The 115,343-nt window shown below is 49.8% G+C and carries 84 protein-coding genes and 1 tRNA gene; 51 read left to right on the top strand and 34 right to left on the bottom strand.

Annotated elements, in window-relative coordinates:
• Positions 1–115 precede the first annotated feature (115 nt).
• The 7 genes from ACEVG1_RS00425 (at position 116) to ACEVG1_RS00395 (ending at position 9,796) form a co-directional block, all read left to right on the top strand.
• Positions 116–745, top strand: a complete 630-nt coding sequence (locus ACEVG1_RS00425; protein ID WP_374741542.1) for a fibronectin type III domain-containing protein — start codon at positions 116–118, stop codon at positions 743–745.
• Between the two features lie 134 nt (positions 746–879).
• On the top strand, positions 880–1,419 hold the full coding sequence (locus ACEVG1_RS00420) for a hypothetical protein (protein ID WP_374741541.1): 540 nt from the start codon (positions 880–882) through the stop codon (positions 1,417–1,419).
• Between the two features lie 243 nt (positions 1,420–1,662).
• Positions 1,663–2,601, top strand: coding sequence for a dihydrodipicolinate synthase family protein (locus tag ACEVG1_RS00415; protein ID WP_374741540.1), 939 nt, complete (start codon positions 1,663–1,665; stop codon positions 2,599–2,601).
• A 151-nt stretch (positions 2,602–2,752) separates the two neighbouring features.
• Positions 2,753–5,710 carry a SusC/RagA family TonB-linked outer membrane protein gene (locus ACEVG1_RS00410; RefSeq protein ID WP_374741539.1) on the top strand — a complete coding sequence of 986 codons (2,958 nt, stop codon included), beginning with the start codon at positions 2,753–2,755 and terminating at the stop codon, positions 5,708–5,710.
• A gap of 18 nt (positions 5,711–5,728) precedes the next feature.
• Positions 5,729–7,399: a RagB/SusD family nutrient uptake outer membrane protein gene (locus ACEVG1_RS00405; protein ID WP_374741538.1), complete on the top strand. Its 1,671-nt coding sequence runs from the start codon at positions 5,729–5,731 to the stop codon at positions 7,397–7,399.
• Between the two features lie 15 nt (positions 7,400–7,414).
• Entirely contained in the window at positions 7,415–8,629 is a 1,215-nt protein-coding gene (locus ACEVG1_RS00400) for a sialidase family protein (RefSeq protein ID WP_374741537.1), read from the top strand.
• Positions 8,630–8,644: 15 nt separating this feature from the next.
• The gene (locus ACEVG1_RS00395; RefSeq protein ID WP_374741536.1) at positions 8,645–9,796 is read left to right on the top strand and encodes a sialidase family protein; all 1,152 of its coding nucleotides are present in this window, start codon (positions 8,645–8,647) and stop codon (positions 9,794–9,796) included.
• A 34-nt stretch (positions 9,797–9,830) separates the two neighbouring features.
• Here ACEVG1_RS00395 and ACEVG1_RS00390 read toward each other — a convergent pair whose 3' ends face one another.
• Entirely contained in the window at positions 9,831–10,979 is a 1,149-nt protein-coding gene (locus ACEVG1_RS00390; RefSeq protein WP_374741535.1) for a transposase, read from the bottom strand.
• Between the two features lie 232 nt (positions 10,980–11,211).
• Here ACEVG1_RS00390 and ACEVG1_RS00385 point away from each other — a divergent pair, with 232 nt between their 5' ends.
• Positions 11,212–12,351 (top strand): sialidase family protein, encoded by a 1,140-nt coding sequence (locus ACEVG1_RS00385; RefSeq protein ID WP_374741534.1) that lies wholly within the window; start codon positions 11,212–11,214, stop codon positions 12,349–12,351.
• A 47-nt stretch (positions 12,352–12,398) separates the two neighbouring features.
• Positions 12,399–12,983 carry a YhcH/YjgK/YiaL family protein gene (locus ACEVG1_RS00380; protein WP_374741532.1) on the top strand — a complete coding sequence of 195 codons (585 nt, stop codon included), beginning with the start codon at positions 12,399–12,401 and terminating at the stop codon, positions 12,981–12,983.
• A gap of 57 nt (positions 12,984–13,040) precedes the next feature.
• Here ACEVG1_RS00380 and ACEVG1_RS00375 read toward each other — a convergent pair whose 3' ends face one another.
• Positions 13,041–13,265 carry a hypothetical protein gene (locus tag ACEVG1_RS00375; RefSeq protein ID WP_374741531.1) on the bottom strand — a complete coding sequence of 75 codons (225 nt, stop codon included), beginning with the start codon at positions 13,263–13,265 and terminating at the stop codon, positions 13,041–13,043.
• A gap of 382 nt (positions 13,266–13,647) precedes the next feature.
• On the opposite strand from ACEVG1_RS00375, the gene ACEVG1_RS00370 reads away from it, so the two are divergent.
• The 3 genes from ACEVG1_RS00370 to ACEVG1_RS00360 all read left to right on the top strand — a co-directional run bounded on the left by ACEVG1_RS00370 (position 13,648) and on the right by ACEVG1_RS00360 (position 17,373).
• On the top strand, positions 13,648–14,847 hold the full coding sequence (locus ACEVG1_RS00370) for a sialidase family protein (RefSeq protein ID WP_374741530.1): 1,200 nt from the start codon (positions 13,648–13,650) through the stop codon (positions 14,845–14,847).
• 2 nt (positions 14,848–14,849) lie between these two features.
• The gene (locus ACEVG1_RS00365; protein WP_374741529.1) at positions 14,850–16,001 is read left to right on the top strand and encodes an exo-alpha-sialidase; all 1,152 of its coding nucleotides are present in this window, start codon (positions 14,850–14,852) and stop codon (positions 15,999–16,001) included.
• A 64-nt stretch (positions 16,002–16,065) separates the two neighbouring features.
• Entirely contained in the window at positions 16,066–17,373 is a 1,308-nt protein-coding gene (locus tag ACEVG1_RS00360) for an acetylxylan esterase (protein ID WP_374741528.1), read from the top strand.
• A 9-nt stretch (positions 17,374–17,382) separates the two neighbouring features.
• Here the strand turns inward: ACEVG1_RS00360 and ACEVG1_RS00355 are convergent, their stop codons facing one another.
• On the bottom strand, positions 17,383–18,504 hold the full coding sequence (locus ACEVG1_RS00355) for an ATP-binding protein (protein ID WP_374741527.1): 1,122 nt from the start codon (positions 18,502–18,504) through the stop codon (positions 17,383–17,385).
• Between the two features lie 243 nt (positions 18,505–18,747).
• Between ACEVG1_RS00355 and ACEVG1_RS00350 the strand changes: the two genes are divergently transcribed.
• A complete protein-coding gene (locus ACEVG1_RS00350; RefSeq protein WP_374741526.1) occupies positions 18,748–20,121 on the top strand; it encodes a DUF3748 domain-containing protein in 1,374 nt (457 codons plus the stop codon).
• A 57-nt stretch (positions 20,122–20,178) separates the two neighbouring features.
• On the top strand, positions 20,179–21,822 hold the full coding sequence (locus tag ACEVG1_RS00345; protein WP_374741525.1) for an FMN-binding glutamate synthase family protein: 1,644 nt from the start codon (positions 20,179–20,181) through the stop codon (positions 21,820–21,822).
• A gap of 8 nt (positions 21,823–21,830) precedes the next feature.
• On the opposite strand, the gene ACEVG1_RS00340 is transcribed toward ACEVG1_RS00345, so the two are convergent.
• Positions 21,831–23,441, bottom strand: coding sequence for a M20/M25/M40 family metallo-hydrolase (locus tag ACEVG1_RS00340; RefSeq protein WP_374741524.1), 1,611 nt, complete (start codon positions 23,439–23,441; stop codon positions 21,831–21,833).
• Positions 23,442–23,537: 96 nt separating this feature from the next.
• Entirely contained in the window at positions 23,538–26,267 is a 2,730-nt protein-coding gene (locus ACEVG1_RS00335) for an outer membrane beta-barrel protein (RefSeq protein ID WP_374741523.1), read from the bottom strand.
• A 301-nt stretch (positions 26,268–26,568) separates the two neighbouring features.
• Here ACEVG1_RS00335 and ACEVG1_RS00330 point away from each other — a divergent pair, with 301 nt between their 5' ends.
• Complete coding sequence (locus ACEVG1_RS00330; RefSeq protein ID WP_374741522.1) at positions 26,569–27,810, top strand: SufS family cysteine desulfurase; 1,242 nt, start codon at positions 26,569–26,571, stop codon at positions 27,808–27,810.
• Between the two features lie 90 nt (positions 27,811–27,900).
• Positions 27,901–28,320 carry a SufE family protein gene (locus tag ACEVG1_RS00325; protein WP_374741521.1) on the top strand — a complete coding sequence of 140 codons (420 nt, stop codon included), beginning with the start codon at positions 27,901–27,903 and terminating at the stop codon, positions 28,318–28,320.
• A 52-nt stretch (positions 28,321–28,372) separates the two neighbouring features.
• Here the strand turns inward: ACEVG1_RS00325 and lysS are convergent, their stop codons facing one another.
• Positions 28,373–30,091, bottom strand: coding sequence for a lysine--tRNA ligase (gene lysS / locus ACEVG1_RS00320; protein WP_374741520.1), 1,719 nt, complete (start codon positions 30,089–30,091; stop codon positions 28,373–28,375).
• A gap of 350 nt (positions 30,092–30,441) precedes the next feature.
• On the opposite strand from lysS, the gene ACEVG1_RS00315 reads away from it, so the two are divergent.
• From ACEVG1_RS00315 to ACEVG1_RS00300, 4 genes are all read left to right on the top strand, one after another.
• Positions 30,442–31,047 (top strand): RNA polymerase sigma factor, encoded by a 606-nt coding sequence (locus ACEVG1_RS00315; protein ID WP_374741519.1) that lies wholly within the window; start codon positions 30,442–30,444, stop codon positions 31,045–31,047.
• A gap of 11 nt (positions 31,048–31,058) precedes the next feature.
• The gene (locus tag ACEVG1_RS00310; RefSeq protein WP_374741518.1) at positions 31,059–32,339 is read left to right on the top strand and encodes a hypothetical protein; all 1,281 of its coding nucleotides are present in this window, start codon (positions 31,059–31,061) and stop codon (positions 32,337–32,339) included.
• Between the two features lie 295 nt (positions 32,340–32,634).
• Positions 32,635–34,518, top strand: coding sequence for a histidine kinase dimerization/phosphoacceptor domain -containing protein (locus ACEVG1_RS00305; protein WP_374741517.1), 1,884 nt, complete (start codon positions 32,635–32,637; stop codon positions 34,516–34,518).
• A 96-nt stretch (positions 34,519–34,614) separates the two neighbouring features.
• Positions 34,615–36,033 carry an alkaline phosphatase gene (locus ACEVG1_RS00300; protein ID WP_374741516.1) on the top strand — a complete coding sequence of 473 codons (1,419 nt, stop codon included), beginning with the start codon at positions 34,615–34,617 and terminating at the stop codon, positions 36,031–36,033.
• Positions 36,034–36,039: 6 nt separating this feature from the next.
• On the opposite strand, the gene ACEVG1_RS00295 is transcribed toward ACEVG1_RS00300, so the two are convergent.
• Positions 36,040–36,666 carry an HAD family hydrolase gene (locus ACEVG1_RS00295; RefSeq protein WP_374741515.1) on the bottom strand — a complete coding sequence of 209 codons (627 nt, stop codon included), beginning with the start codon at positions 36,664–36,666 and terminating at the stop codon, positions 36,040–36,042.
• A complete protein-coding gene (locus tag ACEVG1_RS00290; protein WP_374741514.1) occupies positions 36,663–37,859 on the bottom strand; it encodes a proline dehydrogenase family protein in 1,197 nt (398 codons plus the stop codon). Before ACEVG1_RS00290 ends, ACEVG1_RS00295 begins: the two co-directional genes overlap by 4 nt.
• A gap of 143 nt (positions 37,860–38,002) precedes the next feature.
• On the opposite strand from ACEVG1_RS00290, the gene ACEVG1_RS00285 reads away from it, so the two are divergent.
• Positions 38,003–39,913 (top strand): amidophosphoribosyltransferase, encoded by a 1,911-nt coding sequence (locus ACEVG1_RS00285; RefSeq protein WP_374741513.1) that lies wholly within the window; start codon positions 38,003–38,005, stop codon positions 39,911–39,913.
• 59 nt (positions 39,914–39,972) lie between these two features.
• On the opposite strand, the gene ACEVG1_RS00280 is transcribed toward ACEVG1_RS00285, so the two are convergent.
• Positions 39,973–41,862, bottom strand: coding sequence for a tetratricopeptide repeat protein (locus ACEVG1_RS00280; RefSeq protein WP_374741512.1), 1,890 nt, complete (start codon positions 41,860–41,862; stop codon positions 39,973–39,975).
• A gap of 270 nt (positions 41,863–42,132) precedes the next feature.
• Here ACEVG1_RS00280 and ACEVG1_RS00275 point away from each other — a divergent pair, with 270 nt between their 5' ends.
• The 5 genes from ACEVG1_RS00275 (at position 42,133) to ACEVG1_RS00255 (ending at position 46,601) form a co-directional block, all read left to right on the top strand.
• Positions 42,133–42,762 (top strand): response regulator, encoded by a 630-nt coding sequence (locus ACEVG1_RS00275; RefSeq protein ID WP_374741511.1) that lies wholly within the window; start codon positions 42,133–42,135, stop codon positions 42,760–42,762.
• 184 nt (positions 42,763–42,946) lie between these two features.
• On the top strand, positions 42,947–44,836 hold the full coding sequence (locus ACEVG1_RS00270) for a PQQ-binding-like beta-propeller repeat protein (RefSeq protein ID WP_374741510.1): 1,890 nt from the start codon (positions 42,947–42,949) through the stop codon (positions 44,834–44,836).
• A gap of 102 nt (positions 44,837–44,938) precedes the next feature.
• Complete coding sequence (locus ACEVG1_RS00265; protein ID WP_374741509.1) at positions 44,939–45,394, top strand: hypothetical protein; 456 nt, start codon at positions 44,939–44,941, stop codon at positions 45,392–45,394.
• A gap of 75 nt (positions 45,395–45,469) precedes the next feature.
• A complete protein-coding gene (locus ACEVG1_RS00260) occupies positions 45,470–46,309 on the top strand; it encodes a hypothetical protein (protein WP_262249044.1) in 840 nt (279 codons plus the stop codon).
• Positions 46,310–46,337: 28 nt separating this feature from the next.
• A complete protein-coding gene (locus ACEVG1_RS00255) occupies positions 46,338–46,601 on the top strand; it encodes a hypothetical protein (RefSeq protein ID WP_374741508.1) in 264 nt (87 codons plus the stop codon).
• 119 nt (positions 46,602–46,720) lie between these two features.
• Here ACEVG1_RS00255 and ACEVG1_RS00250 read toward each other — a convergent pair whose 3' ends face one another.
• The 5 genes from ACEVG1_RS00250 to ACEVG1_RS00230 are packed head-to-tail and all read right to left on the bottom strand — an operon-like array spanning position 46,721 to position 50,334.
• Positions 46,721–47,704 carry a bifunctional riboflavin kinase/FAD synthetase gene (locus ACEVG1_RS00250; protein WP_374741507.1) on the bottom strand — a complete coding sequence of 328 codons (984 nt, stop codon included), beginning with the start codon at positions 47,702–47,704 and terminating at the stop codon, positions 46,721–46,723.
• Positions 47,691–48,413, bottom strand: coding sequence for a tRNA pseudouridine(55) synthase TruB (truB, locus tag ACEVG1_RS00245; protein ID WP_374741506.1), 723 nt, complete (start codon positions 48,411–48,413; stop codon positions 47,691–47,693). The genes ACEVG1_RS00250 and truB overlap by 14 nt, the downstream gene beginning before the upstream one ends.
• Positions 48,413–49,207 (bottom strand): undecaprenyl-diphosphate phosphatase, encoded by a 795-nt coding sequence (locus tag ACEVG1_RS00240; RefSeq protein ID WP_374741505.1) that lies wholly within the window; start codon positions 49,205–49,207, stop codon positions 48,413–48,415. The genes truB and ACEVG1_RS00240 overlap by 1 nt, the downstream gene beginning before the upstream one ends.
• A complete protein-coding gene (locus tag ACEVG1_RS00235; protein WP_374741504.1) occupies positions 49,204–49,446 on the bottom strand; it encodes a DUF3098 domain-containing protein in 243 nt (80 codons plus the stop codon). The genes ACEVG1_RS00240 and ACEVG1_RS00235 overlap by 4 nt, the downstream gene beginning before the upstream one ends.
• 9 nt (positions 49,447–49,455) lie before the next feature.
• On the bottom strand, positions 49,456–50,334 hold the full coding sequence (locus tag ACEVG1_RS00230) for a cell division protein FtsX (RefSeq protein WP_374741502.1): 879 nt from the start codon (positions 50,332–50,334) through the stop codon (positions 49,456–49,458).
• Positions 50,335–50,438: 104 nt separating this feature from the next.
• Here ACEVG1_RS00230 and leuS point away from each other — a divergent pair, with 104 nt between their 5' ends.
• Both leuS and ACEVG1_RS00220 read left to right on the top strand, forming a co-directional pair.
• Positions 50,439–53,228: a leucine--tRNA ligase gene (gene leuS, locus ACEVG1_RS00225; RefSeq protein WP_374741501.1), complete on the top strand. Its 2,790-nt coding sequence runs from the start codon at positions 50,439–50,441 to the stop codon at positions 53,226–53,228.
• Between the two features lie 35 nt (positions 53,229–53,263).
• Positions 53,264–55,384, top strand: a complete 2,121-nt coding sequence (locus ACEVG1_RS00220; protein ID WP_374741500.1) for a DPP IV N-terminal domain-containing protein — start codon at positions 53,264–53,266, stop codon at positions 55,382–55,384.
• A gap of 3 nt (positions 55,385–55,387) precedes the next feature.
• Here the strand turns inward: ACEVG1_RS00220 and ACEVG1_RS00215 are convergent, their stop codons facing one another.
• Positions 55,388–55,990, bottom strand: a complete 603-nt coding sequence (locus tag ACEVG1_RS00215; protein WP_374741499.1) for a DNA-binding response regulator — start codon at positions 55,988–55,990, stop codon at positions 55,388–55,390.
• Positions 55,987–59,019, bottom strand: a complete 3,033-nt coding sequence (locus ACEVG1_RS00210) for a two-component regulator propeller domain-containing protein (RefSeq protein ID WP_374741498.1) — start codon at positions 59,017–59,019, stop codon at positions 55,987–55,989. The genes ACEVG1_RS00215 and ACEVG1_RS00210 overlap by 4 nt, the downstream gene beginning before the upstream one ends.
• Positions 59,020–59,208: 189 nt before the next feature.
• On the opposite strand from ACEVG1_RS00210, the gene ACEVG1_RS00205 reads away from it, so the two are divergent.
• From ACEVG1_RS00205 to ACEVG1_RS00175, 7 genes are all read left to right on the top strand, one after another.
• Positions 59,209–59,285 (top strand) — tRNA-Ala (locus ACEVG1_RS00205).
• A 57-nt stretch (positions 59,286–59,342) separates the two neighbouring features.
• The gene (locus tag ACEVG1_RS00200; protein WP_374741496.1) at positions 59,343–60,128 is read left to right on the top strand and encodes a beta-carotene 15,15'-monooxygenase; all 786 of its coding nucleotides are present in this window, start codon (positions 59,343–59,345) and stop codon (positions 60,126–60,128) included.
• Positions 60,129–60,189: 61 nt separating this feature from the next.
• Entirely contained in the window at positions 60,190–61,374 is a 1,185-nt protein-coding gene (locus tag ACEVG1_RS00195; protein WP_374741495.1) for a 1-deoxy-D-xylulose-5-phosphate reductoisomerase, read from the top strand.
• A gap of 5 nt (positions 61,375–61,379) precedes the next feature.
• Complete coding sequence (gene rseP / locus ACEVG1_RS00190; protein ID WP_374741494.1) at positions 61,380–62,708, top strand: RIP metalloprotease RseP; 1,329 nt, start codon at positions 61,380–61,382, stop codon at positions 62,706–62,708.
• 84 nt (positions 62,709–62,792) lie between these two features.
• A complete protein-coding gene (locus ACEVG1_RS00185; protein ID WP_374741493.1) occupies positions 62,793–63,257 on the top strand; it encodes a Dabb family protein in 465 nt (154 codons plus the stop codon).
• Between the two features lie 51 nt (positions 63,258–63,308).
• Positions 63,309–63,503, top strand: coding sequence for a YwbE family protein (locus ACEVG1_RS00180; protein ID WP_374741492.1), 195 nt, complete (start codon positions 63,309–63,311; stop codon positions 63,501–63,503).
• A gap of 262 nt (positions 63,504–63,765) precedes the next feature.
• Entirely contained in the window at positions 63,766–66,186 is a 2,421-nt protein-coding gene (locus ACEVG1_RS00175) for a thiamine pyrophosphate-dependent enzyme (RefSeq protein WP_374741490.1), read from the top strand.
• A 20-nt stretch (positions 66,187–66,206) separates the two neighbouring features.
• Here ACEVG1_RS00175 and ACEVG1_RS00170 read toward each other — a convergent pair whose 3' ends face one another.
• The 6 genes from ACEVG1_RS00170 to ACEVG1_RS00145 form a co-directional block, all read right to left on the bottom strand.
• Positions 66,207–67,067: an ROK family protein gene (locus tag ACEVG1_RS00170; protein ID WP_374741489.1), complete on the bottom strand. Its 861-nt coding sequence runs from the start codon at positions 67,065–67,067 to the stop codon at positions 66,207–66,209.
• The gene (gene aroC / locus ACEVG1_RS00165) at positions 67,054–68,154 is read right to left on the bottom strand and encodes a chorismate synthase (protein ID WP_374741488.1); all 1,101 of its coding nucleotides are present in this window, start codon (positions 68,152–68,154) and stop codon (positions 67,054–67,056) included. Before aroC ends, ACEVG1_RS00170 begins: the two co-directional genes overlap by 14 nt.
• A 63-nt stretch (positions 68,155–68,217) precedes the next feature.
• Positions 68,218–69,474 (bottom strand): 3-phosphoshikimate 1-carboxyvinyltransferase, encoded by a 1,257-nt coding sequence (aroA, locus tag ACEVG1_RS00160; RefSeq protein ID WP_374741487.1) that lies wholly within the window; start codon positions 69,472–69,474, stop codon positions 68,218–68,220.
• The gene (locus tag ACEVG1_RS00155; protein ID WP_374741486.1) at positions 69,474–70,580 is read right to left on the bottom strand and encodes a chorismate mutase; all 1,107 of its coding nucleotides are present in this window, start codon (positions 70,578–70,580) and stop codon (positions 69,474–69,476) included. Before ACEVG1_RS00155 ends, aroA begins: the two co-directional genes overlap by 1 nt.
• A gap of 67 nt (positions 70,581–70,647) precedes the next feature.
• A complete protein-coding gene (locus ACEVG1_RS00150; protein WP_374741485.1) occupies positions 70,648–71,472 on the bottom strand; it encodes a prephenate dehydratase in 825 nt (274 codons plus the stop codon).
• A 362-nt stretch (positions 71,473–71,834) separates the two neighbouring features.
• A complete protein-coding gene (locus ACEVG1_RS00145; protein ID WP_374741484.1) occupies positions 71,835–72,617 on the bottom strand; it encodes a patatin-like phospholipase family protein in 783 nt (260 codons plus the stop codon).
• Between the two features lie 112 nt (positions 72,618–72,729).
• Between ACEVG1_RS00145 and ACEVG1_RS00140 the strand changes: the two genes are divergently transcribed.
• Positions 72,730–73,692 carry an ABC transporter substrate-binding protein gene (locus tag ACEVG1_RS00140; protein ID WP_374741483.1) on the top strand — a complete coding sequence of 321 codons (963 nt, stop codon included), beginning with the start codon at positions 72,730–72,732 and terminating at the stop codon, positions 73,690–73,692.
• Positions 73,693–73,704: 12 nt separating this feature from the next.
• On the opposite strand, the gene ACEVG1_RS00135 is transcribed toward ACEVG1_RS00140, so the two are convergent.
• Complete coding sequence (locus ACEVG1_RS00135) at positions 73,705–74,742, bottom strand: LLM class flavin-dependent oxidoreductase (protein WP_374741482.1); 1,038 nt, start codon at positions 74,740–74,742, stop codon at positions 73,705–73,707.
• Positions 74,743–74,900: 158 nt separating this feature from the next.
• Here ACEVG1_RS00135 and ACEVG1_RS00130 point away from each other — a divergent pair, with 158 nt between their 5' ends.
• From ACEVG1_RS00130 to ACEVG1_RS00110, 5 genes are all read left to right on the top strand, one after another.
• Positions 74,901–76,544: an arylsulfatase gene (locus tag ACEVG1_RS00130; RefSeq protein ID WP_374741481.1), complete on the top strand. Its 1,644-nt coding sequence runs from the start codon at positions 74,901–74,903 to the stop codon at positions 76,542–76,544.
• A gap of 205 nt (positions 76,545–76,749) precedes the next feature.
• Complete coding sequence (locus ACEVG1_RS00125) at positions 76,750–78,882, top strand: c-type cytochrome (protein WP_374741480.1); 2,133 nt, start codon at positions 76,750–76,752, stop codon at positions 78,880–78,882.
• Between the two features lie 108 nt (positions 78,883–78,990).
• Positions 78,991–81,339, top strand: a complete 2,349-nt coding sequence (locus ACEVG1_RS00120; protein ID WP_374741479.1) for a PSD1 and planctomycete cytochrome C domain-containing protein — start codon at positions 78,991–78,993, stop codon at positions 81,337–81,339.
• Positions 81,340–81,409: 70 nt separating this feature from the next.
• A complete protein-coding gene (locus ACEVG1_RS00115) occupies positions 81,410–82,882 on the top strand; it encodes a DUF1501 domain-containing protein (protein WP_374741478.1) in 1,473 nt (490 codons plus the stop codon).
• Between the two features lie 9 nt (positions 82,883–82,891).
• Positions 82,892–85,042, top strand: a complete 2,151-nt coding sequence (locus tag ACEVG1_RS00110) for a c-type cytochrome domain-containing protein (RefSeq protein ID WP_374741477.1) — start codon at positions 82,892–82,894, stop codon at positions 85,040–85,042.
• A gap of 129 nt (positions 85,043–85,171) precedes the next feature.
• Here the strand turns inward: ACEVG1_RS00110 and ACEVG1_RS00105 are convergent, their stop codons facing one another.
• Positions 85,172–86,197 carry a LacI family DNA-binding transcriptional regulator gene (locus ACEVG1_RS00105; protein WP_374741476.1) on the bottom strand — a complete coding sequence of 342 codons (1,026 nt, stop codon included), beginning with the start codon at positions 86,195–86,197 and terminating at the stop codon, positions 85,172–85,174.
• A gap of 102 nt (positions 86,198–86,299) precedes the next feature.
• Between ACEVG1_RS00105 and ACEVG1_RS00100 the strand changes: the two genes are divergently transcribed.
• From ACEVG1_RS00100 to ACEVG1_RS00060, 9 genes are all read left to right on the top strand, one after another.
• Positions 86,300–87,151 carry a sugar phosphate isomerase/epimerase family protein gene (locus ACEVG1_RS00100; protein ID WP_374741475.1) on the top strand — a complete coding sequence of 284 codons (852 nt, stop codon included), beginning with the start codon at positions 86,300–86,302 and terminating at the stop codon, positions 87,149–87,151.
• A 48-nt stretch (positions 87,152–87,199) separates the two neighbouring features.
• Entirely contained in the window at positions 87,200–88,624 is a 1,425-nt protein-coding gene (locus ACEVG1_RS00095) for a Gfo/Idh/MocA family oxidoreductase (protein WP_374741474.1), read from the top strand.
• 93 nt (positions 88,625–88,717) lie between these two features.
• The gene (locus ACEVG1_RS00090) at positions 88,718–89,515 is read left to right on the top strand and encodes a hypothetical protein (protein WP_374741473.1); all 798 of its coding nucleotides are present in this window, start codon (positions 88,718–88,720) and stop codon (positions 89,513–89,515) included.
• Positions 89,502–91,550 carry a hypothetical protein gene (locus tag ACEVG1_RS00085; RefSeq protein WP_374741472.1) on the top strand — a complete coding sequence of 683 codons (2,049 nt, stop codon included), beginning with the start codon at positions 89,502–89,504 and terminating at the stop codon, positions 91,548–91,550. Before ACEVG1_RS00090 ends, ACEVG1_RS00085 begins: the two co-directional genes overlap by 14 nt.
• Positions 91,538–93,682, top strand: coding sequence for a ComEC/Rec2 family competence protein (locus tag ACEVG1_RS00080; RefSeq protein ID WP_374741471.1), 2,145 nt, complete (start codon positions 91,538–91,540; stop codon positions 93,680–93,682). Before ACEVG1_RS00085 ends, ACEVG1_RS00080 begins: the two co-directional genes overlap by 13 nt.
• On the top strand, positions 93,679–95,565 hold the full coding sequence (locus ACEVG1_RS00075) for an ATP-dependent DNA helicase RecQ (RefSeq protein WP_374741470.1): 1,887 nt from the start codon (positions 93,679–93,681) through the stop codon (positions 95,563–95,565). Before ACEVG1_RS00080 ends, ACEVG1_RS00075 begins: the two co-directional genes overlap by 4 nt.
• A 60-nt stretch (positions 95,566–95,625) precedes the next feature.
• On the top strand, positions 95,626–96,111 hold the full coding sequence (locus ACEVG1_RS00070) for an antitoxin Xre/MbcA/ParS toxin-binding domain-containing protein (RefSeq protein ID WP_374741469.1): 486 nt from the start codon (positions 95,626–95,628) through the stop codon (positions 96,109–96,111).
• 1 nt (position 96,112) lies between these two features.
• Entirely contained in the window at positions 96,113–96,574 is a 462-nt protein-coding gene (locus tag ACEVG1_RS00065; protein WP_374741468.1) for an RES family NAD+ phosphorylase, read from the top strand.
• Between the two features lie 98 nt (positions 96,575–96,672).
• A complete protein-coding gene (locus tag ACEVG1_RS00060) occupies positions 96,673–98,889 on the top strand; it encodes an NADP-dependent isocitrate dehydrogenase (RefSeq protein ID WP_374741467.1) in 2,217 nt (738 codons plus the stop codon).
• Between the two features lie 18 nt (positions 98,890–98,907).
• On the opposite strand, the gene ACEVG1_RS00055 is transcribed toward ACEVG1_RS00060, so the two are convergent.
• From ACEVG1_RS00055 to ACEVG1_RS00015, 9 genes are all read right to left on the bottom strand, one after another.
• The gene (locus tag ACEVG1_RS00055; protein WP_374741465.1) at positions 98,908–99,387 is read right to left on the bottom strand and encodes a YciI family protein; all 480 of its coding nucleotides are present in this window, start codon (positions 99,385–99,387) and stop codon (positions 98,908–98,910) included.
• A 4-nt stretch (positions 99,388–99,391) separates the two neighbouring features.
• Positions 99,392–99,952: a YdeI family protein gene (locus ACEVG1_RS00050; protein ID WP_374741464.1), complete on the bottom strand. Its 561-nt coding sequence runs from the start codon at positions 99,950–99,952 to the stop codon at positions 99,392–99,394.
• Position 99,953: 1 nt separating this feature from the next.
• Positions 99,954–100,478, bottom strand: coding sequence for an SRPBCC family protein (locus ACEVG1_RS00045; RefSeq protein ID WP_374741463.1), 525 nt, complete (start codon positions 100,476–100,478; stop codon positions 99,954–99,956).
• A 119-nt stretch (positions 100,479–100,597) separates the two neighbouring features.
• Positions 100,598–102,541, bottom strand: a complete 1,944-nt coding sequence (rpsA, locus tag ACEVG1_RS00040; RefSeq protein ID WP_374741461.1) for a 30S ribosomal protein S1 — start codon at positions 102,539–102,541, stop codon at positions 100,598–100,600.
• A 213-nt stretch (positions 102,542–102,754) separates the two neighbouring features.
• Positions 102,755–104,761, bottom strand: a complete 2,007-nt coding sequence (locus ACEVG1_RS00035; protein ID WP_374741460.1) for a response regulator — start codon at positions 104,759–104,761, stop codon at positions 102,755–102,757.
• Between the two features lie 212 nt (positions 104,762–104,973).
• Positions 104,974–105,987, bottom strand: coding sequence for a YihY/virulence factor BrkB family protein (locus ACEVG1_RS00030; protein ID WP_374741459.1), 1,014 nt, complete (start codon positions 105,985–105,987; stop codon positions 104,974–104,976).
• A 3-nt stretch (positions 105,988–105,990) separates the two neighbouring features.
• Positions 105,991–106,398, bottom strand: a complete 408-nt coding sequence (locus tag ACEVG1_RS00025) for an acyl-CoA thioesterase (protein WP_374741458.1) — start codon at positions 106,396–106,398, stop codon at positions 105,991–105,993.
• A gap of 3 nt (positions 106,399–106,401) precedes the next feature.
• On the bottom strand, positions 106,402–107,445 hold the full coding sequence (mltG, locus tag ACEVG1_RS00020; RefSeq protein ID WP_374741457.1) for an endolytic transglycosylase MltG: 1,044 nt from the start codon (positions 107,443–107,445) through the stop codon (positions 106,402–106,404).
• A 68-nt stretch (positions 107,446–107,513) separates the two neighbouring features.
• On the bottom strand, positions 107,514–108,275 hold the full coding sequence (locus tag ACEVG1_RS00015; RefSeq protein ID WP_374741456.1) for a PASTA domain-containing protein: 762 nt from the start codon (positions 108,273–108,275) through the stop codon (positions 107,514–107,516).
• A 204-nt stretch (positions 108,276–108,479) separates the two neighbouring features.
• Between ACEVG1_RS00015 and ACEVG1_RS00010 the strand changes: the two genes are divergently transcribed.
• The gene (locus ACEVG1_RS00010; RefSeq protein ID WP_374741455.1) at positions 108,480–109,484 is read left to right on the top strand and encodes a D-alanine--D-alanine ligase; all 1,005 of its coding nucleotides are present in this window, start codon (positions 108,480–108,482) and stop codon (positions 109,482–109,484) included.
• A gap of 45 nt (positions 109,485–109,529) precedes the next feature.
• Here the strand turns inward: ACEVG1_RS00010 and ACEVG1_RS00005 are convergent, their stop codons facing one another.
• Positions 109,530–115,115, bottom strand: coding sequence for an MG2 domain-containing protein (locus ACEVG1_RS00005; RefSeq protein WP_374741454.1), 5,586 nt, complete (start codon positions 115,113–115,115; stop codon positions 109,530–109,532).
• Positions 115,116–115,343 lie beyond the last annotated feature (228 nt).

Raw genomic sequence — 115,343 nt, 5'->3', positions numbered from 1 at the left:
TGGTTCGTTTTTAATGCACTTTTTTACCTATCTTAGCCATATTCGTCTGGCAGCGTGTGTGAAGGGAACGGTTTCGGGGCGGTTGCCGATGAAGTAGCCATAACATGCAGCGGATATGAAGTACCAACGTGCCAAAGCGGGTTTTTTCCGGTATGCTGACGGTAAGTTACTAGTGGTTGGGGGCCGTATCATCCTAGCGCTGAAGGATTCCGACTTCTTTACAGACCCTATACCTCCGTTGTCAGAGGTGGAAGCGGCCTATGCAGCTTATCAGCGGACGGTTATTGCTGCTTCCCGGGGCGGTCGGCTCCATTCCACCGAGAAGCTTCTTTGCAAACGTCGGCTGGCAGACCTTTTACAGCAGTTGGCGTTTTATATAAGTGCGAAGAGTGATGGCAACCTGTCTAGATTATACAGTTCGGGATTTCCCGTATTGGCAAAAAAACGTAAAGGCACGTCGCCTGATACACCCGAACAACCTTACCTGGAAGATGGGCGGAAGAGTGGTGAGGTGGCTTTCGGGTTTAAACCGGTGGGTCGGGATATGCAATACGATTATTGCTTCGCCACAGAAATTGGTAAACAGGGCAATCCGATTTGGGGTAAGGAGCAAACCACCACCCGTTCCTTCCGTGCGTATGCCGATGGCTTCGTGCCGGGCACCAAAGTATACTTCCGGGTACGGGCCCGTAACAAGCATGGGTCTAGTGATTGGACCCATCCGGTGTCGCTTCTCGTCCGGTAGCGGCTCTTTACTGCATCGGCGTTGTGGCATATCGCTGCTGTGGGGCTGGCACAGGGAATTGGAATGATTTTTGGAAACCCAATGGCGGGTTTTATCGATTACTACATGATTTACCAGCTTATAAATCGAATATTATGAAGAAGTTTAAGCAAAATACCGGGTTGATAGCGTTATTGGGGCTGCTTAGTATGGCTACGATGGCACAAGAAAAGAAAGTGGATTTTTACGAAGCGGGTACAAGGGCCACCTCGTTTTACGTGGAACTGGGCGGTCCGGGTTTTATTTCGGCAAATTACGATTTCCGGTTCGGCGAAACACGTAACGGGGTCGGTGCGCGCTTCGGTATCGGATATTTTTCGATAGAAGACGAGTCATATCTGACAGTTCCTGCACAACTGAACTACCTCATGGGTAAGGGCGGACATTATTTTGAGTTGGGTATAGGCGCATCCTACGTGCGCCATGCATACGATGATTACTACTGGTCAGGTGATGGCCAAACCGAGGGGGTGCAGCATGCCGCAGACAACCAAGTGATGGGTTCCCTTGTCTTCGGCTACCGCAAACAACCGCTGGACGGCGGGTTTACATTCAGGGGTGGACTGTCGCCGATCCTATTCGACGGAAATTTCATTCCGTATCTACCCTACGTTTCGTTTGGCTATTCGTTCTAGACGACCAACTTTCACGAGCTTCTTTTGACGCAGTTAAAAGTTTTCACCTATAAAGGGTGAACGACTATTTTAATTGGTCGGTGCTCTTTGCGACCTTGGCTCAGCAGATTTACTGCGCTCCCAACGTATATCTTTAACTTCGCTAACATCCTACAATACACCGCCAATTTGGTATATTCCTGTTATTCCGGGGAGGGTTACCTTTGCCTTATCAATTATAGGTAACGATTTATAACCATATCAATGAGCGAAAAATCGAAGGGATTTATTCCCGTGATGTTGACACCCTTCAAGGAAAATGGGGCGGTAGATTATGATGGATTGACCAAGCTGACCGAGCTGTACCTTCGGGCAGGTGCGGCTGGGCTATTTGCCAATTGCCAGTCGAGCGAGATGTTCGACCTGACCGCGGAGGAGCGGTTGGCGGTGACGCGGCATGTGGTCAAGGTTGCCGGCGAAACCGTGCCCGTTGTTGCAACCACTACCTTCGGCGGAGAAGTCGAGAAACAGGCCGATTTTGTAAAGCGGATGCATGATTCGGGTATCGAAGCTGCGATTATCATTACGAATATGCTGGCTGGCGAATTGGAGGCCGAGGAATTGTTTAACGAGCGGGTACATTTGCTTTTCGATCTCACCCCGGGTATCCCCTTTGGTTTCTATGAGTGCCCCGAGCCTTTTAAGCGAGTACTTACTGCCGCACAATTGCAGCAGTTTGTGGCGACCGGGAGGGTGATTTACCATAAAGACACGTGTTTGGATATTGAATTGGTGAAAGCCAAACTGAATGTGACTAGTGGAGTGGCTTCTTTTGGTTTGTATGATGCCTATATGGTACATGCTGTTGAATCGTTGAAGGCGGGTTCGGCGGGGCTGTCGTGCATACAGGGTAACTATTTTCCAGAATTGATTGTATGGCTATGCGAAAACTATGACAATCCCTCGGCTTCCGGGCAGGTGGCTTTGGTGCAGCAGTTTTTTGTTGACCACATGGAAGTGATGCACCATGTGTACCCAATGGTCGCTAAATATTTTCTGCAAAAACGGGGCTTGGAGATTTCGATGTTTACGAGGCGGTTTTCTGGGGTTTTTGATGAAGGAGTGAAGGGGAGAGTGGGTGAGCTTTATCGTTGCTATCGGCAATTATTTTATGACATTGGCTTGAATATGGTTACGTCGTAACCCCTATGTCAATATCCTATATATAATAGAAAAAATGCAATATAAAATACCTTTTAAGATTATTGACATTTGAATCATGGAGCTGTTTTCCACCTGACGTCGCTGGAAGGTAGGCTTTCTAGGAGTTATAAACTATAAAACCAATTTGATTATGAAACAAATATTAACAAGATTTATTTTGTTGGTCTGTTGTACCATGATAGGGCAGCAGTTATGGGCGCAGACAACCGTCAGTGGGAGAGTGACGGATGCGGATACCGGTGAGCCACTGGTTGGAGCAACCGTAAAAATAGCCGGGGCAACTGCTGACGTAAAAACAGACGGTCGCGGCGGTTATTCCATTATCGTACCGTCGTCGAATACTAGGTTAATGATTAGTTTTATCGGTTACCGTTCGCAAGAATTGGAGATTGGCAACAATGAAATGGTTAATGTGGCGTTAGTCTCAGAAGATGCGGCATTGGATGAAGTAGTAGTTATAGGTTATGGTACACAATCGCGTAGAAATGTGACAGGATCTGTTTCTAAGGTAGATATCAAAGCCACTGAAAATTTGCCCAACACCAATGTTACCCAGGCACTGCGGGGGCGCGTTGCTGGGGTTCAATTTACAGATAGTGGCAGACCGGGCCAAAATGGATCAATATTGATCCGTGGACCGCGCTCGTTGAGCGGAGGCAATAACCCCTTAATTATATTGGACGGAATTTTCTTTAATGGCACCATCGCCACGATTAATCCGAATGATATTGAATCCATGGAAATTCTTAAAGATGCTAGCGCCGCAGCTATTTACGGCTCTAGAGCCGCTAATGGCGTAATCCTTATCACTTCTAAAAGGGGTACAACGGAAAAGCCGACAATCGGTTTCAATAGTTATTTTGGTGTGTCTGATTGGAGCTATCAGCCGATATTACTTACGGCGGACCGGTATCTTCAGAAAACGCTTGATGCACGCAAGCAAAATGGCATGGAAGCCGACCCCGATAACGTTGGTCAATATTTGACGACTTCGGAATCGGATAATTATGCAAATGGAATCGTAACAAATCCCTGGGACATGATTTCCCAATCAGGGAGGATACAATCGTATGATTTGAATCTTTCGGGAAATACGAAATACACTAATTACTTTTTGTCTGGATCGTATTTTAATGAGAATGGTATTATCTATCAGGATGATCAACGACGTTTGTCATTACGGGCAAATATTGAGGGGCGGGTCGGTAAATACATTACAATAGGCACTAATTCGATTTTCACAAGCCGGGATTTGTCGGGTGTGCATCCTTCCATTTCCTCCGCTATTACGGCTTCCCCATATGGCAATTGGTTCCATGACGATGGGGAACCTACGCAGTTTTATGTCATAGAGGACGGTTTTCAAACCAATGCATTGCGGGCGCCGAAACTAACGACGGATGAGGATATCTACGAAAATTTATCGGCGAACTTTTATATGAATTTGGAATTGCCGTTTATCGCCGGTTTGAGTTATCGAATTAATTATTCTCCGAATTATAGATGGGAGCGTAATTACAGATTTGAAAGGCAAGATACGCATGTGTTGGACGTGAACAATCGTGAAGCAAGGAAGTTTAATCGGTTGGCGTTTGATTGGGTCTTAGAAAACATACTTAAATATGAAAAAAGTATCGGTGATGATCACCAGTTCGACTTAACCTTACTTTACGGAGCCAACAAATTCAGCTGGGATAATACAGAAGCTAAAGCTCAGTTTTTGCCGAACGATCAAGTGAAGTGGAATAATTTGTCGCTAGGAGAGCTGTTGACGAATAATTCGGACGCGGCTTCTACCCAAGGCGTCTCATCTATGGTAAGGCTGAATTATAATTTTAAAGATAAGTACCTATTTACCTTCACGGCACGACGAGATGGAAGCTCGGTTTTCGGGGTAGATAATAAGTACGCGACATTTCCTTCCGCGGCTTTTGCATGGATTGCATCTGATGAGTCGTTCTTAAAAGATCATACTTTTGTTGATTTATTGAAGTTAAGGTTATCTTATGGAGCGGTTGGCAATCAGGCTATCAGTCCGTATCAATCGCTGGCAAGGGTAGGGTCTGCATTGTATGTATTTGGCGATGGATCGCCGTACTCTATCGGATCGATTCCTTTATCGATGGCAAATTCACAATTGAAATGGGAAACCACTTATTCAACCAACTTTGCAGTCGATTTCGGCTTTCTAAAAAGCAGACTGAATGGAACCATTGAGTTCTATAACCTGAATACGGAAAATTTGTTGATTTCGAGGGCATTGCCCCAGACAACGGGTTTTATTTCGACGTTGGCCAATCTTGGTGCTACAAACAACAAAGGAATTGAAGTATCGCTCAATACAGTGAACATTCAAAAATCGCATTTTCAATGGCAAACGGATCTCGTCTTCTCACACAATAGAAATAAAATTGTGAGTCTTTATGGTATTGATGATGATGGAGACGGCAGGGAAGATGATGATGTCGGCAACGGCTGGTTTATAGGGCATCCAATAGATGTGGCGTATGATTACGTTTTTGATGGAATTTATCAAGTTGGTGATGACGGTACGCCAGGAGATGTGAGGTTGAAGGATTTGGATGGTGACGGAGAAGTAGAGCCGAATAGCGACCGAACAGTGTTGGGGCAAACCGGGCAGCCCAAGTATCGTTGGGGAGTTACCAATACGTTCAGATATAAGGGATTATCCTTATCTGTTTTTATTAATGCCATGCAAGGCTGGACAAAATCTGTAAGTTACTGGCGGAGTGTGTTGCGACCGCAAAACATGTTTGACTATGAATGGTGGACGGAAGAAAATCGTTCCAACAGTAGTCCGTCCTTAACGTATCAAAACCCATTAGGTCATGGGTATTATTATAGTCGGGATTTTATTCGCATTCAAGATGTTTCTCTCCGTTACGATTTCAACAACAGTTTAAAGGCCTTGTCGGAATTGGGTTTGCGTAATTTAGGTGTGTGGGTCAGTGGCAAGAACCTGGCAACTTTTACGGATTGGCCGGGCATGGATCCTGAAAATGGAAATAGTTATGATAGCTTCCCCATGCCGCGGATTTTCTCGGCGGGCGTTAGTGTCAGTTTTTAGATTAGAAAAAGTAAAAAGATGAAAGTACTATTAAATGTTAATCCATCGAATTTTCGATATAGGTATCGGTATTTACTGTATTGGTTGATTGGCTTATTCCAAGTTGGCCTTTTGTTCTCGTGTAAGCCGAGTTTTCTGGAAGAGAACTTAATGAATGAAACGGATATTGAGCTCTTGTTTCGGACCAAGGAAGGGTTTGAAACCTATATAGTATCGTTACACGAGGGGGCAAGGCAAGAACACACTAGATCTTCATCAACACAATGGGCCAGTGCGATGAACGCAGGGACCGATATTGGAATTACTGGCAGCACGATTGAAACGAATTGGAAAAACTATGAGACATGGTTAACTCCTACCAGAGCATTTGTCGACAACTATTGGCAGTGGGCTTATCGCATTATGCTGGTGCGCGCTAACACGGTTATTCACTATGCGGAAGACCCGGATCGTGCGGATCTTTGGGATGATGAAGCGGAAAGAAACCGCGTGATAGCAGAAGCTCGTTTTTTCAGGGCGTATACGCATAATCTTTTGGCCAATTTGTACGGTGGTGTACCGGTTGTCGAAACGTATTATACAACGCCAAAAACTGATTTCGTGCGTAGTACACGCGAAGAGGTTTATGAGTCGGCGAGAAGGGATTTGGAGTTTGCCTCTGAATGGTTACCGTCTACAGTGCCAGTCAATCAGGAAGGGCGAATTGTGAAAGCCGCGGCAGATCATTTATTGACCGAAGTCTACGTTAGTTTAGGGTTGTACGACGAAGCGATAGAAAGTGCTTCTCGGGTAATTGATTCCGAACTATATCAATTAATGACCGAACGATTCGGGAAGCACTTGGACGAACCGGGTGATGCGTTTTCTGATTTGTTTAAGTCGGGAAACCAAAATAGAAGTTCGGGAAACCGGGAATCGATTTACGTATGGCAGTTCGAGGACGTTACCCAGGGGGGGCTAGGGAGCACGGGAAATTGGAATTGGCGCATGTGGGGCCCATTTTACATTCATTTGACAGATCCTGACGGGCGGTCCGGGATGATTCTAGCCGATAGTTTAAGTCGCGGGGTAGCATTTGTCCGACCTACTACCTATTTTCTATATGACCTATGGAAAGATGATTGGACAAATGATATTCGGAATTCGCCTCATAATATCAAGCGTGTGCACTATTACAACAATCCAAGTTCTGCATATTTTGGTCAAGTTGTAGAGAAGAAAAGCACCTTAATTGATACCATGCAAAATATTTATCCGCTCATCAGAAAGGTGGAGGGACCACCGCCCGTAGCCAACCCGAGGAATGGGCGTACCACGAATGATATCATGGTGTATAGACTCGCAGAAACCTATTTGCTGCGTGCAGAAGCCTATTTCAGAAATGGGAATGCCGCCAAAGCAGCAGATGATATTAATGCGGTCAGAGCCAGGGCCCGTGCTCATTTAATTTCGGCTTCGGATGTCAATTTGGATTATATACTCGATGAAAGAGGGCGGGAATTGATAGTGGAAGAGCCACGACGTAGGACGCTTACTCGCATGGGTAAATTGGTGGAAAGAAGCCGGAAATATTCTGACTACGAATCTACAAAGAGCTCAATCGAAGACTACCATGAATTTTTCCCAATCCCTCAGCGTGAAATTGATGCTAATAGTGGTACACTTGAACAAACTATTGGGTATTTTTAATCTTAAGACCTGAAGATGATTAAAGGCCGGATTCCTCATTTTTACCATCTGCGATTATGTATTTCGATGCTGGCAATGGGTCATATTGTCTCACTGGCGACGGGTCAAGACCAAACCTATAGCGGGGATGTGGAGCAGGTGCGGGTAATCAGTTCGTTAGAGGACTTTAGTAATGTTTCGAAACTGCTTGTTCCTCATATTGTTGCATGGAAAGATACGCATCTTATAGCAGCTTTTGAAACCGGAATTCCCGGGAAGGTAGATATGGGTGATATTATTTCGTCGATTTCTGGAGATGATGGTGATACGTGGGGGAATAGGGTTGTCGTTTTCGATCATAGGCAAAAACATGGTTTGCAGCGTTATGGATACGCCAATCCGATACTGTATAAGGTTCCGAATCAGAATTTAGTTTGGTGTTTTGCTATGAGGAACCCGTTAAGCGACCCGAATAGTCAAAATGCCTCTATGGTGGCTGCATTCAGTGCGGATGGAGGAGAGTCCTGGAGTCACGTTGAGCTCATCATGCATTACAAAGGTGATTTGGTGTTAGCTGGGAACCTTATCCGTATCTTGGAGAACGACGGGTCATCCCGGTTTTTAATACCTGCCCACTGCAATACGAGAAACGACGATTCGGTTGGCGGAAAGCGACTCCATTTTGTCCTACAAAGCAAGAACCTTATAGAATGGGAGTTATTAAGCTATGTGCCTCAACCTCCCCATGTGTTTTTGCACGAAGGGCACTTGGCGCCCGGTGATTATCAAGAGGAATTGATTCTTGTAATGCGAACCTCTGACCATGCCCGGCGGTCGCTGTCTTCGCCGAGGGCCTGGCAGAGCGTCAGCAAGGATAGCGGAAAAACATGGGGCGAAACAGAAGAATCACCGATGCTTTATAATGCAGTCTCGGAAGCAGCTTTTGGGAAAACTGCCGGAGGGGTGTATTACTATATATACAACGATGGTCCCGATAAAGGTCGAGATAGTCGAAAGGCCTTAAAGTACAAGCTGAAATACCCCGGGCACGAGTGGAGTGATGAAAAGGTTTTTTTTGATGCCGGAGTTAAGAATTCCTATCCATCAGTTGTTGAAGTACATCCCGGAGATTTACAAGTAGTATGGGATAGCGGAAGCGAACAGGAAACGCGCACGAAAATTTATTATGGACGACTTCGAGTGCCAGACAAACTCGGATCTATTGAAATACAAGAAAAACAAAGACCATAAAACGAGTAGAATAAAATGAAAGTTAAACTAATAATCTGCATGACTTGCCTGATGGCCCCGGTTTTTACAGTCCAAGTATTTGGACAAGACGCAACATTTACTGGAGATGTTGAAAAAGTAAAGGTGATTAGTACATTGACTGACCATCCGGGTGCTCCTAAAGTATTAATTCCCCATATCGTTGAATGGAAAGCTAACCACTTAGTGGTAGCTTACGAAGTAGGGATAGCGGGCAAGACGGATATGGGCGACATTGTTTCCCTTGTTTCTACGAATGATGGCGATACCTGGGGCGGGCAGGTAATGATTTTCGATCACCGGGAGAAGCATGGCGTAAAGCATTATGCGTACGCCAATCCCATCTTATACAAGATTCCTGGTCAGAACCTTTTGTGGTGCTTCGCTATGCGAAATCCCTTATATCAGCGTAATAGTGAAGAGTCGCAAATGGTAGCCGCTTATAGCGGTGATGGTGGAAGGTCTTGGAATGAGGTTGAACTGATTATGCATTATGCAGGCTCTTTAGTGTTGGCCGGTAATGTACTCCAAATCATGGAGGACCAAGGGGAGATTTGGTATCTGCTGCCAGCTCATCGAAATGCGGTAAGCAACGGGCCTGTCGGGGGAAATCGGGAACACTTCGTGTTGAAAAGCAAGAACTTGCTTGAATGGGAGGTAGCCGGTTACATTCCTCAGCCAGACGATGTATGGGTCCATGAAGGACATATAGCTCCTGGTGAAAAAGCGGGCGAGTTGATTATGGTAATGCGTACGGCGGATCATGCGAATCAAGCGCTGTCTACGCCCCGGGCATGGTCTTCCAAAAGTACAGATTTCGGTAGAACATGGAGCTACCCTAAGGAAGAACCCGAGCTTTACAATGCAGTTTCTGAGGCCGCTTTTGGCAAAACAGTTTCGGGCACCTACTATTACATCTATAACGACGGCCCAGCTAAGGGAGTAGATAGCCGCCAGGCGTTGCGGTATAAAGTAAAAAGAAAAGGAGGGGCATGGTCCGGGGAAAAGACGTTTTACGATTCGGGAACAAAGAATTCTTATCCGTCGGTTATAGAGGTAAAGCCGGGAGAACTGAGAATAGTGTGGGATAGCGGTACCCGGGCAGAGACGAGAACACAGATTGTATTTGGTAAACTCAGAATGGAATAAAGTTAATACGTTAGAAACAATAGTTAGTTAATTTTTAAGCGGCAATAGTGCCGTATAGTAATAGTTCTTTGACAAGTTTCTGATTTTTCTTCAAGTGTGGGTTCACCCCAAAGGTTGAAAAAAATCTATCCACGAGTAAAGCGTTGTGGTTCACCGTCTTGATGTCTGCCATCGAGAATGAGGCACGCTTCTCTTTGGGTATGCTGAGCCAATGCGCGGCTTTGGCGACATTGGTTGCGGTCAATGCCAGATTGAAATGGAAGTCGAGTTTGTTCTCGCTCCTTGCCTGGCAATTCTCCAGCCCGGTGAACTGTTTTGCGTCGCGGTAGATGAACTCGATCTGGAAGCGTAGGCGGTAGTATCTTACGATAGTTTCCGCTTCCATCTCCGTATCGGTTGAGAAGTACAGCTTGTGCGTCTTGCCGAAAGGTACCCTGACCACGCGGACGTTACGTTTGAGTGAGACGGCATAGACCACGGCTGTGGTGGCCAGGGTTCCGTCCGCCAGTTCCACATCATGAAAATAGCCGGCCTTGATGTCCTTGTGGTTGACCTTGCCCTCGTACACCTGGGGTCTTCCACGACCGGGCTTGCGTGGGCCGGTGTAGAGGTATTTCAGGTTGGCGTCATCGCGCATCCTGCCCACGAACTGGAAACCGGCCCCGCAGACCGCGTCGATGAACGGCTTCTTGGTGAACCATGCGTCAGCCACGGCAATGCTGGACAGTTCCAGGAGCTGCCCAGCATGGTCGGTGAATGAGTCCGCGTAGATCCCGGCCAGCGACTTTCCGGGATGGTTGTCGCTCAGGGTCTGGCAGGCATCCAGATGGAATCCGGTGTGGTTGTCCACGTCGATGGCCGCCACGCCCAGCATTTCAAGCCCGCGTTTCATGCGCGCTGCCTGGCCCGACCAGAAATAGCCGATGCCGGGCGTCTTCCTGCCCGATTTGGCGATGAAGCTGGGGTCAAGGGCGATGATGTAATGCCCGCTGCCGTGCTGCCTGACCAATCCGCTGTTGAAAGCCATGAAATCAAATGGCTTCTCGAATTGGATACGGTACCGCTGTTCGCTATATTTGCCGTACCTTTCCAGCTGCTGGAAATTGATCCGGCCCTTTATCGAAAGGAACGGGGTAACGGCCTCGACCATGAAACGCTGCCTGCATGCGTTGATATTTTTCATATTAGTCAATATGTTGATTATCAGTGTTTTGTATAGATTGTAACCCTTGGTGACCATATCTTATAGAATCGTGAGAAAATCCTATTAAGGTACTGAAAATCAAGGGTTTATTAAAAATTTTCGACCATTATTTATCCACTATTTTGCTGTAAATCAGAAACTTGTTTGTTTTTTTAACGAAGTATTGAGAAATATGAATAATCTTAAAAGTGTTGTAACGGTTTTTTTTATCATGGCATTCTCGATTCTAGCCTGTAGTCAAGAGAAAGATAATGACGTCATTGCCCAACCGCCGGAAGAACCGTCATTTAGCGTATATCCAGCTAACTTTCCCAACAACGGGATTCTTTTTGTCGACCATGAAAGCAGCGGTCGCTCCGGGCATGGCGGGCAAACCATGACAGAATGTACGAATGGCGATATTATTGCCTTTTACAGTAATGTGAAGGGAGATATTAACAATGGGCACAATGTAGCCGGATGGGCAGAGTATAAGATATCATCAGATGGCGGTGAGACGTGGTCCGAACCGTACGTATTTGGGCCATCCAAGGAAATCTGGGATAACCGTGCTGATAACGGCCTCGTTTCATTATTGATCTGGGAGGTTTTGACGGCTTCTGATGGTACGATTGTCGCTTTTGGCAGGACATCGGGTAGCGAAACGAAGTGGGGCGGGGATGCAGCGCCCGTTTATTTTTTGAGCCATGACAATGGTCGGACTTGGTCCTCGGCCAAGCGGGTCGATTCGGATATCGATTCAAAAATTGATCGGGAAGAAGCTGCTATTGAGTTTAACCAAGAATTATTGGTGTTGTACTGCGAGTACTACGCGACGAATCGAAAGTATAGGCTTTACGTATCGAGTGATAACGGAGCGAGTTTTGAAGAACGAAGCACGCTTCCTTTCCCGAGTAAACAGGAGTATGGTACGATAGGCATACTTCCCGATGGAAAACTTATTGTCTATACCTATAATGGTGATGATGATGGAGCGCTTCTCCAGTACGTAACCAGCGAAGACGGTGGGAGGACCTGGTCATATGTTCGGGAAACGAAAATGGCGAGAAGGATTCGTAAACCTCGGATGACGGCGCAATTTGGAGACCATTATTTTATGATAGGAAGAAGCGGAAACTCCGGCCCGGACCCCAGACACTTGGTGTTGTACACTTCAAAAGATGGTATCAATTGGGATGAAGGGATTTTCTTGAACAAAGGAGGGAGGGATACCGATTCTTATTCAGCTAATGAGATCATCGGTAAGTACGGTGGTTCCTCGAAAAAAAGACTTCTCATACAATCCAGCATCTGTTATGAGCAGACGAGTGGCCGCGTAAATTTACGTCATTGGTTCGTGGATATTAATTAACTATTTATTTCGATTGAAAAGAAGGGGAGTATGTTATGGGATATATTATGAACAAAAGGTGGTATTATTTTATGATTTCGATGGCATGTTTAACGGGATGCACGCAAAACACTCCGAATGAAAACAAGAACATTGGTATAGAAAAATTGGTGTCATGGGACGTGATGGCGGATGAGTCAATCGATAGCATAGCGTTTGAAAAGCAATATAAGCTAAACCCAGCACGGTGGGACAGTGCATTTCGCTTTCTGCGAGAACACGATTTAAGTAAACTCGAAACCGGACGGTACGAGCTGGATGGTAGTAACTTATTCGTTAATATCGACGAATACGAAACCAAGCACGCAAAGGAAGTGAGTTATGAGGCACATCGGGTGTATGCTGACATTCAATATGTGGTTTCCGGGCGAGAGAAGATAGGGATAACACATTTGGATAGTCTCGATCTAGTGACTCCGTATGTTGCAGAGAAAGACATTGCCTTTTATCGGAAAAATGGGCAGGATCGATACCGTTTAGCTGACTCTACGAGATTTTTTATCTTTTTTCCCAGTGACGCGCATAAGCCATGTGTGGATGTTGATTCCACGCTGCATATTCGTAAAGCTGTTGTCAAAATTAAGCTAGGGTAAGTGGGCAAAAATATGTGTGAAAAGCATTGGGTACTAATAACAATAGTTGGTTAATTTTTAAGCGGCGATAGTGCCGTATAGTAATAGTTCTTTGACAAGTTTCTGATTTCTCATTGTTAATATTTGTTTTTCAATGGCACTGAGGCTTGCTTGCGCAGGTTTCTTCAAGTGTGGGTTTACCCCAAAGGTTGAAAAAAATCTATCCATCAGTAAAGCGTTGTGGTTCATCGTCTTGATGTCGGCCATGGAGAAGGTGCCGCGTTCTTCTTTTGGGATACTCATCCAATGGGCGGCTTTGGCTGTATTGGTTGCTGTCAGGGCTTAGGTTGAAGTTTGTTCTCGCTTCTCACCCGGCAGTTCTCCAGCCCTGTGAACTGTTTGGCATCGCGGTAGATGACCTCGACCATGAAACGCTGCCTGCATGCGTTGATATTTTCCGTATTAATCAATATATTGACTATCAGTGTTTTGCATAGATCATAGCCCTTGGTGACCATATCTCAATTAACGCTTCGAAAACACTATTAAGATACTGAAAACCAATGGTTTATTAAAATATTTCAACCATTATTTATCCGCTATTTTATTGTAAATCAGAAATTTGTCTTCGTTACTTAACGAGGTATTGAGTTTAGTTTATTTTAATAAAATCTGTTTTCCCAGCATGAAGAGTTTTATCAACACCGTTTGTACGATAATCATTGCACTGGGTGGGATCAATGTGCATGCGCAAGAAGCTGCTAGTCCTGCGGTTCCGGGCACTATTATCGCTCACCAGCCGGCCTCTTCCGGACAATACATCGGTTCGCCCAGCATAGCCATTCTGCCCAATGGCGACTACGTGACATCCCATGACCTTTTCGGACCGCAAAGCTCGGAATTCGTACAAGCCATGTCACGGGTCTTCCGGTCGTCTGACCAAGGAAAAACCTGGAAGCAGGTCAGTGAAATCCGGGGAGCGTTTTGGTCGAGCCTTTTTGTGCATCGGGATGCCCTCTATCTATTGGGTCTTGACCGGCACCACGGTACGGTATTGATTCACCGTTCGGACGATGGAGGCGCGACGTGGACACAACCGACCACCACCGAAAACGGTCTTTTGTTCAAAGGCATGTTCCATTGTGCACCGATGCCCGTAATTGAACATAACGGCCGGCTATGGCGGGCCATGGAGACTGCCCACGGTCCAATACTTCAATGGGGCAAACGTTACGGAGCCATGATGATGTCGGCACCTGTTGACGCCGATTTGCTGAAAGCCAGCAGCTGGACCACAAGTAATTCTTTGCTTTATGATTCGACCTACCTTGATGGGAATTTTACCGGTTGGTTGGAAGGAAACGCTGTTGTCGCACCCGATGGTGATATCGTTGACATCCTAAGGGTAGACGATAAGACAACTCACGACGAAAAAGCGGCGATTGTTAAAATCAGTGCCGATGGAAAAGTCGCCACATTCGACCCGGAGAAGGGATTTATACCGTTCCCCGGCGGCAGTAAAAAATTTGCGGTTCGCTATGATGAAAAATCGGGCCGCTATTGGACACTTAGTAATATCATTCCTGATAAATTCAGAAAAGAGTACCCTACAAGGAATGCCGCCGGTTTCCGAAACACGCTGGCTTTGATGAGTTCAGACGATTTGGTAAATTGGCAAACGCACGAGATTATCCTGCAACATCCAGATGTGCTTAAACACGGTTTTCAGTATGTGGATTGGCTCTTTGAAGGTAAAGACATGATTGTGGCCAGCCGGACAGCTTATGACGACGGGAAGGAATCTGCACATAACAATCACGATGCAAATTTCCTGACCTTTCATCGAATAACGAATTTTAGAAAGAAAGCTAAAAAACATCTTTAAGTATGAAAGAGGTATTGTATGTCACGGTAGTAGGTTCGCTTTTTTTATTTTTCGCCTGTGGCGGCAACGGAAAGCACCAAGATGAAAATAATGGTAAAACTGATACGGTAGCCCAGCGGCTACCTGACCGGGCGACCTTAAGAGAGGGAGCTTATCTGCGAGGCGGGCTGCTTTATTCTTTGGACAACAAACCCACCCCTCAGGCGCACGCGTCCACCATTGTTGAAACGCCTGAAGGGATGGTTGTCGCTTTTTTTGCGGGAACCCATGAGAACCATCCAGATGTGGGCATTCGTGTGTCCCGGTTGGTAGGTGGTGAATGGACCTGGCCCGAGGAAGTTGCAGACGGTGTACAGAACGATACACTACGGTATCCCTGTTGGAATCCGGTACTTTTCCAACCCCGGGGTGGCGATCTCATGCTTTTCTATAAGGTAGGGCCGAGTCCACAAACCTGGTGGGGGATGGTGATGACGTCCAAAGACAATGGCCGGACCTGGTCGGCTCCACGCAAATTGGGAGAAAATCCGAAAGTGGGCCATTTACTCGGCCCGATCAAGAACAAGCCAATCCAATTGGCGGATGGAACGATTATTAGCCCCACTAGCATTGAATACCCGCGCGAAGGGAAGGACCAGGATTGGCGCGTATATTTCGAAATCAGTAAAGATTTAGGGCAGACATGGGAAGTTGTGGGGCCGATTAACGACGGGGTTGAATTTGATGCGATACAGCCAAGCATACTTACTTATCCCGATGGTAAATTGCAGGTCATTTGCCGAACACGGCAAGATATGCTGGCCGAAAGTTGGTCGGACGACAGTGGCTATACTTGGAGCAAGCTAACCGCCACGAAATTACCCAACCCGAATTCGGGAACGGACGCCGTAACGCTGCAGGATGGGAGGCAACTATTGGTATACAATCACTCCACGAGACAGGGAGAAGAGCCTAAGGGACGTAACATCCTAAACCTGGCATTATCAGATGACGGGTTGGCATGGACACCTGTCATGACGCTGGAGAACGAACCGATTGATGACGGTTATGCTTATCCCGCAATTATCCAGACGTTGGACGGATTGGTACACATCACTTATACATACAACAGGAGGTCTATCAAACACGTGGTCGTTGACCCAAAACAATTGTAGGCTGTTTGCTGAAAAGTTATTAAATTAGCCGTGCCAAAAAGAGCGTTAACCATTTATCTGCGTTATGAATAGACTCACTTTTATCCGTATCACCGCACTTGCTTGTTCGCTTTTTTTATTTTCAATAGTTGCGTCCGCCCAATCCCGGCCTCCGCATCCCATACAGGTGCTTGTGTCACCCGATAAGCCCAACTGGACTTATGCGCCCGGTGAAGAAGCTACCTTTACCATACGAATACTGAAACATCAAGTTCCCTTGTCTAATACTGAAGTATCATACACGGTGGGACCAGAGAAGATGACGCCAACGGACCAAGGTACGTTGTTGTTGAAGAACGGCGAGGCCCAGGTGAAAGGAAAGCTTACCGATCCAGGGTTCTTGCGTTGCGAAGCACGGATTACGGTGGATGGAGTTACCTACCGTGGTTTAGCCACGGCGGGTTATGCGCCTGAACGTATACAGCCTACGCAGCAATTGCCCGACGATTTCTGGGATTTCTGGAATACCGCGAAAACGGAGGCAGCCAAAATTCCCATGGATGCCAAGTTGACCTTGCTTCCCGATCGCTGTACGGAGAAAGCGGATATGTACCAGGTGAGTATACAGAACTATGAAACGGGTGGCCGTATATACGGAATACTTGCCAAGCCCAAAACGCAGGGTAAATATCCTGCTGTATTGCAGGTACCCGGGGCAGGAATACGGCCATATTACGGTATCGTGGACTTGGCCGAACAGGGTGTCATTACCCTGCAGGTGGGGATCCATGGTATTCCGGTTATTCATGAAACCGGATTGTATGATGATTTACGGGCGGCCGCGTTGAAGAATTACCAGTTTTTCAATCTCGATGACCGAGATCAATATTATTACAAGCGGGTGTATCTGGGCTGCGTGCGTGCCATTGATTATCTATTTTCCCTTCCCGAGTTTGATGGCAACACGTTGGCAGTGTGGGGTGGGAGTCAGGGAGGGGCCTTGTCCATCGTTACGGCTGCGTTGGACAGCAGGGTAAAATACTTGGTGTCGTTGTATCCAGCGCTGTGCGATTTGACAGGCTATCTACATGGCCGTGCAGGCGGTTGGCCACACATGTTTAACACGTCCAACGCACCGTTCATGGCGAAAGAAGAGAAAATCGAAACGTCAGCGTATTACGATGTGGTTAATTTCGCACGTTCGGTCAATATACCCGGATATTATACGTGGGGCTATAATGATGAAACCTGTCCGCCTACATCATACTATGCGGCTTATAACGTGATAAAAGCGCCTAGAGAGCTGGACTTGGTGCAGGAGACCGGGCATTGGACCTATCCCGAACAACAGACGAAGATTCGTGAATGGCTCTTGTCAAAATTGGGAAAATAGGAATACAAATTACCAGACACCAACAAATTCCCTGAAATTTTCACTGGAGACCACGGTGACTTCAGTCTTGTAAGTGTCAACGAAGTTTGACGGGATCCGTGCTGTGGCTTTGGGATTCCACTTAAATTCGAATCCGCTGATTGCCCCGTCTTTTTCCTCAACATAATCCAGTTCTTGTTGTTGCTTGGTGCGCCAGAAGTACCGGTTGGCGAATATGCGGTGGTAGTGGTTCCGCTTTATCCGCTCTGAAACCAAGAAATTCTCCCAAAGCGCACCCATGTCATTTCGCAATTCGAGTGGGTTGAAGTTCTGGATAAGTGCATTACGCACGCCATTGTCATAGAAATAGATTTTCTGATTGCTTTTGATCTCGTTTCGAAGATTCCTGCTGAAGGAGGTAAGCGGGTAGATGACATAAGACAGGCCTAAAAGATGGATGTAGCTTGATACAGTATTCTTATCCACGCCGGTCAATTGTGCTATTTCGTTGTAGCTCACTTCACTTCCTACCTGAAAAGCCAACGCCCGAAGGATTTTTTCCAGTACTTCAGGTTTTTTGATATTACCATATGCCAGAATATCTTTAAACAGGTAACTCTGGGTGAGTTCGTTGAGTATGTCGCGCTCTTCTCCGGGATTGTTGATCACATCGGGGTAACACCCGTAAATTAGCCGGTTTTCCAGATCCCCTCTGGCTTCTAGGTAATTGCCGGATCTTTCCAGTTCTTCGTAAGATATTGGATATAAATTGTATTCCCATTTCCTCCCAGTAAGCGATTCGGAGGTGTGGTTGCGCAGTTCGAGGGCGGAAGAACCACTAACAATCAATTGCACATGCCTAAACTGGTCGTGTATCACTTTTGCAGTTAGCCCGATATTTTCTATCCGTTGGGCCTCGTCGATGAAAACGATTCGTTCATTGCCTATAATGGCTTCAATTTCTTTCTTATTCGGGTTGGTCAATCGGGTTCTGATCAACGGATCGTCGCCATCAAGGAAGAGAAAATCTTGATTTGCTAAAATGCCCTTGATTAAGGTAGTCTTGCCAACCTGCCGTGGGCCTATTACAACGATAGTTTTTCCCTTGAAGAGCCTACCTGCAATGGATTGCTCAATAGTTCGTTTTATCATGCCAATGCTTTCAATTCACCAAAAGTAATGCTTTTCAGTGATTTTATTCACCAAAAGTAATGTTTTTTGGTGATTTAGTTCACCAAAAGCCACAATATCCGCCCATTTTCGGGGACAATATTCTACAATATCCGGCGAAAATAGCATACGATCGGCTTGGTTCTGGGCCTATCTTTGCCAAGATACATCATTGAAGAAATTAAGATGACCCATCAGGTTAAGTCGGTAGTGGCAGTATGGAAGATGAAGACGATCACATATAGCCTCCTGCTCGGTCTTTCTGCTTGTATTTCCAACGAATCCATATACATGAATTTCAGCGAAACCCAACTTACCCATGCTGCGCAGGGACACACCATCCACAACACGCAGGTATTCTCTAAGGACAGCCGTTGGGTGGTATATGACACACGGAATGATGATACGCAAATCGGCAGCACGGGCAGTATCGGAATGGTCAATACCGAAACCAGCGAGGTCAGGCTACTTTATCAAACAACAAATCAAACCGAAGCCGGACCAGGAGTGGGAGCGGTTACTTTTTCGCCGACGGAGGACCGCGTACTGTTCATCCATGGTATTCGCAATGCGGATGTGTCCCGGCCGTATGGTATGACGCGCCGTACGGGTGTGGCAATAGCTATCGACCATCCCGGAGAGCCAATCTTCATGGACGCCCGAGATATCCTGCCGCCGTTTACTGAAGGGGCGTTGCGGGGTGGTACGCATGCCCACTCGTGGAGCGGTGATGGTAAATGGATCAGCTTTACCTACAATGATTACGTGATGGAACAGCTGGCCAAAACGGATGCCACCGTTCGCGATCTGCGTACCGTAGGCATCATGATGCCGCGCCACGTGGATGTTGAGCAAGACAACACTTTGGAAAATAACAGCGGCACCTATTTTTCGGTAATTGTAACCGACGTTACCGAAAATCCGAAACTGGGAAGCGACGAAATCGATAAAGCATTCGACGAGTGCTGGATCGGTGAAAACGGTTACCAGAAACCGGATGGGTCGTGGCAGGCCAAAGCCATCGCTTTTCAGGGGAATGTGCGGAATGGCAAGGGGGAGACCGTTACGGAGATTTTCGTGGTTGATTTACCTGCGGACCCGACGAAGGCGATAAATAGCCGACCACTGGAAGGAACGTTGACTTCAAGACCCGGCGTACCGAGCGGTGTGATACAACGGCGGATCACCTTTACGGCCAACGGAGTGGAGGGACCAAGGCATTGGCTGCGTGCCACGCCCGATGGAAAGCTGATTTGTTTTTTGGCGCAAGACGGGCGGGGCACTATACAGATTTTTGGGGTGTCGCCCAATGGCGGGGCTATCCGTCAGGTCACGAATAACGATTTTTCCATCCAAGGTCCTTTCAATCTTAATCCGACAGGTCAATGGGTGGCTTATCCTGCGGACAACAGCGTGTTCATTACGTCGCTAGCGACGGGAGATACCTACCGCATAACCGATCGGTTTACTGATGAAGATAAACCCGTTGGTGCCCCCAATTGGTCGCCCGATGGCAATTCCATTGCCTACAATCGGTATGTGAGGGGGGAGGGTACGGATCGTTATCTTCAAGTGTTTCTGTTGCGGAAAACCGATTAGGCTGATCGGCAATCGTTCCGGTTTGATTTCCTGCGCAAATTTTCGCAACTTTGGCTTATGCGGAAAAAATTCATGTACGGTGCCGTGTGGTTGGTAGCCATCATCGGCTTAATTAGCATTTGGTGGTTGCCGATATTGTGGAGCCTGGTCGTCGTTGTTCCCCTTCTTGTACTGGGGATATTGGACATCGTGCAGACCAAGCAGGCCATCCGGCGAAACTTTCCGCTTTTTGGGCGATTGCGTTACCTGTTTGAGAGCATACGGCCCGAAATACAGCAATATTTCGTAGAGAGCGATACCACGGGCCGACCGTTCAGCCGGATGTTCAGGAGTGTGATCTACCAACGTTCGAAGAAGGTGTTGGACACCACCCCCTTCGGGACCCAATTGAACGTTTACGATAATAATTATGAATGGTTGAGCCATAGCATAACCGCTGTCGACTATTTCAAGATCAATGAACACCCGCGTGTGACCGTGGGTGGCCCGCATTGCAAACAACCCTACTCAAGCAGTGTCTTCAATATCTCGGCGATGAGCTATGGCTCGTTGAGTAAAAATGCCGTCATGGCGTTGAATGAAGGCGCAAAGATCGGTGGTTTTTACCATAATACGGGCGAGGGGGGACTCACCGAGTACCACTTGGAAGGCGGCGGCGATGTGGTATGGCAGATCGGGACAGGCTATTTCGGCTGCAGGCACCCCAACGGCAATTTCAATCCGGAGGCTTTTGCCGACAAAGCGAAGCACCCCAGCGTTAAAATGATTGAAATCAAACTGTCGCAAGGTGCCAAGCCCGGTCACGGTGGTATCCTGCCCGCGGTGAAGGTGACCCCTGAGGTGGCTCGCATCCGTCTCGTGGAAGTGGGGAAGGAGGTGGATTCGCCTCCGTTCCACCGGGCATTTTCTACACCCGTGGGGTTGTTGGAATTTGTAAAGCAGCTGCGCAAATTGTCGGGGGGGAAACCCATCGGGTTTAAGTTATGCATCGGCCATCGGAGTGAATTTGTGGCCATCTGCAAGGCCATGGTAGAAACCGGTACCCTTCCTGATTTCATCACGGTAGATGGGGGCGAGGGAGGAACGGGCGCGGCCCCATTGGAGTTTTCCAATTCAGTGGGGATGCCCTTGCGGGATGCGCTGGCGTTTGTCTACGACTGCTTAACCGGCTTCGGCCTTAAACGGCATATCAAAATCATCGCTGCGGGCAAGATCGCAACGGGATTTGATCTTGTGAAGAACTTTGCGCTGGGCGCAGATATCTGTAACAGTGCCCGTGGGATGATGATGGCACTTGGATGCATCCAGGCATTGCAGTGCCATGCGAATACCTGCCCAACGGGCGTAGCGACGCAAGATCCGGCTTTAGTGAAAGGGTTGGTGGTCACGGACAAGCGCGTGCGGGTGGCCAACTTTCACCACGAGACTGTGAAGAGTGCTGGCGAACTGATGGGGGCTGCGGGCATCAAGCACCCGGACGACATACACCGCGTGTATATCCATCGGCGCGTATCGCCCAACAAAGTAGAAACGTACCTGGATTCGTTTCCCTATATCCCATCCGAGAGCCTGATGAAAGCCCCTTACCCGAAGTCATTTGAATTGCTGATGAAAATCAGTCGGGCCGACTCCTTCCAGCCCGATTTTTCGGGGATTGATTTCGTGGAGTACGCATGGGCCAAGAAGCCGATGACAGGCTAGGGAGGGGGTTAATACCCCACTCCCGAGCGCCGAGGTTGGCGGATGACCGGCCATTGGCTAGGTTGTCCGTCTCTTCCCAATGGCATCACGCGTTTTTCTCTATTGACCAATTCGGGCTCCTCGCTGGCTTTGTAGGCGAGCGTAGCAATCAGAATGACATTTGATTTCAGGTCATCGAAGATGAGCTTATCGTACGTGTCGAGGTTGGTATGCCAAGTAATCGTTCCATAGCCCCAAGAAAGGGAACTCATCATGAACGCCGGGATCCCTGCGGCGACGAAAGACGCATGGTCAGACCCGCCTCCACCGGGTGAGCCGGGGTAGTCGGTCTCGATGTCGCGCGTAGTCTCCCGCGGTGCGGCTGCCATCCACCTGCCCATGAAATCATAGGCGTGCAGGAAGCCCGAACCGTTGAGGTTGGCGACCCGCCCGGTACCATTATCTTGGTTGAAGACGGCCTGTGTGTTTTGCACGATTTCAGGGTGGTCCAGTACAAATGCCCGTGAGCCGTTGAGCCCCTGCTCCTCGCTGCCCCAGTGGCCGATCAGGATGGTACGCTTGGGGTTGGGGTATACCTTTTTCAGGATACGTGCTACTTCCATCATCGTGATGGTGCCCGTGCCGTTGTCAGTGGCACCCGAGCCTCCCTCCCATGAGTCGAAGTGGGCCGAAAGGATGACATACTCGTCCGGCTTCTCCGTGCCTTTGATCTCGGCAATCGTATTGAAGGTGGGTACGGTACCCAAATGTTTAGAATCGGTCTCCACGTTGATCCGTGGTTTGTGGCCATTTTCGGCCAGCCGGTACAGAACACCGTAATCTTCCAGCGATATGTCGAGCGAGGGAATGGTGGTGGTGCGGGCACCGAAGATTTTGTTGGATCCGAACTCGCGCGACCAGTAGCATTCCAGTATGCCAGCTGCTCCCGCTTCTTCGAGTATGCGGGGTAGCGAGCGTGATGATAGGCCCGTTGCTGCGATTTTTTCATTCCATTTGTCGGTCAGCGAATCGCGTTCCCTTTTCATTTTTTCGATGGACGCGGGCCGTCCGTATTCGTCCCAGTTGTAATCGGGCCGTCCGGTAGGCTGCAACATGGAGACCATTACATACTTGCCTTTTACATTGGGCAACCAGGCTTTGAATGCGATTGAATCTGCCACGTCGGGGAGTGTAATGACCTCACCTTCCACAGCTTTCCCGTTTGTGGTGGGGCTCCAAGCCAACTGCGTGCCGGCCAATGTCTTAACGCGGGGATATACCATATCAATGTGGGAAATGCCACGGTCCCAGCCACGCCACTCACCGAATTCCTCATAACGGGCTTCGATACCCCAATCGGCATACTTGGCCACCGCCCAATCGTGGGCGTTCTTCATTTGCGGGGTGCCTACCAACCGTGGTCCAACCACATCGAGCAATTCATGGGCGAGTTGCTTCAGCTGCGAATGTTGGTTGGCTTCGTTGACGATCTGCTCCACGACAGGTTCCAACTTCTGCTCGGGCATTACCCATCGGGGTTGCGAAAAGGCAGCAAATGAAACACTCAGTCCGAGAAGGACGGCGAGGGATGCCGATTTACCCAAATGGCAATGTGCCAATGCATTGTTCATGTGTGTCATACCATCTTGTTTTATTGGTTAAACTTAACGAGTGATTAAAAATCACAAAAAAAGTTGAGAATACCCACTGTGTGGCAGAAATTTTACGCACACCGATCAATTGTATAGCTCCTCGTAATCGTTCATGGTGGTGCCACGCGAAAAGTAACGGAGATTGTAGGTGAGGCTTACCATGAAATAACGTTGCAAGACATTGGACTCCGCATCCTGTATGTAGGTTTCCGTGATATTCCGGTCGATATTGTTGTTTTGCCCGAACAGGTCATAGACATTGACACTGACCTCGGCGCGTTCATTCTTCAATAGCTTCTTGCCAATAGCCATGTTTACCAAAAACGTGCTGTTGTCATACCCTTCCGATAAGCCGCTGTTGAGTCGGTGGTTGAGGTCGAGTCGGTATACCAGCCCTTCCCAAAGAATCCAATTGTAATTGATACGGGTGGATTGGGTGAAAAAATCGTTGCTGAGGGCCGGGCGCAATGAATTTTGGACGTTGTTGAAGGACGAACGGGTCCAGATATTGAAATCGATCCGGTCGCTGATGTTGCTGCTCAGCGAAACGCCCCCGCTGTATCGGGTAGAATTGACAACGTTGGCCTCATTGTTGACCATGCCGGGGCTGTGGCTATGCCGGATGCCACCATGCAGGTTGAAATTGGAAGGAAGGAAACGCACGGGCAAACCGTAATGGAAATAAGAGGAGATATCCCAATAGCCATTGAGGTTGACCGGTTTGGTGAGCTGCGCGCCCCTTTCGAGCATGATGCCACCGGCCAATTCGATCGGCTCATCGGCAATGACCGTGTTGCTGACCACGCGATTTGCGGTCGTCGATGAATGTACCATGGCAAAAAAACTCCGCTCCGTTTCGGGGTTATAGCTGCGGTAACGTAGGCGGAATTGGTTGCTGTACGATTGGTCGAGGTCAGGATTGCCCGTCCGAAGGTGCAGCGGGTTCGAATTGTCGATTACCCCCTGCAGATCGCCAACGGAAGGGGCGTTGGTACGCGTATCATAGTCAAACTCCAGGTTTTTCGACTTTGTGAACTCGTAGTCGATACGGACAGAAGGCAAAACGCTCCGAAAGGCCCTACGCAAGGCGAAGGTACTCGGGAATTCCTGGTCGTTTTTCAATTGCGCGTGTTGGAATTCGGCCTCTACTTGCACCCGGAGCTTCTCGAGGGCGTATTGATAGCCGATCTCGGCCTCTTGCGAAAGGTAGTTACTGTTGAAGGTGTTGCTGAGCGCGGTGTCTATCCGTGTATGGTTACCCAACTCGTCCATGTCGTATGTCAATTGGTCAGAATCGTCACGGCGGTTACCCACTTCGTATTCCAGCTCCACCATTCCATGTTTGCCGATAGGTTCGGTATAGGACGTGCTCGCTTCCCATGAAAAGCCGGTCCGGGCCCGCACTATATTTTGCCTGATGGCTTCTTCGCGTTCGTCGGGGTCATAGAAGACATTTTCGGCATACCGTTCGGCATCGTCGTCATTTTTGTGGTTGCCCGTTTCTAAGCCCAGCCGTAGGCTTCGCCCGGCTTTGGAAAAACGCCTGCTGTAGTACAGGCGGCTGTTGAAGTCGATATCCGAGTAGTCGGCGAGCCGTTGATTTGCGGTTTGGTTGATGGGGCCGGGATCAGCCAGGGTCTTTCCAGCGAAAAAACTGTTTTCATTTTCCAATTGGGCCGAAAAATCCGGTCGGAACAGGATGCGGTTGTTGCTATCAATGTTATATTCCAACCGCATGTTAAACCAATGGTCCATGCTTCGGCGTGTATTTTCGCTCGATTCGGTATAGTGCTGGCCATCGTCGTCGGGAAGTATGTATTCGCGGAATAGGGACGACTCGCCAAAGTTTTTGCGATGGTTGAACAGGTAACTGGCATTGAGTTCAACTTTCTCCCCCCAGCTGTCTGTGTAATTGAGGCCGATCCGATTGGTGTTGATGATCCCGTTTTGCGGCAGCATGGCGCCTTGGTTGTTTGGGTCGGCGGAGTAATCGACGGCATTGATGTTGTTGGTCAGCCCGGTGATGGTGAGCCGTTGCTGTTCGTTGAACGCGTTCACGCTTGTGCCAACGATATACCGGTCGTTGTCGCCGTATCCGGCCGAGGTTTTGCCAAAGAAGCCCTTGCGGCTGTTGGGTTTGGTAACGATGTTGATGGTTTTCAAGCGGTCACCATCGTCGAAACCACTTAATTCTGCTTTATCGCTCAGTTTGTCGAATACTTGGATGTTTTGGATGATTTCGGCGGGCAAGTTTTGCAACGCAGCCTTGACATCGGTGCCGAAAAAAGGCTTTCCATCTACCAGTATCTGTGCCACCGCTTCGCCTTGGGCCTGGAGGGTGCCGTCTTCACTACTCATTCCGGGCATTTTTTCGATGAGGTCCTGGGCAGAAGCGTCTTTCATGGTTTGGAACGCCGCGGCATTAAACTGGGTCGTGTCGCCCAACTGTTTGCCCACAGGGGGGCGCATATTGATGGTCACCTCGTCGAGAAGCCGTGCATTTTCATGTAGGTATAAGGTGCCCAAATCGACGTTCTTGGCTATTTCCACCGGTTCATCGGTCCGTTCGTAACCAAGATATTGCAGGCGGAGTACATAGTCGCCGGCGTCAATTTCTTCGAAATCAAATGAACCGTCCGAGTGGGTTAACGTTTCACGTACGATGATAGAGTCCGTGTTAAGGAGCAAGACCGTTACATTCGGGAACGGGGTATTATCGCCGGTATTATGGACTGCACCTTTTAGGGCATATTGTTGGGCTAAAATGGGATGGGAACAAAAAAATAGCAGTACTGCGAAGAGTAAGTGTTTCATTGAAAATGTATGTGTTTTAGTATCTGATTTTTTTTGCACAAATATCAGACCGTCCGGTGATTCTAGGGCCCATGTCACGGGTTCGTTATGTAAGGGGCAGTGCCATGCGCTGGTGTCACGAACTTGTCAGTGTTTGTTTTGTTGGCAGTGCCGGGCCTCGCGGTCGTTTCGGATAACGAAAAATATTCGTACATTCCCGCTATAACGTTGCCTTTCAATGGCAGCGGAGAGATCGATAGTTCCCGTTTATATGTAACGCGATTGGATTGCATTTAAACGGGAATTTGTCTAAGTTTGTCATATGGAACAGGTAGCAGTTTTGGAGCATTTTGATGTTGAACAAATAAGGCAAGATTTCCCGATTCTTACCCGTACGGTAAATAACAGACCCTTGGTGTACTTGGATAATGGTGCCACTACGCAAAAACCGAGACAGGTCATTGATGCAATCGTCGAATATTACACGCAGTTGAACAGTAATGTGCATCGTGGGGTACACCACCTTAGCCAGTTGGCGACGGATGCGTTTGAAGTGACCAGGCGCAAACTCAAGCCCTTTATCAATGCCACACACGAGCACGAGATTATCCTCACGAAAGGTACGACGGAAAGTATCAACTTGGTGGCCGCGTGTTACGGTCGTGCGTTTGTCGGAGCGGGCGATGAGGTCATCATCTCCGCAATGGAACACCATTCCAATATTGTGCCTTGGCAAATGTGCTGTGAAGAACGGGGAGCCACCTTGAAAGTGATTCCCATCAATGAAGCTGGCGAGCTGGACATGGACGCTTACCGGTCGATGCTGAGCGATCGTACCCGGATGGTAGCCATTACCTATGTGTCGAACGCGTTGGGTACAGTAAACCCGGTGAACGAAATCATCGGCTTGGCCCACGCTGCCGGCGCTCCAGTATTGCTGGATGCGGCACAGGCCGTCCAACACCTGACCATCGACGTACAGGCGTTGGATGTGGACTTCCTCGCATTTTCCGGGCATAAGATGTATGGCCCTACGGGCGTGGGCGTATTATATGGGAAGGAAAAATGGCTTGATGCGATGCCGCCCTACCAGGGCGGGGGCGAGATGATCAAAGAGGTTACCTTTGAAAAGACAACCTACAACGAGCTCCCATTCAAATATGAGGCCGGAACCCCGAATATCGAAGCAGGTATTTGCCTGGCACATGCTATCGACTATATCAATGCGGTGGGGCTGGACCGGATAGCGCGTTATGAGCATGAGTTGCTGGAATATGCCACACAGCGCCTATTAGCAGTACCGGGGCTTCGCATGGTAGGCACAGCAAGGGAAAAGTCCAGCGTGCTGTCATTTTTGCTGGCAGACGCCCATCCGTATGATGTGGGTGTCATCTTGGATAAGTTGGGGATTGCCGTCCGTACAGGCCACCATTGTACGCAACCGTTGATGGACTATTATGGTATACCCGGTACCGTGCGGGCGTCCATCGCCATGTATAATACAAAGGCAGATATCGATGCACTGGTAGCCGGGGTAGAACGGTCGGCAGCGATGTTGTTATAAGTCGTAAGTCTTATAGTCGTAAGTCTCATATCTCACATCTCAAATCTCACATCTCATATCTCAAGTCTCATATCAAACATCAATAAACGCGTGACCATAAACGAAATACAAGACGAATTGATCGAAGATTTTTCCTTTTTCGACGATTGGATGGCAAAATACGAGTACATCATCCAGTTGGGGAAGGAGCTTCCGCTCATCGACGACCGGTTTAAGAAAGACGAATACCTCATTAAAGGCTGCCAATCAAAAGTATGGCTGCATGCGGACCACCAGGATGGTAAGGTCGCGTTTACCGCTGACAGCGACGCGATCATCACCAAAGGGTTGGTAGCACTGATGGTTAAGGTGTTGTCCGGGCATACGCCGAACGAGATTGTTGAAAGCGACCTTTATTTTATCGATCAGATCGGTTTGCAGGAACACCTTTCGCCCACCCGGGCCAATGGGTTGCTGTCCATGGTGAAGCAGATGAAATTGTATGCGGCGGCCTTGAATGCTAAAGTATGATTACGATTAAAGATCAGGGATCAAAGAGTTAAGACTGTTCAAATCAATCAAACTACTCAAACCACTTCAGCACCTCATCCTTGGTGGGCATCGGTATTTCGAGTTTCATTTTCTTGCGCAATCCGCCCAAATCGTTGAACACCTTGTTGGGGTTGGCCGATTTTAGGGCTTCCATAGTTGTTAGGCCCATTTTTTGAAGTACGGGTATCCATGCGTCAGGTACCCCCTGTGCGTTATAATCTGCGTTGCTTGCTTGCTTAACGACTTTCTCGGGGCGCATTTGCGGGAAAAATAAAACATCTTGGATGCTTTGCTGGTTGGTCATCAACATGGCAAGGCGGTCGATGCCGATACCGATGCCCGAGGTGGGGGGCATCCCATATTCCAGGGCCCGAAGGAAATCGTAGTCGATAAACATGGCTTCATCGTCGCCGCGTTCCATCAGCTTGAGCTGCTCTTCGAAGCGTGCACGTTGGTCGATCGGGTCATTCAGCTCCGTATAAGCATTGGCGAGCTCCTTGCCATTGATCATCAGTTCGAAACGCTCCACCAATCCCGGTTTGCTGCGATGTTTCTTGGTAAGCGGGCTCATTTCTACTGGGTAGTCGATGATGAACGTGGGTTGGATGTAATGGTGCTCGCACTTCTCGCCGAAAATTTCGTCGATGAGCTTTCCTTTGCCCATGCTTTTATCGGTTGGGATGCCTAACTGCGCGCAAACGTTGCGGAGGCCTGCTTCGTCCATTCCATTGACGTCGAATCCGGTATGTTCTTTGATGGCGTCATAAATGCTTACCCGTGGATACGGCGCTGTGAACGAAATCTGTTTGTCGCCCACTTGCAACGTGGCCGTACCGTTGGTGGCGATGGCAACCTGCTCGAAGAGCTGTTCGGTTATTTCCATCATCCATAGGTAGTCTTTGTAGGCTACATAGAATTCCAGTACCGTAAATTCCGGGTTATGGGTACGGTCCATCCCCTCGTTACGGAAGTTGCGGCTAAACTCATATACCCACTCATAACCTCCCACGATGAGCCGCTTGAGGTAAAGTTCGTTCGCGATGCGTAAGTACAGTGGGATATCCAATGCATTGTGGTGGGTAATGAAGGGACGTGCGGCTGCCCCGCCGGGGATACTCTGCAATACCGGCGTGTCTACTTCCAGCGCTCCCCGTTCATTGAGGAAATCGCGGATGGCGGTTTTGATTTTCGATATTTTGACAAATGTTTCGCGTACTTGCGGGTTCACGACCAAATCGACATACCGTTGTCGATAACGGAATTCGGGGTCAGTGACCGCATCGAAGGTCTTGCCGTCAGCGGATTTAACCACCGGCAAGGGTTTCAATGATTTGGCTAATAGCGTCAATTCATTGACGTGAATGGAGATTTCGCCTGTATGGGTAGTGAATACGAACCCCTTGATGCCGACATAGTCGCCGATATCCAGCAATTTTTTGAAAACCGTATTGTAGAGCGTCTTGTCTTCTCCGGGACAAAGGTCGTCGCGCTTGAGGTATCCTTGGACGCGTCCGGACGCATCCTGCAACTCGATAAACGACGCATTGCCCATGACACGGCGGCTCATCATCCTACCGGCGATGCTCACATTTTTATAATTGAGCTTGTCGCGCTCGTAGTTTGCGAGAATGTCTTTGGCAGAGGCGTTGATTTCAAAGGCTTCGGCGGGGTAGGGGTTTATTCCCAATGCTTCCAGTTTGGCAAGCGCGTCTCGGCGCTGTATTTCCTGTTCAGATAGTGCGGTGCTCATCCAATATGAATTATGCGGCAAACTTAGATAATTTATTGATGTTTTAATAATTTTCAAGGGCATCAATGAAATCGCTGCGCTAAGTTGTTTTTATGTGCAAAATAGTAGTCGTATGTCACAAGTCATAAGTCATCAGTTGGGAAATTTGGAAGTCGAAGTGTAGCGTTTGTTATTGGCGTTACGTCTACCCGGTAGATGACGTGATAACAAAGTTATATGGTTAATTTTTCGTAAAACTGGCTGCATCTTTTAGTTTATTATGTAGTGCGATTATTGCAGACATGCAGGCGAATTTATCTAAGTTTGCAATGTAAATTCAAAGAGCTGATCAATAGGAGTGTAGCCGCGTAGTGAGTTTCAACATCCGATACTTGAAGGGGAAGCATGCGTTGTCGTTGGAAAGCGCGGTACGGTGCTGTGCCCAAAAGGGGGATGAGCGAAGCAAGGAGTTTATATACAAACATTGCTATGGTTATGTGCGGGCCATTACCATGCGGTACGTAAAGAATGAATACGATGCCGAGGAGCTTACGAACGAGAGTTTCATGCGGGCGTTTGGCAAGGTGGATACATTTAACAGCAATGATACGGGCGAGCGTTTTGAAAAGTCATTCAGGGCTTGGCTAGCCCGGATCGCCGTAAACATATCCATCGATTTTTTACGTGCTCAGAAGCAATTCGTTGCACTGGACAATGTGAGCGAGGGTGAGTTTGAGCAGCAACGTGTGGAGGTGTCTGGAAATTTGCACGTGGAAGATATCTTGAAACTCCTCCTCCAATTGCCGGAGATACAGCGGACGATATTTAACCTGTATGAGGTAGAGGGGTATTCGCACGAGGAGGTATCGACCTTGCTAGGGATACCGGAAAGTACTTCCCGGACATACCTTACCCGCGCGAAAAAAAAACTTAGGAAACTTTATTTAGCATCGATAGATATCACGGCGCGGTATTAATAATATGCGATATGAGTGAGCGCGAAGACGATAACGAATTAATCCACCAGCTCGCGGAGCGACTCCGTAACCACACGGTGCCCTATAAGGACGGCGCTTGGGAACGTTTTGCCGCTGCCCATGGTCAGCGGCGGCGTAAGGCGTGGCCTTATTGGAGTGCGGCCGCGGCATTGGTTGCTGCAATTGGGTTGTATTGGTTTACGCGCTATTCAGATGAAACGCCCGCTCCGTTGCAGGTCGTGCAGCAGGAAGCCATGTCCCAACCCCGACCGGCCATGCCAACAGAGGCCGACCGGAATGTGGAGGGTGAGAAGCGCCCGCAACGCGGAACAGCCGGGCAGCGTTCCTTTGCCCCGGTCCAAGTAGTGGAAGGTGAGGAAGTACCGGTAGTGGACGGCGGGGCTGACCCCGGCGTAACGGTTGAAACGGCCGTCCTGGCCGTGGCGGCGACAGATACGGCTACGACGCCCGACCCGGCATCGCATCGGGTGGCAGCAGCGATTGAACCGGAAGAGGTGGAACAGCCTGTTCACGGCGATGGGAAAGATGTTGTCTTCGATCCGGGAGTCGTTGACCAGGGGCGCCTTGCGGTAGCGTCCGTACACAAGGCACCTGGCATGGAGAAGTGGGATTTGGGGCTGGTGCTATCGCCGTCGTTAACGAGTGAGGCAGTCAATATCGGTGGCGGCGTTGCGGTTGCCTACCGGATTTCGGATAAATTCTCCGTCGGTTCGGGTGTGTCGGTCGCCCAACTTGGCTTGGGTAAGAACCCAAACGGTACACCCGTGAACAGATTGCAACAAGACATGTCATCGGCGCCGGTACCGAGCAACGGTTTCAATGGTGAGTCGGCATCGGCGGTCAATTATAAAAGGGAAGTATCGACGACGAGCAGCGTCGTTACCTTGGATATACCGTTGGATTTGCGATATGATGTGGCAAAGGGCTTCTATACAGCGGTGGGATTGTCTTATGTGGCGGTCCTTGACGAGCGACGGACAAGCCACTATGTGGATCGGCTTAATAAAAACACGTTCGCCCATAGCCAGTTGTCGGCCGCCGACCGGCTCGCGTCTACCGAATTTGTCTATTCCTCGGAAAAAATACCTGCCAAGCCCTTGCGGGGAAACGGCTACGCGGGCTTTATGAATTTTTCGATTGGAAAGAAGCTCCCGCTATCCAGCAAGCTCTCCCTGTCTGTGGAACCTTATTTCAAACTTCCTATCGGTCGGCTCGCTAAGGAGGAGATGAACTTCACGAATGGAGGTATACGTATCGTAACGGGCTTTTGACGCTGTTTTCACGGCAGATGCATTATTAAACGTTTTCATTTTGTTTAATTAATCGAATCCCCTTATATTTGATTTATCCGTTCTTGGATGCCACGGTTTTTGAGCGGTTATACAACCAGGCCGGATACCTAATAATCTACCTTTGTATTTGTAGGATTGACGAGGCATGCTTTAACGTAAAGTATGTATTAGCTATAGGAATTGCGCCCCAAGCTGAGGCGGGGGCTGGTATTGAACCGTAATGATGGCGAAACGCAATAGTTTGATTTTTACCCTGGGCGTCTTTTTGTTGATCATGCAAAAGGCTCCAACGGCTGTGTCCCAAGGCACTGTACCTACCCGCAGGGTGGATACCGCTGTTATCAATGATTTATATAGAGATGCGTTTCTGTCTGCCGAAGAGAACCTGAAAAAGTCGGATGCCCTGATCAATAAGGCATGGAAGATGTCTATTGATATCGGTGATGACCGGGGTATTGCAGACGGATACTATTATACGGGCAAGGTGTACCTGCGGAAAGACGCATTGGATGTTGCCAGCCGTTACTTTGAAAAAGCGGTGTCCCTATATACGCAGGGGCAGTTTTCGGACAACTTGCCCGATTGCTACCTTCAATTGGGAAAAATCTACATAGCGGAAGGTAGGTATTATACCGGGCTCCAAAACTTTCTGAACGGCCTGCGTGTGGCGACGGACAATGGCCGGAGCACCGATCAGGTGGAATTGAGCCTCCAATTGGCCAGTTACCACAACACGGTGTCTAAAGATTACGGGGAGGCCATCGCCATGCTCAATGATGCGGAGAAACTGGCAAACGCAACGGATTATACAGTCGCATTGGGTCCGATCTATCTGCAATATGGCATTAGTTACCTCGAACGGCGCGATTATGACCGTGCGCAGCATTATGTGGCGTTAGCGCGTCGGTCATTTGACCGGGAATCGGCAACAGAACAACTGCTCAATGTGCTGCTGGTTGAGGGCGATGTGTATGCGGCCATGCGCGACAAGCTGCGCTTGGCGACCGTGTTGGACGAAGCGTTGCCACTGATTGATTCAGTGGGCGATGAGCGCATGAAAACCAACTGCCGCCTTCTCTACGCTACCGAACTGTATTTCCTGGAGGATTACGAGGGGGCATTAAACATCTGTGAAACGCTGTACCCGTCCGTAGGCCAGGCCGATCCCCAGCAGGTGCGCTCACGTATCCAGTCGCTCCATGTGAAAGTTCTTTATGCCATGGGCGAGGCACAGCGTGCAGACAGCCTGTTTGAAGCATATGAGTACGCGAAGGACAGCCTTTATACAGCCCATTATATCGGGCAGGGTAGGGAGATGAGCGAAAGCTACCGATTGGATAAGTTCGAGCGCCAGATCAAAGAGCAGGAGTTGATGTTGTCCAACACACGCTATCAGCGGTATGGGCTCATTACCGGTATTGGCGTGCTACTGACGATATTGATTGTACTCTATTTCCTCTTCCGCGATAAGGATAAACTGGCCCACCGTGTGGCGATAAAGAATACCGAAATATCTGTTCAAAATGAGGTGCTGAAACAGGCCAACAAGCAGAATGAGCTGCTCCTCCGTGAAATACATCATCGGGTGAAAAACAACCTCCAAATCATCAACAGCCTTCTTAGCTTGCAGTCGCGCAAGACGTCCAATCCTGATGTCATCGCAATGATGCGCGAAAGCAGCAGCCGGATCCATTCCATCGCGCTTATTCATAACAAACTTTATGAGCAGCAGAGCATTAACCGGCTCGATATACAGGATTATATCGAGCAGTTGGGTGCACATTTGCTAAGCATTTACAATGTTGATAAAAAAGATATCCGATTTGAGGTGAAAGCGCACGAGGTGTTGCTGGATATCGATACGGCTATCCCGGTGGGTTTGATATTGACCGAGTTGATAACGAACTCGCTTAAATATGCATTTGCGGGAAGGGAACAGGGCGAAATCCAGGTGGATATGCGGCGGGAAGGAGAAAACAACTACGAGCTGGTATTCAAGGACAACGGTATCGGTATCCCGGAAGCGAAGCGCCAACGGACGAATGAAACGCTGGGTTTCCGGTTGATACATTCCTTAACCAGCCAATTGGCGGGGATGATCCAGTATACGTTCGAAGAATTTTCGATGTATCATATCCGTTTCAAGGGGCAAGCCTGACCCATCGGCTCGATAAATTCATGGTGGTTTTATTTCTGGTTAATTTAAGATTCTTATTTTTATGGAATTTTAATGTATAACTATCAATTTCTTTCCATGAAGCGTAGAGACTTTTTCAAAAACACAGCCTTCGCCGCCGCGGGTGCGGCTGTACTGTCGCCTTTTGATTCGATAGCGGGTGCCATCCACCCGGGTGCCACGTTGGGCTCCCCAGCAGCTGGCTCCGCCAAGAACATCATTTTTATGGTGAGCGACGGTATGAGTGTGGGAACGTTGAGTATGGCGAATATGTTGAGTGAGCGCCGTGACGGAAAGCTATGTTCGTGGATGTCATTATACCGGGAGGGATTGGTGAGCCGGGGGTTGATGGATACCGCATCGGCCAACAGTTTGGTGACGGATTCGGCTGCGGCAAGCTCCTCATGGGGTGGTGGCGTGCGGGTAAACAATGGTTCGCTGAACGTGGCTCCCGACGGCAGTAGGCCCATTCCAATCCTCCAGAAATTCAAGGCAGCGGGTAAAGCTGTTGGTTGTGTTACGTCGGTGCCCGTTACACACGCTACCCCGGCTGGATTTTGTGTGAACAGCGATAGCCGCTCCGACCAACCCGGCATTGCGGAGCAGTACCTTACGCTGGGTTTTGACGTGATGATGGGTGGGGGCACCGAGTTTTTCAGTGCCGGCAAGCGGCAAGACAAGCAAGATCTATTTGCGAAGTTTGCTGCCGGCGGCTACCAGGTTGCCCAAACGAGGGAAGCAATGCTGGCCGTCGATGCCGCAGCTGGAACAGCGCCTATCTTGGGTGTGTTTCATCAAGACGGGTTGCCTTATGCATTAGATCGGGACAACGACGCAACATTGAAGGAAAAGACACCGTCGCTTGCCGAGATGGTCGGAACGGCCATCCGCCGTTTAGCCATGAACCCGAACGGATTCGTGTTGCAGGTTGAGGGTGGTAAGGTAGATTGGGCGGCCCATGCCAATGACATTGGTGGCTTGTTGTATGACCAACTGGCATTCGATGAGGCGCTGGCCACGGCCCTCGCTTTCGCCGAAGCAGATGGCAATACGCTGGTCATCGTGACGACGGATCACGGGAACGCCAACCCGGGGCTGTTCGGTTCGACGGAAAATTTCGAGCGTGTGATCGGTTTCAGGCACACCAATGATTGGGTGTTGCAGGGGATCGATAGGGACTTTACTGCGAATCAAGTACGCGAGCGGATTGAGCATGCACAAGGGTATGCCATCAATGCGAATGAAGCGATCCGCTTGCTGTCCCATTATGTCACCGATAGGAATGAGGATGGGCTTTACAATCCCTACAAGTTACCATTTGCTGAGTTGGCCGATATCCAGCGGAAGTACACGTCGGTAGGCTGGGCCAGTAACGGCCATTCCGGTGACCACGTGGAAATCGCGGCATATGGGCCTGGAAGCGACCTACTCAAACCGTTCGTACGGAATACGGATATGCATTACCTTATGCTCGAGGCAGCTGCGGTGCGCCAATAGCAACGCCTATAGGATTTTATCGATCCGCACCCAATCCATGCCCGCGGCGATGGCACCCTGGACCCCAGGGTTGCCATCTTCGAAAACAAGGCAGTCGTGTGGGGCTACGCCGAGTTGCTTAGCGGCGCTCAAGAACGGATCTGCGTAAGGTTTGCCCCGTTCGGTATCATCGGCACAGACAAGGACCTCAATGTCATCTATCAGGCCGATTACCGTGAGTGTGCGGGTTACCGTTTTGCGGCTACCGCCCGAAACCACACCGATGCGTACTCGGCCGATGTGGTTCCTTAAATGGTGGACAACGAACTCCACCGGAAGTGTTTGTGCGATAAAATCCTCGAAAAAGATGGATGACTTCAGGGTGGCGAATTCAATTGGCGATAAGTCGGTTTCGTATCGTTTGTTTATTTCCTGAGCAATCAGGGGCGTAGGCCACCCGGCTAGCTCATCGATGATAGCAGTATCGAGTGCGATGTCGAATTTCGCTGCGGCTTTTTCATATGCCGCTTTGTGTGCGTGCATATTGTCTGCAAGTGTGCCGTCGCAATCGTATAGGAATGCTTTATAATCTTTTTTCCGACTGATTTGGGTGAGTTTATCTAGTTTTTCGTGTATCAGGGTGTCTGTTGTCATCTCGTGGTTTTCCGTCGTTTTTTCTCCTTGGCAATGAGTGAAAGCTCACGCCCTGTCTGTCCGGCTACGGAGGTGTTTTCCTGTGCCCGCCGGAAAAGGTAGGGCATCACGGCTTTCACTGGACCGTAAGGCATGTATTTAGCCACTTGGTATCCGGCGGCTGCCAGATTGAAGCTCAGGTTATCGCTCATGCCCAACAGCTGGGCGAAGTGAATGTGGGGATGGTCATGGGGCAGTTGTCGGTCGTTCATTTCGTCAGCCAACATTTTGCTGTTCGCCTCATTGTGCGTGCCTGCCATAAGTCCAATCCGGTCGATATGGTCTAGGCAAAACCGTATGGCAAGGTCATAGTCGCGATCCGTTGCTTCCTTGTTGGGTTGGATGGGGGAGGGGTAGCCCTTTTCCTGGGCGCGCTCCCGTTCGATTTCCATATAAGCACCCCGCACCAACTTGGCCCCAAGGAAAAAGCCGTCTGTTTCCGCTAGGTAGAAATCGGCCTTTAATGAGGCTAGCTTGTCGTGTCGGTAGAGTTGGTAGGTGTTGTACACAATAGGGGCTTCTCGGTTGAACTGCTGCATCATCTCGCGGGTAAGGTCATCAATGACATCCTGTATCCAAGAATGTTCGGCATCGATCAGCACCTTCACCCCACTGTCATGACAGGCTTGGCAGATACGTTCAAATCGTTGCCGGACCCGCCCGTATTCCAGCTTTTCGTTGGTGCTGAGTGGCACATTAGCATTGATTTTTTCAAATAGGTCGAAGCGACCCAGTCCAGTAGGTTTGAATACGGAAAACGATATATTCGGGTTGGTCTTCGCGTAGGCGACGGTGCGCAAAATCTCGTTACAGGTCCCGTCGAACGCTTCTTCCGTATCTTCTCCTTCGACCGAATAATCGAGGATGGTTCCTACCCGCTGGTCCGCTAACCGTTCAATGGCGGGGAAGCACCCCTTAATGGTTTCACCCCCACAAAAATGGTTGAAAATAGTAGCGCGTATAAGCCCTTTAATCGGCAAACCCACGTTAAATGCGAAATCGGTAATTGGCCGGCCTATGCGTGTCAAGAAATTGCTGCTCAATAATTTAAAAAGCCAATAAGCTTTTTTTATATCACCGTCGCTTTTACCCCGAAAAGCGATTGCTGTGTTCTCGAACGAGAGTTCGCACAGGTGTTGCGTTTTTTGAGACATTCAGTGTGTGCAAATTACGGAGCGAAATTACGTATAGTTATCGTGCTTTACAAACTTGTTTGACCTAGATATTCCCATGAAGATTTTCTGCGATTTGTGTAGCAAGTAATATTTTTTGTACCTTTGCAACTTGAAAGCAAACAATGAGTGACGCTATAAAACACGAGTGTGGCATTGCACTAGTCCGCCTGTTAAAACCCCTTTCATATTATCAGGAAAAATACGGTACGGCCTTATACGGTATCAATAAACTGTACCTTTTGATGGAAAAGCAGCACAACCGCGGGCAGGACGGCGCGGGTATCGCGACGATCAAGCTCGACGTGAAGCCCGGTAGCCGGTACATCAGCCGTTATCGCTCAATGGCATCCAATGCGGTGGCCGACATCTTCGAATATGTACAACGGAAGTTTGCCTCCGTGCAACGGGCTTACCCCGATAAGTATGCCGACAGCCAATGGTTGAAAGAAAACGTAAGTTTTACAGGAGAAGTGCTTATGGGGCACTTACGATACGGCACGCATGGCAAGAATAGCATCGAGAGTTGCCATCCGTTTTTGCGCCAGAACAATTGGATGACACGTAACTTGGTCTTGGCAGGTAATTTCAACATGACCAACGTGGATGAACTGCTCGAACAACTCTATGAGCTGGGGCAGCATCCGAAAGAAAAGGCAGACACCGTAACCGTGCTCGAAAAAATCGGCCATTTCTTGGATGCGGAGAACCAAGAACAATTCGATAAATTTAAAAAGCAAAGCTATAGCAATGTGGAGATCAGTAATCTTATTGCTAAGCATCTTGATATTGCCCGTATTTTGCGCAAATCTGCCAAGACCTGGGATGGCGGCTACACCATTGCCGGTATCGTCGGACATGGCGATGCCTTCGTCATGCGTGATCCGGCCGGGATTAGGCCTGCCTACTATTATGTGAACGATGAGGTGTTGGTGGTTACGTCTGAAAGGCCGGCTATACAAACTGCCTTCAACGTTAAGTTCGAAGAAATCAGCGAAGTAAAGCCTGGTTATGCACTTATCGTAAAAAAAGACGGTACCATCACCGAAGAGATGTTCAGGGAACCGGTAGAAAAGAAATCCTGTTCATTTGAACGGATTTATTTCTCACGGGGCAGTGATGCGGCGATCTATCAGGAGCGGAAGCATTTGGGGAAACTGCTGTGCCCGCAGATTTTGGATGCCATTCATGCCGACATCAAGAACACGGTCTTCTCTTATATACCGAATACGGCCGAAGTGGCTTTTTACGGGCTTGAAGAAGGTATCAACGATTATGTGCGTAAGTTGCAGAAGGATACCCTACTTAATAGGGCCGATAAGATTTCGGACGAAGAACTGAACGAAATGTTGAGCATATCCCCGCGCTTTGAAAAACTCAATATCAAAGACGCCAAACTCCGCACGTTTATCACGCAGGACGCTGATCGGCAAGATATGGTACAGCACGTGTATGACACAACGTATGGTGTTGTTCAAGACGGTATAGATACAATCGTCGCTGTGGACGACTCTATTGTTCGTGGCACAACGCTCAAGCAAAGTATTTTAACCATCCTCGATCGCCTGAATCCGAAGAAAATCATCATTGTTTCATCGGCACCACAGATTCGGTATCCCGACTGCTACGGTATCGATATGTCAAGGATGGGCGAATTTGTGGCTTTCGAGGCCGCTGTTTCGCTGTTGTACAAAAGCGGTCTCGGACATGTTGTGGAGGAAGTGTACCAGCAATGTTTAGCGTCGTTAGAATTACCTAAAGAGGAAGTGCAGAATTATGTCAAAGCCATATATGCACCGTTTACTGATGAAGAAATTTCTGTTGAGATAGCCAGTATTATCCGTGGCAGCCATATCAAGGCAGAGGTAGATGTCATCTATCAGACGCTGGATAATCTCCATATTGCATGCCCCGACCATAGAGGCGACTGGTATTTTTCGGGTGATTACCCTACTCCGGGTGGAAACCGTGTGGTCAATCGCGCTTACATGAATTGGGTGGAGGGGAAAAATGTAAGGGCTTACTTCAGCGCGTAAACACGTCATTGCCGCAGGCCATGATTCCCAGCGATTGGTCTTGATGTACGTGCCTTTTGTTATTCGTACGTCGGGATGTGTATGGCCAGGAGTGTCCCGCGGTTAGGAGCTGAGTCGATGTCGATGGTGCCGTCGAGCATGGCCACCCGCGACCGGATATTACGTAGACCTATCCCTTCAAAGTCTGCACTTTTTGCCGTATCGAATCCATTGCCGTTGTCTTCGATGGTAAGGGCGATACCATCATGGTCTTTGATAAGTTGGAGCGTCAATTTCGAGGCTGCCGCATGTTTCACGACGTTATTCACCGCTTCTTGTATAATCCGGTAAAGCACGGTTTCGGTCTGTTCGTCGAGCCGTTGGTCCAACCCGACGATATCAAGGGAAATCCTCATTTTCGGGGTGTCTATTTTTTCAACAAATTCCCGCACAGAGGAAGCGAGGCCTGCCTTGAGTAGTGCGTTGGGCATCATCTGGTGGGAAATGCTGCGCATTTCGTTATAACTTTCATGGAGGTGGGCGAGGGCTTTTTCAATAGCGTTCTTCGCTTTAGCATCGTTGGGTGTCGTGTCATGCGCTTCATTCACATGCAAAAGTGCGGCAGAGAGCATTTGTCCCACGCCATCATGCAGGTCGGTAGCAATCCGTCTGCGTTCGCGCTCTTCAGCTTCCAGTACCTCCTTGGCTGCTTGGCGTTGCAACCGGGCTTCGGCGCGGATTTTACGGCGGTTCTGCACAAAGTAAATCATGAGGGCCATAACGGAAAGGAATACCACTGCCCCAATCAACAGGAATCCCCGCTGACGGAGTTTCAACTGATGGATGGCGGTTTGCTGGTTGAGGATTTCTATTTGTTGTTCTTTTTTTTCCGTTTCGTATTGGGTTTGCAACTCCTGTGCGGCTTTTGTTTTTTCTATCGAAAAAAGCGAATCTCGGTATACGGCAGCATCCCGGTGATAGCGGTAGGCTTCCTCGTATTGCCCCAACCCTGCGTAGGAGCGGGCAAGCTGCTCGTTTGATCGATAGCATATCTCCATATCGCCGATTTCGTCGGCGATATGGAGCGACTGCGACAGGTTGGTTATTGCCTCTTGCCAATGGCGTTGGGCATTCTGGATTTTTCCAAGATTGTTGTAGAGGCCGGCCTCGCGTTGTCTATTCCCCATGGATTTGGCCAACGCTAACCCTTTTGTCGTGTATTCTTCTGCTTCATTCAATTGATTGTTTTCTTCGTAAAGTACCCCAAGGTTTTGGTAGACATCGGGCATATTACGGTGGGTACCCATCTGCAGGTAGATTTTTTCTGCCAGCGTAAGGTAATGGATAGCGGAATCCAACTGCCCCATGGATTGGAAGGTGGATCCCATGTTGCTGTAACTGGTAGCAATTTCGGTGGAGTCTGGTATACTCGCTACCTTTTGACTGTATTGCCTAAAATAGGCAATGGACTGCTCGTAGTCTTTCCGGGCATTTGCCGCAATGCCCATCAGGTTATAAACCCGCCCTTCTCCATTGATATCGCCTATTTGCTCCGACATTTTGATGGCTTTTAATCCGTATTCGATGGTACGCTCGTAATCGGACCTGAGGTTGTAGATGAGGGCAATATTGTAGTAGGTCCTGGCGACTTGCAGGCTATCTCCGATTTCTTCGAACAAATCGAGTGCTTCTGTATAATGTGCAATGGATGAATCGTATTCATTGTTAAATTGCGCCACGACACCCTTAATACGGATGGCAGTGGCCATCCCTTTTTTGTAGGACGATTGAAGGGCAAGATGATAAGCCTGGTCGGCGATTATGGCGAGCGAATCGGTGTTGTTGTTGATCACGGTTCGTGCCTTTTCAATTAGCGAGTCGACCTTGCTCTCCACCTGGAGCTGGCCGTAAGCTGCCAGCTGTAGGGTGAAGTAAAAAACTAAAAGTAGGGTCACATACTTCTTATCCATATTTTAGGCTTAAATCACGAGTTAATTGTTAGTATAAATTTCAGGCGCTGAATCGTCGGTATCAGACGCTTTGCGATAAACATCGGAAAAACTTTCAACTTCGACAAAAGTAGGGTACGGTTTGTTGCCATGCCATCCGTGGGTTTAGGGATTTATATCCGTATTTCTACGGATAGCGGACACGAGTTTGATAATATGGCTTTTTTACGCGTACTGTCTTTTTCTTTTTGTAATTTTACCCCCCGATGATTCACCTGTGATGGATGTAATATGCAGATTAAGACGCTGTTAGTCGATGACCACGCCATTATCGTTGACGGGCTGGCGGCGTTGTTGCAGGATCATCCCGCTATCGTTGTCGGTGCCACGACTTCCTCGGCTAATTTCGCGCTTTCCTACCTTGTAAAGGAGCCTTTTGATTTACTGATTACCGACTATTCGATGCCCGATATGGATGGCCTTGCCTTGGTAAGTAAAGCGAAGGCAATCGTTTCAGATCTTAAAATCATTATGTTGAGCATGCATGACGAGCCGCATATCATCCGTGAAGTGATGGCGGCGGGCGTGGATGGCTATATCCTTAAAAAATATGCGCGGCAAGAACTTTTCCATGCAATCGATGCCGTGAATAGCGGCCGCCAATACTGGAGTGTCGAAGTTACCCGCGCTTTGCTAGCGGCCGAGAACGCCAGCACACGCACCCCGCAGGAGTTGACCGACCGTGAAATAGAAGTGCTCAAATTGCTGATCGAAGAGTTTACTAGTAAACAAATCGCTGAGAAGCTTTTTATTAGCGAACGTACGGTGGAAACTCACCGCAGTAACCTGCTGCGCAAAACCAATAGTACCAACACCATCGGCCTGCTGAAATATGCATTGGCCAAAAACTTGATTTCTTAGCCTCCAATCGCTGGCCGTATAATTTCCATCGGTAATAGCCTGTGCCTGCCGCGGTCCATCCGTGATTTCAGGTCGTCTTATCCGTATTTCCACGGATAGGAAAACCCGTGGAATTGGGGAGTCCATGCGCGGGGTCTTCCCGCTACCTTAGCTCCCAATTAATCAGTTACAATAATTCAACACGATGAAGAAATTAATTCTATTGCCATTAACAACGTTTGTTCTAATCGCGTCGGCGCAAAAGACTACGCCGGATTTCACCTATGACGTGGGTGGGAAGATTGCATTTATGCAGCTCACGGATGCCGGGGTGCTGCTGGTTGCAGGAAGTGGTGGGCTTGCGGGTATCCGCCCCGGGGCGGATACCCCTCATTTTATCTTTGAGGAGTACGGAAAGGTAAAAGAAGAAGAGGTGGAGGTTGTGCCACTGTCTCCCTATGTTATCATCACCCAAGGGGGGAAATCGCAGATACCGGGTACGATTTTCGCCAATTCTAAGCGTACCGTTATCGATGTCGTATCGGGCAAGGTGATGTTTGCCACGGAAGAAAACGGGTGGAAGCAGATCGCTCAGCTCAACATATTCCAACCGGAAAACAAGCTGGTCGTGGTGGGCAATCGTACCAAGGCGGAAAAAGAAGTACTGGCCGTGGGTATCTATGACCTGGCTACGGGTAAACAGGAAGGTTTCGCTAACCTCGATCCCAATGCCGGGAAAGCCAGGAGCGTGGCCGCCATACCGATGAGTTCCGGCGTACCGGTTCTTTTGGGCAACCGGGTATTGGTGCCGACAACCAAGAAAGTGGTATGTGCCGATTTGAAAGGGGGTAACCTCATTTGGGAAAACGATACCAAAAATATTTCCCAGATGGTTGCCGACCCGGCGGGCAACGAAATATATGGCTTTGAAGAACGTTCCAATGGCGACACCCGTATACACAAGTTTGGCAAGGACGGTAGTGTGCTATGGCCCAAAGAGCGGAGCTTGAAAGGTCGTGTTACCCGTTTCCAGATACTGCCCGGTGGATTGGCCGTGGTAACCGATGTATTTAAGGGCGGTGGAAGTAGCCTGGTAGGGCGTCTTACAGCTGGTGGAGAATCAAAAATCGCGTTCCTGAGCTCGGCAAGTGGCGAGGACCTATGGGATAAGGCACCCAAAACCAAAGGGTACGTCTCGCATTTCTACGTGATGGATGACGGCATCTTATTTGGATTGCACGAGGGCGGTATTAATAAGATATCGTTCGATGGGACACCGGTATTCAAAAAGCCTTTGAAGACTGGCGAAAATATTCATACGATGGCCAACACCCCGTTGGGCCTCCTCTATATTACCGATACCGATGCCAATATTGTTAACCTTGGTACAGGTGATGCGGTTTGGGCAAAACCCATCCAATATAAAAAAGCAAAAGCCGTGTCTAGCGCTTACGACCAGGCCAATAATCGCTACCTGATTAGCACAGGCGAGGAGGTACTGGCCATCAACGAAAACAACGGCGACGTAGGCACATGGGCCGAGGTGGAACTTGAGGGGAAAGAAAGTGTCAGCGGCATCGATGTGCGCGGAGCGGGCATTTTGCTTACTTCCGACCAGAACATGCTGTTGCTGGCAAACGACGGCAACGAGATTTACCATACCTACCATAAAGCGCCCGGCCAAAGCGGTGTCATGAAAGCAGCGATGGGGGTGATGACCGTCGCCTCGGCGGCTGTGGCGGCAGCAGCGGCTACGCAGTCGACCTACCATTATTCGCTGGGCAACTACAGCAGTGCCGGTGCCCAGCGAGCTAACCGGAACGCAGCCGCGGCAACAGGGTTTGAAAACATTGCATCTAGTTCCTACAGCGAAATGGTGAAACGTTTCAAAGCGACCATGGCCACAGAAGATGCACGCTTTATCCTGACCAGCCTCAGCGACGGTGTGGGCATTGTAAAAGTAAACAAGGATACGGGAAAGACCGAGCAAGAAATCGTGCTGAAAGACAAAAAGCCCGTGTATGAAGTGGACGACATGGCGGGCTATCTGTATTATATGTCTGGAAATAGCGAGATTTCAGCTTATAAGTTATAACGGTCCGGATACACTTTTCCCACACTCCGGCGCGGTATGGCGCCGGCATCTCGAAGGCGACTGCCCCCGGTGTTTACCGCAGGCAAACGAAGACCAACCAACATGCAAGAGTACGCTATTGAATATTTGGACCACGGTAGATTAGCCAGGGTCTTGGTAGTCGGTACGGTATTGCTTCTCGGTAGTTATCATTTGCTGCTACGGTTTCTGGAGGATGGGGTGATAGGCCTGGCCGTTGTGGGGGGAGGCCTTGCCATTGCCACAGGCTTGCTTTTTATCCGCAAGCATAAAGTCCGTCGGACAGGCGTTGTTTTGATTGGCTATGAGCGGATTGCGCTTGATGTGTTTAACCGCCTAATCATCGTTATCATTCACGATATCGCCTACTATCATATATCGCATTGCCATGGCGTAGCACTTACCTTGGTGTTGAAAGACGGGAAAAAAATCAGCGTGAGCGCCCACGATAGTTTTTGCGATTCGAGCAAGTTGCAACGGGCCTGTGAGGGTGTCCAACAGGCCTTGAAAGAATTTCGTGCCGGCAAGCAGATGCATTAAAAATACGAAAGACGGTAAGTCAATTGACGTCAGCGAAAGACCTTTTAATATGAACTTCTAAAACAAATGATCCAAATGAACAAGAACCTGTTATTATCACTTTTATTTGTAACCGGTAGCTACCATCTCGCCACAGCACAAAACTTTAACGACATGGTAAGCAACTCCGGTAAGAACCTTTTCACCGAGGGACGGTTCAAGATTTTCTTTAGGTATACGCACATGAGTGGTACTTATACCGAACCGCTTGCCATGCCCACGGTCAATTTTTCGATCAGATCTGACCGGTCGCATAAAAATGGTTTGCGGTATTCGTATGAGAATTCGACGATTGGTGATGGTATATTCACGCTTTTTAGAGGATTTAAACGCTTGAACAACGGGACAAACGGAAGTGCGGGAACAACCGTTGACCATACCGAAAAGACCCTTGCGTCCGGACTTGTGGGTTGGCATAAGATCGCCATGAACGTACTTTCAAGAGGCAGGCTCCTGGTCGCTCCAGGGATCAGTGTCGGTGACCACATGATTAGTACAACGTTGCGTACCGGTTCACAGGCAATCATTCCTATTGTCGGCCATGAAAACTATATCGGTGGGTCTACCCAAACCATCGATCCGGCAGGCTATTATTTTTATGCCGGACCTTACGTCATTGCCAGTTATGTCATTAATAGGCGGCTGTGGATAGATGCATACGCCAATTATGATTTTACGGTAGTTAAAGCATTTCACCCCAAAAAGAACTACGTGAAAAATGCGGACTACCCATTACCTACAGTGTGGATGTGCGGGGCAGACCTGTATACACCGCTTAAGGTATTTGCCGGGGTACGCTATGCAAAAATGAATGATACGGGGATTTACAAAAACAAGGCGCAACGCATCGATGTGTCGGTAGGGTATCATTTTTAGCTAACATTTCCAATACTATAATTCATAAATGAAGACAACGATCAAGTTGATGGGGCTCGTGCTATGCTCGGGGTTCATACTGCTGGCATCTTGCAAAAAAGATGACGAGAACAAGATGGGTGACGAAGGTGGCGACGCTACGTGCTATACCTGCGAAAACTGCCAGGGACAATACGGCCATATCATCAGCCGCCAATATTGCGTGGATGGTTTTGACAACCGGCAGGATTGGCTGGACATGAAAGCCACTTACGAAGGTGGCGAGAACCAGTGCGACTGCGCGTTTGATTAGTTTTTTGTCACGTGCCTTGCGTACGGGAGGTATGGATGAACCTTCCGTACGCAGCAGGCATATACTTGGCGCCATATCGGCCTAACCTGATGATGCGTAGCGAAGGATTTCGCGCAATACTAACCCGAGGTTCGATCAAAAAAAGCAAGTACTTGCTGTTCATCCATTTTCATTTGTTGGATCAGTTCTTCCATGTTTTCGAACCATTGGTCATGGCGCACGAAATGGAGGAATTTTACCCGCAGGATTTCGCCGTAGATGTCTTCATTGAAATCGAGCAGGTGCACTTCGATACTCCGGCTTACACCATCTACCGTGGGGCGTGTGCCGATATATCCCATGCCATATACGATACGTTCGGGCCGTTGAGGTATGTAAGGTCCCGTTTTGATGTCGGTTGGTTCAATGATGGATGTCTCCACGGCATATATGCCATAGGCAGGGATAAGCTTGTGGCTCTCCTGTGCCTGTAAATTGGCAGTGGGATAACCGATGCGGCGGCCTAACTGGTCGCCCCGGATGACTTTGCCTGTCAGTTGGAAGGGATAACCCAGGTAAGTGTTTGCGGTATCGATGTCGCCTTTGATGAGCGCTTCCCGTATCTTGGTTGATGATACCGCTACGTCATTGATGTCTTGTTCCGGAATCTGCTCTACGGAATAGCCATAGATGTCGGCGTAATCCAGCAGGTCCTTGAGCGAACCCGTGCGGTCTTTGCCGAAACGGTGGTCATAGCCGATGATAATTTTTTTCGTGCCGATTTTGCCAACAAGCACTTCGCGGATATATTCTTCGGGGGAAAGATTGGAAAAGTCGCGTGTAAAGGGCGTAATGATCAGATGGTCTATCCCCGCGTCGGCAAGACGTTTTACCTTTTCATCGATATCGCTGATGATGCGTAAGCTGTCGTCTTCGGGATGGAGGATGAGGCGCGGATGCGGAAAGAAGGTGAGCAGCACCGTTTCGCCCTTACAAGCCTTAGCCGATTCCCGCAGGGTACTTAAGATCTTTTGATGACCTACATGTACCCCGTCAAAGGTACCGATGGTTACCACCGCGTTGTCTAGCGGAATAAAATCTTCAAGGTTCCTATATATCTTCATTTGATGCTACAAAATTAACGCCCTTTATGCGTTTCACCAAATCCGGTAGTTGCCATGCGTCATCTACATCGAAATCGCCGATTTTCGTTCGCCGCAGCTGGCTCAGGTGGGCACCGTTGTTCAATGCCAAGCCAAAATCGTGTGCCAATGAACGGATATAGGTGCCTTTACTGCATACAACGCGGAACCCGATGTGCGGCACGTCGATGTGCACGATTTCAAACTCGCGGATATGCACCGTACGTGGCTTGACCACTACACGCTCTCCCCGGCGTGCTTTCTCATACACGCGCTCGCCACCGATTTTTATAGCCGAGTGGGCAGGCGGCAGCTGTTCGATTTCGCCAATGAACAATTTGGCGGTTTCCAGGATCTGCTCGTTGGTAATCCCTGCAAGGTCGAATCGTTGGTCTATTTCTTGCTCCAGGTCATAAGAAGGGGTGGTTGCACCCAGCGTAATGGTACCTGTATACGTTTTTTCCTGCGCTTGGAACTCATCAATCCGTTTCGTGAACTTGCCTGTACAGATAATCAGGAGGCCAGTAGCCAGCGGATCAAGCGTGCCCGCGTGGCCTACCTTAACTTTGAGGGGCTTAATGGCATTCCGTATCTTATGCACTACATCGAAACTGGTCCACCGTAGGGGTTTGTCGACCAAGAGCACTTCGCCATCGGCAAAATTAAGGGGTTGAGGTGTGGTGTGTACCATTATAAGATTTGCAGGCTATGCCCACCGAGCAGCATCGCCAAGATCGCCCCACCCACGATAATCCGGTACCAGCCAAATGCCTTAAAACCATATTTGGATACCACACCGATGAACGATTTGATGGCGATGATGGCAACGATAAAACCGATGATGTTACCGATAATCAATTGATTGATTTCCATGCCACTCAGGCCATACCCAGCATCGAAATGATCTTTCAGCTTGAGCACGGTGGCCCCAAACATCATGGGGACGGCCAGGAAAAACGAAAATTCGGCTGCAGCCTTACGTGTTAGGCTTTGCGTCATACCCCCCACGATGGTGCTGGCCGAGCGCGACGTGCCCGGTATGAGTGCCAAGCATTGGAAAAACCCAATTTTCAACGCTTGTGCGTAACTGATTTCATCCGAATTGTCTACGCGTGGTTTGTTGAACCATTTGTCGACAAATAATAAAACGACCCCACCTACGACCAACATGATGCCTACAATCATCGGGCTTTCGAGCAATCCATCAATGGCATCGCTGAATAAGTAGCCGAGGATCGATGCTGGGATAGCCGCAACAACCAGTTTATAGTAAAAGTCCAACGACCGGAAAAAGCGACGGTAATACAATACCAATACCGAGAGGATGGTGCCCAGCTGGATCGCTATTGTGAACAATTTTACAAAAGGGGTGGGCGATACGCCCATTAGTGCCGTTGCAATAATCATATGCCCGGTTGATGATACCGGTAAAAATTCCGTGAGGCCCTCAATGATGGCCAGCACAATCACTTCAAACAACGTCATTGACTGTCTCGGTGGTTTTTAGGTTTTATTAAAATAGCTACCACACCCAAGCCAAATCCAATGACAACCACCAGCGGTGCCAACGTTATTTTGGTGAAACTATAAATGTCTTCCGTTCCCGTCATCAGGATAAAGCCTAGAGCGACTACCGCAATACTGGCCAAAAACAACTGGTAATTCCGTTTGCCAAATACAAACGATGCTTTTTGGGGCTGTGAAGATTTTTTATAAGATGACATACGCTATGATTATCTGTACAATTCGTTGGATTTCAACCGCAGGTATTTGCTGACGGCAAAATAGGTGCTCAACCCCGAGATCAGGATGCCAAGGGCAGCCACGATTACAAATATGACAATAAATTCAAACCAGTTGCGGAGGAATACCAATTCGGGAATCTCCCGCTGTCCCAAATGTAGGGTTAGGAGTAGTAACAGAATGGCTATGAGCGCACCCAATAGGCCGTGGAGAATACCATACCCCAGAAATGGCCGCCTGATAAAACCCTTGGTAGCTCCTACCATCTGCATGCTTTTGATTAGGAAACGCTGTGAGTATATTGCCAGCCGGATGGTGTTGTTGATCAGCGCTACCGCAATAACCAACAATAATGCGGTAAATGCTAAGATGACAATGCCGATAGTCCGGATATTTTTATTGACCATGTCGATCAACGATTCCTGGTAAACCACCTCTTTTACCATCTCCTTGGCTGCAACCTTTTTGATAAATGTCTGAATACTGTCCGTATTGGCATATTCCGCTTTCAAATAGATGTCAATAGACGATAGCAACGGGTTGTGGCCTAGGAACTCAACGAAATCCTCACCCAATTCCTTGGAGAGGTTTTCTGCTGCCAGTTCTTTGCTGATGTATTCCGAACGCAGCACGTAGTTGTCGGATTCAAGCTCTTTTTGGTAGGCAAGCACGTTTCCCTCACTCACCCCTTCATTCATAATGATGTTGAGTACGATATTTTCCTTGACATAGTTGGAAAGGTTTTTTGCATGAACAAGCAATAAACCCAATGTGCCTGTCATCAATAACACCAATGCGATACTGATAACCGTGGATATGTATACGGATTTTGTTTTTTTTGAGGATGTACTTACTTCATACGCTTCCATCTTCACTTCGATTTGGAGGCGAAAATACTGATAAGATATGAGATATTGGCCATGGGATTGAGATTTTTTGTATTTTCGCGGTTCTTATTTAAATTCCGAGATTAATGGATTATCATCATCGTGCGATTGAGAAAAAGTGGCAGAAATTTTGGGCGGACCACCAAACATTCCGTGTAGATAATACGTCTGAAAAGCCGAAATATTATGTGTTGGACATGTTTCCTTATCCATCCGGTGCCGGCTTGCATGTTGGGCACCCGTTGGGGTACATCGCGTCTGATATCTTTGCACGTTATAAGCGGTTGAAAGGTTATAACGTATTGCACCCCATGGGGTACGATTCGTTTGGCCTTCCGGCCGAACAATATGCCATCCAAACCGGCCAGCATCCGGCGGTTACAACTGCGGCCAATATCAAACGCTATCGGGAGCAGTTGGATAACATTGGTTTTTCATTCGATTGGAGCCGGGAGGTGCGTACCAGCGATCCATCTTATTACCGATGGACCCAGTGGATATTCACGCAACTTTTCAGCGCATGGTATAATAAAGCAGCTGATCGCGCAGAACCCATCGATCGGCTGGTGGCGCAGTTCGAAGCGCAGGGATCTGAAGGAGTGAGCGCGGTTTGCGATGATGACGTCCGTTCGTTTAATGCGGATGAGTGGAACGCATTTACACCAGACGAGCAGCAGCGTGAACTGTTGAAATATCGGCTGGCTTATCTGCGTGAGAGTACGGTAAACTGGTGTGCGGCGCTGGGTACCGTGTTGGCCAACGATGAAGTGATCAACGGCGTCTCCGAGCGGGGCGGCTATCCGGTGGAACAAAAGAAAATGATGCAATGGAGCATGCGTATCACCGCGTACGCAGAGCGGTTACTCAGCGGACTGGAAACCATCGACTGGCCGGAGCCGTTGGTTGAAATGCAGCGTAACTGGATTGGTAAAAGTGTAGGGGCAAACGTGCGGTTCCCGGTTCCGGCGTTGGGTGCGGATAAGGCTATCGAGGTATTCACAACGCGGGTAGACACCATTTATGGCGTAAATGCATTGGTACTGGCTCCGGAGCACGAGTGGGTTGGGCAACTGACCACTGAAGCACAGCGGGTGGGGATAGCCAATTATATTGCGCAGACGAAAAAGAAGTCCGAACTCGATCGGATGGCCGATGCCCGGTCGGTATCGGGCGCATTTACGGGTAGTTATGCAGCGCATCCGCTTACAGGGCAACAGGTGCCAATATGGATTGCCGATTATGTGTTGGCGGGCTATGGTACCGGGGCCGTAATGGCAGTGCCATCGGGCGACCAACGCGATTACCGGTTTTCCACCCATTTCGATTTGCCCATTATCCCCATTTCTGATGCACAGCAACTGGATGAACAGGCGGACCCAACCAAAGAAGGCCGTTACATCAATTCAGGTATTATCAATGGGATGACCTATCATGAAGCCGTGGAAACGCTGATTGCCAAACTCCAATCCATCGGAGCGGGCGAGGCCACGGTAACCTATCGGATGCGCGATGCGGTGTTCGGTAGGCAGCGGTATTGGGGTGAACCAGTACCGGTTTATTTCGAGGCCGGGCTACCACAGTTAATTGATACGGATGAATTACCGTTGTTATTGCCCGAAGTGGATAAATACTTGCCGACAGAAACCGGTGAGCCGCCATTGGGCCGTGCGAAAGACTGGAAATATAGAGGTGCCTATACCTACGAATTAAGCACGATGCCGGGTTGGGCGGGCTCCAGTTGGTATTGGTACCGTTATATGGATGCGGCCAATGACCAAGCGTTTGCATCGAATGCCGCCGTGGATTACTGGCGGGATGTGGATTTGTATATCGGTGGGTCTGAACATGCTACCGGGCACCTGCTATACAGCCGTTTCTGGAATAAGTTTCTTAAAGATATGGGGCATGTGCCCGAAGAGGAACCGTTCAAGAAGCTGATTAACCAAGGGATGATCCAAGGGCGGAGTAGCTTTGTGTACCGTGTGCTTGATAAAGACGGGAAGGGTACAAACACCTTTGTTTCTTATGGATTGAAAGACGCATACCAAACGATAGACCTGCATGTCGACGTGAGCATCGTGAATAACGATGTGCTTGATTTGGATAAATTCCGGCAGTTCCGGCCAGACTTCGCCGACGCTGAATTTATTCTTGAAGGGGGGAGATACATCTGTGGCCACGAGGTGGAAAAGATGTCGAAATCCAAGTATAACGTGGTGAATCCGGATGACATCATTGAGCAATACGGCGCAGACACCTTGCGGATGTATGAGATGTTCCTTGGACCACTGGAGCAAAGTAAGCCTTGGAATACCAACGGGATCGAGGGGGTTTATAAGTTCCTCCGTAAGTTCTGGAAATTGTTTCACGATGCGGACGGAAATTATGAGGTCAGCGATGAGGAACCTGAAAAGGCCGAATGGAAAGCCCTGCATAAGATCATTAAAAAGGTGGAAGACGATATTGAGCGTTTTTCGTTCAATACCTCGGTCTCGTCCTTTATGATCTGTGTGAATGAACTGACCGACCTGAAATGCAACAAGCGTGCGATCGTGCAGGAACTTTGTATTGTACTGCAACCCTATGCGCCACATGTTACCGAAGAGTTGTGGACTTTGCTTGGTAACGAACCCGGCACCCTATCCTATGCCACCTATCCAACGTTCAATCCGGAATACCTGGTTGAAAACGAATTTTCGTATCCGGTCTCGGTCAACGGAAAAACGCGTTTGAACCTGACGCTGTCGCTCGACTTGGAGCAATCGGACGTAGAGAAGACGGTACTGGCCAACGAGGATGTGCTGCGTTATTTGGATGGGAAGCCCGTGAAGAAAGTGATTTACGTGAAAGGCCGGATTGTGAATGTGGTGGTTTGATGATTGGGAAATGACCAAATTTTACACATATGAATATGAATAGAACATCCGTTATTGCAGGTGCCTTTTTGCTGTTTATTTACAGTGTGGAGGCCCAAACCAAGCGCCTGGATCTGCAGCAGTCGCTAGGGCAGAAGGCATCGCTGACCAAATCCATCAATCACGTACAAGGTTGGGCAGATGCGCAACATTACATTGAGTACGATGTGCAAACCAAGCAACGTTACCAAGTGCACGTTAAAACGGGGGAACGTAGTGCGTATACCCCGCCTCCGACGAGTGATGTAGAAGTTTTTGTTGAAAACAACGATGTTTTCATCCGGCAAGGTACTGATGCGCCGCGGCAGCTTACGCAATCGCCAACGGTGGAAGAAAAGAACCCCACATTGTCGCCAGACAACCAGTACGTCGCTTTTACCCGAAACAATGATTTGTATGCAGTGAATGTATCTGATGGGCGCGAGGTACGGTATACGACCGACGCTACCGATGTTATTTACAACGGCTGGGCATCATGGGTATACTTTGAAGAGATTTTGGGACGCGCTTCGCGCTATCGGGCTTTCTGGTGGGCACCGGATAGCAAAACATTGGCCTTCATGCGGTTCGATGATACGCAGGTGCCCATGTTCCCGATATATGGGTCTACCGGCCAACATGGTTACGTGGAGCAAACCCGTTATCCGAAAGCGGGAGATCCGAATCCCGAAGTGAAAGTAGGTTTCGTGCCCGTAGCGGGCGGTCCCGTGGTTTGGGCCGATTTCAACACGGAAGATGACCAGTATTTCGGCCAGCCTTACTGGAGCTTCGATAGCGGCAATTTGATGGTGCAATGGATGAACCGCGATCAGACGAACCTCAAATTCTACCAGGTAAGCCCTAAGACCGGAGCGAAGAAGGAGATTTACGACGAACGCCAAGAAGCGTGGATAGACCTCAGCCACGACGAGCGTATCACCTACCTGAAAGACAACAAGCACTACATCTTGAAGAGCGACAAGACCGGTTGGGCGCATTATTACTTGTATAGGCTAGATGGCACACTTGTGAATCCGATTACCGAAGGGAAGTGGCAGGTTTCCTCGTTGGAGCTGGTTGACGAAAAAAAGAAGACCATCTATTTCACGGCTCGCAAGGAGCATTCGGCCACGGTGGATCTGTACCGCGTTGATTACGATGGAAAGAACCTGCGACGGCTCACGTTTGGCGACTATACCCACCAAGTGGCGGTATCGCCGGATGGAAACTATTTCATCACGACGTATTCTAATGTAAGCACACCTCCACGGACAGCGCTATTGGACAATAAAGGAAAGCTCATCAAAGAATTGGCGGATAGTAAAGCCGACGATTTTGATGACTATATTTACGCCAAAACCGAGCTGATTACGATCCCTACGCCGGATGGCTACGCACTGCCGGCTACCATAACATGGCCGACGGATTTTGATGAGACCGAGCCCCATCCGGTGATTTTCAGTATCTACGGTGGCCCCGATGCGGGTTCCGTTCGGAACACTTGGAAAGGTACAGCAAACCAGCACTGGGCTAATGAAGGCATCATCCAGATTAGCGTAGACCACCGGGGCTCCGGACATTTTGGCAAAGAGGGGGTGGCGCTGATGCACCGCAACCTCGGTCATTGGGAGATGGTGGATTACATCACGGCGGCCAAGTGGCTGAAAAGCAAACCTTGGGTAGCGAAAGATAAATTGCTCATTACGGGCCACAGCTACGGCGGCTACATGACCTGTTTGGCACTAACGAAAGGTGCCGATTATTTTGACTACGGTATTGCCGGGGCACCGGTAACCAGCTGGGAGCTATACGATACGCATTATACCGAGCGGTATATGGATACGCCCCAGGATAACCCCGAAGGGTATAAGCAGGGCTCGGTGTTGACGTATGCCGACCAGTACAAAGGGGTACTGCGCATTTTACATGGCGATATGGATGATAATGTGCACATGCAGAATACCATTCAACTGGTGGATGCATTAACGGATCGGGACAGGCATTTCGAGTTGATGATTTATCCGGGTAGCCGGCATGGTTTTTCACGCGAGAAATCTAACTACGACAGGAAGGAGCGTTACCGTTTTTACTACCAATATTTGTTGGAAAAGCCAGTGCCCGAAGCACTGAGGCAGTAGGGGTCAAATCCAACTCTTTTCCACGGCCATCGAAATCAGCTCGATCAAGCTGCGGGCCTGGGTCTTGCGAAGGATGTTTTTCCGGTGTGTGGCCACGGTCAGCGGACTGATGAACAGTGCGCCGGAAATTTCATCGGTTGTTTTGCTTTGGGCCAGTAGTTTCAGTATTTCCAGTTCCCGGCTTGTCAGTTCGATATGATCGGACAGGTTGGCGGGATGCTGGTCGGAATGGAGAAATTTCTTCCGCGCATGTACGAGCGAGAGGTTCAGTGTGACCAACAACTGGTCTTTGTTGAATGGCTTGATTAAGTAAGCATATGGACAGGTCAATTCCGCTCTTTTTAAGATGCCGAGGTCCGTATAGGCCGTTAAAAAGACAACGGGTACGGCGCCTTGTATAATGTTTTCAACAAACCTGATGCCGTCTGTTTCGTGATTGAGGTTGATATCGCAGAGAATAATATCGAAAGGATGCTCCCCGAATAATGTTTCGGCCGTTTCCGGATCGGTAGCAATCTCCGCATCGTAGCCATTATGCTCAAGGTGGAGCTGGATACTGTTGGCAATGATGATCTCGTCCTCTAGGATCAGTACTTTCTTTTTCATACGACATTCGTTTTGGGAAGGTGACATATAAACACCGCCCCCGACTGGTTTCGCAGCTCAATGGTGCCTTTGAGTTCACGGGCGAGGTTCTTGATAAGGTTGACCCCTTTTTTTGTTCCCGGATTCAGGTCGGTGATATTGAACCCCTTGCCATTGTCGCGGTAAATGAACTTCAGGCAATCGCTTTCTTCTTGGAGGGAAATCTGGATCCGTTTAGTACCCTGATGCCCTTCGAAGGCGTGTTTGATGGAGTTGGTGACCAATTCATTCAGGATGAGACCTAGGTGTGTCAATTTATTAACCGGGAAATAGATGGGTTCGACATCTACTTCGAGGCCTATGGAGAGCCCCGAAAATACGACGAGGTCTTTTGCCAAATCGCAGATGAAGCGGTCGGTACGGATGTTGTTTCCGGCATCTTTTTGATTGAGGATATCATGGATTTTGGATACCGTAAACACCCTAGATTGTAGAATCCGGAGTTTGTCTTGGATGTCGGCATCTTCAATTTCAAAACTTTGGATGTCAATCAGGCTGGTTATTAGCTGCAGGTTGTTTTTTACCCGGTGGTTAAGTTCCTGCATGAGGAAGCCGATGTTTTCCTTTTGCTGCTGTGTCGTTTCTAGGGAAGCATTGAGGGCGCTGTTGGTTTGGCGAAGCTCCTCGGTCCGCTCACTGACCATGGTGGATAGCCGGAAGTTTATCTTTTTCTGCTGGTAGTTTTTGTAAACGAAGGTACCCGTAATAGCCAGTGCGAGCAAGGCACTGGCGGCGAGCCGGAACCCGGTCGAGGCATACCACGGCGATTGGATGATAATGGTGATGGTATCGGTATCGCCCCAGATGAGCTCATTGTTGCTCCCCATCACGGTAAAGGTGTATGTGCCGGGGTCGAGGTTCGTATACGTAGTGGAACGGTTTTGCGTAATGGGCCGCCATGTTTTGTCAAACCCTTTGAGCATGAATTGATAACGGTTTTTCTTTGCCCACAGGTAGTTGAGACTGGCAAAATCGAATGTGATCACATTCTCGTTGTACGAGAAAACCAGTGTATCGGTGTACGGAATGTTTTTTTGCAGTGACATACCAAACAATTGGACGTCTTCGATCAAGGTTTTGCCTACTTGCTGATTTACGTACACACTATCCGGATGGAAAATATTGAAGCCGTTCATGCCCCCGAAATAGAAGTACCCCAACGAGTCGGCGTATCCGGCTTTCCCATTGAATTCATTGTTCTGCAGCCCGTCATCCTCCGTGTAATTTTTGAATGTGCGGTGCGCATGGTCTAACACCGCGATGCCAAAATTGGTGGATACCCAGATGTTGCCCCGCCGGTCGGACGCCACGCTATAAATGAAGTCGTTGGGCAGTCCTGCCTGTTGGGTGTATGCTGTGATGTGCCCTGTCTGGGTGTCAATACAGTTCAGCCCCTTGGCCGTACCGACCCAGATGTTGTGCGCCGGATCTTCGGTGATGGCAAATACCCTTTCATTGGACAGTGAGTCATAGTAATCGGATTGGTTGCCACGGATGCGGTAGAGACCTTCGTCACTCCCGATCCAGACAGCTCCCGACGAATCGATGAAACTTGTTCGCGAGCGTACGAGTTGTTGGCCATGTATGTCGCGGGGGGTGATTCCATAGTCATGTACGTTGAGGGCATAAATACCACTGGACCAGGTATGGACCCAAATGGTGTCGGGCGAAACGGGCGTTAGTTGGATGATGTCTTTGTCGGCAAAAGGTAGCGGTATCGTATCAAAACGGTCCTCTTTTCGGTTGTATTTCAGGAGGCCCTGTCCGAACCCCCCCGCCCAGATCGTTTGGTTTGCGTCTTTCGCCAACGCATATTCAAGTAGGTCGGTCCGGTACAGTTTATAGTCGCCTTTTTCCAGATCATGGCGGACAAATCCGATGTCTGTCGCCATCCACAAATCGTTTCCGTCCCGGAGGAAATGGAAGATACTTATAAAGTCCTTTTTGGGCGAATTGGCTACGGTAATTCGTGAAGGAACGAATTTTCGCTGATGCGGGTGGTAATAGAAAACCCCACGTCCGGCTGTACCCAACCACATGCCGCCCAATGGGTCCCTCTTAATATTTACGATGGTAGCCTGTAACTCTCCGCCATCATCATCGAAGAAGTCGACCTTCTGCCATTCATTGCCGTTGCGGACAAAATGGGTTTCATTAAAACCACCGACGATAAGGGTATGGTCATCCCATCGGTTCAGGCTTTTTACCCCTTTATCGTCGATTTTGCGGTAATGGCCTTTTCGGGGATTGTACTCATATAGACCGTCGTCTGCACCGATGAGTATCCGATCGGGCGCTAGTTTGAAGAATGCATTGACCAAGGTGTTTTTTAGGGAGGTGAGTGCTGGCAAAAGCTGTATGGAACGATGGCGGATGTCTAATTGATACACACCGCCGGCATTGGTGCCGACCAGGTATTGCCCGTCATCGAAATCGATCATCGATATGACCTCATTGTTGGCCGCACCGGGAATCGGCAATACCGCTATCTTTAGCGTGTTCCGGTCAATTATCAGGCAGTTACCGATGGTTCCCGCAATCAATAGGTTCCCCGGAGCGGGGTATAATACGGAACTGAATTTGACGAATGAATGTTGGTCGGTGTCCATTTGTTCCCTGAAATCGATGAATCGGTCTTGAGCCATCAGGTAAGCCACGACGGAATGCGTATTGGTGGCCAGCCAAAGCGTATCGTTGGCGTAATACATGGACCGTATATGGTCATCGGGCAACCCTCCGGGTTTATCATTCACCTTGTAGACCTGCATCTGGTAGCCATTGAAGCGGTTGAGACCGTTTTCAGTGCCAACCCACAGGTAGCCATTACGGTCAAAATCCATTGCGAGCGCGCCTAGCTGTGACAACCCTTCTTCTTGTGCAATATGCATCACTGTGAGCGAGTCGGGACTAGCGGTACTTTCGGTTGCTAATAGGTGCCCCCTAACGAATAGCAGGAGAACCGGGAAAACGCAGATTTTAAGTACGTGCATTTATTACAAAGGATGACAGTGGGTTAATGATAGGCAAATATATCAAATGCGGCCTGCGCCTGAAATACCCTGTACTGGGTATTTCACTGTTCCCATGGTTTTTTGTGAAGGCCAATAGCTAAGGCGTTAAATTTTGTTTTGCCGCTTGCAAGTGAAATCTATTTTATCTATGTTTGCAATCCATAAAACGGGGGTTTAGCTCAGCTGGCTAGAGCGCTTGCATGGCATGCAAGAGGTCACCGGTTCGAATCCGGTATCCTCCACCAAATTGTCCCGACGTTGTCGGGATTTTTTTTAGGTGTAATAGCCGTGTTCGGATGTCGATGATTCAATTTTTGAAAGCCAGTACGTTTGCCGTGAATGAGGTGATCTCACGGTCTTGGGACTTGCTGAGGAATCACTATTTTTCCATCGCGGGGCTCTGTTTCCTCTTATTCCTGACATCCAATACGTCCGGCATATTGGCGTTCTATTTCAGTGAGGTGAATACGTTCCTGAGTGTTTTCATGGCCTTGCTCTTCGTTATTCTGTATTTCGGTACGCAGCTTACATTGTTTAAATATATCCTCGCGTTGGCCGACAAAAAAGAGAAGATCGGCTTGATTGACACGATACCCAGCGCACGGGAATTGCGTTATTTTTTTGCCGGGATGTTAAGTATTGCCCTGTTTGCACTATTGTTTTATCTCGTCATTTCGACGTTGGCTTTTCCGTTGGTGTACACAGGGATCGACGTTTCGCTGATGGTGAATATCGCGCGAATGGTGTCGGCCATCGTCGTCTTTGCATTCTTGCTTCGCGTAGCATTTTACCCGTTTTTTATTATTGAGCAACAAGCGCGACCATTCCGCGCCCTTCGCCTCAGTTTTGCGCTTACGAGAGGAAATGTTACCAGATTGTTGCTGATATTGGCATTTTTTGCCATTTTGCACCTCTTGTATGTGTATTTCAACTACGCGGGCTATCCGATGGTATCCACTGCGTTGAGTTTGGTTAACTCCTTTTTGGTTGGGCCGCTGTCGAGCGTGGTTATTGCGATGGCTTATCGTAGTATGATGGCTGACTATCACGGTGGGGACGATCCGGAAGTGATGAAGCATATTATTTAGTAGTGGTCCGTCAGCGAAGGATGATGGGGGCCGGTGATGGTGGGAAAAAGAATATAGAACGTTGGAAAAAAAGAAAATAGCCATTTTAGGTGCTACGGGTAGCGTTGGTACGCAGGTACTCGAAGTGGTCCGTGCCCAAGCCGATCGGTTTGGCGTATCGGTGCTTACGGCGGCTACGAATGCCCGTCTGTTGATTGAGCAGGCATTGGAATTTTGCCCCAAAACTGTGGTTATTGCCGACGAAAGCAAATACAATGAGGTAAAAACTGCGCTATCGCATACTTCCACTGGGGTGCGGGCCGGCGCTGCGGCGCTGGAAGAGGCCGTGCAGCACGACGGCATTGATATGGTTGTCAGTGCTTTGGTTGGGTCAGCGGGGTTGCGGCCCACGGTAGCGGCTATTAAGGCGGGCAAGGATGTCGCATTGGCCAATAAAGAAACGCTGGTGGTTGCCGGCCAATTGGTGATGGATCTTGTGCGGAAGCACGGCGTGCGGTTATTGCCTGTAGATTCGGAACATTCGGCGATTTTTCAGTGCATGGTAGGCGAGCAACAGAATCCGATTGAGAAGATTTACCTAACAGCTTCCGGCGGGCCTTTCCGGGGGAAAAACTCGTCGTACTTGGCCACTGTGGGTTTTGAGGAAGCGTTGCGGCATCCCAATTGGGTGATGGGTGCCAAGATTACCATTGACTCGGCTACCTTGATGAACAAGGGGTTGGAAGTGATTGAGGCAAAATGGCTGTTTGGCCTCCAAACGCGACAAATTGACGTGGTTGTGCATCCGCAGTCTATTGTTCATTCATTGGTGCAGTTTGAAGACGGCAGTATCAAAGCACAATTGGGGCTCCCCGATATGAAGTTGCCCATCCAATATGCGCTTACTTTCCCTGCACGCATACAAAACCAACTTAAGCGGTTCAATTTCGCGGATTTCCCGGCTCTGACTTTCGAGCGGCCCGACACGGAGACGTTTCGTAATTTAGCATTGGCTTATCGGGCACTGGAGATAGGGGGCAACATGCCCTGTGTCCTTAATGCTTCCAATGAAGTGGTGGTGGCTGCATTTTTGAGAGGCGAAGTAGGGTTTCTCCAAATGAGTGACGTCATTGAAGAGGTGATGCAGCGGGTAACGTATATCGCGGTGCCCACGATGGGTAACTGCATGGAGACCGATCGGCATAGCCGTGAAATTGCCGCGGAGGTCGTAGCAAGACAAAAAAAAGCATATTATTTAGCAAGATAGAATAAATGGGTGTATTGGTGATGATCGGCCAGGTGTTATTAGGCCTTTCCATATTGATTGTGTTGCACGAATTTGGCCATTTCATTGCCGCGCGTGCGTTTGGGATTAAGGTGGAGAAATTCTACCTGTTTTTTGATGCCTGGGGTGTTAAGCTTTTCAAGTTTACCTATAAGGGTTGCGAGTATGGTATTGGCTGGCTGCCATTGGGCGGTTATGTCAAAATTGCCGGGATGATTGACGAATCGATGGACACCGAGCAGCTTCAGGGCGAACCCCAACCGTGGGAATTTCGTTCAAAACCGGCATGGCAGCGTCTCATCGTGATGATGGGGGGGATCATCGTGAACATTATCTTGGGTATATTTATTTTCTGGATGCTCACGTTCAAATATGGCGAAACGTATGTGGATAATACCCAGCTGGTGAACGGCATAACGCCCGGGGTGATAGGCAAACAGATTGGCTTGCAAGCAGGCGATCGCATTACCGAAGTGGACGGTCAACCGGTTCTGCGGTTCAATGATCTAATCGGTTCGAAAGTACTCATGGGTAACACGATGCTGACGGTGGTACGTGCTGGGGAAACCATGTCCATACCGGTACCGGGGGATATTCTGAACTCCGTTGCCGATTACGACCGAAATGAGTTTGTCGGTCTGCGGAGACGTACGATGGCTGTCGATTCGATCGTGACAGGAAGTGTCGCTCAGCAGGCAGGGATTCAGCGAGGCGACAGTATTTTGAGTATTAATGGGACGGCAACACCCTTTTGGGATCAAGTGAAGGAGATTATAGGAGGCAGCTCCGGGAAGGAAGTGGAATTGGTTTTGTTACGTGGTGGAGACACCGCTACGGTGCAGGCTACGGTGCCGGAGGAAGGGGCGCTTGGATTCCTCATAGGGGAAGATACCGATTTCCCCTACGTAACTACCCACTATGGCTTTTTCGAGTCGCTGCCAATCGGGGCCTCGAAGGCTTGGGGAACACTGATTGACAATGCGAAGGGGTTAGGTAAAATAGCGACGGGGGAATTGCGTGCAGACAAGGCCATATCGGGGCCCGTTCGCATCGCTACCATGTTTGGCTCTGAAGTGGATTGGGTGAGGTTCTGGACTTTGGTAGGGCTGCTTTCCATGGCTTTGGCGCTGATGAATTTCCTGCCGATTCCGGCGTTGGATGGGGGGCATGTTGTGTTTTTACTCGTTGAAATGATCCAGGGAAAGCCGTTGAGCGACAAATTCCTCGAGAAGGCGCAGATTGCGGGCTTTTTTATCTTGCTGGCCCTCATGGTCTTTGTTTTCGGTAATGACATCCTAAAGATTGTCAACAAGTGATTTTACGAAGGGCATTGAGCCAATAAGTAATAAGCGTACAACAAAAAAGCAAATAGCAAAAAAGCAAACAACAAATCAACAATTATGGAAAGACGTCATTTTATCAAGCGAGCGGGGGCAGCAGTTGCCCTGGCGGGTGTAGGCAGTGGTATGCTGGCCGCATGTGCATCACCGACATCAAATCAAGAGAATAATCAAGCAAACACAAACGACGAAACGAACGAGAAAATGGAAAACAAAGAAGTAATTGCACATTACGTGCTTTTTTGGCTCAATGATGGGCTGTCTGAACAAGAAATCAACGATTTTGCCAACTTTTTTGAGGAATTGAAAGCCATTCCGACTATCAAATCGCTCCATTACGGACGGGCTGCGAGTACACATGACCGTGATGTCGTAGACAATAGCTTCACTTACAACTTGTTGGTGTACTTTGATACCATGGAAGACATCAATACGTATGAGACCCATCCGATTCACCTTGCCGCTATCGACAAGTATTCTAAATTTTGGAACAAGGTGGCGGTACATGACTCGTGGTTGAAGTAATGAGCTGCCGATGGCAGGTCCCGATTGGCAATACGGTAATTTTGTGAAGATATGGAAGGGAAATATCGTAAAGACATTTACCCGGGCTTGGAAGTTGCTATCGTACTTAAGAAGGACCAACGTAGTGGTCGGCTTACGGAGGGGGTGGTGAAGGATATACTTACGTCTGCCCCCTTTCATTCGCGGGGCATTAAGGTTCGATTGGAAGACGGACAGATCGGCCGGGTAGCATCCCTGTTGGGTTAGCGCCGTTTGCGGACGACCCGGCAGCCCTACTCCCTGTTAATTAATTTTAGCACTTTCCATGCAATCTTTTCCTTTGGGAAGCGTTATACTACTGTGTTGAATAATACAGGCGGGTTTCGCTGCGCCAACTGCGTGCAAGCCAATGCTACCCGTAGCAAGCGGCCAATTTTGCCAAAACCGACAAAAGCAACTGAATTTAAAAGCGGACATCGCTTTTGAACAAATATTTTTTCTCTATTTTTGGAGCAAACGCAATTTAATTATGTCTGATACCCATATTAAACAAAGCGAACATCCATCCCGCACCAAACTTAGTTACGATGATTTTAAATCGATTGTCATCGACGACTATCGCCTTGCCGTGGAGAGTAGGTCCGTTAGTTTATTGGGACGGAAGGAGGTGTTGACAGGGAAGGCTAAATTCGGGGTTTTCGGTGATGGCAAGGAGTTGGCACAGCTAGCGATGGCAAAAGTATTCCAGCTTGGAGATTGGCGCTCCGGTTATTACCGCGATCAGACCTTCATGTTTGCTACTGGAATCGTTTCGGTCTATCAATTCTTTTCGCAGCTGTATGCGCATCCCGATGTTGAAGCTGATCCCTCATCTGCCGGGCGGCAGATGAATAGCCATTTCGCTACGCGCATGCTTACACCCGAAGGTCTTTGGGTAGACCAGACGTTGATGAAGAATGCGGCTGCGGACATATCGACGACAGGTGGGCAGATGCCCCGTTTACTAGGGTTCGGCTTGGCCTCAAAGATGTATCGGAATAACCCCGATCTGGGAGGAATGACGACCTTTTCCAATAACGGCAATGAGGTGGCATTCGGTACAGTAGGCAATGCATCTACATCCGAAGGCGTGTTTTTCGAGGCGGTGAATACAGCAGGTGTGAGGCAAATTCCGGTGGTGATTTCTATATGGGACGATGGCTATGGTATTTCGGTGTCCAATGAGGTGCAAACGACCAAGGCGGATATATCGGAGGTGCTCAAAGGATTCCAACGTGACGAAAAAGGAGCGGGTCTTGAGATTTTCAAGGTGAAGGGCTGGGATTACCCCGGTCTTTGCGAGACATATGAGCAGGCGGCTAAAATTAGTCGCGAGCAGCACATCCCTGTACTGATACATGTTACGGAGATGACCCAACCGCAAGGCCATTCCTCGTCCGGCTCGCATGAGCGGTATAAGTCTGCCGAGCGATTGGCTTGGGAAGAGGAATACGATTGCATCGCTAAAATGCGGGCTTGGATGATTGAATCGGGTATTGCCGAAGAGGATGAATTGACGGTGATAGAGCGTACCCTGAAAGATAGGGTACGTGCCGAGCAGCGGCGCGCTTGGGCTGATTACAACAAGACCCTGAAGAAGGAAGTGGAGGAAGCAATCGGATTACTGACAGCGATTTCCCATGAAACGACCCGGATGTTGCTCAATGAACTGAAGTCATTGACTGAGCCATCGCTCAAGGAAGTGTACGGTACGGTGAGGCGGGCCATCCGGTTATTGCGCGATACGCAAAGCGAGGAGAAGTCAGCCTTACTGGCATGGTATATCGGGAAGCAGAAAATCAACCATGGCCGCTATAATTCCCATTTATTCTCGGAAACCCCCGAAGCTCCGCAACATGTACCTGTTGTCGCTACAGCATATGGGCCGGACAGTAAACCCGTAGACGGGCGCGAAGTGCTCAATGCTTGTTTCGATGCCAATTTTGCCCGGGATGTGCGGATCGTTGCATTTGGGGAGGACGTCGGTAAAATAGGCGACGTAAACCAGGGGTTTGCGGGGTTGCAGGCTAAGTATGGAGAACATCGTATTTTCGATACCGGCATACGCGAGGCAGCCATCATCGGCCAGGGCATGGGACTGGCCATGCGGGGGTTGAGGCCCATTGCTGAGATCCAATACCTCGATTATTTGGTGTATGGCCTCACTGTTTTGACGGATGACGTAGCCAGTCTGAGCTACCGGACAAAGGGCGGCCAGAAAGCACCGCTGATTATCCGCACGCGTGGCCATCGATTGGAAGGGATTTGGCACTCGGGCTCACCGATGAGCATGATATTGGGTTCCCTCCGGGGTATCCATGTATGCGTGCCGCGGAACATGACCCAGGCTGCCGGTATGTACAATACGTTGCTGCGGTCTGACGAACCCGCGTTGGTCATCGAGTGCCTTAATGGCTATCGGATCAAAGAACGTATGCCGGCCAATGTCGGTGAATTCACCGTGCCGTTAGGTAAAGCCGAAATAGTTAGGTCGGGTGAGGATGTGACGGTGGTGTCCTACGGATCGACGCTGCGTGTGGTGCAGGAAGCCTCGGCTGAGTTGGTGAAACTGGGGATATCCATTGAAATAGTAGACCCACAGACCCTGCAGCCATTTGACGAAGAACACCTTTGCGCCCAGTCGCTCAGCAAAACCAACAAGTTATTGGTAGTGGACGAAGATGTGCCCGGAGGTGCCTCCGCATTTATCCTACAGCAGGTTTTGGAGGTTCAAAATGGATATTACCACCTCGATGGCCAACCGCGCACATTAACGGCGAAGGCCCATCGCCCACCCTATGGGTCGGATGGTGATTATTTCTCCAAACCTTCGGCAGATGACGTCATCGAAGCGGTGTATGCCATCATGCACGAATCGAACCCACAGAAGTATCCGGCGTTATTTGACTAAGTTGTTCCTATTCCGTCCATTTATGCGAACTGTGCAGCGGCCCCAATCAATGCGGCGTGTTCGCCCAATTGACTTATACGGATGTTGAAACGGTCGAAGGCAATGGGGTTGAATGCCCGGAAAATATCCCAGGCTTTTGCTATGTTGCCACCGATAATCAATCTATCGGTCGTTTCCTTTTCGCCGAAAAAGCGGATGAAATGAAGGAGGTGGTTGCTATATTCCGCTAAGATATCGTCTATAATCGCGTGCTTATTGCGCAATTCCAGTAACTCCCTTAGACCGGTTACGCCGATGTGGTGTTGCGCGGCTTTGCGGACAAACCACCGGGTCACTAAGTATTCTTCGGCATTACTGTCGAGGTAGGGTGTCTTCCACAGATCGGCGTCCGTGGCATTGCTACCCCGTTCCCACACGGCGGTACCTAGCCCTGTTCCCAGGGTGATACCCAACACCTTCGGGAAGCCGTTGTGCTTACCCGCAAACACTTCGCCCTGTAAGAATGCAGCGGCATCATTGATAAAACGGATGTTTGCACCATCCACACCGATACGTTCCGCCAATTCCATCCGGATGTCCATTCCGTACAGATTGTCGTATTTGTCTTGGTCCCGCATATACGAAATACCGTTTTCGTAGTCAAAAGGCCCCGGCATCGCAATCCCGATGGAGGGCATTACGATTGTAGGCCGGTTCCGGATAACTTCCTGGAAAGGAGTAGACCAAGCCGATAAAATCGATTTAGCATCTGCGTGTGAATTAACGGAGTGCCTAACGGTAGATTCCGTAATCACTTGCCAATCATTGGTGTCAACCAAAGCGGCTGTAACATGCGTGCCCCCGATGTCCGCAGCGATTACAAAGGGCTTATTTGGCGTCATAAATCCGGTTTTTGAGTAAATGGTCGGCCATAACCAACGCAGCCATTGCTTCCACGATGATAACCGCCCGCGGCACCACGCAGGGATCGTGGCGACCTTTGCCGGTGATTTCGCTGGTTTCACCGGTTTGGTCAACGGTGGGCTGCGCTTGCATGATGGTGGCGACGGGTTTGAACGCCACACGGAAGGTAATGTCCATGCCGTTGGAGATTCCCCCCTGGATACCACCCGAGAAGTTGGTCAATGTTTTAAGGTTCTTTGCGTCCTGTTCGGGGTTGACGAAGATGTCGTTGTGCTCGGAGCCTTTCATTTCCGATCCTGCGAACCCCGATCCGTATTCGAAACCGTGAACCGCATTGATGCTAAGCATGGCTTTTGCCAAATCGGCGTGCAGTTTATCGAAAACGGGCTCGCCCAGACCGACGGGTACGTGTTGGATGACCACGCTTATGCGGCCCCCTACGGTATCGCCTGCTTTGCGTACACCGTCTATAAAATCGACCATCTCATTGGCTGTTGCAGGGTCGGCACAGCGTACGATGTTGCTTTCGCGGATAGCCACGAGTTCGTCGATTGGAAGCGGTTCCAGGTTTGGCGCTTCAATTTTGCCAACACCCGAGACATGGGCGAAGATGCGGATACCTGCTTGAGCAAGGAGGCTTTTCGCTACCGCGCCTGCTGCCACCCGTGCAGCAGTCTCGCGCGCAGATGAGCGCCCACCACCGCGGTAGTCGCGGATGCCGTACTTTATTTGGTAGGTATAGTCAGCATGTGAAGGCCGGTATTTGTCCTTGATGTGTGAATAGTCCTTAGATCGCTGGTCTTCATTGGGGATAAGCATGGCCAGCGGTGTACCCGTGGTTTTGCCCTCGAATACGCCGGAAAGTAGTTGGGCTGCATCGCTCTCTTTGCGCTGTGTGGTGATTTTCGACTGCCCCGGACGGCGCTTATCCAACTCGGATTGGATGAACGACTCGTCGACCGCGATGTTTGCCGGGCAACCATCAATGATGACGCCAATAGCCTCGCCGTGTGACTCGCCGAAAGTGGTAATACGAAATACATCTCCAAATGAGTTCCCTGCCATTCTTTAGATACTAGCTGTTAGCTTTTAGATACCAGACACCAGACTTTCTGATTTTTGGTCGGGCTAAGATATAACAAATCCCTGTTGTTTCAAATGTTTCCAGAAATCGGGATATGATTTTTCCACCACGTCCGGTTCATTGATCTGCATATGATCGAATAGTAGTGCCAGTGGGGCAAAGGCCATGGCCATACGGTGATCTTCATACGTATCAATAGTCAGGCTTCCTGGCCGAAACAGTCCGTCGGTGCGGAGATGGCACATTGCCCCGTCTTCCACCAGCTGCACACCGATTTTACCGAGTTCGTGTTGCAATGCCGCCACCCGGTCGGTTTCCTTGATTTTCAGTGTATGCAAGCCGGTAAACGAAAGGTTACGCCGTTGTGCTGCTGCGCAAACAATCACCGTTTGGGCCAAGTCGGGGCAAGCCGTGAAATCAAGTTCTTTTACTTCTGTGGCGGCACCTGAAGAGGCCTTTTGTATACGGAGTCCACCGTTTTCAAACGTGGAAACCACCCCGAAATGGGCCATGATGGATGCGATTGCCGCATCCCCTTGGAGACTATGCCGCTTCAGGTTGGGTAGAAACAGGTCAGCTTTTTCGGCCAACGCTACCATCGCATACCAATAAGACGCCGCGCTCCAATCCGGCTCGATGGTCAACCGACAAGGTTTAGCCGTCTGCTTAGCGATGGATATGGTGTCGCCCATCCATTGGTGCGAGATACCGGCTTCTGCAAGCATGTCCAGCGTCATGGTGAGGTACGGGCGGGAGGTAAGCGGACCTTCAATCTGCAGCTCCAGTCCGTTGGGTAGTACATTGGCAATAAGCAGTAATGCCGACAAATATTGGCTGCTCACATCACCTTTTATCCGTACAGCGGAGGCACGTTGAACGAATCCGCCCTGTATGGAGAGTGGTGGGTAGCCGGATTGCCCTGCGTATTGGATGTCGGCCCCCAGTATTTTCAGGGCGTCTGCCAACATGCCGATGGGTCGCTGTTTCATGCGTTCGCTCCCGGTGAGGTGATAACGGCCCCCGGCGATGGCCAGATAGGCGGTTAGAAACCGCATTGCTGTGCCTGCGGGCCCGATATCAATCCGTATTTCGGAATCCGTGTTGGCGGTTGCTACGTCGGTAAGTGCCTGCCGAAGCGTCACGGTATCGGCAGCCTCAGAGAGATTTTCGATCGTTACTTTGCCGCCGCCGAGCGCTTCGATGATCAGCGCCCGGTTACTTTCACTTTTTGAGCCCGTAAGCTGTACCGTACCCCCGAGCGATTTGGTTGGGTGGGAGAGCCCGATTGCCCGATCTGCCATTATGCCTCCGCTGCAGGTGTGATGTTCATAATTTCATTTTGCTTACGGATGGATTCATTGTGGATCAGCTCCAGTAGCTTAACGGTAAAGTCTTTATCGAGCTTGAGTGCCTGCGCTACGTTACTGCGCTTATGGATGATTTCGTCCCATCGGCTCACTTGCAGGATGGTCACGTTGTTGTCACGCTTGTATTCGCCTATTTTCTCAACGATTTTCATCCGGTCACTCAGTATTTTGATGATTTGGTCGTCCAGTTTATCGATTTCTTTTCGAAACCCAGCCAATTTGTCTTCGAATACCGGGTCGTTCGATTCCGCATGCCGGGCCACCAGGTTGGTGATGAGTTCGGCAAGTGCTTGTGGGGTCACCTGTTGTTTTGCGTCGGTCCATGCCACGGACGGATCGATATGCGATTCGATGATGAGCCCCTGCATATCCATATCGAGTGCCTTTTGTGCAATGTACGGGATCAATTCACGGTTACCGCAGATGTGGCTGGGATCGTTGATGACTGGAAGATCGGGCACCATGGTCTTCAGCTGGATCGCGAGGTCCCACATAGGTTCGTTGCGGAAAGCGGTCTTTTCGTACGAAGAGAAGCCACGGTGTATAGCGCCCAGCTTTTTGATGCCCGCCCGGTTTACACGTTCCAAGGCGCCGAGCCATAGGGAGAGGTCTGGATTGACCGGATTTTTGATTAATACCGGCACGTCGACACCTTGCAGGGCATCGGCTATTTCCTGTACGGTGAATGGATTGGCCGTGGAGCGGGCACCTATCCACAGGATATCCACCCCGGCAGCAAGCGCTTCTTCGACGTGTTTGGCCGTAGCCACCTCTGTGGTAATCGGAAGACCGGTTTCTTCCTTCGCTTTGCGGAGCCACTGAAGGCCAACGCTTCCGATACCTTCGAATTCACCGGGGCGCGTACGTGGTTTCCAGATGCCTGCACGGAGTACATTGACTTTACCGGTATTGGCCAGCAGGTGTGCGGTAGCGAGCACTTGCTCTTCCGTTTCGGCGCTGCATGGGCCGGCGATGACCAATGGCAGGTCGCCGGTATCAATCCACGATTTTAAGGGTACAATGTCTAATGTCTGTTTCATTGTTTTTCTGTTTTTTTATTCGTTGCTTTTTTGTTTTTTGCGTTTATGCTCACGGCTTACTGCCCCCTCAAACTTTATCGTTCTTCACGTATTCACCCATGATGTTGAAGTTGTTCGTATGTTTCAATACGTGGCGTATAGCCGCTTCGTAGTCTGCCTGGTTTTGCCATTCCACGTCCACGTAAAAGTCGTATTCGTTGCGCTTGCCGAGTACGGGCATCGACTGTATCCGGCTGAGGTTGATGTTTTGCTCGGCGAAACACTGTAGTACATTGGAAAGCGACCCAACACCATTACCGGTCTGGAACGATAGGGATGCTTTATTGACATGGGGCCTTTCGGCCGCTTCTTTGGCAAGGATAAGAAACCGGGTATAGTTTTTCTTATTGGTTTCGATGCGCCGTTCCAGGATATCCAAACCGTATAGCTTTGCTGATAGTTGGTTGGCAATGGCAGCGGTATCCTTCAGTTGCAACTCGCTCACTTTCTTGGCACTGCCAGCGGTATCTTCCCCCTCGATGATGTTAAACTGTGGATTTTCTTCGAGGTAATCGCTGCATTGCTGCAGTGCAATGGGGTGTGATTCTACATACTTGATATCTTGTATGGTAGTATTCGGTGTAACCAGCAAGTGCAGTTTGATGTGCAGGTATACCTCGCCTACAATAGGGAAACGGTAGTCGCGCAGTAAGCTGTGGTTTGGCAGTAGACCACCTGCAATGGAGTTTTCGATAGCCATAGCTACGTAGTCTACCTCGCCCCGTTTGAGCAATTCACATGTCTTTTTAAACGACTCACACTCTACCGTTTCGATGTTATCACCGAAATACTTGTAAGCAGCTTCTTCGTGGAAACAGCCTCTAACACCTTGTATGGCTACCTTTACGCTCATGTTCTGTTTATCGTGGACAAAAAAAGTCCCGGCTTTTTTGCCGGGACTTTTCTACATTTATAGCTTGTTTCGTTATGAATGCATATCAATCCCGGCTTTCACTGCTAAAGTAAAAGAAACCAAAAAACCAGTATGCATTGTTCTGTGTTAACATGTTCTCTGTTTGACGTGCCAAATGTACGTTATTTTTCGTTATCGTCAAGAAAAAAATAAAAATTGTTGCGTTGGTTTGCTTTTTTTGCAATGGGCATACGGCCGTATTGCCATATTTTCATTTTCGATTCATTTGTGTGCCACCCTCTTGACACGTGATAGCCACGTTTGCGCCGCGTAGCAGCCGCCTTTGAAGTGATAGGGGTAACTTAACCCTTGTCTAGAAACCGGGATGAGTGCGCATATACGTGTTCATAGATATTCATTAACTCTTTCTTGTCAAACATGCTGAATTTCAGCATATCGGGTGGTTCCAGGAAAAGGTCACACTGTTGCGCACTTCGGGCTACGGATTGCCCGATAGCCAGGTGGGTTACCCGGTCGAGTATCTTGGCGGGAGTGAACTTATCAGGCGTAAGCTGATCCGGTGCATTCACGTGCACGCCGATCATGAATTTACATTGGCCAAGTAGCGGTTCCACGGGGAGGTTATCGAGTATGCCGCCATCATAATAGACCGCCTTTTCATGCTTTATGGCAGAAAACATCAATGGTACGCTAGACGAAGCCAGCAGTGCCTCATCCAATGTGCCCGAATGGAAATACGCGGTTTCGCCAGACAAGAAATTGGTCGCCGATACATAGAGCGGTATTTTCAGCGATTCAAAAGTGTTTCGGGGAATATGTTTCTGTATCAATCGCGATAGGAAGCGGTTGTCCACGAAACCCGAAGTGCGCAAGCGGAAACTCGTTGTAGGAAAAAGGTTATTTTCCTTAATAATTTGCAACATTTCTTCCACTGTATATCCGGCGGCGTAAAAAGCACCGATGATAGCCCCCATACTAGTACCCGAAATGATCGAAGGTCGGTAACCGTGCTCTTCGAGAGCTTTGATGGCCCCCAGATGGCCTATGCCGCGCAAGCCGCCCCCAGAGAGCACAAGACCAACCTTATATGGCCGCCCCCATAACTTCTTGAAGTTGAAAATCATTTGGCAACAATACGAATTTTCGCCGATTGAAGGGGCTATTTTGTGCTCGCAAGTGTAAATGCTGCGCATTTTCGTTAAGTTTGCTCATATGTTTAGAAAACACTGCACATGGATGGCGGTATTCCTAGTTGGGCTTGCCGCGGCTTGCCAGCCGGCCAAGCAAAGGGAGGGCGTTCCAGTGGTAGGCTTCGTCGAAGCGTTCGAAGATGCAACCATTGCACAGGCGCGCGAAGGGTTTATGGATGCGTTGGCCGATAGTGGATATAGCGAAGCTGACGGTACAGTGGCCATCGTGTATCGTAATGCACAGGGCGATGCGGCCACGCTCAATCAAATCATCAGTTATTTCAATAGCAAGGAAATAAATCTCATAGGTACCAGCACCACGTTGGCTACCATCGCGGCGGTGCAAAGGAGTAAGGATACACCCATATTCCAGACCGTCACCGCCATGCCGAGTATATTGGGATTATTGGCCGCAAATGGGAAAGCTCCAGATAATCTGTTCGGTACGGGCGAAAACCTAGATTATATCGATACCTCGTTTACGCTCATTGCGGAAATGGTGAAGCCCAAAGGGGCGCAGTTGACAGTGGGTATGATTTACAACCAATCCGAGCCGCAATCGCTCGAAGCATATGAGCAGATTGCCGCATTAGCGGATAGCATAGGTGCACAATTGGTTGCATTGCCGCTCAATTCGTCGGCCGAGGCGCAATTGGTTGTGCGGTCGCTATTAAGCAACGATATCGATGCTTTTTTTGCCAATCCGGATAATACGGTGTTCGCAGCGTTTGAGACCATTCTGAAAAACTGCAACGATAGGGGGGTGCCTGTATTTACCAGTGAATCGGGTTTGGTGGCGCGGGGTGCTGTGGCCGCCTTCGGTGCGGATATTTACCATTGGGGTTATCAAAGCGGCGTACAGGCTGCCGGTTACCTTAGGAGTGGATCGACCGATGGCTTGCAGGTGGAAATGCTCCATGTCAGAAAGCGCGTATATAACGCCGAAGCGGCTGACCGCTTCGGCTTTGAATTTCCAGATACGTTTGAAGAAATCAACTCAGGTAACTAGTTCACTGCACGACTAGCTATTGCGGAGTGCCTCCCTTACTTTGGGTGCAATCTTAGCACCGTATATTTCGATTGATTTCATCAAATCCTTATGTGCCGGCGCCCCTATATCCATGTGTGCGGCAAATCGCGTCAATCCGAATGACTCCTGCATGTACAGGATTTTTTCGACCATGGCGTCAGCCTCCCCGATGAATAGCGCGCCGTGTTTGGATTTCCCGAAATCAAATTGACTGCGTTGGTAGGGAGGCCAACCGCGGGATCTGCCCACCCGGTCCATCTGTGCGGCATACAAGGGGAAATACGTACGGCTCAGTTCCTGCTCGTTCTCGCCAAACAACGCATGGGAATGAATACCTACACGGAATTTGGAAAGGTCATGGCCATGCTCGATATAGGTTTTCTTGTACAGCTCGAAGAGTGGCTTGAATTGGGCAGGCGATCCGCCGATGATGGCAATCATCAAAGGCAGGCCCAGTTTGCCTGCACGGACGACCGATTGTGGCGTACCGCCCACGGCTATCCATATGGAAAGGTCGTTGTTTACTGCCCTGGGCAGGACCTCCTGGTTGTCCAGTGGGGCCCTGAATTTGCCATTCCACGTCACCCGTTCAGCGCTATTGATAGCCAGTAGTAGGTCTAGCTTTTCGGCGAATAGCGCTTCATAGTCCTGCAGATTATACCCAAATAAGGGAAAAGATTCGATGAAACTGCCTCTACCGGCCATCAGTTCAGCACGGCCACCAGACAATAGATCGACCATGGCGAAGTTCTGGTAGAGCTTTACAGGGTCGGCAGAGCTGATTACCGACACGGCGCTTCCGAGCTTGATACGTTTTGTTACCGTGGCTGCCGCTGCTAAAATGATCTCGGGGCTCGGTACGGCGTAGTCGGGTCGATGGTGCTCACCGATGCCAAAATAATCCAAGCCTACTTCGTCCATCAGTTTGATCTCTTCGATGATTTCCTGAAGCCGCTGCTGCGTTGACAGAAACTTGCCCGTTTCCGGATCTACCGGCAAATCGCCAAACATACTGATACCTAATTCCATAATTGTTCTCCGTTTATGTGCAAAAGTAAGAAAGCGTCTGCCAACGATTATTGAAGTAGGTTAAGAAAATCGGGGAACATTTTTTGTATATAATGGGAATTTGCCTTTCTTTGGCTGGGAAGCTGACCAAATTGGCTAACTGATACACCTTGACGATAATGAGACATTTTAAAGAACGGGTAATTTATTTATTGGCGATATGCACCGTGGTATCGTGCCAGCCCAAAGCCCAATCCGGTAAGCCAAATATCATTTTGATTATGTCGGACGATATGGGATATTCCGACCTCGGTTGTTTTGGTGGCGAAATCGAAACACCCGTGCTGGACGGGTTGGCGGCCGAAGGGATAAGGTTTACCCAATTTTACAATGGTGCTCGATGCTGCCCGACCAGGGCTTCACTGATCAGCGGGTTATATCCGCACCAGGCGGGTATCGGGCACATGACTAATCCGTCGGAAGATTTCGGGCAGCATGATTATCGGGTAGCCGGATACCGCGGCGAACTCAGCCAGCAAACGCATACGTTGGCGGAAGTGCTTAAGACGGCGGGGTACCGTACTTTGATGACCGGTAAATGGCACCTGGGAATGGAGCAGCGCGAACAATGGCCGTTGCAGCGCGGATTCGACCGCTTTTACGGTATACTGGACGGGGCCAGCAATTATTTCCAACCTGCACGTCCCAGGGGCATCACATTAGACAATGAACCGGTGGAGGTGACGGATTCGAATTATTATACGACCGATGCCTTTACGGATTACGCCATCCGCTTTATTCGCGAGGGACAGGAATTGAACGCGGAATCGCCGTTTTTTCTCTACCTGGCCTTTACCGCGCCCCATTGGCCGTTGCAAGCACCAAGGTCAGTGGTTGATAAGTATCGCGATCGGTACGACCAGGGCTGGGCGGCATTGCGGAGCGAACGGTATCAAAAAATGATAGATATGGGACTGATCGACGCGTCCTGGCCGTTACCCCCCGCCGACGGGCTAGACTGGGATACTTTGGCTGTGGAAAAGCGGGCAGAGATGGCGCTCAGGCGTGCTATCTACGCTGCGCAGGTTGATCAAATGGATCAAAATATCGGCCGGCTGGTAGATTACCTGAAAACCGACGGACTGTTTGAAAACACGTTGATTATTTTTATCAACGACAATGGGGCCTGCGCGGAAGGGGGCATGCTGGGCGGAGGCAAGCCTGAGCAACTGGAGACCAAGGAAGGATATTTCCTGACTTATGGCCAAAGTTGGGCAAATGCATCCAATACACCGTATCGGGAATATAAACACTGGGTGCATGAGGGGGGCATTTCTTCACCGCTCATCGCTCATTGGCCGGCGGGCATTCCTTCTTCCCAGCGCGGCAGACTGATTCATGAATATAGTTTCCTGCCAGATATAATGGCAACTTTTGTGGATATATCGGACGCATCTTATACGACGGAGAAAGACGGGAAGCCCGTGCCCGCCATGGCAGGCAATAGTTTCCTGCCGTTGTTGAAAGGAAGTGGGGGCGCCATCCATGATCAGCCGATATGCTGGGAGCATGAAGGGAACAGAGCGGTACGCCTGGGTAACTATAAGGCGGTGATGAAATGGGAGGAAAATCAACCCTTGAAATGGGAGCTATATGATCTTTCAAAAGACCGAACCGAATTGAATGACCTGGGTGGCGAAGAGACCGGTCGCCTGGCTTCATTGGTTGCTGCTTGGGAAGAATGGGCTGCTACCCACCAGGTTCGTCCATGGACGGAGATGTTAGACAGCCTGAGGGCAAACCGCCATCGCGCGAATAAATAGGTGAAACAGGGCGGAAAGGCAAATCTTTTATAGACTTGCATATAAAAGCAATTTTATATTAGTTTGCAAGGTGGCAGATTACAAAAGCAGATACAAAACAGAAAAGCGCCTATTATCAGTATTCCTTGGGGTAATTTTTATTTTTACGCGATGCAGCGTCGGAAACGAGAATGATGTGCTAAGCCCGCGGGCATCCATTAAGGCGATGGAGGTTGAGGAGGGATTCGACGTCGAACTCGTAGCGGCAGAACCGTTGGTGATTGCGCCCGTAGCCATGACCTTCGATGAAAAGGGTAGGATTTGGGTCGTGGAGATGGACGGGTACATGCCCGACACGTTGGGCATTGGTGAGGATGCGCCGGTAGGCCGTGTGGTTATCCTAACCGACCGTAATGACGATGGCCGGATGGATGAGCGCAGCGTGTTCCTCGATTCGTTGGTGATGCCACGGGCGATATGCCTTGTCGATAGCGGATTGCTCTTGGCCGAGCCCCCCAACTTGTGGTTTTACGAAATTCGGGCGGATAAGCCGGTTAGCCGTACGTTGGTGGATAGCACGTATGCGGAAGGTGGAAACGTAGAGCATCAACCCAATGGACTCTTGCGCGGTTTGGACAACTGGATTTACAGTGCCAAATACGATTGGCGGTACCGACGGTCCCCCGGTGGTGCCTGGCTGAAAGAGAAAACCCACTTCCGGGGGCAATGGGGAATCAGCCAAGATGATTGGGGCAAGTTATATTACAACGATAATTCGAGTAACCTTTCGGGCGATTACTTCCCCGCGGGATTAGGTTCGAACAACCCGAGCCAACGCAAAGTGGCGGGATACGGTGAAACCATCGTAGCTGATAACCGCGTTTATCCGGCACGCCCTACCACGGGCGTGAACCGCGGATACAAGGATGGGGTGTTGGATAGTACCGGCCGCTTGGTGAACTTCACGGCCGCTTGTGGTCCATTGGTCTACCGCGGTGGCCTGCTGCCAGGCATCAATGCCTTTGTGGCCGAGCCCGCCGCGAACCTAATCAAACGGAATGTGCTGGTGGAAGATGGGTATCGGGTAGTGGGTGAGCAGGCCTATCACGGGAGAGAATTTCTAGCCAGTAGCGATGAGCGATTCCGTCCTGTAAACCTTCATGATGGTCCCGATGGTGCGCTTTACGTGGTAGATATGTACCGCGGCATCATCCAGCATAGCACGTACCTTACGCCCTACTTGAAAAAAGAGATCGAAACACGTGGGTTGACCCTTCCCCTTGGCATGGGAAGGATTTATCGGGTAATACCCAAGGGTGTCAAGGCGAATTGGATAACGATGCCCCGGCGTACCGATTCGTTGGTTGTGCTGTTGGGGCACACGAATGGCTGGGTACGAGACAAGGCCCAGCAGGTGCTGGTAGACCGGCGTGCTACGGACGTGGTGGACCAGCTACGTGGGATACTGAGCGGCGGCGACAATAGTTTGCAGGTCGCTCACGCTTTATGGACCCTCGAAGGGCTGGGCCATTTGACTTTGCCCGACATCCAAACGGTATTACAACGGCAACCGTGGCAACTACGTGCGCAAGCCATTGTTGCAACGGTGTCATTGGCTTCGACCGTCGCCCAGAAAGAATTGGCAAACCTGGTAACTACGTACCTTTCGGGGCAGGATACGCTATTGCTGCCGTATGCCACCTTCGCGATAGCGTCATTAACAGCGATGGAAGGGTCCGTGAGTGCACAATGGGCCATTGAACATGCGGATAACAAATACCTGGCTGATGCCGTGATTAGCGGGCTTGAAGGGCAGGAACATATATTCTTGCAGCAATTATCCGCCCGGTTGCCTGATACGACCTCCGTACTTTACAGCCGTGTTTCCGCGGTTGTCCATCGACTGAAGGGCGAGCCGACTGCGGGCAGCCAACGGTTATTGGCCAAGCGTTATCCGCAAGGTGTCGCATTGTTCCAGAACGCATGTCAGCCCTGCCACGGGGAGGATGGTCGTGGTGTTTCGCCGATTGCGCCGCCACTGGCGGGTTCGCAATGGGTGAAAGGTAATAAACAACGCCTCATGGCCCTCGTGTTGTACGGGCTCACCGGCCCTGTTGATGTTTCCGGCCATACCTATGATGTGCCCGAGGTGAGCGGTGAAATGCCGGGGATAGCCCATAACTCGACCATTGACGACGCGGAGCTTGCCCAATTATTGAGCTATATCCGAAATGCTTGGGGTAATGCGACGGGTGACGAGGTGTTGCCTGAGAATTTGGGTGAAGTACGGTCTACATTTGGCCAGCGTACAGCGTCATTTACGCAAGAGGAACTATATCAGCTGTTTGGAAAGGACTAGATGTGGGCCCACATGTGTTTTGCGTGTATTAACTGATTTTATCGATTTAGCGTTAGACTATTCCAAAAGTTTCGTTAATTTTGACTGGAATACCAGTATAAATCGACGATGCAGCACTTTCTTTCTTCGAAATGGCTTATAGGTACGGCAATCATCTTGGTCGCGGTAGTACTCTCCGGTTATTTTTTTACGACGAGTAAAGTTGGGGGTGGGGGCGGACCTGCCATGCTGCCGGCAGTGGTCGATTATAATTTCCACATTCGGCCCATTCTTTCCGATAAATGTTTTGCATGCCATGGCCCGGACAAGAATGCCCGGGAAGCCGACCTGCGGCTCGATACGGAGGAGGGGGCTTACAAAGCATTGGTTGAAACGGCGGGTATGCATGCCATTGTACCGGGCCATCCCGATCGGAGCGAGGCATATCGGCGTATTACGAGTGATGATGAAACGGTGCGGATGCCGCCCGTATCTTCCAATCTGGCGTTGACTGACCATGAGGTGAAGCTGATCGAACGATGGATCAAGCAAGGGGCGGAATACAAGCCCCATTGGGCATTCATTCCCCCCAGTAAAGTGATCGTCCCCGATGTCCGCAATGGACGTTCAGCTTTTAATGAAATTGACCACTTTGTATTGGTACGTATGGAGGAGCGGGGTTTCAAGCCGAATCCGGAAGCTGAAAAGCATGTTTTGTTACGGCGGATGAGCTTTGACCTTACCGGATTGCCACCGACCGAAGAGCAGCTTCAGCGATTCCTGGCGGATCGTTCCGCCAATGCGTATGAGAAAATGGTCGACGAACTGATGGCCACCCCTGCCTATGGTGAGCGTATGGCCATGCACTGGCTGGATGTGGCACGATACGCCGATTCATACGGCTATCAAGATGACGACATCCGTACGCAGTGGCCATGGCGTGATTGGGTTATCCATGCCTTCAATGAGAATATGCCCTATGACCGGTTTGTGACTTGGCAGTTGGCCGGCGATATGTTGCCGGAGGCGACGAAAGAACAATTGCTTGCATCGGCATTCAATAGGAACCACAAAATAACCGAAGAGGGCGGCGTGATCGAAGAAGAATATCGGGTGGCCTATGCCATTGATAAGGCCAATACATTCAGCAAAGGCATTTTGGGAATTACCATGGAGTGTGCCCAATGCCATGACCATAAATACGACCCTTTTTCGCAGAAGAACTATTATCAGTTATATGCGTTCTTCAATAATTCATTGGAGAAGGGGCTTGAAGGGTTAGTGGACTCAGGCCCGTCGAAAACACCACGACTCACCATTACACAGCAAGACGTGGACGAAATCCTGCGATTTATCAACAAAGGAGGCGATACTTCCGCGGTATCCGTATCGGTAATGGGTGAGCGCGATGAGTTGCGGCCGACCTACATACTGGATCGCGGGCTTTACGATTCGCCCACCGAACGGGTATATCCGGGTACACCGGAAGCCATTATGCCATTTGATAGTATCCAATATGCGTCTAATCGGCTTGGGTTGGCTGAATGGACTTTCAGTAAGGGGAACCCGCTTACCGCCCGGGTATTTGTAAACCAGCTATGGGCTATGGTTTTTGGGCGTGGTTTGGTTGCCACGGTGGCTGACTTCGGTAACCAAGGTGAGTTGCCCAGCCATCCTGAATTGCTGGATTGGTTGGCGGCTGATTTCCGTGATAATGGCTGGGACATGAAGCGCTTGATGAAACAATTGGTGATGAGTGCCACCTACCGTCAATCGTCGCGGATTACTGAAAAATATCTGAAAGAAGATCCTGAAAACATATACCTGACACGAGCGAAACGACTGCGTCTGCCGGCTGAATCCATACGTGACCTCGCATTGGCCAGCAGTGGCCTGTTGAATACGGAAATCGGCGGTCCCAGCGTGAAGCCTTATCAACCCGACGGTATATGGGAAGTTACGAGTTCGGGGCGTGGAACACTGGCGAACTACGTGCAGGACCACGGCAATGCATTGTACCGGCGCGGCATGTACGTATTCATTAAGTTGACGGTGCCTCCGCCCAACATGCTTATTTTCGATGCGAGCAACCGGGATATGTGCGAGGTAACCCGCCAGCGTACGAATACACCGCTGCAGGCATTGGTGATGCTGAATGATCCGGTGATTCTCGAAGCTTCGCGCGTACTTTCGGAGACGCTGTTGGAAGCGATGCCGGATGCCAAGCCGGGCGCTTACCTTGAACGGGCATTCCGCCGTATACTGAGCCGTGATCCAAGCGAGAAGGAAAGGGAATTGATGGAAGCATATTATACGGACGAATTGGAGCGGTATAGCAAAACTCCGGCTGCTGCACGGGCATTTTTGGCTGTGGGCGAGGCACCCGCGGACGCGGATGTGCCGGTTGCTGAACATGCGGCACTAATGGCGGCCATACATGCATTATATAATTTGGACGAAGCGATTACGAGGACGTGACGGGGCGATTTGAAGGTTTGTTGATAAAAAAAAGCGTAGCTGATTACCGATAGCTGAAAGGAAAGCGTATATGAAGAAAGATAAGATGATAGCGAAAGAAGTGGAGCAAGCCCGGTTATACCAGAACCGGCGGCAATTCCTCTCCAGGCTAAGTGTAGGGATCGGAAGCGCGGCACTGGGGTCGTTGCTGATTCCGGACCTTTTTTCGAGTGGTGGTACGGGTGGCGACCGGGCTGCTTCGATGCTCCCCCACTTCGCGCCTAAGGCGAAGCGGGTGATTTATTTGTTCCAAAGCGGTGGTGTATCCCAATTGGAATCGTTCGATGCAAAGCCCAAGTTACGGGAAATGATGGGGCAAGATTTGCCCGAATCCGTACGCGGTAGCCAGCGGCTTACGGGAATGACCGCAGGCCAGGAAACATTTCCATTGGTGGGCTCCTACTATGATTTTGCCCAATACGGAAAAAGCGGCGCATGGGTAAGCAGTGTTTTTCCGCACATGGCAAAAATGGTGGATGATCTGTGCATTATCCGGTCGTTGCATACCGATGCCATCAACCATGATCCAGCCATTACATTCTTCCAAACGGGCGCCCAGCAGGGAAATCGACCCAGCATGGGCGCTTGGCTAAGCTATGGATTGGGTAGCGAAAACCAAAACCTGCCCGCTTTCTGCGTGTTGGTATCAAAAGGGCGGGGTAACGGGCAAGGCGTGTATGCCAAACTATGGACCAATGGATTCCTTGACTCCGTACACCAAGGTGTGCAGTTCATGGGAGGTCCCGACCCGGTGTTATATTTGAATGACCCTCCGGGGACGGACCGTATGAGCCGCAGGGCGCTCTTCGATAAATTGGCCGAGTTGAATAACCTCCATTTCGATGCGTTCGGTGATCCGGAGATCACTGCAAAGGTACAGCAGTATGAGATGGCCTACCGGATGCAGACCTCGGTTCCCGAGGTAACTGACCTCTCGAACGAGCCGGACCATATCATCAAGTTGTATGGACCCGATTGTTTGGTGCCGGGCACCTATGCGGCAAACTGCCTGTTGGCACGTAAGCTCACGGAAAATGGCGTACGTTTCGTGCAACTATACCATCAGGGGTGGGACCAGCACGATAGTTTGCCCGGCCAAATGGCGATGCAGGCCAAAGACGTTGACCAAGCCTCTGCGGCTCTAGTGGCAGATTTGAAGCAGCGCGGCCTGCTGGATGAAACACTGGTCATCTGGGGCGGCGAATTTGGGCGGACCAATTACTGCCAAGGTAGGTTGGCGCACGATAATTACGGTAGGGATCACCACCCGCGTTGCTTTAGTGTTTGGATGGCGGGAGGCGGAGTGAAACCGGGTATGGTTTATGGCGAAACAGACGAATTTGGTTATAATATAGTCAAGGATCCGGTGCATGTACACGATTTCCATGCTACCATCCTCCATCAATTAGGATTAGACCACGAGAAACTTACCTATCGGCATTTGGGTAGGCGTTATCGGCTTACCGATGTGGCTGGGACTGTCGTAAAGGATATATTGGTATAGGGGTAAGAAATGAAGATTATCCATTCGCTGTTGCTGAACCTGCTGATCGGCCTCGTTGTATTTATTTTATTCTTTCTGGTCTTTGAACGCATCATCGTTATTCCTCCCGTGTTGCAGGTAGTGGGGCGGGCCCACCCGTTGTTGTTGCATTTTCCGATCGTGTTGCTACTATTGGCGTGGTTGCTTACTTGTTTTGGCAATCGCTTGGCCGTGCTACCACCGGTTGCCTCTCGGATGGTATATGGGTTACTTTTCGCAAGTGCTTGGACTGCAGCTATTACGGTGGTTGCAGGCCTGTTGCTTGCCCAAGAAGGTGGGTACGAAGGGAGTGGCTTTCAATGGCACAAATGGATGGGTGTGGCGCTCTGTTTTTTATCCACGTTGCTGTTGGTATACCACCGTCGTGCCATTGGCCCTACTGGCCGTTACCGGCTTCTTTTTCGGGTGGGATTAAGTATTTCACTCGTCGTCTTGGTCGTGGCCGGTCATTTTGGGGCGGCATTGACCCATGGTGAAGATTATTTGTTTGAACCGTTGCGCCAGAAACAGCAGAAGACGTTGGATTTCGCCACTGCCGCCGTATTTCCCGACTTGGTTTACCCTATTCTGGAGGCCAAATGCCTGAACTGCCATAGCAACAGTAAGGCTAAGGGAGGGCTTGTACTGGCCGATACGGCGTCTCTATTGCAAGGTGGCGAGAGCGGTCCGGCCCTGGTAAAGGGGTCGGTGGCAGAAAGCCTCCTCATTGAGCGGCTATTGCTGGACCTAGACCACGAACACCGTATGCCACCGAAAGGAAAACCGCAATTGACGCCGGAAGAACTTGCCTTGATTAATGCATGGGTAGCTTCGGGTGCTGATTTCAATACGCCATTGGCCGCTCTGCCGATGGATGATACCATCCGTCAACTGGCAGCGGCGTTGTACCCCGTTTCCGAAGAGACGTATGACTTCCCAGCGGCGGACGTGGAGGTTATCAAGTCACTGAACACCCCTTACCGCGTGGTTCGGCCAATTGCCCAATCATCGCCGGCATTATCGGTGATTTTTTTTGGCAAGGCATCTTATTCAACGCAGTCATTGCAAGCATTGAAACAGGTTAGCAGGCAGATTGTTTCACTGACTTTGAGTGGTATGCCGCTAAGCGCCAGCGACCGCGACTTACTGGCAACCTTCACCAACCTACGGGAGTTGACGGTAAACAATACAGAGGTGGACGATGCTTGGTGCGATGTATTGTCTCGTTTGCCCAAACTGCATACGCTAAGCGTAAGCAGCACAGCGATAACAGAAGAAGGTCTCGGTATCTTGTTGGCAGCCCCCTCCCTGCGCGCGGTGTACGTATGGAATACGGCTGTTGCTGCTGCCGCCGTAGCGCAGCTGCGGCAGCAGCATGCGCATGTTCGCATCGAACAGGGGTATGTTGATTCGGGCGAAACGGTATTGCCATTGAATGACCCTGTAATTGCCCCTGTGAGTAAGTTCTTCCGTGACAGCCTGGTAGTGACATTGAGCCACCCGGTGCCGGGTGTGGAATTACGTTATACCATCGACGGAAGTGAACCGGACAGTTTACGTTCGCTAATTTACCGTTCGCCGCTTCCGGTGTCCGAAACAACTTCCATCCGTGTGAGGGGTTATAAATCGGGCTGGATATCGAGTAGGGAAATGGCCCGGACGTTTCACCGCACCGGTGCTGAGCCTAGTTCGGTGGCGTTGCTGGCACCTCCCAACCCTCGTTACAAAGCCCGGGGTGCCCATGCGCTCCATGATCTCGAAAGCGGGGGAAGCAACCATGCCGACGGAAAGTGGCTCGGCTTTCATGGAGAGCCGGTGACAGCCGTCTTATCTTTCGATAAGGCCACGGACATCCATACGATAGGTATCAGCGTAAAACAAGATTACGGTCGCCACATCTATCCACCGCAAGAAGTGGATTTATGGGGTGGAACAGACTCGACGGATACCCGATTACTGGCCCAATTCCGACCCGAGCTATCCACCGGTCCATCGCCCACGCTTATGTTGGAAATACCGGTGGCCGGACACAATGTCCGGTACCTCCGGGTAGAGGCTAAACCATTTTTACCTATTCCCACCGGGTATCCCGCAGCGGGTAATCCGGCATGGATTTTTGTGGATGAAATCATCATTCGGTAAGTTTGGGTCGGTAAAGCTGAAAAACCAAGTACACCGTTTGAAAGGTATCGTAATCCGGCTTTTTTGATACGAATTTGGTGCGCTTTGGAAACTTTTATGGGGTCCAGGTCTTTTTGGGGAGGGCTTTCGTTACCTTTGTTTCTGACTGGAGAAAACCTGTAATTCACAAGGCGTTTTAACAAGCTGGGGTTGGTACTTCGCTTGTGGATGGTTAACCAAATCCAGTAGTAATGAACCGGCTTTTTGTCCGATTTCATAAGGTTGTTCTTTGAGGGAAGCAAGTGGGGGACGTTCGAGGTATTGGATGACGGGGTTGGCACCATAACCAATCAGTTCAACGGCATCCGCCTTTGCAGGGAAATCGTGCCGTAGACAGTTCAGTGAATCGAGCATCACTTGGTCTTTGAACGCAAGGATCGCGGTGGGTGGATTATCTAGCTGCATCAATCGGCGTGTCGCCTGTATATTGCCTTGTTGGGTGAAGTCGCTTTCTTGCACGAGCGATTTGTCGAAGGGGATGTTATATTGGATAAGGCCATCGCGGTAGCCCAGAAAGCGGTCGCGGCTGGTGGTCCAGAAAGAGGAAACATTAATGAAACCGATGCGTCGATGGCCCCGCGATACGAAGTAGGCGATGGCATCGATGGATCCCGTATACACGTCACTGCATACGCAATGGTGTTCTTCATTGATGGGCTTGCGCATGAAATAGACAATGGGCGTTCCCGAATTGACGAAATCGTTGATGTGATTGGTGTCTAATGTCTCACGGGATATAGCAATGATTAATCCGTCCACACGGTTGCTTTGCATCGTAATGAGGAGTTCTTTCTCCCGTTGTAAGCTTTCGTGGCTTTGGCCGATAAGGACGTTGTAGCCATGGTCGTAGGCAAATTTTTCGAATCCTTCCACAGCGGCCACATAGAAGTGATCGAGCATGCTGGGTATGAGGATTCCCAGCGTAAATGATTTTTGCTGCTTGAAACGAATAGCGGTCTGGTTGGGGACAAAGTGGAGTTGCTTCGCCAGTTTTTTGACGCGTTCTTTGGTTGTTGCCCCGATATTGGGATGATCCCGCAACGCCTTCGACACGGTCGAAGGTGAGAGATTCAAAGTCGAGGCAATGTCTTTTATTGTAGCGCGCTTATGGTCCATCGGGCTAATATACGTAAAAAGCTGGATTTAACGGGTGCGCCGGGGCGATAAGAAAAACGAAACGAAACGAAAATAACGTATGATTTATTATATTTCAAATTAATGGAAACAAGAAGAACATTTATTCAAAAAGGCTTACTGGGTATTTCGGCGGCCACGGTGGTGGGTACGTCCGCCACGCAGGCATTCTCCGGCAGCTACGTAAGTGCGGTTGCTGCGGATGGGTTTGCTTTGGGTATTGCCGGTTATAGCTTTGTGCATTTTGACATAGACCAATCGCTGGCGATGATGAAACGGATGAATGTGAATTTCTTATGTATCAAGGATTTCCATCTCCCCTTAGCCAGTACCGAAGCCCAAATTTCGGCTTTTCACGAAAAGCTGGCTGCTTCCGGCGTAACCGGTTACGCAGTAGGGCCACTTTACATGACAAAATCTAAGGCAGAGATTGATAATGCATTTGACTATGCAAAGCGCGTGGGCGTGAAATTGATCATCGGGATTCCGAACAAGGAGGATTTGGCATATATTTCGGAAAAAACGGCCGAGTATGATATCCGGTATGCCATACATAACCACGGCCCCGAAGATAAGCTATACCCCAACGCCACCAGCATTTTTGAATTGGTTAAGGATTTGGATCCACGGATGGGACTATGCTTCGATATGGGGCACAATATGCGGGATGGCCAGGATCCGGCCCGCGACATGAAACGGTACCACAAACGAATATTCGATATCCACTTCAAAAATGTAACCGCGGCAACGAAAGACGGAACGACATGTGAGTTGGGTAGGGGGGTGATTGACATTCCGGCATTTATAAAGACACTTCGCAAGGTGGGATATAATGGTAAATGCAGTCTTGAGTTTGAGAAAGACATGAAAGACCCACTGGCGGGACTGGCAGAGAGCGTCGGTTACTTCAGGGGAGTATCGGATGCGTCTGCCTAATGGCACGATATTGTAAAATTAATTAATTCCACCATAAATCAGTTATAGATGAATAAGTATGAATATTCGAGGAGGATATTCCTCAAGCAAGCTATGCTGGCTTCGGCCGCCGCGGCCGTCGCTCCCGGTTTGCTAGCGGCAAAGCCGAAACTGGCCGCTCCCAACGAACGTGTTAACTTGGCGTGTATCGGTATCGGCAATCGGGGTGCGCAGATCATCGGCGATTTGTACGCCACTGGCTTAGCCAATATCGTCGCACTGTGCGACGTGGATATGGGAGCGCCACATACGGTAGATATACTGAAGAAATTCCCCGATGTGCCACGCTTCCAAGATTTCCGTCAAATGTTTGATAAGATGGGAAATGAAATCGAAGCCGTATCCATCGGGGTGCCCGACCATTCGCATTTCCCCATCACCATGCACGCTATGGGGTTAGGCAAGCATGTCTATGTGGAGAAGCCGCTTGCCCGTACATTCCAAGAATGTGAGTTGCTGATGCAAGCCGCCCGAAAATACAACAAGGTAGTTACACAAATGGGGAACCAGGGCCATTCGGAGGCCAACTATTTCCAATTCAAGGCATGGGTGGATGCTGGTATCATCAAGGATGTAACCGCCATCACCGCCCATATGAACTCTCCGCGCCGTTGGCATGGATGGGACCCGAATATCAAGTCATTTCCACCAGCCGAGCGGATTCCAGACTCGCTGGACTGGGACCTTTGGCACTCGGCGATAGCGAAACAACACGACTATAACCACGATTACATCAACGGGCAGTGGCGCTGCTGGTACGACTTCGGTATGGGCGCGTTGGGCGATTGGGGTGCCCATATTATCGATACCGCCCATGAGTTCCTGGATCTCGGGTTGCCCTACGAGGTGGAATGTACGAAGGCTACCGGCCATAATGACTTTTTCTTCCCGATGTCATCCACGATTGTGTTCCGGTTTCCGAAACGTAAACGTATGCCAGCGCTTGATATCACGTGGTACGATGGGCTGGATAACCTGCCGCCCATTCCAGAAGGATATGGGGTGTCCGGTCTGGACCCCAATATTCCGCCGCCCAGCACGGGCGACATCGAACCGGTGAAATTAAATCCCGGAAAAATCATTTATGGCAAAGAACTAACGTTCAAGGGTGGTTCCCACGGCAGCACACTCTCCATTATACCTGAGGAGAAGGCCAAGGATATGTCATCGCGCTTACCAGAAGTACCGGTGAGCCCGTCCAATCACTTCGCTAATTTTCTGAAAGCCTGCAAGGGTGAGGAGAAAACACGATCGCGGTTTGAAATCTCTGGGCCGTTGAGCCAGGTGTTTTCGTTGGGTGTCATGGCGCAGCACCTTAACACGAAGTTGGAATTTGACCGGAAGAAAAAGCGGATCACAAATAACAATGTAGCCAATGATTTGTTGATTGGTCCGCCGCCACGTAAGGGTTGGGAACAATACTACCAAGTGTAATCTGTAGGCTCCTTATCTCGAAAACGTGCATCCAAGTTGTTTATCTTGTGTGCACGTTTTTTTTATTTAGTAAAATTTGCTATTTTGACCGTCATGGTTGGAAGGTGCCTTATACTCCTCCTAATCTCCTGTGAAAGCTTCGCCCAAACCTATGTCGGCCCGAGCTACCAAGCGATGGGGCAGACGGGCACTGCCCTTGAGGGGATATACAGCATAACGGCCAATCCGGCGGGGTTAGCCGGTCTGCATGGTATTGCCTTGAGCGTTGATTACCAACACCACTTTCTCACAACCGATATTACCACTCAATCGGCTTTGCTGGGCATACCCACACAGCTGGGTACATGGGCGGCAATGGTGCGCCGCCATGGCATAGAAGGGGCATACCACGATACTAAGGGCGGGATGGCTTTCGCTAAGCGGTTTGGTTCCAGTCTATCCGTGGGAATGGCAGCAGGTTACCATCAACTTTATATTCCAAATTATTTAAGTGCCCATTCTTTTTCCGTTGATATAGGGATTCAATATCATTTCGAATGGGGCAGCACGATCGGACTACAGTATACCAATGTGGGCGATGCTGACTACGGAGCTGCGGTGTATGGCACCATTCCGTCTTATCTAAAGGTGGGTTTTAGCTATCCACTTGCGGCGGTTACCGTCGCAGCCGATGTGGCTTATCGGGTGGAGGACGGTTTGGACGGGCACTTGGGCGTCGCCTATTGGATTGGCAATATTTTATGTTTGCGTGGAGGGGTATCTGTCAACCCCTTGCAGCAATATGGTGGTTTTGGTCTCCGGTGGCAGCAGTTTCTACTTGATGCAGCGGTAACGTTCCACCCACGGTTGGGTGTATCGCCACAAATCGGTGTCGGGTATGCGTTTCAGTAAAATATTCATGCTAGCCATAGGGCTCTCCCTGGCCTACAACGCTTCTGCTCAAACGGACGTGGAGGTGCTTGTAGAGCGTTTGACCGAATTAATAGCGGAGGATTTGGGAGAAGACTTCGATTTCTCGGACCTCGCTGACCGATTGTATCACTATAAGCAACACCCTATCGACCTTAATCGTACCGACGGGAGTGAATTAAGGGAACTCCAGTTTGTACCCCCGCTGTTTATCGACAATTTGTTGGAACACCGCCGCCGCTCGGGAGCGTTCGTCGCTATCCAAGAGCTGCAGGCAATTGATGGGCTGGATGTGGAATTGCTTCGTTTGCTATTGCCGTACGTAACGGTGAGGGAGACGTCTCCATTGTCTGGTACAGGTGTCGGCGAATTGCTCCGAGCCGGGGTGCACGATCTAATGGTGAGGTATGGCCGTACGCTGCAACGGCGGCAGGGATATGCGGTTACGGATACCGGTCGTTCGCGGTATCTCGGTAGCCCAGACCAGGTGTTCGTTCGCTATCGGTATCAATACGGTAGCGACCTGCGGGTCGCCCTCAATATGAAAAAGGACGCGGGTGAAGCGTTTTTCCATGGTGCGCAGCGGCATGGTTTCGATTTTTATTCAGGAAGCATTTACCTACGCAGCCAGGGCAGGTTGCGGGATGTGGTGGTAGGCGACTATGCACTGCAATTCGGGCAGGGGTTGGCCATGTGGAATGGCTTGGGTTTCGGTAAGGGCGCCATGCTACAGGGCATTGCGAAACAGGCGACAGGACTGCAGCCATATACATCATCGAATGAAACGATGTTTTTGCGAGGCGTCGCGGCGGCGGTAATGTTGGGGAAATTGGAGGTTACCCCTTTTTTTTCCTGGCGTGGCATCGATGGGTCGGTTGTGCCGGCGGATGATGGCCAAATGGAAACCAGTTCGCTAGGTCAGACCGGGTTGCACCGTACGCCAACCGAGGTTGCGAACCGCCATGCCGTGCAACAGTGGGTGTCGGGAGCCAATGCATTGTATCAGCGGGCGCGGCTCCGTACCGGCCTACTGGCCTATTACACCCGGCTCAACACGGCAATCGACCCGCAGCCGCTGCTTCGTAATCGATATGCATTTCGGGGCGATGAATTGTTGAATACCAGTTTCTATTATCATCATTCATGGCGTGGAGTTTATCTTTTCGGCGAGGCTGCGTACAGCCGCGGCGGTGGTTTTGCTGTTATGCAGGGGCTGATCGCAACATTGCATCACCACCTGTCACTGGCCTTGCATTACCGAAACTACCAGCGCAACTACCATTCGTTTTTTAGCCAAGGACTTGCCGCTGGGAGCAGCGCTGTCAACGAGCGCGGGTTTTATGCCGGTTTGGTATTCCACCCCAATCGGAAAGTGGAATGGACGGTGTACGCTGATTTCTTCCGATTTCCTTGGCTGAAGTATCGTGTCGATGCACCATCCCACGGAGTGGATATGATGAGCCAATTTACTTATACCTGGTATAAAAAAGCAAATATTTCTGTGCGCTACCGTTATCGGCAGCGCTCGGAAAACGCAGCGATGGAACAACCCCATCGGTTTGTCGCCGATGTACGGCACCAGCAGGTACGTTTGAGTGGCCAATACAAGTTTGGTGCTCGTTGGACGATGCGCAGTCGCTTTGAGCTCTCCCACTACCAAAAGGAGGGGGAGACAGCCGAATTGGGACTGTTGGCGTACCACGACGTTATTTATAAGCCCATTGCCGGTAGGCTGAGCGGCAATGCACGGTTGGCCGTGTTCGGCATTCCAGGTTACAACGCGCGTATGTATGCTTATGAGAACGACGTGTTGTACGGATATTCCTTCCCCATGTATCACAACGATGGTATACGTGCTTACGTCAACGCACGTTGCCGTATGGCGCGGCAGGTAGACATCTGGCTACGGTATGCTACCTTTATTTACCGGGATGTTGATGAGGTGGGGAGTGGTTTGGATGCGATAGCGGGCAATAGGCGGTCGGACATCAAAGTGCAACTAAGATGGCGTTTTTAGGGGCATCCAACGCATACGGTAATCGCGTGTACATTGGCCATGCGCCTTTTGTACGGTTCCTGCTGGCTTTGCTGGTCGGTATCGGCGGAGGTTGCGCTGCGGACCCAACGAGGCTGCTTTATACCTTGGGTTTGGTTGCCTTGGGTATAGTGGTTGTGGTATTTGTAACTATTCGGTGCATTACGCGGTTACGTCGGCATCGCTACTACGGAGCCATGGGGGGGCTTGTCCTGTTTGCATGGAGCATGGTTGGCTGCCTATTGGTCTGGCAAACGGATCCGGCGATCGATCGGACGCATTTCAGTCATTTCAAATCCAAGGGGCTGTTGGGATTGGTCGCCGACGAACCGGTGGTACGTGGCCGCCAAATTAGGTTTCCTTTCGTGGTTACGCAGGCTTACGGTGATAATGGGCTGTACGATGTGACGGGGAAGCTGATGCTTACCGTCCAGGCGGATGATAGCCTGATGGTTGAATCTTTGCGATACGGCGATGAGCTCCTCATTCCAACGGAATATGAAGCGGTTCCGCCGCCATACAACCCCGGCGAATTGGATTACCGGCGCTACCTCGCTGGCAAGAATATATGGCACCGGGATTACCTGGCAATGGACCAACTGAAAAAAATGGATAGTGGGAAGGGCAATCCGCTTATTGCATATGCTTTGGCGTTACGCCAACGGATGGTCGCTAAGTTTTCGGCATACATCCCCGATCGGGATGCCTATTCCGTTGCCTCCGCGTTGATTTTAGGATATCGGGCTGACATGAGTGAAAGATTGGTACAGGCATTCTCCAATACGGGTACTATCCATGTACTAAGCGTGTCGGGGATGCACGTCGTTGTCGTGTTCTGGTTGTTGACCAACTTATTGTGGTGGATGGATCGGAGCAGAGGGTGGCGGGTAACCAAGTTCCTGTTCTTATTGCTTGCCGTGTGGGGATATGCATTGTTGACTGGATTCTCGCCGCCGGTACTGCGCGCATCCATCATGGTGAGCTTTGTGATGGCAGCCACTATATTCGGGCAACAGAACCGTATTTACAATAGCATCGCGGCATCGGCATTTTTTCTCCTGCTGTATGAGCCAGCCTTCATCGCCGACATCGGATTCCAGCTTTCTTACTTGGCTGTACTAGGCATCGTTTCCGTACACCCCGTATTGCGTTATCTCTTCCCTGTGGGCAATCGGTTTGTGCGGCCCATAACGGACTACATCGGGATGTCAATCGGGGCCCAAGCCGGAGCCGGTCCGTTGGCGGCCTATTATTTTCACCAATTTCCATTGTATTTTCTTCCGGCCAACCTGTTTATCGTATTGCCGGCGAGTGCCATCATGTATGTCGGATTTGCATTGCTAATCGTACCCACAGGCCAACTGGCATCGTGGATAGGGGTAGCGTTAGAAAAACTTATCTTGGTAACCAATGCCTCGCTGGAATATATGGAGCAATTACCCATGGCCAGCATCCGCGGTATCTGGGTTACTTGGTGGGAATCGTTGTTGGTTTACCTGCTGATTGTGTCGATGGCGATGGCCATCATGGTTCGGCACAAACATTGGTTCTACAGTGCGCTAGTGTCTGTCACATTGCTGGTATGCGCGTCGTTTCCGATTGTGTTCAACGATGCTGGCCGGCAAGCCATTGTGTTCAACGTCCGTCGCAACCTCGCCATTGGCCTTGTCAATCAAAAGCATGCGTGGCTATACACCGATCTGCCATCTATCGATGACCGTACCATCGGCTATTCCGTATTGCCTGCACTTGAGGCCCATGCCTCCATAGATGCTATCCATTTTATGGCATACGACAGCGTATACCTGGATCAACAAGTGTATGCGAAAGGGGGCATTCTGCAATTTGGGAACACCCGGTTCATGGTTTACGACGGAAGTGGTACGTACGATGGGCAACTGAAAGCCGATGTCGTTATCTTGCGTAACAATCCATCGGTGTCATTGGCCGCGTTGATGGAAACCGTTGATTGCAGGCAATTAGTGCTGGATGGCACCAATGACGATGCGACCATCGCCCGATGGAAGGCGGCGGCCGAGGCGGCGGCGGTTCCTGTATATGTGTTGAAAGACAATTTTGCGTATGTTTGGCCATTGGAATTTCCCAAGCCATGAATAGTGTAGACGTACTCCGGAAATACTGGAAGCATGAGTCGTTTCGGCCTATGCAGGAGGAGGTCATCCGGTCGGTATTGGCTGGCCATGATACCCTCGCGCTGATGCCTACAGGAGGGGGTAAGTCCGTATGCTTCCAGGTGCCCGCGTTGATGAGGGATGGAATATGTATCGTGGTGACACCACTCATCGCGTTGATGAAGGACCAGGTGGAAAACCTGCAGGCCAAAGGTATAAAAGCGGTGGCTATTTTTTCGGGAATGGCCAAACGTGAGGTGGATATCGCACTTGACAATTGCATTTATGGCCCTATCAAGTTCCTTTATCTCTCGCCTGAGCGATTGGGCAGTGAGTTGGTACAAGAGCGTATACGCCACATGAAGGTTAACCTCCTTACGGTGGATGAGGCCCATTGTATCTCCCAGTGGGGATATGATTTCCGGCCGTCGTACCTCCATATCGCCACATTACGTGCCCTACATCCCGGTGTGCCTTTCCTCGCGCTCACGGCCACCGCTACGGCCCGGGTGGTAGATGATATCCAAGCGCAGCTCCTATTTTCCGTGAAGAATGTATTGCGGGGAAGTTTCGCGCGCGAAAATCTTGCATACATGGCTTTCGAAGAGGAAGATAAACAGGGCCGTATGCTGCGTATTATCCGGAAGTTGCGGGGAAGTGGCATCATATACGTGCGCAATAGGCGGGAAACGCAGGAAACTACCCGTATTTTGCTCAATGAGGGCATATCGGCCGACTTCTACCACGCTGGTTTGGAAAACGCTGAACGGATGCGCAAGCAGGAAGCGTGGAAGGCAGGGGATACCGGCGTTATCGTGGCTACCAATGCCTTCGGCATGGGGATCGACAAATCGGATGTACGATTTGTCATCCACCTCGATATCCCCGATTCGCTCGAAGCTTATTACCAGGAGGCCGGACGGGCGGGCCGCGACGGCAAGAGAGCCTATGCGGTGCTGCTTTATCACCAAAGCGACCGCAACCAGCTGTTGAAAAACCATGCCCTGAGTTTTCCGTCGGTCGACTACATCAAACAGGTCTATCAGCACTTGGCCAATTATTACCAATTGGCCCATGGGGCGGGAGTGGGGGTGACACTGGATTTTGACGTAGCCGACTTTTGCTACCGTTATAAATTAGACGTCGTGATGGTACTCCAGGCGTTGAAGTTCCTCGAACGCGACGGATGGATCAGCGTGACCGAATCGGTATACATACCCTCGCGGGTGAAATTTGAGGCAAACCAGCAGGATCTATACAGATTTCAAGTGGAAAATGCAGCCTATGATGGATTGATTAAGACCATTCTCCGCAGCCATGGTGGTGCGTTTGACGATTTTGTGCCCATCCGTGAATACGAATTGGCCAAGCGGATGGGGAAACAACGTTTCGCTATCGTCGACATGCTTGGATATCTACAGCAGATGGAAATCTTGTCTTATCTGCCGCAAACCGACAGCCCGAAATTGCAATTTGTACGGGCTAGGATAGACAGTAAACGGCTGCATATCGATAACGTCTATATCCGTGAACGGAAAGCGATCAAACAAGGCCAATTGGAAGCTGTTTTCGCTTACCTCGATGGAGCTGATTGCCGAAGCCGGCAACTCCTGGCGTATTTTAACGAAGACAATTCCAAGCCATGTGGTATCTGCGACCGGTGCCTGGTGCGGAATAAATTTGAGCATGTGGAAGAACGGCTCATGGCTGAGCTGGCAGAGTTGCTTTCGGATGGGCCGCTGAACATAGACCAACTGGTGTTGGGGCTCAAATCGGGTGATGAGGCAACCCGTTTGGCATTTATCCGCAAACGGTTGGATGAGGGACGACTGAAAGTGAACGGTGATAAATATTATCTAAAATGATTTGAAAACCGAGAAAAATGTCTTAAATTTGAAGACATATTTATAAAAAGAGGGGTTTCCATGACATACGGCAAGCAATTAGATCATGAAATAAGGAATATCTTCAAAGAGTTTGATGCCGATGGTTACCTTACGCTAGCCAGTGATCCGCCAACCTTTAATGAGCTTTTTACAGATCGGTTGATGATGACTACGGTGGTACAAAGCGGCATATCCTATCGTTTTTTTGAGCAGATACAGCGTATTACACCTTTTACCGAAAGCGAATGGGCTGCTTTCCTTGAGCTTTCCACGAAAACACTCAACCGTTATAAAATGGAAAACCGTTATTTCAAGACACTGCATTCCGAGAAGATCATGGAGTTGGCCGAGGTTACCCGCGAGGGGTTGGAGATATTCGGTGATGCCGAGCTATTCAAGCAGTGGCTCCATACGGCCAATTATGCACTCGGAAACAAGAAACCCCTGGAGCTCTTGAAAGATTCATACGGCAAGGAACTTGTCTTAAAAGAACTTACGCATATCAACCACGGTATTTTCGTATAGTATGGTTGTTTTTAGGCTGGTCCGCGAGAAATTCTCGTCCTCATTATCCGGCAAAGGGGCCGCGTTGCGCGGTGCACGATGGAATTCCATTGGGGTAGAGCTGATATACACAGCAGGGAACCGGTCGTTGGCGATGGCCGAAGTGGCCGTCCATCTCACGTTAGCATCGTTGCCTTCTGATTACCTGATGATGTCGGTATACATTCCGGACGACATGGCGATAGACGAACTCGCGGAAAATGAACTGCCAAACAACTGGAATACATTTCCCCATCCACTTTCAACCCAACGGATTGGGGATACCTTCGTAGCAGATGCTACCTATGCCGTATTAAAAATACCCTCGGTAGTTACACCGGGCGATTTTAATTACTTGATTAACCCGAAGCATCCGGATTTTGCCGATATTAAAATTGATTCGCTGGTAAAATTCCCCTTTGACAGGCGTCTTTTTCGGGGATGATTTTTTGTCGTGGGGCGGGTAGTTACCTCATACATCAACCAAAAACTTGTAAAACAGCGTATTTTTAGCTATTTTCGCGTCCGAAATTCATTCAGATTATGTCTAAAACCACCATTTCTTATACCCGAACAGACGAGGCCCCCGCATTGGCCACGTTCTCATTTTTACCGATTGTCAAAGCATTCACGCGACCGGCCGGTATATCGGTCGAGGAGAAAGATATTTCCTTGGCCGGACGGATTATCGCGAATTTTCCGGAGTACCTTACGGATGGCCAAAGGATAGCTGATGCCTTGGCCGAGCTAGGTCAATTGGCTACCACGCCTGACGCCAATATCATCAAGTTGCCCAACATTTCGGCGTCCATTCCGCAATTGAAGGCAGCTATCGCTGAATTGAAAAATAAAGGGTACGCGGTGCCCGATTATCCCGAGGAGCCGAAGAGTGACGAAGAAAAGACCATTAAGGCCCGTTACGCCAAGGTGCTAGGGTCTGCGGTAAACCCCGTACTTCGGGAAGGTAATTCGGACCGCCGCGCACCGCGAGCCGTGAAAAATTACGCGAAGCAGCACCCACACGCTATGGGAGCATGGACATCGGAGTCCAAAACCGAGGTGGCTTCGATGTCTGCCGACGATTTCTATGGAAATGAAAAATCAGTAACCCTATCGCATGCGGCGACGTTCAAAATTGAATTTGTTGATGAAGGTGGCGCCAAGACAGAGCTGAAAGCACCCGCACCGTTGCTGGCGGGGGAAGTGATAGATTCCTCCCACATGAGTATGGCTGCGTTGAAAAAGTTCGTTGGTGAGCAAATCGTTGCCGCTAAAGAAACTGGCGTGTTGCTGTCTGCGCACTTAAAGGCAACCATGATGAAGGTTTCCGACCCAATTATCTTTGGTGCCATCGTTGAAGTTTATTTCAAGGAGGTTTTTGATACGTATGGAAGTCTGTTCAAGGAACTCGGCGTGGATACGCGCAACGGGCTAGGCGACGTGTTCGCGAAGATAGCCGGGCATCCCCAAGAGGAACAAATAAAAGCAGCCGTTGCTACGGCCATCCAGAACGGTCCGGACTTAGCCATGGTCAATTCTGACAAGGGGATTACGAACCTCCATGTTCCGTCGGATGTGATTGTCGATGCTTCCATGCCGGCCATGATCCGTAATTCCGGTCAGATGTGGGACAAAAACGGCGCTGTGCGGGATACGTTGGCGTTGATACCCGACCGTTCCTATGCCGGTGTTTATGCGGCAACTATTGCCGATTGTAAACAATACGGTGCCTTCGATCCTTCTACAATGGGTTCGGTATCCAATGTGGGGCTGATGGCTCAGAAGGCCGAAGAATACGGCTCGCACGACAAGACATTCCAAGCGACCTCGAAAGGCACTATCCAAGTGTTGGATGACGATGGAAATATATTGATGGTGCAGGAAGTTGAAGCCGGTGATATCTTCCGGATGTGCCAAACCAAGGATGCTCCCATCCGCGATTGGGTGAAATTGGCTATTAACCGCGCGCGCCTTTCCGGCACACCTGCCGTCTTTTGGTTGGATGAAAGCCGTGCGCACGACCGGCAGCTTATCGAGAAAGTCAACACATACCTTAGCGAACAGGATATATCCGGACTCGATATCCGGATACTGAACCCGGTTGAGGCTACCAAATTCTCCCTGGCGCGTATCCGCAGGGGTGAGGACACGATCTCGGTGACGGGCAACGTGCTCCGGGATTACCTCACTGATTTGTTCCCCATCCTCGAGTTGGGCACATCGGCGAAGATGCTGTCTATCGTGCCGTTGATGAATGGGGGGGGGCTTTTTGAAACGGGTGCCGGTGGATCGGCACCGAAACATGTTGATCAATTCATGGAGGAAGGCTACCTGCGTTGGGACTCGTTGGGTGAGTTCCTCGCGTTGGCTGTTTCATTGGAGCATGTGGGGCAAACCCAGGGAAATGCCAAAGCATTGGTATTGGCTGAAGCGTTGGATGCGGCGACCGAAAAGTTTTTGGAAAATGATAGATCGCCCGCACGGAGAGTTGGTCAAATCGACAATAGGGGCTCCCATTTTTACTTGGCATTGTATTGGGCCCAAGCGTTGGCCGTTCAAAACAAAGACAGCGAATTGAGTGAACTGTTCGCTCCTGTTGCTGACAAGTTGCGTGCCAGCGAACAAAAAATCAACGGTGAATTGATCGGTGCACAAGGCAAGCCACAGGATATCAATGGCTACTACTGGCCAGATAAAGCAAAGGCGGAAGCCGCCATGCGGCCAAGTGAAACACTGAATACCATTATCGCGTCGATATAGTCGATAAGCGACCTTAGGTTAGGGGTTTTTTTTCGTAATCCGATAGCTGGCCTCCAGATAAGTGCGGAGTGCCGCTGAACCATACCAATCAAAAAGCTCCGCTTCAAGGAGCTTTTCTTTTATGGCGGGGTCTGTCTGTAGGAGGGCCTCTACTTCCGCCTTATCTTTGGAGTCAAAGATGAATAAGCCGCGGTAATTACGATCGTTTCTTCCAAATGGACCGGCAACGATCAGTTTTTTCTGCTCAACCAGTCGGTTGATGTTTTCAAGGTGGCCTCGGAACAGTTCACTTACTTTTTGTTCGTCATCCAACTGCATCGGTCCGGTCTTCAGGATGACGAAAACATAGGATTTCATCCCATACTCGTCAGCCTCCAAGGAATCGGCGAGCGCCTGATCGTAGTTGGGGTTATCCGATTGGGCGGTAGCAACCTGGCACCATAGTATTCCAGCGATAACTAAGATGAGTCCTGCGCTCATCGTCTTTGAAGATATCATTTCGTTATTTTTTGTATTGATCATGTAGCCCGGCTCCTGCAAGGATAAGGGGCCTGATTTTGTCCAACCGGGCCAATTTAGTGGCTTCGCGTTTGGCTTCCGTAAGGTACTCGATGTATTCCCGCTGTTTGTATGGAGCAAGGACATCGAATGCCTTGCGAAGTCCATTGTCCTTGAACGCGTCACTTAGGATGGCCGGAATGAGTAGCTGCCCCTTTGGTTCAGGCTTCAGTTGCAGGCCCGCCTTCTCGTTGGCGATGGCTTCGTTGAGGTAGGAAAGCAGCTGCGGCTCATTGATTTGCTCGCGTGCGGTAAAGCGCCATTGCCGCATGGCCTTTGCTTTTCCGCCTGGAGCAGTGGTCAATACTTGCATTTTGTCCTTGAGGAATACCCCTTGGTAAAACCACAGGGTGAAATGGTTCTTAAACCCGGCTACGCCCACGACGTTACGTCCATTGTAAGTGTATACCGGGATTCCCCATTTTGTGGTTTCCACCAGTGCCGTTTTAGCGATGATCGCCCGCAGTAGCCCCAGCTCCTCCTGCCAATTCGGGGTTTTGCCCATACTATTGATTTTCGAGTACGGTTTTCAATTCCTGCAGCCCCTTGTCGAAATCGTCGCCCATATCGAAAAACAGCGACATCAAGTTGAACGGGTAAGGGGATTTACCGGAAATCCCCCATTTTACGACCGTTTGGTTTTCTCCCTGTGCCTCGGTAGCCATGTAGCACGAAGCCTCCGATTCAAAAGGCTCTTTAAATCGCAGCTGCGTGTCCATCCGTTCGCCTTCCACGATGTTGGTGATTTCCTGTTCGCCTTTGCCTATTTTCTCACCGTCCCAGGTATACACAAAACCTACATTGCCGTCGGTACCGCTGGTAGTCGTTTTGGCTTCAGGGTCCATTTTATGCCAAACATCGTAGTCTTTCTGGTTGTTGAGGTGCTTGATGTAGTCGAACACTTCCTGCTTGGGCTTGTTGATGGTAATCTGTCTTTCGCTAGTAAATTCACGCTTGACGAAAAGGGCTGCAATGAGCGGAATAGCGATGATAATCGACAGGATGATGAGTATTTTCTTTAAGGTGTTCATGGTACCAAAGGTTAGTTATGTAGAACAAACTTAAAAAAAACACTTTTTATATGCAATAAAAAACGCTCCCTGAAATTTCAGGGAGCGTTGCATTATATCAAAAACAAGGGTTTATACCCTTATTTTTTTGAGCGGCTGGCGCTTTCTTCGCCTTCCAACTGTTGTTTCAGTTGGGCTAGGACGTCCAGATCGCCCAGTGTCGATTTCTCCACAGATTCCTTCACTTTCTTCACGGCAGATGAAGCAGCTTTCGCTTCTTTCTTCCGGTTGTTGAAGTCTTCCATCCGTGCTTCTGCACGTTGGTCTTCCCAGATGCGGGAATGTGAGATCACCACACGCTTGTTGTCCTTGTTGAATTCAATGATTTTGAAATCAGCAACTTCATCAAGTTTCAATGGGTTACCATCTTCCTTGATGCTGTGCTTAGCGGGAGAGAACCCTTCCACCCCATAAGGTAAGGCTACGATGTTGCCTTTTTCGCCGACTTTGATTACCGTTCCCTGGTGGATGGAATCAAGGGTAAAAATGGTTTCAAATGTATCCCATGGGTTTTCTTCCAACTGCTTGTGGCCGAGGCTCAACTTGCGGTTGTCTTCGTCGAGTTCCAATACAACAACTTCCAATTCTTCACCTACTTTGGTGAATTCATTGGGGTGGTTTATTTTCTTTGACCAAGAAAGGTCGGAGATATGGATCAATCCGTCGATACCCTCTTCGAGCTCAACAAATACGCCGAAGTTGGTCATGTTTTTCACCACGGCTTTCTGTTTCGAACCGATGGGGTAACGCTCAGCAATGTTTTTCCAAGGGTCTGGAGTCAGCTGCTTGATACCTAAGCTCATTTTGCGATCTTCGCGGTCGAGTGTCAGGATTTGCGCTTCTACCTCGTCGCCTACTTTAAGAAACTCTTGCGGACTACGCAGGTTCTGCGACCAAGACATTTCCGATACGTGGATGAGTCCTTCTACACCGGGGGTGATTTCGAGGAATGCACCGTAGTCGGCTACGGTTACGATCTTGCCTTTCACTTTTGAGCCTACTTCCAATGCGGTATCCAACGATTCCCAAGGATGCTCGGTAAGCTGTTTCAAGCCGAGGGCGATACGTTTTTTCTCGTCGTCAAAATCGAGTACCACCACGTTGACGGTTTCGTCAAGTTGCAATACTTCCCGCGGGTGCTCGATACGGCCCCATGATATGTCGGTAATGTGCAACAGGCCATCCACACCGCCGAGATCGATGAATACACCGAAATCCGTGATATTTTTGACGGTTCCTTCCAATACCTGTCCTTTTTCGAGCTTGGAGACAATTTCGGTTTTTTGGTTTTCCAAATCGTCTTCAATAAGTACTTTGTGGGATACGACGACGTTCTTGAATTCGTGGTTGATTTTGACCACTTTGAATTCCATGGTTTTACCCACGTAGATATCGTAGTCGCGTATGGGTTTAATGTCGATTTGAGACCCAGGTAAGAACGCTTCCACACCCTTGATGTCTACGATGAGTCCACCTTTGGTGCGGCTCTTCACGAAACCATCGATAATGGTGTCGTTTTCGAGTGCTTCGTTGATTTCTTCCCACGATTTCTGTGTTTTCGCACGTTTCCGTGAAAGTACCAACTGGCCATTTGCATCTTCCTGTGATTCGACGAAAACGTCGATCGTGTCACCGACCTTCAAATCGGGGGTATCACGAAATTCAGAAAGGGATACCAAGCCATCGGATTTAAAACCGATATTAAGCACCACATCCTTGTTGTTGATGGATACGACGGCGCCTGATACGATTTCGCCCCGGTTGATCGAATTGAAGGTTCCTGCATACTGTTCTTCCAACTTCGCGCGTTCTTCGTCGCTGTAGTTGCCAAAACCTTTTTCGTCCTTGTCCCAATCAAAATCAGCATCTGGGGTTTCCCACGTGGTCGATTTGATTTCGTCAATGAACTTCGAATCGGCTTCCGACTCGATGTCCTCCTTTTCTTTCACCAAGGTTTCCTCAGTGTCTTGAAGTTCAGCTGTTTTAGCTGCCAATTCCTTTTCTGCTTCTTGTTTTTTTGCCATTAATTCATATTTCTCCTTTTCCCCGATTTTTATCGGGACTGCAAAGGTATGAAAAACTTTTATTTATAGGGAGTTATTGTTTTATTATTTGACAATAGGTAGGTCACTGGTTGTCATTAGCGCATCATTGTTTATCATATTCTAATTATCAATAAAGCATCGGTTGCCTCGCGCTCCCCGAGGATTATTTCCAAGGTATAGACGGCTTGATCTTTACGGTGCTTTCGAAAGTGCCCCGATAATTGTTTTGACAATTTCGGCTTCAGTAAAAGGCTTTTCAATGAAGCCATCAAAGAAGGCTTCAACGCCCGCCTCTTCCGCATAATTCAGTGTGGACATATCGGCAGAGATGGCTAGCACACGGATGGCGCTGAACCGCTCCTCCGCACGTATTTTTTCAAGCAAGGTTACACCATTCATACCGGGCATGTTAATGTCGGTGATAACCAGGTCCACGGGGTGGCTATTCAGGAAGACCAATGCATCCTCACCACTATTAACGGTATGGATGCTGCCCACATCCTTGAAAAACTGCTTCATGAGCAGGATGTTGACTGGATTATCATCGACAACCAGTAACCGTAGGTCGGCGGGCAGATCGGCTAGCCGGGCCTTCCGTTGTTCGTGGGTTTCCACCCTGCTTTCCGAAAACGGGATGTCGGCAAAGAAAATGGAGCCATTCATGGACTTGCCTTTCAGTCCGATGGTTCCACCTAATTCCTCGGCCATGATTTTGGATATATACAGTCCCAAGCCAATTCCGCCGGCGTTTGGGTTCGCCGTGAAATATTTCCGGAATACCTGGCGGCGGTACTGCTCCTTGATGCCTATGCCACTATCCTCCACTTCGATGTGTAGGTTAGACGCGTTGCCTATTCGGACTAGCGATGCCCTGAAGATAATTTGGCCCTTTTGTGTATATTTAATGGCATTGCTCAAAAAATTGGAAGCTATCTGCCGTATCCTGAACTCATTGCTCGATAGGCTCAATCGCGGATCAATGTCGATCTCAGTATGCAGCTGGAGCTTCTTTAGCTCCGCTTGGTTTTTGTGCAGGGCTACCACATCCCGGAAAGATCGGTTCGGCGAGAAATAACCTTTTACAATGTTACCTTTCTGGGAAGCTTCTAATTTGCTTAGACTCAATATATCCGCAATGTTATTGCTGATAAGGTTGATACTGTAATACGCCGAGTCGATGAGCTTTTCGTCTACCGTTTCGGACGATGCCCTACTTTTGAGCAGATCGATGATACCTAAAAGGGAATTGAGTGGCGTACGGATTTCATGGCTGATGTTTGCCAATACGCTGGTTTTCTCTTCGGCAAGCTTGGCGGCATAGTCTTTTTCCAAGTGTAGGTGGCGCTCGTACGATGTAGCATAGAATTGATAATACACTAGCGCCACAATCATGATAAACATCAATATCAATGCAAAAATGAGCTGCTTGCCAAATAGCGTGATATTTTCCTTGTAAAGCGCAAAATCTTTCTCTTCGGCATTGCGCAATAGTTGTACATCAAGCGCTTGGACAATCTCCACACTTTCTTTGAGCTTGTTTAATAAAGCGATATTTGTTGTGATGAGTTGCCTTTCTTTTTCCTGAAGTTGCAAGAATGTGTGCCGGAGATTGGTGATATTACCCAGGTAAGACCGCTCCAGGTCCGATTGAGCCGCAGATAAATTATCGCGGAGAATGGCAATCCGCTCAACATCGACCCCGTTATGCTCGCTGGCTATCACGATCGTATCATCTTTGGAGTTGAAAATCCGTTTTAGCAAACCGGGCTTTTTCCTTACAATGGTGTCTTTTGTAATGCTTTTCGTTGTATCGAGCAACACTTGGTCAACCACGGATTCGATTTGGATGGGATGATTCGGCCCCATGTTGGCGGGGCTGCTCAATAATACCAACGAATCGTGGGTATGGAATACTAAATGGTCAAGCCGCTGTTTGAGCACGGCGAACTCCATTGCTATTTTCTGTTGGTCTTCGATCTTCAACCCAGGATCGCTCAATGGAATACCCGAAGACGGAAGCGATGTCAAGGAATCCACAAAATGTTTGAGTAAATTGAGCTTCTCCAGGTATGTGTTGTAGGTGTTGTTACTAAATTCCAGCGTATATAGGCGAAATGTATTTTCTGCTTCACTGTAGGTGGAAAATAGGTAATTCAGGCTGTCTGATCCGGCCTTACGTGTCTGATACGCCTCTGTCAATCTGCGCTCAAGTTTACGGTATTGACCGTACTGGTAAATGAACACAGCCCCAATGAAAAGGAACAAAACAATGAAACTACAAAGTAATAAGATTCTTGCTGTCGGCGTATTTTGCTTGTTTTGCTTCATATTTAAGCAGCCAGTCCGTAATGGGTGGAGGCCAACGTATCGGTCCGCAAAAGTAGGTTAAAATTTCATTTATCGCAAAATTTTTAATTACGGTGAATGTTGCGTGGTGTCGGTTCGGCCGACTGTTCGGATGTTTCGGCCGACTTGAACGTGTTGAAAGCCCGCGGCCTCACGATCTTGATACTCTGTTTCGAAAGCGCGATACTTGCGTTCAGTTCAAAGCCTACCAGCAGGATGAGGGAGTTGAGGTATAGCCAGATCATGATGACAATCAGCGTACCGATGGAGCCGTAAAGTTTATTGTAGGCATTGAAGTTGTTGATGTAGAAAGCAAATCCCGAGAAGGTCAAGATGGCCAGGATGGTCGCCAGCATGGCACCGGGGCTAAACAATTTCCACTTCCGGGAAGAGGCTGGCCCGAATTTATAAAGGATGCTAACCGTTAGAAAATAAATCCCGAAAAGGATGACCCATCGTGCCGCAGCGATGACAAAACTCCAAAAGGCTGCATTAACCTCGATATTCTGCCGGAGGTATCCCACCACATACCCCGCCGCGGTAAAGATGGTCATGCCCACTGCTAAGGCGATGATGATCATCAGTGTCAGCCCAATGGCGACAAGCCGTTGCTGCCCCCAACTGCGACTTTCGATAATCAGCGAAGCCTTGTTAAAAGCCAGCATCAACGAGCTCACGCCATTGGTAGCAAAGAAGGTGGCTAGGATGAAACCAACGGACAGCAGTCCACTGTTCTGGTTTTTCACGATATCCTCCAATGTGGACTCAACCGTCAGAAATGCGTTTTCGGGAATAACCACTTCCATGAAATCCAGCAACTGTTCCTGAAAATTGTCTATGGGAATGTAGGGGATGAGCGTAAATAGGAAGATGATCCCCGGGAAAATGGCCAACATAAAGTTATAGGCTAGTGAAGAAGCCTTGTTGAGAATGGATTCACGTGCGATTTCCTGGAAAAAAAAAGTGGCTACCGTATACAGGGGCAATGCACCAAACCCAGGTAGCACAATGGCCTTCGTCCATTCGATAAACTGGAAGTAGGGCCTGAATTTCAGTAAGGTATGGTGAATCCAATTCATTGTTTAAACGAAATACGCGGCTAGGTGTGCCATGAAATCAGCTGGAGCCATACAAGGTTTATTGCGCTTCATGTCTACGAAGACCAATGTCGTACTGCCTGTGTTGAGCAGTTCGCCGTGTTGGTTGAACAATTCATAATCGAAGCGGATCTTTACGCCCGGCTTTTCTTTCAGATGGGTGCGTACGGTAATCTCCTCGTCATACCGGGAAGGTTTCAGAAAGCGCGAGTGCAATTCCAATACAGGCATCATGACGCCGCTGTCTTCCAGTGCTTTATACGAGAAACCCAAGCTACGGAAGAGCTCCACCCGACCTACTTCATAGAAAGTGGCATAGTTGCCATAATAGACATACCCCATTTGGTCAGTCTCCGCATATCTAATCCGTACAGTTGTTTCAAACGTATACATACATTAGCGCTTGATGTTTCGTTCGTTAAGTGCCTGCTGGAATTTGCGTGCATTGATGTTGTGTTCGGCTTGCGTTACCGCAAAATTATGGTAACCCGAAAAGTCATCTTTTGCGCACATATAAATATAGTCGTGCTGTTTATAATTCAATACCGCATCGATGGACGCGATACTGGGCATCATGATGGGGCCGGGTGGCAGCCCACGGTATAAATAGGTGTTATAAGGAGAATCGGTACGCAGGTGGCGGTACAGTACCCGTCGGATGGAGAAATCGTTATTGGCAAAGATGACGGTGGGGTCGGCCTGCAGCAGCATGCCTTTCCGGAGCCTGTTGAGGTATAGACCCGCAATGGTAGGCATCTCGTCGGTATGCAGCGCCTCTCCTTTAACGATGGACGCGAGCACAGCCACTTCTTGTGGGTCGAGGTTTATCGCTTCGGCTTTCTGCCGCCGTTCGTCGGTCCAGAATTTCTCGTATTCATTGTGCATACGGTCGGCAAACTGCGCTGGCGATGTATTCCAGTAAAACTCGTATGTATTGGGTACGAACATGCTTAGGAAATTCCGGACATCAAATCCAAAATGGGTTGCAAGACTATCGTCATTGAGCAAGTTGATAAACGAGATGGAATCGGGTTCCAACTGTTTCGCCAATACACTCGCCAGGTTTTCCTTGAGCCGTACATTCTCGAAGCGTAGCTTCACAGGCTCTTGGAAACCACCTCCAAGTCTGTTGATGAGCGTCCGGTTATTCATGCCGGGTTCCAGTTTGTATTTTCCCGGTTTTACACGGCTAGGGTATTCCATTTTTACAGCGGCCCATCGAAAGGCAGCCGTATCTTCGACCGCGTGCAACTCACCGATACTGGTCATTACATCTTCAAAATCCCAATGCGTGTAGATGTAAAGGTAATTGGCATCTACGGTCACATTCGGAGCAAAAAAAGATCGGTAGTATTTATATGCGACGGTCCCTCCGATAGCAAATGCAACGACCGCGATGATTCCAAGTGCAATGAATATTCTTCTTTTCTTTTTCTTCATCTGGTTTCTTCCGTGTCAGTTGATCGTCGTTTCATTTCTGTTTTTCTGCGGGTGGTTACCGCCAACGCCTATTGCTGATTTGTGAGCGCGATATTAATAGGGGTACCAATGCTTACTTTGGGGTCTGTTGGCGTGGGGGTCTGTGATACGACGGTTGCACCTGCGGTATCGGTAACCAACCCCATATAATTTACGGAACCTAGTGTCAATGAATTGCCCTGCAGTGCAAACCGCACTTGGTCCAGTGTGAGGCCGGTCAAGTCCGGCACCTGCACTTCGCTGTCACCGCGCCCGTCGCCCAATACGAGGTCTACCGTCGATCCTTTTGGAATCGGGCGGCCTGCGTTGAGCCGTTCATTGCCAAACTTTACGTCGAGTACGACGTCCCGGGCGATATCAGGAATATAGACCGTATCTCCCAGCTTAATACCGTAGCTATTCAGCATGGCACGTGCTTCGACAAAGGTTTTCTCGATCAAGTCAGGAAAAGCCACTTCGGGGGCCACGCGGGTGATGATGGTGAGGTATAGGGTTCGGTTTTTCTTTACCTTGGTTTGGGGGTCGGGGTCTTGTTCGATGACCAGGCCCGGTTTCGCGTCTACTTGATAAACCGAGTCGAGGTCGTACTCGAAACCTTCTGCCTGCAATGTCTTGACGGCCTCGTTAACGAGCATTCCGCGAAGTTCGGGGACAGCTATCGATTCGTCATGGCGGGTGTACGTATCAAGCCCGAAGATGATGATCAGAAAAAAAACGGTCAGGCCAATAAGGGCGCCGATGAGGTTTTTCCTGAACTTTTCGGTACGTAAGTATTTGAAGAATTTTACCATTGTTAAGTCTTACTGTTTTTGCACTGCGTGGGTGTCTCCATCTGTGCAAAGCAATATTAGCGCCATTGTTTAACCATCATAGACAAAGTACGAGGTACGTCGGACAAAATTATTCGTTTTTCCGGGCATAGCAAATTATATTTTAATCCTTCCAAGGTTTTCCATCTTGTATATAATCTGCAAGTTAGCTATGTTTGCCAAATTATGAGCATACGCATCGCACTGGTTACCGGTGGCTACACCGCGGAATCGGAAGTTTCACTGAAAAGTGCCAATTTTGTTTTCCAGCAACTGGATAAGTCGAAATACGATGTTTACACCATCCTCATTACCACCGAAGGTTGGTTCTATGTTGGTAACAATGGCGATAAGTATCCTATTGACCGCGATGATTTCACGTTGTCAATCGCCGGACAGACCATCAGCTTCGATCTGGCATTTATTATGTTGCATGGATCGCCCGGTGAAGATGGACGTCTTCAAGGGTATTTCGATATGGTGGGGCTACCCTATACGTCGTGCGACGCCCTTACATCGGCACTGACAATGAATAAAGCCTATACCAAAGCGGTATTGGCGGGCATCGCTGATTTGCACGTGGCCAACTCCGTCCAATTGTTTGAGTCGCAGCGGCGTACCGCAGTGAGTTTGGTGCGCGATGCGCTTTCACTTCCTTATTTCGTGAAGCCCAATGCAGGTGGCAGCAGTATCGGAATGACCAAGGTAAAGGCGGATGGGGAGCTTGCTGAAGCGATAGAGAAAGCATTCAATGCGGAGAACACGGGCAACCAGGTTATCGTGGAGGAGTTTGTGGATGGTCGGGAGTTTTCTGTTGGCATATACCGTAAGGAAGGCGAGCTGGTGGTGCTGCCGGCGACGGAAGTCATCACGGAGCGCGAGTTTTTCGACTTCGAGGCGAAATACATCGACGGGCAGACCAAAGAGATAACTCCTGCGGAGCTCACCGCCGAGCAGCGCGGCCGTGTGGAGCGCATTGTAAAAGCTGTGTACAAGCGCCTCAACTGCAAGGGCATGGTGCGGGTAGACTTCTTCCTTGAGCGGACCACCGATCGGTTTTATTTCATCGAGATCAATACCATCCCCGGCCAGACCGCCCAGAGTTTCATTCCCCAACAGGTACGAGCGGCCGGAATGACCGAAACCGCATTTTACGGCGAATTGATAGACGAAGCGCTACGTGTTTTTTAGTCGTAAGTCTTTTTAGTCGTAAGCCCGTCGTATTATGACTAACGACTATTTAACCTCCACCCACCGGCCCGACGTTGTTGCTTGTATCCGGTTGTCGTACATCGCTTCTACGCTTACCGACGGTAAGAAATACCGCCCGATATAAGATGCATTCAACAACACCCGGTAGGTAAGGGTCTCCTGCTGCCTGATGTTGAAGTGGGTAAGTACCCGGTCGTCGCGGATATCCTGGTACGTAGCCGGCGATGAACGCACCGCCGCTTGGGTGTCGTTCAGTCGCGTGTTGATGATTTCCCAGCCTGACGGGAATATCTGGGCAAGCGCCATGTGTTCATACGTACCGATATTGCCCGTGTTCTTGAGCGTTACCTCCGCAACAAAATCCGTTCCCTGGGCCAATGCCGCCGGGTCGATGACCTCACCCTGTTGATTCGTGTACCGCACGTTCATGGTGAGCAATTCCGGATTGTTGCGCATGGGCGGGTTTTCGCCCACGGGCAGCTGACCTTCACGGATTACCCGGACATACAGCTTATTGGCTCCCTTGTTTTCGATACGCAAGGCGTTGTTTGTCTTGCTCATGTCTACCGCAATGCGGTACAGGTACGTGTCTGCGTTCACGCTCGCCGATTCGCCGTTCAGCGTATAGTCAAAATTATTCTTCCGTTGGTCGCTTCCCCCAAACTTGCCAATGGCCAGCAGCGCGTAAGCAGTGGTTTGCGTACTGTACCACCGATCGTTGTCGAGCCCCGCCGCAACGGAGAGCAATACCCGTTCGGCATCCGGTCTGCGCCCCATCAGGTCGAGCGTTTCAAGAATCATCGCACGGTCGCGCAATGCCGACCCGAACGTACGCCCGGCATTTTCATAGGGCTTCACATCCGTGGTCCTGCCTTTCACCAGCTGATTGGCCACGATACCCTGACCGGCCAATTGATAGGCTGCAGCCAGCCGCCAGGCAGCCTCATCAGATAAGTAAGGGAATTCCTTAAGCCGGTTCATGGCCCCGATTTCGGGGGCTTTGGCCAGCGCCAGCAAGTAGAGCCGGTAGGCCTGCACCAGGTCGCCACCGCGCCAGTTGTACTGGTTGGGTGCCCACCCTTGCGCCGTACTCCGTTGGAACCGGAGCCAGCTGTCGAGGAATCCTGCAGGCAGCGTATACCCTTTGGCTTGCGCTTCCAGCAGGAAATGGCCGGCATAGTTCGTGCTCCATTCGTTTGCTTCGGTCGCCCCAGGCCAGTAGCCAAGTCCGCCACTGGGTAGCTGGTAATTGCGTAGCCGGTTAATCCCCGCTTTGATGTTCCGTTCAATGGCCGCCTTGTCCTGCTCCTTCAGTTCAACCAACCTATCCAGCATCAACTGTGGGAATACGCTCGATGTTACCTGCTCCAGGCACCCATAAGGGTACCGGATAAGGTAATTCAGGCGTTTGGCGAGGTTAATGGGTGGGAGGGACGATACCTCCACGGTTGCTGTATTCCCGTTACCGGGTCCAAGTGGTTCGATGGCCCGTTGCCACGAGCCATTTCCTGCTATTTCATCTTTGTCAACCGAGGTGATGAACGGGTTGGGGTTGCGGACGTCGATTTCGATTTCGTACACGGCCGTCTCCGAGCCGCTTTTTGCCACGGCGCGGAGCTTGCCTACACCTGTTTCGTTGCCTACGGTAACGGTGGCATAAGCCATCTGTTCACCCGGTTGGGCGAATGCCAGGGTCTGTTTACCATCTTTTACCGTAAGCCCACCCGATGCGGTAACGTCCAGACTCACCTGTTTTACCTGGTTTTCCATGGCGAAGACCGTGAGCGGTAACTTAAACGTTTCACCGGGGCCAATCACGCGCGGTAGCGTGGCCAGCAGCATCAGCGGTTTTTTCACGGCCACGGCTTTTTCGGCAAATCCATAAGCACCGTCTTGTCCGGCTATCACCATGGCGCGTACAGAGCCGATGTATTGCGGCAATGTAAAGTCGTGCGTATTGGTTCTACCTTTGCTCAACGTAAACGGACCGAGGAATTTCACCACGGGCTTGAACCTGTTGGCTTTGGCCGGATTTACATTGCGATCGATTTCGCCGTCGCCGCCAATACTGAGGATACGTTCCAGGTCGCCGCCCCAGGCGCCGATCACCTGGTCAAAGAGATCCCAGGAGTTCACTCCCAATGCTTCGCGGGCGTAGAAGCTCGCATGGGGGTCGGGTGTCTTGAAACGGGTAAGGTCGAGCAGCCCTTCATCTACGATAGCGATGGTATACGTCATGGCCTTGCCACTTGATTCCGATACGGAAATTCGTGATTTGGTTTCCGGCCGCAGGGTCTCGGCGATGCCGATCTGTGGTTTGAGAATGGTTTTCGGGTTTTCGATCAATAGCGGTATCACGCCATACATGCGTATGGGCAGATCGTTGGCCGTCTGCTGGTGCGGTTGCAGCAAGGTCACGTTTACAAATACGTTGGGCGCCATGTCTTCGGTGGCCTCAAAGCTGTAAACCGTTTGTCCCTGTTCGGTATCTATCCACCAGCTTTGCAACACACGGCTGCCGTTTTCGATACTGATGAGGCCACGGCCACCGGCGGAGGATGGGATGGTCAGCGTTACCTTTTCGCCGGCCCGGTAAGTCTCTTTATCGGCGGTGAATGACAACATGGATGCCTCCGTGGGATTACTCTGCTGTTCACGCTGCGCCCATCCCGGCCAGTCGATATACAACGTCTTGCCCGAGGCATGGCCGCTTTCCGGATCGACCACCCGCACGAGGTAGCGTCCCCAATCGGGGTAATTTACGCGGACGCTCCATTTGCCGCTTCCATTATTGAGCGTGATGGTCTCTTTTTTGAGCAGCTGGTTGTACTTGTCCTGCGTGAAATTGCCGAGGTATTCGCCCTCCTGGTTCCACCACCAGCGCCACCGTATTTTATAAAACTCTACCTGTACCCGGCGTTGTCCGGTTAGTTTTTTGCCTGTCGCATCTACTGCCACGATGTCTACCTGGTGGTTTTCGTCGGTGAGCAGCCTTCCCGATAGCCGATCACCCTGAGGTGTACGCACACCGAGGTAGCTGGTATACGGACTATAGGGCATGCTGATGTTGTCGATGCTGAAATTGCCTCCCGGTTCAAATACGCGGGTGGTAAAACTGGCGCGGAGCATGCCGGGGGCGCCGTTTGTTGCCGCCACGTCTGCAGAAAAGGCCGCTTTTCCGGCACCATCCAGCGTGCCGTCAAACAGCACTTCACTTTCCCGACTGAAACTGCGCGTCGGGTCGTCAAAGGTATAGCCGTGGTAATCGTCAAAAGTGGTCCTTACCGGTGTTATCACCGCTTCTACCCGGGCTTTGAGCCCTTGTACTTCCGCGCCGAACAGCCATTTTGCCGAAAGGTTGACGGGGGTAGCACTTCCTTTATCCAATACTTCCCGACCACCGAAGTCAAGGTCGATTTTAAGCCGGTTGGGCATGACGGTTTCAATCTTGAGTGTTTTTTGGAACACGGCACCACCCACGTTTACTTTAGCCACCCAGTTGCCCGTGGGGGCGGTAGATTCCGTCTTGGTTTTAAATGTATAGAATCCGTTGGTGTGTTTAGATTCCACCAGTCGTTTGGTCAGCTGCCCTTTGGGGTTATAGAGCTCAAAGGTAACAGGGTGGCCTTCCGGCAAGCTGGCCGATTGGTTTTCCATGATGAAGCCAACGAAAAGCGAGTCGCCCGGACGCCACACGCCCCGTTCGCCATACAGGAAGCCTTTGATGCCTTTCTGTACGATATCGCCCCCCACATCAAAACGACTCAGCGGGAGGGAGGATCCGTCGTCCAGCTTGAGGTATCCGCGTTCTTCATTTTTGGCGGCGATGAGCATGAATGGTTTGCGCGATGCTTCAAATTCAGCGAATCCGTCGCCATTTGTGGTGGCGGTCTGAATGACCTGCTGTTGGTAATCGAGCAGTTTCACCTCCACGTCCGGCATGGGTTGCGCGGTGAGGATGCTGGTCGCGATTACGGTGACGCTGTTGTCGTTGCCACGTTTGGCAATGAGGCCGATGTTTGAAGCCAGCATATCGCGGCTGGCCCAGCGACCGGTGGTATAATACGCACTGTGGCACGGATTGTCGCGCTCGTCCCAGTTGTAATCGTATGGATAGTAGTTGTTATAACGTGCCCAGAACTCGTCGTCTTCGTCAATCCCATCGCCGTAATAATAGCGTCGCTGCTCGGCCTCGGCTTCGGCTATTGCCTCCACATCCGCATCGCTGCATGGGTATGCCGAGTAGCTATGCCTGAACCCGATCAGTACGCGGTAAATGGCGCCCGGTTCGGCCTTGAGCAGTTGGTCGATATCGAGTGAAAAGCGGTTTTTGCGGTGTAGGTTTATACTTTTGTCGTCATCCAGCGCGATAGTTTTCTGCACCACCGGCCGGGCCACGCGCCGCAGTTCGTAATTGCTTTCGTAGGTGTTCTGGAAATATTGCGGTACGTTGTTTTCAAAGATTTTAACGATGGTCACATCAACGGCCCGCAGGTTTACCGCCTCAAACGGCATCGTGAGTTTGCCCGATCCCGGGAGGATGGTGCCCTTCCCCGGAATACTGACCGCAGGCAGCCGGTTCTCGAAGGTGACGTTGGCCGCATAAGCATCCGTTATTTTCCGGTTGCTGATGTTCTCCACCCCCTCGTTCACGGCAACGGCGTAGTCCCCTTCAAGGCGATCAGGGGCATACACCTTCACCTCACTGCCGTCGATGGTATAGCGCAGATCCTGCATGCCGGCAATATCGATAAGTCCACTGAGTTGCTGCGCCACGAGGATGGGGTCAGAGAATTGAACCAGCACATATTGTTCCGGTTCGTGAACGGCGCGGATATCCAGCACTTTAAAGGTGCCTTTAGCGGGTATTTCGATTGTTTTATCACCCGCTTTTTCCGCCGCGATGGAGCGGCCGTCCCACTTCATGATCAGGTTGCCCGCTTTATCACCCCGTGGTATCGAATCGATAACGTAAGTGGATAGTCGCGTTTGGGTGTTGTGCTGCCATTTGATGGCATACCGGGTTCCGTCTTGTGAAGATGCCGTCAACAGTTTTTCGATATCGTCGGGTTGTTCCGCATCGGCAAGGGCGATGCGTCCGGCGAGTTTCATCAAATCGGTGGCGGTAGACGTTTGCGATGTCAGTCCGTCAATTTCCACGTTGTATGACGATTCGATAACCTTGAAATTAAAGGTGAAATTTTTGAGATCCCTACTCACATCGGCCACTTCACTGAGGTGGAAGGTGACGTTGTATTCCCGCCCCGGTTTCAGCGGCTCGTCGGGCCTGAATTCCACCGTTCGTGCATCTATCCAATACACTTTTCCCTTTACACCGGGGTTCATGGAGAAAAGTTTCCGGCTGTCCGCTTCGTTGGTCTGCTGAAACGTGCTGACCTGCGAGGCCAGTCGCACGCGCACCGCGCTTTCGCGGGAAACGACGCCCGCGGTATACGCCTCCACATATTTGGCGAAAGCGGTATTGTTGGCATTTACCACATTAGACTGGCTGTATTTCCAGAGGAATAGCGCAATGATGACGACGATAATAACGCCTGCCGCGGCAATCAGGGTGGTTTTGCGGGCGGGCATCCAATTGGCTTTGTTCATAGTGATGACGGATTTACCAAAGCGAATGTACACAAAACGGGATGTAAAATCCTAAATCCCTTCAGATGAAAATGGAAAATACCTGTTTTTGGGGATGATTCTATCAATTCTGCCATATCGTCAACCCAGGGAAATCGCTTTTAAAAATACACGGCGAGCAGGCTGCTTCGGAAATCGTCATCCAGGGCAGCGCGTTGCCTCTTTTTAGGCTTACTTAACTTTGATTCG

Origin of the sequence: Parapedobacter sp. 2B3 (assembly GCF_041925275.1) — a bacterium.
GTDB lineage: Bacteria > Bacteroidota > Bacteroidia > Sphingobacteriales > Sphingobacteriaceae > Parapedobacter > Parapedobacter pyrenivorans_A.
This window is presented reverse-complemented; position numbering and strand designations above follow the sequence as displayed.

Bases quoted from the DNA above. Each gene is read 5' to 3' on its own strand.
- ACEVG1_RS00110 (WP_374741477.1), top strand. From the start codon at position 82,892: ATGAAGATTATCCATTCGCTGTTGCTGAACCTGCTGATCGGCCTCGTT.
- ACEVG1_RS00175 (WP_374741490.1), top strand. From the start codon at position 63,766: ATGTCTGATACCCATATTAAACAAAGCGAACATCCATCCCGCACCAAA.
- ACEVG1_RS00395 (WP_374741536.1), top strand. From the start codon at position 8,645: ATGAAAGTTAAACTAATAATCTGCATGACTTGCCTGATGGCCCCGGTT.
- ACEVG1_RS00140 (WP_374741483.1), top strand. From the start codon at position 72,730: ATGGCGGTATTCCTAGTTGGGCTTGCCGCGGCTTGCCAGCCGGCCAAG.
- ACEVG1_RS00105 (WP_374741476.1), bottom strand. From the start codon at position 86,197: ATGGACCATAAGCGCGCTACAATAAAAGACATTGCCTCGACTTTGAAT.
- ACEVG1_RS00210 (WP_374741498.1), bottom strand. From the start codon at position 59,019: ATGCACGTACTTAAAATCTGCGTTTTCCCGGTTCTCCTGCTATTCGTT.
- ACEVG1_RS00305 (WP_374741517.1), top strand. From the start codon at position 32,635: ATGCAAAAGGCTCCAACGGCTGTGTCCCAAGGCACTGTACCTACCCGC.
- ACEVG1_RS00095 (WP_374741474.1), top strand. From the start codon at position 87,200: ATGAATAAGTATGAATATTCGAGGAGGATATTCCTCAAGCAAGCTATG.
- truB (WP_374741506.1), bottom strand. From the start codon at position 48,413: ATGGTACACACCACACCTCAACCCCTTAATTTTGCCGATGGCGAAGTG.
- ACEVG1_RS00345 (WP_374741525.1), top strand. From the start codon at position 20,179: ATGCGGAAAAAATTCATGTACGGTGCCGTGTGGTTGGTAGCCATCATC.
- ACEVG1_RS00255 (WP_374741508.1), top strand. From the start codon at position 46,338: ATGAAGACAACGATCAAGTTGATGGGGCTCGTGCTATGCTCGGGGTTC.
- ACEVG1_RS00365 (WP_374741529.1), top strand. From the start codon at position 14,850: ATGAAAGAGGTATTGTATGTCACGGTAGTAGGTTCGCTTTTTTTATTT.
- ACEVG1_RS00030 (WP_374741459.1), bottom strand. From the start codon at position 105,987: ATGAATTGGATTCACCATACCTTACTGAAATTCAGGCCCTACTTCCAG.
- ACEVG1_RS00155 (WP_374741486.1), bottom strand. From the start codon at position 70,580: ATGAAACAGACATTAGACATTGTACCCTTAAAATCGTGGATTGATACC.
- ACEVG1_RS00375 (WP_374741531.1), bottom strand. From the start codon at position 13,265: ATGAGTATCCCAAAAGAAGAACGCGGCACCTTCTCCATGGCCGACATC.
- ACEVG1_RS00415 (WP_374741540.1), top strand. From the start codon at position 1,663: ATGAGCGAAAAATCGAAGGGATTTATTCCCGTGATGTTGACACCCTTC.
- ACEVG1_RS00185 (WP_374741493.1), top strand. From the start codon at position 62,793: ATGGAAAGACGTCATTTTATCAAGCGAGCGGGGGCAGCAGTTGCCCTG.
- ACEVG1_RS00360 (WP_374741528.1), top strand. From the start codon at position 16,066: ATGAATAGACTCACTTTTATCCGTATCACCGCACTTGCTTGTTCGCTT.
- ACEVG1_RS00070 (WP_374741469.1), top strand. From the start codon at position 95,626: ATGACATACGGCAAGCAATTAGATCATGAAATAAGGAATATCTTCAAA.
- ACEVG1_RS00180 (WP_374741492.1), top strand. From the start codon at position 63,309: ATGGAAGGGAAATATCGTAAAGACATTTACCCGGGCTTGGAAGTTGCT.
- ACEVG1_RS00405 (WP_374741538.1), top strand. From the start codon at position 5,729: ATGAAAGTACTATTAAATGTTAATCCATCGAATTTTCGATATAGGTAT.
- ACEVG1_RS00270 (WP_374741510.1), top strand. From the start codon at position 42,947: ATGAAGAAATTAATTCTATTGCCATTAACAACGTTTGTTCTAATCGCG.
- ACEVG1_RS00295 (WP_374741515.1), bottom strand. From the start codon at position 36,666: ATGACAACAGACACCCTGATACACGAAAAACTAGATAAACTCACCCAA.
- ACEVG1_RS00115 (WP_374741478.1), top strand. From the start codon at position 81,410: ATGAAGAAAGATAAGATGATAGCGAAAGAAGTGGAGCAAGCCCGGTTA.
- aroA (WP_374741487.1), bottom strand. From the start codon at position 69,474: ATGGCAGATCGGGCAATCGGGCTCTCCCACCCAACCAAATCGCTCGGG.
- ACEVG1_RS00130 (WP_374741481.1), top strand. From the start codon at position 74,901: ATGAGACATTTTAAAGAACGGGTAATTTATTTATTGGCGATATGCACC.
- mltG (WP_374741457.1), bottom strand. From the start codon at position 107,445: ATGAAGAAAAAGAAAAGAAGAATATTCATTGCACTTGGAATCATCGCG.
- ACEVG1_RS00350 (WP_374741526.1), top strand. From the start codon at position 18,748: ATGAAGACGATCACATATAGCCTCCTGCTCGGTCTTTCTGCTTGTATT.
- ACEVG1_RS00065 (WP_374741468.1), top strand. From the start codon at position 96,113: ATGGTTGTTTTTAGGCTGGTCCGCGAGAAATTCTCGTCCTCATTATCC.
- leuS (WP_374741501.1), top strand. From the start codon at position 50,439: ATGGATTATCATCATCGTGCGATTGAGAAAAAGTGGCAGAAATTTTGG.
- aroC (WP_374741488.1), bottom strand. From the start codon at position 68,154: ATGGCAGGGAACTCATTTGGAGATGTATTTCGTATTACCACTTTCGGC.
- ACEVG1_RS00090 (WP_374741473.1), top strand. From the start codon at position 88,718: ATGGTTGGAAGGTGCCTTATACTCCTCCTAATCTCCTGTGAAAGCTTC.
- ACEVG1_RS00300 (WP_374741516.1), top strand. From the start codon at position 34,615: ATGAAGCGTAGAGACTTTTTCAAAAACACAGCCTTCGCCGCCGCGGGT.
- ACEVG1_RS00025 (WP_374741458.1), bottom strand. From the start codon at position 106,398: ATGTATACGTTTGAAACAACTGTACGGATTAGATATGCGGAGACTGAC.
- ACEVG1_RS00005 (WP_374741454.1), bottom strand. From the start codon at position 115,115: ATGAACAAAGCCAATTGGATGCCCGCCCGCAAAACCACCCTGATTGCC.
- ACEVG1_RS00425 (WP_374741542.1), top strand. From the start codon at position 116: ATGAAGTACCAACGTGCCAAAGCGGGTTTTTTCCGGTATGCTGACGGT.
- ACEVG1_RS00335 (WP_374741523.1), bottom strand. From the start codon at position 26,267: ATGAAACACTTACTCTTCGCAGTACTGCTATTTTTTTGTTCCCATCCC.
- ACEVG1_RS00280 (WP_374741512.1), bottom strand. From the start codon at position 41,862: ATGGATAAGAAGTATGTGACCCTACTTTTAGTTTTTTACTTCACCCTA.
- ACEVG1_RS00080 (WP_374741471.1), top strand. From the start codon at position 91,538: ATGGCGTTTTTAGGGGCATCCAACGCATACGGTAATCGCGTGTACATT.
- ACEVG1_RS00380 (WP_374741532.1), top strand. From the start codon at position 12,399: ATGAACAAAAGGTGGTATTATTTTATGATTTCGATGGCATGTTTAACG.
- ACEVG1_RS00310 (WP_374741518.1), top strand. From the start codon at position 31,059: ATGAGTGAGCGCGAAGACGATAACGAATTAATCCACCAGCTCGCGGAG.
- ACEVG1_RS00400 (WP_374741537.1), top strand. From the start codon at position 7,415: ATGATTAAAGGCCGGATTCCTCATTTTTACCATCTGCGATTATGTATT.
- ACEVG1_RS00330 (WP_374741522.1), top strand. From the start codon at position 26,569: ATGGAACAGGTAGCAGTTTTGGAGCATTTTGATGTTGAACAAATAAGG.
- ACEVG1_RS00235 (WP_374741504.1), bottom strand. From the start codon at position 49,446: ATGTCATCTTATAAAAAATCTTCACAGCCCCAAAAAGCATCGTTTGTA.
- ACEVG1_RS00125 (WP_374741480.1), top strand. From the start codon at position 76,750: ATGGAGGTTGAGGAGGGATTCGACGTCGAACTCGTAGCGGCAGAACCG.
- ACEVG1_RS00010 (WP_374741455.1), top strand. From the start codon at position 108,480: ATGAGCATACGCATCGCACTGGTTACCGGTGGCTACACCGCGGAATCG.
- rseP (WP_374741494.1), top strand. From the start codon at position 61,380: ATGGGTGTATTGGTGATGATCGGCCAGGTGTTATTAGGCCTTTCCATA.
- ACEVG1_RS00200 (WP_374741496.1), top strand. From the start codon at position 59,343: ATGATTCAATTTTTGAAAGCCAGTACGTTTGCCGTGAATGAGGTGATC.
- ACEVG1_RS00340 (WP_374741524.1), bottom strand. From the start codon at position 23,441: ATGACACACATGAACAATGCATTGGCACATTGCCATTTGGGTAAATCG.
- ACEVG1_RS00420 (WP_374741541.1), top strand. From the start codon at position 880: ATGAAGAAGTTTAAGCAAAATACCGGGTTGATAGCGTTATTGGGGCTG.
- ACEVG1_RS00240 (WP_374741505.1), bottom strand. From the start codon at position 49,207: ATGACGTTGTTTGAAGTGATTGTGCTGGCCATCATTGAGGGCCTCACG.
- ACEVG1_RS00100 (WP_374741475.1), top strand. From the start codon at position 86,300: ATGGAAACAAGAAGAACATTTATTCAAAAAGGCTTACTGGGTATTTCG.
- ACEVG1_RS00075 (WP_374741470.1), top strand. From the start codon at position 93,679: ATGAATAGTGTAGACGTACTCCGGAAATACTGGAAGCATGAGTCGTTT.
- ACEVG1_RS00355 (WP_374741527.1), bottom strand. From the start codon at position 18,504: ATGATAAAACGAACTATTGAGCAATCCATTGCAGGTAGGCTCTTCAAG.
- ACEVG1_RS00170 (WP_374741489.1), bottom strand. From the start codon at position 67,067: ATGACGCCAAATAAGCCCTTTGTAATCGCTGCGGACATCGGGGGCACG.
- ACEVG1_RS00390 (WP_374741535.1), bottom strand. From the start codon at position 10,979: ATGAAAAATATCAACGCATGCAGGCAGCGTTTCATGGTCGAGGCCGTT.
- ACEVG1_RS00220 (WP_374741500.1), top strand. From the start codon at position 53,264: ATGAATAGAACATCCGTTATTGCAGGTGCCTTTTTGCTGTTTATTTAC.
- ACEVG1_RS00250 (WP_374741507.1), bottom strand. From the start codon at position 47,704: ATGAAGATATATAGGAACCTTGAAGATTTTATTCCGCTAGACAACGCG.
- ACEVG1_RS00215 (WP_374741499.1), bottom strand. From the start codon at position 55,990: ATGAAAAAGAAAGTACTGATCCTAGAGGACGAGATCATCATTGCCAAC.
- ACEVG1_RS00285 (WP_374741513.1), top strand. From the start codon at position 38,003: ATGAGTGACGCTATAAAACACGAGTGTGGCATTGCACTAGTCCGCCTG.
- ACEVG1_RS00085 (WP_374741472.1), top strand. From the start codon at position 89,502: ATGCGTTTCAGTAAAATATTCATGCTAGCCATAGGGCTCTCCCTGGCC.
- ACEVG1_RS00370 (WP_374741530.1), top strand. From the start codon at position 13,648: ATGAAGAGTTTTATCAACACCGTTTGTACGATAATCATTGCACTGGGT.
- ACEVG1_RS00265 (WP_374741509.1), top strand. From the start codon at position 44,939: ATGCAAGAGTACGCTATTGAATATTTGGACCACGGTAGATTAGCCAGG.
- ACEVG1_RS00275 (WP_374741511.1), top strand. From the start codon at position 42,133: ATGCAGATTAAGACGCTGTTAGTCGATGACCACGCCATTATCGTTGAC.
- rpsA (WP_374741461.1), bottom strand. From the start codon at position 102,541: ATGGCAAAAAAACAAGAAGCAGAAAAGGAATTGGCAGCTAAAACAGCT.
- ACEVG1_RS00015 (WP_374741456.1), bottom strand. From the start codon at position 108,275: ATGGTAAAATTCTTCAAATACTTACGTACCGAAAAGTTCAGGAAAAAC.
- ACEVG1_RS00045 (WP_374741463.1), bottom strand. From the start codon at position 100,478: ATGAACACCTTAAAGAAAATACTCATCATCCTGTCGATTATCATCGCT.
- ACEVG1_RS00145 (WP_374741484.1), bottom strand. From the start codon at position 72,617: ATGATTTTCAACTTCAAGAAGTTATGGGGGCGGCCATATAAGGTTGGT.
- ACEVG1_RS00230 (WP_374741502.1), bottom strand. From the start codon at position 50,334: ATGGAAGCGTATGAAGTAAGTACATCCTCAAAAAAAACAAAATCCGTA.
- ACEVG1_RS00150 (WP_374741485.1), bottom strand. From the start codon at position 71,472: ATGAGCGTAAAGGTAGCCATACAAGGTGTTAGAGGCTGTTTCCACGAA.
- lysS (WP_374741520.1), bottom strand. From the start codon at position 30,091: ATGAGCACCGCACTATCTGAACAGGAAATACAGCGCCGAGACGCGCTT.
- ACEVG1_RS00050 (WP_374741464.1), bottom strand. From the start codon at position 99,952: ATGGGCAAAACCCCGAATTGGCAGGAGGAGCTGGGGCTACTGCGGGCG.
- ACEVG1_RS00410 (WP_374741539.1), top strand. From the start codon at position 2,753: ATGAAACAAATATTAACAAGATTTATTTTGTTGGTCTGTTGTACCATG.
- ACEVG1_RS00385 (WP_374741534.1), top strand. From the start codon at position 11,212: ATGGCATTCTCGATTCTAGCCTGTAGTCAAGAGAAAGATAATGACGTC.
- ACEVG1_RS00120 (WP_374741479.1), top strand. From the start codon at position 78,991: ATGCAGCACTTTCTTTCTTCGAAATGGCTTATAGGTACGGCAATCATC.
- ACEVG1_RS00055 (WP_374741465.1), bottom strand. From the start codon at position 99,387: ATGATATCTTCAAAGACGATGAGCGCAGGACTCATCTTAGTTATCGCT.
- ACEVG1_RS00060 (WP_374741467.1), top strand. From the start codon at position 96,673: ATGTCTAAAACCACCATTTCTTATACCCGAACAGACGAGGCCCCCGCA.
- ACEVG1_RS00260 (WP_262249044.1), top strand. From the start codon at position 45,470: ATGAACAAGAACCTGTTATTATCACTTTTATTTGTAACCGGTAGCTAC.
- ACEVG1_RS00135 (WP_374741482.1), bottom strand. From the start codon at position 74,742: ATGGAATTAGGTATCAGTATGTTTGGCGATTTGCCGGTAGATCCGGAA.
- ACEVG1_RS00290 (WP_374741514.1), bottom strand. From the start codon at position 37,859: ATGTCTCAAAAAACGCAACACCTGTGCGAACTCTCGTTCGAGAACACA.